Source organism: Anaeromyxobacter sp. Fw109-5 (genome assembly GCF_000017505.1).
GTDB lineage: Bacteria > Myxococcota > Myxococcia > Myxococcales > Anaeromyxobacteraceae > Anaeromyxobacter.
In genome coordinates, this window is record NC_009675.1 from 2,367,380 (window position 1) to 2,479,673 (window position 112,294).

Annotated in this window: 99 protein-coding genes and 1 pseudogene (2 of these 100 cut by a window edge); 41 read left to right on the forward strand and 59 right to left on the reverse strand. The window is 74.0% G+C overall.

Features of this window, described 5'->3' with window-relative positions:
- The 3 genes from mutL to ANAE109_RS10655 form a co-directional block, all read left to right on the forward strand.
- On the forward strand, window positions 1-1,203 hold the 3' portion of the coding sequence (gene mutL / locus ANAE109_RS10650) for a DNA mismatch repair endonuclease MutL (protein WP_012096870.1). Its footprint begins 603 nt before the window's first position; the window shows 1,203 of its 1,806 coding nt (coding positions 604-1,806); its start codon lies off the left edge, out of view; the stop codon is at window positions 1,201-1,203.
- Between the two features lie 455 nt (window positions 1,204-1,658).
- A complete protein-coding gene (locus ANAE109_RS25290) occupies window positions 1,659-1,826 on the forward strand; it encodes a hypothetical protein (protein WP_158305885.1) in 168 nt (55 codons plus the stop codon).
- A gap of 57 nt (window positions 1,827-1,883) precedes the next feature.
- Window positions 1,884-2,411 carry a hypothetical protein gene (locus ANAE109_RS10655; RefSeq protein ID WP_012096872.1) on the forward strand — a complete coding sequence of 176 codons (528 nt, stop codon included), beginning with the start codon at window positions 1,884-1,886 and terminating at the stop codon, window positions 2,409-2,411.
- 45 nt (window positions 2,412-2,456) lie between these two features.
- On the opposite strand, the gene ANAE109_RS10660 is transcribed toward ANAE109_RS10655, so the two are convergent.
- The 6 genes from ANAE109_RS10660 to ANAE109_RS10685 form a co-directional block, all read right to left on the reverse strand.
- Window positions 2,457-3,068 (reverse strand): hypothetical protein, encoded by a 612-nt coding sequence (locus tag ANAE109_RS10660; RefSeq protein WP_012096873.1) that lies wholly within the window; start codon window positions 3,066-3,068, stop codon window positions 2,457-2,459.
- Window positions 3,065-4,885: a sigma-54-dependent Fis family transcriptional regulator gene (locus ANAE109_RS10665; RefSeq protein ID WP_012096874.1), complete on the reverse strand. Its 1,821-nt coding sequence runs from the start codon at window positions 4,883-4,885 to the stop codon at window positions 3,065-3,067. The genes ANAE109_RS10660 and ANAE109_RS10665 overlap by 4 nt, the downstream gene beginning before the upstream one ends.
- Before the next feature lie 14 nt (window positions 4,886-4,899).
- Window positions 4,900-5,742, reverse strand: coding sequence for a tol-pal system YbgF family protein (locus ANAE109_RS10670; protein WP_012096876.1), 843 nt, complete (start codon window positions 5,740-5,742; stop codon window positions 4,900-4,902).
- Window positions 5,739-7,595 carry a serine/threonine-protein kinase gene (locus ANAE109_RS10675; RefSeq protein WP_143828085.1) on the reverse strand — a complete coding sequence of 619 codons (1,857 nt, stop codon included), beginning with the start codon at window positions 7,593-7,595 and terminating at the stop codon, window positions 5,739-5,741. Before ANAE109_RS10675 ends, ANAE109_RS10670 begins: the two co-directional genes overlap by 4 nt.
- Window positions 7,596-7,856: 261 nt before the next feature.
- Complete coding sequence (locus tag ANAE109_RS10680; protein WP_041448271.1) at window positions 7,857-8,912, reverse strand: NAD(P)-dependent oxidoreductase; 1,056 nt, start codon at window positions 8,910-8,912, stop codon at window positions 7,857-7,859.
- A gap of 232 nt (window positions 8,913-9,144) precedes the next feature.
- Window positions 9,145-10,137 (reverse strand): aldo/keto reductase, encoded by a 993-nt coding sequence (locus tag ANAE109_RS10685; RefSeq protein ID WP_012096879.1) that lies wholly within the window; start codon window positions 10,135-10,137, stop codon window positions 9,145-9,147.
- Between the two features lie 123 nt (window positions 10,138-10,260).
- Here ANAE109_RS10685 and ANAE109_RS10690 point away from each other — a divergent pair, with 123 nt between their 5' ends.
- The gene (locus ANAE109_RS10690; RefSeq protein ID WP_041448272.1) at window positions 10,261-10,911 is read left to right on the forward strand and encodes a TetR/AcrR family transcriptional regulator; all 651 of its coding nucleotides are present in this window, start codon (window positions 10,261-10,263) and stop codon (window positions 10,909-10,911) included.
- A gap of 168 nt (window positions 10,912-11,079) precedes the next feature.
- Here ANAE109_RS10690 and lon read toward each other — a convergent pair whose 3' ends face one another.
- Window positions 11,080-13,566, reverse strand: coding sequence for an endopeptidase La (gene lon / locus ANAE109_RS10695; protein WP_012096881.1), 2,487 nt, complete (start codon window positions 13,564-13,566; stop codon window positions 11,080-11,082).
- 417 nt (window positions 13,567-13,983) lie between these two features.
- Between lon and ANAE109_RS10705 the strand changes: the two genes are divergently transcribed.
- From ANAE109_RS10705 to ANAE109_RS10720, 4 genes are all read left to right on the forward strand, one after another.
- Window positions 13,984-15,087, forward strand: a complete 1,104-nt coding sequence (locus ANAE109_RS10705; protein WP_012096882.1) for a PAS domain-containing protein — start codon at window positions 13,984-13,986, stop codon at window positions 15,085-15,087.
- A gap of 66 nt (window positions 15,088-15,153) precedes the next feature.
- Window positions 15,154-15,975: a metallophosphoesterase gene (locus ANAE109_RS10710; protein WP_041448275.1), complete on the forward strand. Its 822-nt coding sequence runs from the start codon at window positions 15,154-15,156 to the stop codon at window positions 15,973-15,975.
- A gap of 5 nt (window positions 15,976-15,980) precedes the next feature.
- Window positions 15,981-16,901, forward strand: coding sequence for a hypothetical protein (locus ANAE109_RS10715; RefSeq protein WP_012096884.1), 921 nt, complete (start codon window positions 15,981-15,983; stop codon window positions 16,899-16,901).
- 8 nt (window positions 16,902-16,909) lie between these two features.
- A complete protein-coding gene (locus tag ANAE109_RS10720; protein ID WP_012096885.1) occupies window positions 16,910-18,226 on the forward strand; it encodes a type II toxin-antitoxin system RelE/ParE family toxin in 1,317 nt (438 codons plus the stop codon).
- Window positions 18,227-18,277: 51 nt separating this feature from the next.
- Here ANAE109_RS10720 and ANAE109_RS10725 read toward each other — a convergent pair whose 3' ends face one another.
- Window positions 18,278-18,514 (reverse strand): hypothetical protein, encoded by a 237-nt coding sequence (locus ANAE109_RS10725; RefSeq protein WP_041448276.1) that lies wholly within the window; start codon window positions 18,512-18,514, stop codon window positions 18,278-18,280.
- Between the two features lie 193 nt (window positions 18,515-18,707).
- Window positions 18,708-19,403, reverse strand: coding sequence for a transcriptional repressor LexA (gene lexA, locus ANAE109_RS10730; RefSeq protein ID WP_012096887.1), 696 nt, complete (start codon window positions 19,401-19,403; stop codon window positions 18,708-18,710).
- A 114-nt stretch (window positions 19,404-19,517) separates the two neighbouring features.
- Between lexA and ANAE109_RS10735 the strand changes: the two genes are divergently transcribed.
- A complete protein-coding gene (locus ANAE109_RS10735; protein WP_012096888.1) occupies window positions 19,518-20,426 on the forward strand; it encodes a hypothetical protein in 909 nt (302 codons plus the stop codon).
- A 12-nt stretch (window positions 20,427-20,438) separates the two neighbouring features.
- On the opposite strand, the gene ANAE109_RS10740 is transcribed toward ANAE109_RS10735, so the two are convergent.
- The gene (locus tag ANAE109_RS10740) at window positions 20,439-22,118 is read right to left on the reverse strand and encodes an AarF/ABC1/UbiB kinase family protein (protein WP_012096889.1); all 1,680 of its coding nucleotides are present in this window, start codon (window positions 22,116-22,118) and stop codon (window positions 20,439-20,441) included.
- A 105-nt stretch (window positions 22,119-22,223) separates the two neighbouring features.
- Between ANAE109_RS10740 and mutS the strand changes: the two genes are divergently transcribed.
- A complete protein-coding gene (mutS, locus tag ANAE109_RS10745; RefSeq protein ID WP_012096890.1) occupies window positions 22,224-24,872 on the forward strand; it encodes a DNA mismatch repair protein MutS in 2,649 nt (882 codons plus the stop codon).
- A 247-nt stretch (window positions 24,873-25,119) separates the two neighbouring features.
- On the opposite strand, the gene ANAE109_RS10750 is transcribed toward mutS, so the two are convergent.
- The 3 genes from ANAE109_RS10750 to elbB all read right to left on the reverse strand — a co-directional run bounded on the left by ANAE109_RS10750 (window position 25,120) and on the right by elbB (window position 26,701).
- Window positions 25,120-25,401 (reverse strand): cytochrome c3 family protein, encoded by a 282-nt coding sequence (locus ANAE109_RS10750; protein ID WP_012096891.1) that lies wholly within the window; start codon window positions 25,399-25,401, stop codon window positions 25,120-25,122.
- A 201-nt stretch (window positions 25,402-25,602) separates the two neighbouring features.
- On the reverse strand, window positions 25,603-25,881 hold the full coding sequence (locus tag ANAE109_RS10755; RefSeq protein WP_012096892.1) for a cytochrome c3 family protein: 279 nt from the start codon (window positions 25,879-25,881) through the stop codon (window positions 25,603-25,605).
- A 154-nt stretch (window positions 25,882-26,035) separates the two neighbouring features.
- Window positions 26,036-26,701: an isoprenoid biosynthesis glyoxalase ElbB gene (elbB, locus tag ANAE109_RS10760; protein WP_012096893.1), complete on the reverse strand. Its 666-nt coding sequence runs from the start codon at window positions 26,699-26,701 to the stop codon at window positions 26,036-26,038.
- 130 nt (window positions 26,702-26,831) lie between these two features.
- Between elbB and ANAE109_RS10765 the strand changes: the two genes are divergently transcribed.
- The 13 genes from ANAE109_RS10765 (at window position 26,832) to ANAE109_RS23410 (ending at window position 41,890) form a co-directional block, all read left to right on the forward strand.
- Window positions 26,832-28,637, forward strand: a complete 1,806-nt coding sequence (locus ANAE109_RS10765) for an N-acetylmuramoyl-L-alanine amidase (protein ID WP_012096894.1) — start codon at window positions 26,832-26,834, stop codon at window positions 28,635-28,637.
- A 63-nt stretch (window positions 28,638-28,700) separates the two neighbouring features.
- Entirely contained in the window at window positions 28,701-31,484 is a 2,784-nt protein-coding gene (glnD, locus tag ANAE109_RS10770) for a [protein-PII] uridylyltransferase (protein ID WP_012096895.1), read from the forward strand.
- 215 nt (window positions 31,485-31,699) lie between these two features.
- Window positions 31,700-32,650 (forward strand): RimK family alpha-L-glutamate ligase, encoded by a 951-nt coding sequence (locus ANAE109_RS10775; RefSeq protein ID WP_041448277.1) that lies wholly within the window; start codon window positions 31,700-31,702, stop codon window positions 32,648-32,650.
- Entirely contained in the window at window positions 32,643-33,035 is a 393-nt protein-coding gene (locus tag ANAE109_RS10780; protein ID WP_012096897.1) for a general stress protein, read from the forward strand. Before ANAE109_RS10775 ends, ANAE109_RS10780 begins: the two co-directional genes overlap by 8 nt.
- Window positions 33,036-33,068: 33 nt before the next feature.
- Window positions 33,069-33,263 carry a hypothetical protein gene (locus ANAE109_RS10785; RefSeq protein ID WP_012096898.1) on the forward strand — a complete coding sequence of 65 codons (195 nt, stop codon included), beginning with the start codon at window positions 33,069-33,071 and terminating at the stop codon, window positions 33,261-33,263.
- Between the two features lie 164 nt (window positions 33,264-33,427).
- Window positions 33,428-34,051 (forward strand): L-threonylcarbamoyladenylate synthase, encoded by a 624-nt coding sequence (locus ANAE109_RS10790; RefSeq protein WP_041448278.1) that lies wholly within the window; start codon window positions 33,428-33,430, stop codon window positions 34,049-34,051.
- 89 nt (window positions 34,052-34,140) lie between these two features.
- A complete protein-coding gene (xerD, locus tag ANAE109_RS10795; RefSeq protein ID WP_012096900.1) occupies window positions 34,141-35,037 on the forward strand; it encodes a site-specific tyrosine recombinase XerD in 897 nt (298 codons plus the stop codon).
- A 180-nt stretch (window positions 35,038-35,217) separates the two neighbouring features.
- Window positions 35,218-35,868, forward strand: a complete 651-nt coding sequence (locus ANAE109_RS10800; protein ID WP_234945283.1) for a site-2 protease family protein — start codon at window positions 35,218-35,220, stop codon at window positions 35,866-35,868.
- A 6-nt stretch (window positions 35,869-35,874) separates the two neighbouring features.
- The gene (trpS, locus tag ANAE109_RS10805; RefSeq protein ID WP_012096902.1) at window positions 35,875-36,873 is read left to right on the forward strand and encodes a tryptophan--tRNA ligase; all 999 of its coding nucleotides are present in this window, start codon (window positions 35,875-35,877) and stop codon (window positions 36,871-36,873) included.
- A 24-nt stretch (window positions 36,874-36,897) separates the two neighbouring features.
- The gene (locus tag ANAE109_RS10810; protein WP_012096903.1) at window positions 36,898-37,800 is read left to right on the forward strand and encodes a ScpA family protein; all 903 of its coding nucleotides are present in this window, start codon (window positions 36,898-36,900) and stop codon (window positions 37,798-37,800) included.
- Window positions 37,797-38,855, forward strand: coding sequence for an SMC-Scp complex subunit ScpB (gene scpB, locus ANAE109_RS10815; protein WP_012096904.1), 1,059 nt, complete (start codon window positions 37,797-37,799; stop codon window positions 38,853-38,855). The genes ANAE109_RS10810 and scpB overlap by 4 nt, the downstream gene beginning before the upstream one ends.
- The gene (locus tag ANAE109_RS23405; RefSeq protein WP_012096905.1) at window positions 38,855-39,919 is read left to right on the forward strand and encodes a pseudouridine synthase; all 1,065 of its coding nucleotides are present in this window, start codon (window positions 38,855-38,857) and stop codon (window positions 39,917-39,919) included. The genes scpB and ANAE109_RS23405 overlap by 1 nt, the downstream gene beginning before the upstream one ends.
- A gap of 63 nt (window positions 39,920-39,982) precedes the next feature.
- Window positions 39,983-41,890, forward strand: coding sequence for a HEAT repeat domain-containing protein (locus ANAE109_RS23410; protein WP_012096906.1), 1,908 nt, complete (start codon window positions 39,983-39,985; stop codon window positions 41,888-41,890).
- Here ANAE109_RS23410 and ANAE109_RS10825 read toward each other — a convergent pair.
- The 4 genes from ANAE109_RS10825 to ANAE109_RS10840 form a co-directional block, all read right to left on the reverse strand.
- Window positions 41,887-43,614: an STN domain-containing protein gene (locus tag ANAE109_RS10825; RefSeq protein ID WP_012096907.1), complete on the reverse strand. Its 1,728-nt coding sequence runs from the start codon at window positions 43,612-43,614 to the stop codon at window positions 41,887-41,889. The genes ANAE109_RS23410 and ANAE109_RS10825 overlap by 4 nt on opposite strands.
- Window positions 43,615-43,624: 10 nt before the next feature.
- Window positions 43,625-44,152 carry an anti-sigma factor gene (locus ANAE109_RS10830; RefSeq protein ID WP_012096908.1) on the reverse strand — a complete coding sequence of 176 codons (528 nt, stop codon included), beginning with the start codon at window positions 44,150-44,152 and terminating at the stop codon, window positions 43,625-43,627.
- Window positions 44,149-44,808 carry an RNA polymerase sigma factor gene (locus tag ANAE109_RS10835; RefSeq protein WP_234945284.1) on the reverse strand — a complete coding sequence of 220 codons (660 nt, stop codon included), beginning with the start codon at window positions 44,806-44,808 and terminating at the stop codon, window positions 44,149-44,151. The genes ANAE109_RS10830 and ANAE109_RS10835 overlap by 4 nt, the downstream gene beginning before the upstream one ends.
- A 118-nt stretch (window positions 44,809-44,926) precedes the next feature.
- The gene (locus ANAE109_RS10840) at window positions 44,927-46,165 is read right to left on the reverse strand and encodes an SLC13 family permease (protein WP_041448279.1); all 1,239 of its coding nucleotides are present in this window, start codon (window positions 46,163-46,165) and stop codon (window positions 44,927-44,929) included.
- Between the two features lie 96 nt (window positions 46,166-46,261).
- Here ANAE109_RS10840 and rtcA point away from each other — a divergent pair, with 96 nt between their 5' ends.
- Window positions 46,262-47,386: an RNA 3'-terminal phosphate cyclase gene (gene rtcA / locus ANAE109_RS10845; RefSeq protein WP_012096911.1), complete on the forward strand. Its 1,125-nt coding sequence runs from the start codon at window positions 46,262-46,264 to the stop codon at window positions 47,384-47,386.
- A gap of 9 nt (window positions 47,387-47,395) precedes the next feature.
- On the opposite strand, the gene ANAE109_RS10850 is transcribed toward rtcA, so the two are convergent.
- A complete protein-coding gene (locus ANAE109_RS10850) occupies window positions 47,396-48,343 on the reverse strand; it encodes a magnesium transporter CorA family protein (protein WP_012096912.1) in 948 nt (315 codons plus the stop codon).
- A gap of 93 nt (window positions 48,344-48,436) precedes the next feature.
- Between ANAE109_RS10850 and ANAE109_RS10855 the strand changes: the two genes are divergently transcribed.
- The 11 genes from ANAE109_RS10855 to ANAE109_RS10905 all read left to right on the forward strand — a co-directional run bounded on the left by ANAE109_RS10855 (window position 48,437) and on the right by ANAE109_RS10905 (window position 60,227).
- Window positions 48,437-48,823, forward strand: a complete 387-nt coding sequence (locus ANAE109_RS10855; protein ID WP_041448280.1) for a hypothetical protein — start codon at window positions 48,437-48,439, stop codon at window positions 48,821-48,823.
- 69 nt (window positions 48,824-48,892) lie between these two features.
- Window positions 48,893-49,978 carry an Mrp/NBP35 family ATP-binding protein gene (locus ANAE109_RS10860; protein ID WP_012096913.1) on the forward strand — a complete coding sequence of 362 codons (1,086 nt, stop codon included), beginning with the start codon at window positions 48,893-48,895 and terminating at the stop codon, window positions 49,976-49,978.
- 10 nt (window positions 49,979-49,988) lie between these two features.
- Window positions 49,989-50,441, forward strand: coding sequence for a hypothetical protein (locus tag ANAE109_RS10865; RefSeq protein ID WP_012096914.1), 453 nt, complete (start codon window positions 49,989-49,991; stop codon window positions 50,439-50,441).
- Entirely contained in the window at window positions 50,438-50,776 is a 339-nt protein-coding gene (locus ANAE109_RS10870) for a hypothetical protein (RefSeq protein ID WP_012096915.1), read from the forward strand. The genes ANAE109_RS10865 and ANAE109_RS10870 overlap by 4 nt, the downstream gene beginning before the upstream one ends.
- A 53-nt stretch (window positions 50,777-50,829) precedes the next feature.
- Window positions 50,830-51,390, forward strand: a complete 561-nt coding sequence (locus tag ANAE109_RS10875; protein ID WP_012096916.1) for a dual specificity protein phosphatase family protein — start codon at window positions 50,830-50,832, stop codon at window positions 51,388-51,390.
- A 158-nt stretch (window positions 51,391-51,548) separates the two neighbouring features.
- Window positions 51,549-52,403: a 3-hydroxybutyryl-CoA dehydrogenase gene (locus ANAE109_RS10880; protein WP_012096917.1), complete on the forward strand. Its 855-nt coding sequence runs from the start codon at window positions 51,549-51,551 to the stop codon at window positions 52,401-52,403.
- Between the two features lie 33 nt (window positions 52,404-52,436).
- The gene (locus ANAE109_RS10885) at window positions 52,437-53,219 is read left to right on the forward strand and encodes an enoyl-CoA hydratase/isomerase family protein (protein ID WP_012096919.1); all 783 of its coding nucleotides are present in this window, start codon (window positions 52,437-52,439) and stop codon (window positions 53,217-53,219) included.
- Window positions 53,220-53,372: 153 nt separating this feature from the next.
- Window positions 53,373-54,515 (forward strand): acyl-CoA dehydrogenase, encoded by a 1,143-nt coding sequence (locus ANAE109_RS10890; RefSeq protein ID WP_012096920.1) that lies wholly within the window; start codon window positions 53,373-53,375, stop codon window positions 54,513-54,515.
- 17 nt (window positions 54,516-54,532) lie between these two features.
- Window positions 54,533-55,681 carry an acyl-CoA dehydrogenase family protein gene (locus ANAE109_RS10895; protein WP_012096921.1) on the forward strand — a complete coding sequence of 383 codons (1,149 nt, stop codon included), beginning with the start codon at window positions 54,533-54,535 and terminating at the stop codon, window positions 55,679-55,681.
- 254 nt (window positions 55,682-55,935) lie between these two features.
- Window positions 55,936-59,595, forward strand: coding sequence for a phosphoketolase (locus ANAE109_RS24125; RefSeq protein WP_143827950.1), 3,660 nt, complete (start codon window positions 55,936-55,938; stop codon window positions 59,593-59,595).
- 143 nt (window positions 59,596-59,738) lie between these two features.
- Window positions 59,739-60,227, forward strand: a complete 489-nt coding sequence (locus ANAE109_RS10905) for a transaldolase family protein (protein ID WP_200860896.1) — start codon at window positions 59,739-59,741, stop codon at window positions 60,225-60,227.
- A 41-nt stretch (window positions 60,228-60,268) separates the two neighbouring features.
- Here ANAE109_RS10905 and ribA read toward each other — a convergent pair whose 3' ends face one another.
- Window positions 60,269-60,925 (reverse strand): GTP cyclohydrolase II, encoded by a 657-nt coding sequence (ribA, locus tag ANAE109_RS10910; protein WP_012096923.1) that lies wholly within the window; start codon window positions 60,923-60,925, stop codon window positions 60,269-60,271.
- A gap of 161 nt (window positions 60,926-61,086) precedes the next feature.
- Between ribA and ANAE109_RS10915 the strand changes: the two genes are divergently transcribed.
- Both ANAE109_RS10915 and ANAE109_RS10920 read left to right on the forward strand, forming a co-directional pair.
- Window positions 61,087-61,632 (forward strand): MerR family transcriptional regulator, encoded by a 546-nt coding sequence (locus ANAE109_RS10915; protein ID WP_012096924.1) that lies wholly within the window; start codon window positions 61,087-61,089, stop codon window positions 61,630-61,632.
- A gap of 275 nt (window positions 61,633-61,907) precedes the next feature.
- Entirely contained in the window at window positions 61,908-63,416 is a 1,509-nt protein-coding gene (locus ANAE109_RS10920; RefSeq protein WP_012096925.1) for an ATP-binding protein, read from the forward strand.
- On the opposite strand, the gene ANAE109_RS10925 is transcribed toward ANAE109_RS10920, so the two are convergent.
- The 3 genes from ANAE109_RS10925 to ANAE109_RS25295 form a co-directional block, all read right to left on the reverse strand.
- Window positions 63,413-63,733 (reverse strand): hypothetical protein, encoded by a 321-nt coding sequence (locus tag ANAE109_RS10925; RefSeq protein ID WP_012096926.1) that lies wholly within the window; start codon window positions 63,731-63,733, stop codon window positions 63,413-63,415. The two genes, ANAE109_RS10920 and ANAE109_RS10925, sit on opposite strands and share 4 nt — an antisense overlap.
- 201 nt (window positions 63,734-63,934) lie before the next feature.
- On the reverse strand, window positions 63,935-66,955 hold the full coding sequence (locus ANAE109_RS23415) for an AAA family ATPase (protein WP_012096927.1): 3,021 nt from the start codon (window positions 66,953-66,955) through the stop codon (window positions 63,935-63,937).
- A gap of 181 nt (window positions 66,956-67,136) precedes the next feature.
- Window positions 67,137-68,714 carry an exonuclease SbcCD subunit D gene (locus ANAE109_RS25295; RefSeq protein ID WP_083776852.1) on the reverse strand — a complete coding sequence of 526 codons (1,578 nt, stop codon included), beginning with the start codon at window positions 68,712-68,714 and terminating at the stop codon, window positions 67,137-67,139.
- Window positions 68,715-69,181: 467 nt separating this feature from the next.
- On the opposite strand from ANAE109_RS25295, the pseudogene ANAE109_RS10940 reads away from it, so the two are divergent.
- Window positions 69,182-70,348 (forward strand): annotated as a pseudogene (locus ANAE109_RS10940) (HNH endonuclease).
- A gap of 160 nt (window positions 70,349-70,508) precedes the next feature.
- On the opposite strand, the gene ANAE109_RS10945 reads toward ANAE109_RS10940, so the two are convergent.
- Both ANAE109_RS10945 and ANAE109_RS10950 read right to left on the reverse strand, forming a co-directional pair.
- Window positions 70,509-71,066 carry a carboxymuconolactone decarboxylase family protein gene (locus tag ANAE109_RS10945; protein ID WP_012096930.1) on the reverse strand — a complete coding sequence of 186 codons (558 nt, stop codon included), beginning with the start codon at window positions 71,064-71,066 and terminating at the stop codon, window positions 70,509-70,511.
- Complete coding sequence (locus tag ANAE109_RS10950; RefSeq protein ID WP_012096931.1) at window positions 71,063-71,602, reverse strand: peroxiredoxin; 540 nt, start codon at window positions 71,600-71,602, stop codon at window positions 71,063-71,065. The genes ANAE109_RS10945 and ANAE109_RS10950 overlap by 4 nt, the downstream gene beginning before the upstream one ends.
- A gap of 115 nt (window positions 71,603-71,717) precedes the next feature.
- Here ANAE109_RS10950 and ANAE109_RS10955 point away from each other — a divergent pair, with 115 nt between their 5' ends.
- Window positions 71,718-72,641 carry a LysR substrate-binding domain-containing protein gene (locus tag ANAE109_RS10955; protein ID WP_012096932.1) on the forward strand — a complete coding sequence of 308 codons (924 nt, stop codon included), beginning with the start codon at window positions 71,718-71,720 and terminating at the stop codon, window positions 72,639-72,641.
- A 31-nt stretch (window positions 72,642-72,672) separates the two neighbouring features.
- Here the strand turns inward: ANAE109_RS10955 and ANAE109_RS10960 are convergent, their stop codons facing one another.
- Window positions 72,673-73,572 (reverse strand): NAD(P)H-binding protein, encoded by a 900-nt coding sequence (locus ANAE109_RS10960; RefSeq protein WP_012096933.1) that lies wholly within the window; start codon window positions 73,570-73,572, stop codon window positions 72,673-72,675.
- A 141-nt stretch (window positions 73,573-73,713) separates the two neighbouring features.
- On the opposite strand from ANAE109_RS10960, the gene ANAE109_RS10965 reads away from it, so the two are divergent.
- Window positions 73,714-74,385: a hypothetical protein gene (locus tag ANAE109_RS10965; RefSeq protein ID WP_012096934.1), complete on the forward strand. Its 672-nt coding sequence runs from the start codon at window positions 73,714-73,716 to the stop codon at window positions 74,383-74,385.
- A gap of 21 nt (window positions 74,386-74,406) precedes the next feature.
- Here the strand turns inward: ANAE109_RS10965 and ANAE109_RS10970 are convergent, their stop codons facing one another.
- The 25 genes from ANAE109_RS10970 to ANAE109_RS11090 all read right to left on the reverse strand — a co-directional run bounded on the left by ANAE109_RS10970 (window position 74,407) and on the right by ANAE109_RS11090 (window position 99,948).
- On the reverse strand, window positions 74,407-74,796 hold the full coding sequence (locus ANAE109_RS10970) for an NUDIX domain-containing protein (RefSeq protein WP_012096935.1): 390 nt from the start codon (window positions 74,794-74,796) through the stop codon (window positions 74,407-74,409).
- A 1-nt stretch (window position 74,797) separates the two neighbouring features.
- Entirely contained in the window at window positions 74,798-75,895 is a 1,098-nt protein-coding gene (locus ANAE109_RS10975; RefSeq protein WP_012096936.1) for a PQQ-binding-like beta-propeller repeat protein, read from the reverse strand.
- The gene (locus tag ANAE109_RS10980) at window positions 75,896-76,624 is read right to left on the reverse strand and encodes a tol-pal system YbgF family protein (RefSeq protein WP_012096937.1); all 729 of its coding nucleotides are present in this window, start codon (window positions 76,622-76,624) and stop codon (window positions 75,896-75,898) included. It abuts the gene before it with no gap.
- Window positions 76,625-76,721: 97 nt separating this feature from the next.
- Window positions 76,722-78,137, reverse strand: coding sequence for a ribosome biogenesis GTPase Der (der, locus tag ANAE109_RS10985; RefSeq protein ID WP_012096938.1), 1,416 nt, complete (start codon window positions 78,135-78,137; stop codon window positions 76,722-76,724).
- The gene (gene era / locus ANAE109_RS10990) at window positions 78,134-79,066 is read right to left on the reverse strand and encodes a GTPase Era (RefSeq protein WP_012096939.1); all 933 of its coding nucleotides are present in this window, start codon (window positions 79,064-79,066) and stop codon (window positions 78,134-78,136) included. The genes der and era overlap by 4 nt, the downstream gene beginning before the upstream one ends.
- A gap of 93 nt (window positions 79,067-79,159) precedes the next feature.
- Entirely contained in the window at window positions 79,160-79,666 is a 507-nt protein-coding gene (locus ANAE109_RS10995; protein WP_012096940.1) for a peptidylprolyl isomerase, read from the reverse strand.
- Between the two features lie 51 nt (window positions 79,667-79,717).
- Entirely contained in the window at window positions 79,718-80,374 is a 657-nt protein-coding gene (locus ANAE109_RS11000) for a peptidylprolyl isomerase (RefSeq protein WP_012096941.1), read from the reverse strand.
- A gap of 70 nt (window positions 80,375-80,444) precedes the next feature.
- Window positions 80,445-81,578, reverse strand: coding sequence for a ribonuclease III (rnc, locus tag ANAE109_RS11005; RefSeq protein ID WP_012096942.1), 1,134 nt, complete (start codon window positions 81,576-81,578; stop codon window positions 80,445-80,447).
- A gap of 8 nt (window positions 81,579-81,586) precedes the next feature.
- Complete coding sequence (gene meaB / locus ANAE109_RS11010; protein ID WP_012096943.1) at window positions 81,587-82,612, reverse strand: methylmalonyl Co-A mutase-associated GTPase MeaB; 1,026 nt, start codon at window positions 82,610-82,612, stop codon at window positions 81,587-81,589.
- Window positions 82,612-83,931, reverse strand: coding sequence for a hypothetical protein (locus tag ANAE109_RS11015; RefSeq protein WP_012096944.1), 1,320 nt, complete (start codon window positions 83,929-83,931; stop codon window positions 82,612-82,614). The genes meaB and ANAE109_RS11015 overlap by 1 nt, the downstream gene beginning before the upstream one ends.
- 122 nt (window positions 83,932-84,053) lie before the next feature.
- Window positions 84,054-84,608: a sugar O-acetyltransferase gene (locus ANAE109_RS11020; protein WP_012096945.1), complete on the reverse strand. Its 555-nt coding sequence runs from the start codon at window positions 84,606-84,608 to the stop codon at window positions 84,054-84,056.
- Window positions 84,609-84,721: 113 nt separating this feature from the next.
- The gene (locus tag ANAE109_RS11025; protein WP_041448282.1) at window positions 84,722-85,861 is read right to left on the reverse strand and encodes an acyl-CoA dehydrogenase family protein; all 1,140 of its coding nucleotides are present in this window, start codon (window positions 85,859-85,861) and stop codon (window positions 84,722-84,724) included.
- A gap of 121 nt (window positions 85,862-85,982) precedes the next feature.
- Window positions 85,983-87,551 carry an acyl-CoA carboxylase subunit beta gene (locus tag ANAE109_RS11030; RefSeq protein WP_012096947.1) on the reverse strand — a complete coding sequence of 523 codons (1,569 nt, stop codon included), beginning with the start codon at window positions 87,549-87,551 and terminating at the stop codon, window positions 85,983-85,985.
- Between the two features lie 31 nt (window positions 87,552-87,582).
- Window positions 87,583-88,359, reverse strand: a complete 777-nt coding sequence (locus tag ANAE109_RS11035) for an enoyl-CoA hydratase-related protein (RefSeq protein WP_012096948.1) — start codon at window positions 88,357-88,359, stop codon at window positions 87,583-87,585.
- A gap of 60 nt (window positions 88,360-88,419) precedes the next feature.
- Window positions 88,420-89,367, reverse strand: coding sequence for a hydroxymethylglutaryl-CoA lyase (locus ANAE109_RS11040; protein ID WP_012096949.1), 948 nt, complete (start codon window positions 89,365-89,367; stop codon window positions 88,420-88,422).
- Window positions 89,368-89,443: 76 nt separating this feature from the next.
- Window positions 89,444-90,850 carry a phosphomethylpyrimidine synthase ThiC gene (gene thiC, locus ANAE109_RS11045; protein WP_012096950.1) on the reverse strand — a complete coding sequence of 469 codons (1,407 nt, stop codon included), beginning with the start codon at window positions 90,848-90,850 and terminating at the stop codon, window positions 89,444-89,446.
- A 246-nt stretch (window positions 90,851-91,096) separates the two neighbouring features.
- Window positions 91,097-92,386, reverse strand: a complete 1,290-nt coding sequence (eno, locus tag ANAE109_RS11050) for a phosphopyruvate hydratase (protein WP_012096951.1) — start codon at window positions 92,384-92,386, stop codon at window positions 91,097-91,099.
- Window positions 92,387-92,607: 221 nt separating this feature from the next.
- Window positions 92,608-92,805, reverse strand: coding sequence for a hypothetical protein (locus ANAE109_RS11055; protein WP_041448283.1), 198 nt, complete (start codon window positions 92,803-92,805; stop codon window positions 92,608-92,610).
- A 265-nt stretch (window positions 92,806-93,070) separates the two neighbouring features.
- Entirely contained in the window at window positions 93,071-93,517 is a 447-nt protein-coding gene (locus ANAE109_RS11060; RefSeq protein WP_012096953.1) for a type II toxin-antitoxin system RatA family toxin, read from the reverse strand.
- Window positions 93,518-93,577: 60 nt separating this feature from the next.
- Entirely contained in the window at window positions 93,578-94,543 is a 966-nt protein-coding gene (glpX, locus tag ANAE109_RS11065) for a class II fructose-bisphosphatase (protein ID WP_012096954.1), read from the reverse strand.
- 12 nt (window positions 94,544-94,555) lie between these two features.
- The gene (locus ANAE109_RS11070) at window positions 94,556-94,969 is read right to left on the reverse strand and encodes a thioesterase family protein (protein WP_012096956.1); all 414 of its coding nucleotides are present in this window, start codon (window positions 94,967-94,969) and stop codon (window positions 94,556-94,558) included.
- Between the two features lie 88 nt (window positions 94,970-95,057).
- Window positions 95,058-96,383 carry a homoserine dehydrogenase gene (locus ANAE109_RS11075; RefSeq protein WP_012096957.1) on the reverse strand — a complete coding sequence of 442 codons (1,326 nt, stop codon included), beginning with the start codon at window positions 96,381-96,383 and terminating at the stop codon, window positions 95,058-95,060.
- A complete protein-coding gene (locus ANAE109_RS11080) occupies window positions 96,383-96,967 on the reverse strand; it encodes a hypothetical protein (protein WP_012096958.1) in 585 nt (194 codons plus the stop codon). The genes ANAE109_RS11075 and ANAE109_RS11080 overlap by 1 nt, the downstream gene beginning before the upstream one ends.
- Window positions 96,964-97,875: a HEAT repeat domain-containing protein gene (locus tag ANAE109_RS11085; RefSeq protein WP_012096959.1), complete on the reverse strand. Its 912-nt coding sequence runs from the start codon at window positions 97,873-97,875 to the stop codon at window positions 96,964-96,966. Before ANAE109_RS11085 ends, ANAE109_RS11080 begins: the two co-directional genes overlap by 4 nt.
- A gap of 6 nt (window positions 97,876-97,881) precedes the next feature.
- The gene (locus tag ANAE109_RS11090) at window positions 97,882-99,948 is read right to left on the reverse strand and encodes an HTH domain-containing protein (protein ID WP_234945285.1); all 2,067 of its coding nucleotides are present in this window, start codon (window positions 99,946-99,948) and stop codon (window positions 97,882-97,884) included.
- 79 nt (window positions 99,949-100,027) lie between these two features.
- On the opposite strand from ANAE109_RS11090, the gene ANAE109_RS11095 reads away from it, so the two are divergent.
- Window positions 100,028-102,277, forward strand: a complete 2,250-nt coding sequence (locus tag ANAE109_RS11095; RefSeq protein WP_012096961.1) for a PQQ-binding-like beta-propeller repeat protein — start codon at window positions 100,028-100,030, stop codon at window positions 102,275-102,277.
- A gap of 187 nt (window positions 102,278-102,464) precedes the next feature.
- On the opposite strand, the gene ANAE109_RS11100 is transcribed toward ANAE109_RS11095, so the two are convergent.
- The 9 genes from ANAE109_RS11100 to icd form a co-directional block, all read right to left on the reverse strand.
- The gene (locus tag ANAE109_RS11100; RefSeq protein ID WP_012096962.1) at window positions 102,465-103,199 is read right to left on the reverse strand and encodes a metallophosphoesterase; all 735 of its coding nucleotides are present in this window, start codon (window positions 103,197-103,199) and stop codon (window positions 102,465-102,467) included.
- 54 nt (window positions 103,200-103,253) lie between these two features.
- The gene (locus tag ANAE109_RS11105; protein WP_012096963.1) at window positions 103,254-104,195 is read right to left on the reverse strand and encodes a PfkB family carbohydrate kinase; all 942 of its coding nucleotides are present in this window, start codon (window positions 104,193-104,195) and stop codon (window positions 103,254-103,256) included.
- 42 nt (window positions 104,196-104,237) lie between these two features.
- Window positions 104,238-105,371 carry a 23S rRNA (adenine(2503)-C(2))-methyltransferase RlmN gene (rlmN, locus tag ANAE109_RS11110; protein ID WP_012096964.1) on the reverse strand — a complete coding sequence of 378 codons (1,134 nt, stop codon included), beginning with the start codon at window positions 105,369-105,371 and terminating at the stop codon, window positions 104,238-104,240.
- Between the two features lie 12 nt (window positions 105,372-105,383).
- Window positions 105,384-106,739, reverse strand: coding sequence for a hemolysin family protein (locus tag ANAE109_RS11115; RefSeq protein WP_234945286.1), 1,356 nt, complete (start codon window positions 106,737-106,739; stop codon window positions 105,384-105,386).
- A 147-nt stretch (window positions 106,740-106,886) separates the two neighbouring features.
- A complete protein-coding gene (ndk, locus tag ANAE109_RS11120; RefSeq protein ID WP_012096966.1) occupies window positions 106,887-107,327 on the reverse strand; it encodes a nucleoside-diphosphate kinase in 441 nt (146 codons plus the stop codon).
- Between the two features lie 37 nt (window positions 107,328-107,364).
- Window positions 107,365-108,384: a succinate--CoA ligase subunit alpha gene (gene sucD, locus ANAE109_RS11125; protein WP_012096967.1), complete on the reverse strand. Its 1,020-nt coding sequence runs from the start codon at window positions 108,382-108,384 to the stop codon at window positions 107,365-107,367.
- Window positions 108,385-108,607: 223 nt separating this feature from the next.
- The gene (gene sucC, locus ANAE109_RS11130) at window positions 108,608-109,771 is read right to left on the reverse strand and encodes an ADP-forming succinate--CoA ligase subunit beta (protein ID WP_012096968.1); all 1,164 of its coding nucleotides are present in this window, start codon (window positions 109,769-109,771) and stop codon (window positions 108,608-108,610) included.
- 344 nt (window positions 109,772-110,115) lie between these two features.
- Window positions 110,116-111,054 carry a malate dehydrogenase gene (gene mdh, locus ANAE109_RS11135; RefSeq protein WP_012096969.1) on the reverse strand — a complete coding sequence of 313 codons (939 nt, stop codon included), beginning with the start codon at window positions 111,052-111,054 and terminating at the stop codon, window positions 110,116-110,118.
- Between the two features lie 36 nt (window positions 111,055-111,090).
- Window positions 111,091-112,294, reverse strand: the 3' portion of a protein-coding gene (gene icd, locus ANAE109_RS11140; RefSeq protein ID WP_012096970.1) for an NADP-dependent isocitrate dehydrogenase. It continues 110 nt past the right edge of the window; the window shows 1,204 of its 1,314 coding nt (coding positions 111-1,314); its start codon lies off the right edge, out of view — the gene reads right to left on this strand; it ends in the stop codon at window positions 111,091-111,093.

The following is a 112,294-nucleotide window of genomic DNA, read 5'->3' on the forward strand; positions in this document are numbered from 1 at the left end:
GGCGCCGCGGCCGCAGACCGCGCGGCGCAGGCGCTCGGGCGCGACGCGCACCGGCACCTCGTCCCGGTCGACGCCGGGCGCGGGAACGTCCGCGTGCGCGGCCTCGTCTGCTCTCCCGATCATTCGGAGGCGACGGGGCGTGCCCTCTACCTGTTCGTGAACGGCCGCTACGTTCGGGACCGCGGGGCCGCGCACGCGGTGCTCCGCGCGTTCGCCGGGACGCTCCCGCCCGGACGGCACCCGGCGGGCGTGCTGTTCGTGGAGCTGCCGCTCGATCGGGTGGACGTGAACGTCCACCCGCAGAAGCTGGAGGTGCGCTTCGCCGAGGCCCGCGAGGTGTACGACGCGCTCTTCCACGCGATCGCGGGGACGCTCCGCACGGCGCCCTGGCTGGCGCACGGCCGCGCCGGGGGGAGTGCCCCGCCGGGTCCGGTCGCCCTGACGCCGCCGGGCGGCGCGGGGAGCGACGAGACCGCCGCAGTGCTCGCCTGGGCGCGCGAGGCCCACGCCCCCGAGGGCAGCGGCGCGCTCGTTCCGCCTCCGTCGCCCGTGCCCGGCGCGAGCGGCACGTTCGCGTTCGCGATCCCGGACGAGGCGGGGCTGGCGCGGCCCGCCGGGTACTTCGCCTCCCTGCGCTACGTCGGGCAGCACGCGCGCACGTATCTGCTGTGCGAGGCGCAGGGAGGGACGCTCGTCGTGATCGACCAGCACGCGAGCCATGAGCGGCTGCTGTTCCAGCGCCTGCGCGAGGTTTTCCGTACGCGCAAGCTCCCCGTGCAGCCGTTCCTCCTCCCGCAGGTCGTGACCCTGCCGCCGGCCGTGGCGCGCGCGCTGGAGGGCGGCCTGCCGGAGCTCGCCCGCCTCGGGTTCGACGTGGAGCCGTTCGGCGGCGACAGCTTCGCCGTGAAGGGCGCGCCCGCGGCGCTCGCCGGAGTGGATCTCGAGGCGCTGCTGCTCGACCTGTCAGCTCAGCTCGAGCTGGTGGGCAGCGGCACGGCGGTCGACGAGGCGCTGCACGATCTGCTCGCCACGATGGCCTGTCACGCGGCGGTGCGGGCGAACCAGGAGGTCGCGCCAGAGGAGGCCCGCGCGCTGCTCGACGGCCTCGACGCGATCGACTTCAAGGCGCGCTGCCCGCACGGCCGCCCCGTCGTCTTCGAGCTGCCGCTGGCGGAGCTCGAGCGGCGGGTAGGGCGTCGATGAAAGCTCGTCGCGGCGTCGATCGTCCGCCGCAAGAAAGGTAGCTCTCGGCGCGGTCTCGAGTTGCACGAGCGAAGAGGCGAGCGACCGCGCCGAGAGCTCCCAGACGGGAAAGCGCTGTCTCGCGGTATGGGGGGGTTACCGAGAGCAGCGTGACTTCCTGATCGATTGACTCTTCAATCGACGTGCCGTCCGGGTTGCGGATCGGACGGGAACGAATTCAGGGGGTTGAGAAGCGACGGCGTAGGCCAGGCGCTGCTCGGATTTCAGCTCTGAAAGGTGTGGTTGCAGGTTTGAAGGGATGGGCAGACCCTTCTGGGGAGACTGTAAAAGCAACACCGGGAGGATGGCAAAGTTCACGTCACCGCTTGCCTGGCCGGCTCTCCGCGCTCGCCGGATTCCGCCCAGATCCTGAATGTTCTTCCAATTCCCCGGGCGAGCGCGGATCGGCACCGCCGATGCAGTCCCGATCCGTCGTGCAGGGCGCCATCACCAGCCGGGACGTGCTCCTCCACTCCGTGACGATCGTCCGGCTCTTCGGACCTGCCTTCTACGTCCGCTGTCTGCGGGCGATGCTGAGCGGTCGCCCCTGCACGTTCCTCGAGGTGCTGGCGGAGCGCCGTTGAGCCCGCCCGCGCGCTGAACACTCGACGCGGCGTCGGCCGTTTGGCACAGTCCGGCGCGTGTCGAGGGACCCTCGCTACAGCAAATACCGTACGGCGCTCTGGCTGCTGTACTTCGGCGTCATCGCGCTCGCCCTCGCGGTCGTGGTGACGAGCGTCGTGCGTAACCTGCGTGGACCGCACCGCCCCCCGGCGACGGGTGCGCTCCCGACCCGCGCCGCCCTCCGCGTCTGCGTGACCGAGCTCGAGGCGCTCCACGCCGAGCAGAACGAGCGGGCCTGGCGGCTCGCCGACGACATCGGCGAGAAGGACGCGGTCCAGCGCTGGCAGGTGTGGGCGCGCGAGTGGGAGCAGCGCGTGGACGATCTGGCCGACCGCTGCAGGCTGGACGCAGCGGATCCGGACCCGCAGGGCTTCGGTGGCCGCGCGGAGCTCGCCCGCGCGAGGGAGGCGGTGCTGGAGCTCCACCGGGCGTACGGCGCGCAGGTGAACCGCTTCGCGCAGGAGGAGGCGAACCTCGCCCATCGCGCGGCGGCCTCGCTGCGCGAGGCGCGCGAGGCGCTCGCCCGTCCACCGGAGCGGCGTTGATCCCCACGGCGGCTCCGCCCCCCGCTCGTGGGCTCGATCCTTCGATCACCCGGCGGGCGGCTTCGGGCAAGCGACGTCCGCCGACGGCGTCACGGTGAGGAACAGCCACCGGTAGACCTGCACCTCGAAGCCCAGCTTGGGCTGGCGGTAGGGGAGCTCGGCCGTCGGCGTGTCGAAGTTGGGATCGAAGCCGTTCGACACCACGAGCTCGACGACGTGGAGCGCCCCCGCGGTGCCGCTCGCGCCGCTGCCGGCGACGGAGGCGTACTGATAGGGCGGGAACTCGAAGGAGCGCGTCTCCCGGTCGAAGCTGTCGTCGCCGGCCCCGAGGAGATCCTCGGCGAACTGCGGCGTCACCGTCGGCCGGGCCGCGAGGTCGTAGTTCACGAACCAGCGCGCGACGATGGGCTCGATGGTGTTCGCGTCGCGCAGGGTCGCGCGCAGCGCGTAGAGCGGCGCCTCGGGGCAGCCGGCGGGGACGCGCACCACGGTCTCCGGGAACGGCACGGTGCGGAAGGTGTCGTTCACCACGACGCGCGGCGGCGTGACGGGTTGCCCCTCGGGATAGTCGGGCAGCGGCTGCGGCAGCGGGCAGCCGACGAGGAGCGCCCCGAGCGGCGCCGCCAGGAGCGCCCAGGCGCGGAGATCGCCTCTCACGCGTCGTCCTCCTCGTCGGGCGGGAGCTTCTGGCCGCGCCGCTCCGCCTCGAGCTTCTCGAGGTGCCGGAAGATCGTCCGCGGGTCCACGCCGAGATCCTTCGCCGTCTTGGTGCGGTTCCCCTGGTTCCGCTCGAGCACCTCGTTGATGTAGCGCTTCTGGAACTCCTCCTTCGCCTGGATCAGCGGGAGGATGGGCTCGAGGATCTCGGGGTGCAGGTCGAGATCCTCCGCCGACACCAGCGCCCTGTCGGCGAGCACGACCGCCTTCTTCACGCGGTTCTCGAGCTCGCGGATGTTGCCGGGCCAGGCGTACTTGCGTATGGCCACGACGGCGCTCGGCGTGAACCCGCGCACCTTCGCCCCGAAGTCCTTGGCGTACTTCTGGAGGAAGTACTTCGCGAGCACGAGGAGATCCTCCCCCCGCTCGCGCAGCGGCGGCAGCACGATCGAGACCACGTTCAGGCGGTAGTAGAGGTCCTCCCGGAAGGTCCCCTTGCGGATCTCGTCCTCGAGCACCTTGTTCGTCGCGGCCAGGATCCGCAGGTCCACGGGCTCGGGCCGCGTGTCACCGATCTTGGTGACCGATCGCTCCTGCAGCGCGCGCAGCAGCTTGACCTGGAGCGCGGCGGGCATCTCGCCCACCTCGTCGAGGAAGAGCGTGCCGCCGTGCGCCGCCTGGAACTTGCCGGGACGGGTCGCGACGGCCCCCGTGAAGGCCCCGCGCACGTGCCCGAACAGCTCCGACTCGAGCAGCGCCTCCGGGATGGCGCCGCAGTTGACCGCGACGAACGGGCCGCTCGCGCGGGTGCTTCGGCGGTGGATCTCGCGGGCGACGACCTCCTTCCCGGTGCCGGTCTCGCCGGAGACGAGGACGCTGATGTCCGTGCCGGCCACCTTCTCGATGCGCCGGTACACCTCGCGCATCGAGGCGCCCGAGCCGATGAGCTCGCCGTAGTGCTTCGAGCTCACCGCCTCCTTCAGCGCGACGTTCTCCCGCCGCAGCGAGTCGAGCAGCATGGCGTTCTGGACGAGGAGCGACGCCTGCGCGGCGAACACGGTGAGCGCCTCGAGCGACCGATCGTCGAAGAGCGACACGACGCTGTCGTTGCCGAGGTAGATGACGCCGCAGACCTCCCCCTTCTGCATGAGGGGGGCGCACATCACCGAGCAGAGCTTCAGGTTCACGACCGAGGTCGAGCCCGACCACTCCCGGTCGTGCAGCGCGTCGGCGACGACGATGGGGCGGCGGGTGTCGATCACGCGCTGGATGATGGAGTCCGAGACCCGCGCGACCGCGCCCTCGATGGTCTCGCGGCCCACGTTGCGCGCCGCCCGGACGTTCATCTCGCCGTCCTCGAGCAGGATGAGGAACCCCTTGTCGGCGTGGGTGACCTCGAGGAGCGCGTCGATGAGCTCGTCCAGGAGCCGCGCCAGGTCGTTCGCCCCGAGGAGCCGCTCGGAGAAGCGGACCAGCGTCTCGAGGGCGAGGAGCCGCTGGCCGGCGCTCGGCCGAACGGTGGGGACCGGGCGCGGGGCGGGATCGAAGGAGAGCTCCGTCCCCGCCACGCGGATGCGATCCCCCGGTCCGAGCCGCCAGGTCGAGCGGCGCTTCCCGTTCACGGTCATGTCGGCGGCGTCGTGGGCGGCCGCGTTGTAGTCGCGCCCGTCCCAGTGGATGTGGACGGCGGTGCCGGGCATGGTCGGATCCGGCACGGCGACGTCGTTCTCCGCGTCCCGCCCGATGCTGGTGATCCGCTTCACGAGCGCGATCTCGCGCTCCACGCCGTCGGGGCTCTTCACGATGAGCGTCGCCACGTCTGGCCTCTGGGCTAGAACGCCCACTCGAGCGAGATCGAGCCGCCGCCGCCTCCCGGGGCGACCTCCGTCTCGACGATCGGCACGTAGTGCTGGTGGGCATCCCACACGCCGTACGCGTACAGCGCCCAGAACAGCCCCGCGGAGACGTACTTCACCGCGTCGACGCGGCCGAGCAGCTCCCGGTCCGAGTCGGAGTACGGCGGGCTCGAGCAGCCCGGCTGGCCGGAGATGCAGGTCCGGGTCCGGTCCTCGGCGAGCTGGTTGTGGAAGACGATCGCCCCGAGGTTCACGAGGCCGGCCACGATCTGGCCCGCCGCGATGGCGGTCCCCTTCGCGCGATCGCCGTTCTGGAACTGCCCCGCGCCGAGCGGCATCCAGTTGAACAGGTAGAGCCGCTCCTGCACGCGCACGACCTTGGTCGGAGGCCCGGTGCGCGCGCGCTCCTCCGCGAGCAGCCGGCGCTTCGCCTCGTCGGCGAGGCGTTCCTGCTCGCGCAGGGCGCGACGCCGCTCCCGCAAGGGCGCGAGCGCCGGCTCGTGCTCGCGCTTCACCCGATCGAAGAACTCGACGATCGGCGGCGGGACGAGGAACGGATCGAGCGCGTAGTCCGGGTCGTGGGAGAGGAGGTTCACGAACGCCGCCCGCGCCTGGGCCTGATCGCCGAGCTGGAACTCGGAGATCCCCAGCATCCGGTAGGCGTCGATGGCCTGCTCCTCCGTGAGCGGCGGGCTCGTGGCGAGGTAGCGGCGCAGGGTGCCGGCCGCGTCGGCGTACGCGCCGAACTCGAACCGGTCCTTGGCGCGCTTCAGCTCAGGCGGAGCCGTCAGCGCGAGCGCGAGCAGGAGCGGGATCACGGGCGGGCGTCTCCTGGCTGGGTGCTGGCGGCGGCGGGCCGCGCGGCGCCGGGCGCCGGGACCGGCGCCGGCGCCGGCGCCGACGCCGGCGCGGCCACGACCACCTCGCCGCCGGCCCGGAGCTTCACCTGGACGTCGCGCGCCGCCGCGCCCGCGATCTCGAGCCCGATCCGGGCGGGCGCCTCGTAGGGGCTCTCCGCGCCGCCGGGCACGGGGATGGCGAACGCCGTCCGCTGCGACTCGCCGGCCGTGCCGACGAGCTTGCCGTCCACGTACACGCGCGTCGCCGGGTCGCCCTCCACGCGCAGGCGGGCGGGGCGCGGCACGAGCGGGACGCGCAGCTCGCCGACGCGCTGCGCCTCCTCTGCCGTGATCTCCCGCACGAACGGCGCGCAGCAGGCGTGATCGAGCTGGATGACGTGCGGCCGGCCGGGCGCCAGCGAGAACCGCACCAGCTGCTCGCCGCGCGCCACCTCGACGCCGTCGAGCAGCGCGCGCTGGGCGTATGGACGGACGTGCACGGTGAGCGTCGCCGGCGGGCGAGGCGGGGCGGAGCCCTCGCGCGGGGCCCCCGGTCCGCCCGGGCGCGCGCCGCGCGGAGCCGGCGCGGAGCGCTCCTGGGTCTTCGCGGCGGGCGGATCGATGGAGGGCTCGGGGGCCTCTGGCGCGGCGTCGGCCCCCGGAGCCTCGGGGGTCGGGGCGCCACTCGGCGCGCGCGCCTCGGCGGCCGGGGGCCGGGCCGGCGGAGCCCCCGCGGGCGGCGCGACGGCCGGGCGCGGCGCGAGCGCGATGACGGCGGCGATCCCCGCGGCGAGGGCCACACCCGCGCTCGAGAACGCAGCGGTCCGCCTCAGGCGGCGCCGCCGGGAGAGGCGGGCGAGCTTCGCGGGGATCTCCGCGTTGCCGGGGTCTATCGCGAGGACGCGGGAGTAGAAGCCGAGCGCGCGGGCCGGGGAGCCCCCGGCGAGCACCGCGTCCCCGCGCTCCGTCAGCGCGGCCACCGCCCTCGGCGGGAACGAGGCCTTGAAGGCGGCGGGATCGCGCAGGAACGCGACGAGCTCTTCCTCCGGCCGCGCCAGGCCGCTCTCCGCGAGGAGCCGGTCGAGCGCGTCGCGCACCTCCGCGGCGCTGGCGGGGCGCTTCTCGGGGGCGAGCGAGAGGCAGCGCAGGATCAGCTCGGCGAGCCCGTCGGGGACGCGCGGGTCCGCCGCGCGCGGATCCTCGAAGTCGGCCTCGAGGACGCGCCGGAGGATCGCGGTGGGGTTCGACGCGGCGAAGGGCAGCTTCCCGGTGGCCAGCCAGTACAGGATGGTGCCGAGCGAGAACAGGTCGCTGCGCGCGTCCGCCTCGCGCCCCTCGACGATCTCCGGCGCCATGTGGTGCGGCGACCCGACGAGGGCGCCGGTCATCGTCATGCGCTCGTCCGACGCGAGGATGCGGGCGATCCCGAAGTCCGCGAGCTTCACGGCGGGCCGCTCGCCCTCGTGGACGAGGACGTTCTCGGGCTTGAGATCGCGGTGGATCACGCCGGCGGAGTGCGCGTGGACGAGGGCGTCCACGAGCGCGCGCCCGACGAGCGCGGAGAGCTCGGGGAACCCGAACCCCACCTCCGCCGCGAAGGCGCGCAGGGTCCGCCCGCGCACGTACTCGGTGACGAGGTAGCTGTCCGCCGCCCCGTCGCCCGAGTAGTCGTAGATCTCCACGATCCCGGGGTGGGAGAGGCGCGCGACGGCCCGCGCCTCCCGCGAGAAGCGGGCGCGCGACTCCGGCGCGGAGGCGAGGTGCGGGTGCAGCAGCTTGACCGCTACCTCGCGGTCGAGGGCGGTATCGCGGCCGCGGTACACGACGGCCATGCCCCCGCTCCCGACCTGCTCGAGCAGCTCGTATCGGCCGAGCCTGCGGATCACCGCGCTCCCGCCCTCGAACGCCTCGCGCTCGGTTGGGTCATCACGTGCCGCCACGCATCACCGCACACCCGCGACGCTCCTGCCGCGGCTCCGCTCCGGATCGCGACGGCGGGGGCCGGATCGGGCGGTGCACTATGACACGGATGCCGCGCCTCAGCCATCATGTGCGCTGGGCACGCGCGCGACCGAGGGGCCGCCGGCCGCCCGCTACCAGGCGGGGAGAGCCCCTGGGCGGGAGCTCGGCAGGAACCTCCCGGCGGCGAGCGCCCGGATGGTCTCGGGGATGGCCTCGGTGGAGAGGGGGTGGAGGGCCTGGAAGCCGAGCGCCGCGAGGCGGCTCGTGTCGTAATAGTGGTCGGCGCTCATCCAGTGGATGGCCTCTCGCTCGACGCGAGGCGCGCGCGCCTCCGTCGCGCCCGTCCGCGCCGCGAGCCGGCGCCAGGCGCGCTCGAGCCGGCCGTTGACGGGGCCGAGGAGCGCCCGATCCGGCACGTGCCGCACGAGCCAGAGGAGCGCGGCGGTGAGGCGGGGCAGCGTCGGGAGGACGCGCCCCGGCGTGAACCCCAGCGCCGCCAGCGCGACCGCGAGGTGCTCCGCGAGCGGCAGCGGGGCCTCGTCTCCCACGTTGAAGGCGCGCCCCACGACGTCGCGGTCGTCCGGGTGCTGCACGACGTGCACGACCGCGCGGGCGAGGTCCTCGACGTGCACGAGGTGCGCGACCGGGCCGCGCCGGATGATCGGGATCCGCTGCCGGCCTCCCAGCAGCGCGAAGAAGGTGAGGGCGCGGACGGGGCCGCCGGTGAGGCCGGGGCCGTACAGGATGGTCGGGCGCAGCACGGTGAGCGGCGCGCCCCGGCGGAACTCCGCCCAGCTCGCCTGCTCCGCGCGCCACCGGATGCGCTCGAGCGCGGTGCGCGGCGCCTTGAGCTCGCCCTCGCGACAGGGCAGGTTTCGCGGCGTCCCGTAGACCGCGGCGGTCGAGACGTGCACGAGCCGGCGGGCGCCGGCCTCGCGCGCGAGCGCCGCGACCGCGCCCGCCGCGGCCGCCTCGATCCGCGCCCGGGAGCGCTCGTCGAGATCCCGCGGCGTGCGCACGCCCAGGTGGACGACCGCCTCCGCGCCGCGCGCGTCGATCTCCAGGCGCGGGCGGCCGTCGGGCGCGATCGGCGCGTGCCGGACGGAGAGGCCCGCGCGCCCCAGCGCCGCGGCGACGGCATCGGGGATCGCGCCGGGAGAGCCTGTCAGGATCGCGAAGCGCTCCACGCGGCGAGTGTACGGCCGCGGGGGCTCCGGGAACAGCCGCCGGGCGCGGCGAGCCCGCCGGGGCACCGCCGCGCTCGACCCGGGGAGGCGTTCCCGGGGGGCCACGAGACCCGACGGGTACGCCCCGGGGCGCCGAGCCTTTCCCGGCGGGGCAAGCGTAGACGCCGCGGGCTCTGGAAGGCGATCGCCTTTGAGCCCTTGGCTCCCGTCGGTCTTGGCGGGGGGCAACGCCTCAGCGCTCGCTGTCGAGGTGCTTCATCTGCTCGGCGGGGTAGCGTGTGCCCGCGATCGCATCCTTCGGTAGGACCGCCTCCGCAGCGGCGACGTCGGCTGGCGACAGGGGCTTGTCGAGCGCACCGAGCACGTCGCGCAGCTGCTTGCGCGTGCGCGCGCCGACCACGGGAACGAACGTGGGTTGCTTCGCCAGCACCCACGCCACCGAGAGCTGCGCGGGTGTCATCCCGCGCTCGACAGCGAACGCATGGAACCGCGCGACGGCCGCTCCATTCCGCTCGCCGGCCTCGCCGCTGAAACGAGGGAAGTGCCCGCGGACGTTGCCCTTGCCGGCGACCGTGCTCCCCGTCAACAGCCCGCGAGACAGGACGCCGAAGAGCGTCGCGCCGATCCCGAGCTCCGCGAGCGCGGGGAAGATGGCCTCCTCCGGCCCTCGCGTGACGATGGCGTACTCGATCTGCAGGTCGACGATGGGATGCACCTTCGCCGCGCGCCGGATGGTCTCGACCCCCACCTCGGAGAGCCCGACGTGGCGCACGTAGCCGGCCTTCACCAGCTCGGCGATCGCGCCCACGGTCTCCTCGATGGGCACGCCGGGGTCGAGCCGGGCGGGCCGATACACGTCGATGACGTCGGTGCCGAGCCGCCTCAAGCTGTAAGCGGCGAAGCTCTTCACGGACGCAGGGCGCGCGTCGAAGCCCAGCGCGGCGCCATCCGGTCCGCGCAGGGCGCCGAACTTCACCGAGAGCTGCACCTTGTCGCGTCGCCCCTCGAGGGCGCGCCGAACGAGCAGCTCATTGTGCCCCATGGCGTAGAAGTCGCCCGTGTCGATCAGCGTCACGCCGCGCTCGATGGCCTCTCGGATGGTCGCGATGCTCTCGGTGTCGTCCGACGGTCCGTACGCCCCAGACATCCCCATGCAGCCGAGGGCGACAGGAAACACCGATGGGCCCGCGTCTCCGAGTCGTCTCCTGCGGTCAGGATCGGTCATGGCTCCCTCTTCCCTTTTCGATCTATCCGGAACACGGTTCCGGTATTCGTGAGAGATACGGACCACTGTTCCGGTTGTCAAGCGGCGTCCGTGCGGGCAGGATTCGACCGAGGAAGGGACGACGTGCGGCGATCCAGGAAGGCAGCAAGGCCCAAGGAGAAGGAGCAGGCCCCTCTGGCGCGCACCGTGCGCGCCGACGCTCAGCGCAACCTCGATGCGTTGCTCGAAGCAGCCAAGGCTGCCTTCGCTGCCTCGGGAGTCGACGCGCCCGTGCGTGAGATCGCCGCACGGGCAGGGGTGGGCGTCGCCACCGTCTATCGTCACTTCCCGCAACGCTCCGACCTGGTCGCGGCCGTGTACCGTCGCGAGGTCGATGCGTGCGCGGCTGCCGCCTCCGCCCTGGCGCGCGAGCTCGAGCCGGGCGAGGCGCTGGCGCGGTGGCTCCATCGATACACGAGCTTCATCGCCACCAAGCGCGGGCTCGCGGCGGCCTACCACTCCGGAGTTCCGGTGTTCGAGGCGCTGCCGGCGTATTTCCGGGAGCACCTCGAGCCGGCCCTCCAGGCGCTGCTGGACGCCGCGGTGGCCGCGGGACGGGTCCGCCCCGACATCGCGCCGTACGAGCTGCTGCGGGCCGTCGCGAACCTCTGCCTCTCAGGCGCCGACGTCGGACCTCATCACAGTCGCCAGATGGTCGACCTGCTCATCGACGGGCTGCGCTACGGCGCACGCGGGGCGGAGCTCCCAGCGAAGGGGAAGCGACCTCCGGGTTGATGCGCCGGCGCGCGCTGCCGACGGTGGCTCCAGCGGCGCCTTCGAAGAACGCGCCGACGCCGCGCGGCCGAGCCCGGTCCGCGAGCCGGCGCCGAACACGTCTCGCTCACCTCGCCACGGCACCGGGCGCGGCGCGCCCGGTGCCGTGGCGTGCGGCTTTTCGGCGTCCTACGCCCTGATCTCCTCGGCCTTCTTGGCCGCGGACTTCTTCTCGCCCTCCGGCTCCGGGGTCCCCGGCGCCGGGCGCCCGATGGGGTCCTCCTCGAGCGCGGCCTTGAGGACCTCGTCCATGTGGGCCGCGAAGACGAACTCCAGCTCCTTGCGCGCCTGCTCGGGCACGTCGACGAGATCGCGCTCGTTGCGAGCCGGGATGATGATCCGCTTGATGCCCGCGCGGTGCGCGGCGAGCACCTTCTCCTTGATGCCGCCGACGGGCAGCACGAGCCCGCGCAGCGTCACCTCGCCGGTCATCGCGACGTCGGAGCGGACGCGGTTCCCGGTGAGGAGCGACACGAGCGCCGTGAGGATGGTGACGCCCGCGCTCGGGCCGTCCTTCGGGATGGAGCCGGCCGGGAAGTGGATGTGGATGTCGGTCCGCTCGAGGAAGTTGGACGGGATCCCCAGGTTGTCGGCCTTCGAGCGCAGGTACGAGAGCGCCGCCTGGGCGGACTCCTTCATCACGTCGCCGAGCTGGCCGGTGAGGGTCAGCGACCCCTTGCCGGTCATCTTGGTCGCCTCGATGAAGAGGATGTCGCCGCCCGCCGCGGTCCACGCGAGCCCGGTCGCGACGCCCGGGATCTCCGTGCGCTCGGCGGTCTCGTTGTAGAACTTCTCGGGCCCGAGCATCGACTCGACGTCGGAGTCCTCGATGGCGCGCTTCCCCCCCGCCTGGAGCTTCCCGCTCGCGACCTCGACCGCGACCGCGCGGCACACGTCGGCGATGCGCCGCTCGAGGTTCCGGACGCCGGCCTCGCGCGTGTACGCCATGATGATCTTGATGAGCGCCTTCTCGGTGATGGCGATCGCGTCCGCCGACAGCCCGTGCTCCCTGAGCTGCTTCGGGATGAGGTGGTTCTGCGCGATGTGGACCTTCTCCTCGAACGTGTAGCCGGGCAGCTCGAGGATCTCCATGCGGTCCTTGAGCGGGCCGGGGATCGGATCGAGCAGGTTCGCCGTCCCGATGAACATCACCTTCGAGAGATCGTAGGCGAGATCGAGGTAGTGATCCGAGAACGAGTGGTTCTGCTCGGGATCGAGCACCTCGAGCAGCGCCGCCGACGGATCGCCGCGGAAGTCCGCGCCGAGCTTGTCGATCTCGTCCAGCATCATGACGGGGTTCACCGTCCCCGCCTTCTTCATCGACTGGATGATCCGGCCGGGGAGGGCGCCCACGTACGTGCGGCGGTGCCCGCGGATCTCGGCCTCGTCGCGCACGCCGCCGAGGGACAGGCGCACGAACTTGCGGCCGATGGAGCGCGCGATGGACTGGCCGAGCGACGTCTTGCCGACGCCGGGCGGGCCCACGAAGCACAGGATCGGCCCGCGCATGTCGTTCTTCAGCTTGCGCACCGCGAGGTACTCGAGGATGCGCTTCTTGATCTTGTCGAGGCCGTAGTGATCGGCGTCGAGGATCTGCCGCGCGTTCTCGATGTCGAGGTTGTCGTCGCTCTTCTTCGACCAGGGCAGGTCCGCGATCCAGTCGAGGTAGGTGCGCGCGACCGTGTACTCGGAGCTCGCCGTGGGGATCGACTTCAGCCGGTTGAGCTCCTTCTGCGCGACCTTCTCGACCTCGGGCGGTAGCCCGGCCTTCTTGAGCCGCTCCTGCAGCTCGTCGAGCTCCTCCTCCTCCTCGCCGAGCTCGCCGAGCTCCTCCTTGATCGCCTTGAGCTGCTGGCGCAGGTAGTACTCGCGCTGCGTCTTCGACATCTCGCCCTTCACGGCGGAGTCGATCTTGTTCGACAGCTTGAGGATCTCGCGCTTCCGGTTCAGGAGCTCGAGGACGAGCTTCATCCGGGACTTGAGGTCCGTCGTCTCGAGGACCTGCTGCTTCTCCTCGATGGGGACGTCCACGTTGGCCGCGATGAGGTCGGCGAGGTGGCCCGGGTGCGTGATCGACTCGACGAGCTCGGTCGCCGCGGCGGGGAGCTCGGGCATGAGCTCGATGACCTCGCGGGCGAGCTTCTTCAGGTTGATGGCGAGCGCCTCGACCTCGACGTCGTCGGTGATGCTCTTGTCCTCGACCGGATCGACGCGCGCCTTGAGGTACGGGCTCTCCTGCACGAGCTCGAGGACCTTGAACCGCGCGAGCCCCTGCACGACGAGCGAGTAGTTGTCCTCGCCCATCTTCAGCAGCTTGACCACCCGCGCGACGGTCCCGACGGAGTACAGGTCGGCCGCGCCGGGATCCTCCTCCTCGGCGCGCCGCTGCGTCACGACGCCGATGACCTGCTCGTCGCGCACCGCGTCCTTGATGAGCGCGATGGTCTTCTGCCGCCCGACGGCGAGGGGGAGCACGCCACCCGGGAAGAAGACGGAGTTCCGCAGCGGCAGGATGGGCAGGACCTGCGGGATGTCCTCCTTGGCGATGAGACCCGGGGGCCCCATCGCCGGGGCGACCTGCGCTCCGGCTGCGCCCTTCTTCTCCTTCTCAGACATCGCCGTCTCCTTGGCCGATACGGAGCGAATGGGATACCCGCGTGAGCCGCGGATATCAATGAAAAGCGTTTGACCTGTCAGGCGTTACGGGTGCGAGGGGCGGCGGTGGCGGTAGCAGCCGCACCCTGCGGGCGGTCCCGCCGATGCGTCAGTCCTCGTTCAGGGCGGTTCTCCCGGGACGCGGGACGGTTCGGCCGTCCGGCTCGCCCCCGGGACCGCCCGGATCGGTGCGCACCGGGCCGCTCGAGGGCGCCCACAGGCCGGAGCCTGGCGTGCGCGAGTCGTCGCCGGAGCCGGAGACGTACCCGGAGCGGTGCGGAATCTGCTGCGGTGCCGCTTCGGGTCCCTCCGCGGGGGACCATGCATGCATGCGGGTCATGATCTCTGCATAAGGACTGCTACCGCGTAGGCAAGCAGGTGAACACCTTGGGCGGCGTGTCGCCCGGTGCGCATGCGCTCGTGCTCCTGGCCGGCGTCGCCCTCGGCGTCGCCGCGGTCGGCGCGTGGCGGCTGATCTCCGCGCGGCGCCGGGCGGGGCTCAGCGCTCCGGTCGAGCGCGTTCTCGCGGGCGCGTTCGAGTGCTTCGGGGACGCGGTGATCGTGCTCGGGCGCGACGGCCGCGTCGCGCGCGCGAACGGCGCGGCGCTGCGGCTCGCCGGCTCCGACGTGGCGCCGCTCGTCGGGAAGGACGTCGCCGTGATCTCGGAGGCGCTGGCGGCGCTTCGCCAGGGGCTCGCGCGCGCGCACGCCACGCAAGGCACGGTCTCCCTCCGCACCGGCGTCCGCGCGCACGCGGCCATCGTGCGGGTGACCGGGACGCCGCCGGTGGAGGTGGTCGTGCTGCGCGCCGAGCCTCCGCGCGCGGCGCCGCCGCCGTTGCCCGCGAGGGCGCCGTCCCTCCCCGAGCCGGCGCGTCTCGGCGAGGTGCTCGCCGGGGCCGCCGCGAGCGTGAGGGGGCCCGTGGCGCGCGCCGCGACGGCCGCCTCCTACCTGCGCCTCCTGGCGCCGCCGCTCCCCCCGCGCGCGGCGGAGCAGCTCACGCTCCTCGACGAGGCGCTCGACGAGGCCGCGCGCCGCGTGGGGGAGCTGCACGGCGCGGCGGAGAAGGCCGCGAGCGCGCCGCGCGCGGTCGATCTCGCGCCGCTCGTGTCCGATCTGCTCGCCGCCTGGTCGCCGCCGGCAGGCGTGCGCGTCCGCAGCGCGATCGAGCCGGCCGTCGCGCTCGCCGAGGATCGCCCGCTGCGGGCCGCGATCCGCGAGGCGCTGCGCGCGGCCGGCGCGGGCGCGGGCCGCGGCGCGGAGATCGCGGTCCACGTCGGCAGGCGCGGGGCGTCGGCGGTCGTCGAGATCGCGGGCGGCGCAGGCGGCGACGACGGCGACGCGGCGGCGGTCGCGCGCGCGCTCGTCGCGCCGCACGGCGGCCGGGTGGAGGACGAGGCGGTGCCGGGGCGAGGGCGGATGCTGCGCATCCTCCTGCCGCGCGCTGCCGAGGCCGCCCACCCGCACGCACCTCCGGTTTGACGTCCGCCCAGGCTGCGATAGCATCCCGAGGCTTCCACGGGAGGCTGCATCGTCCGGCTCGGCCACATCAGCGATCTCCACGTCTCCGACCGGAGCCGCTACCCGCGCAACGGCTTCTCGGCGCGCGACTGCGAGCGGCACTCCGCCCGGCTCGCGAAGGGGCTGCTCGATGCCCTGCGCGAGGTCGGCGTCGACCACCTCGTCGTCACCGGTGACGTGACCTTCTCCGCGGAGCCGCGGGAGTTCGAGCGGGTCGCCGATCTGCTCCGGCCGTTCGCGGAGGCGCGCAAGCTCACGGTCGTGCCCGGCAATCACGATCTGTGGACCGAGGAGTCGGTCGAGACGGCCCGCTTCCTCCGCGCGCTCGGCCCCGACGGCCTCGGGATGAAGAAGGCCGCCCCCAGCTATCCGCACGTGGTGCCGCTCGGCGAGGAGGCGGTCCTCGTGGCGCTGGACAGCGCCCGCTGGGGCGAGGACCCGTGGACGACCCCCGGCCGGCTCGGGAGCGATCAGCTCCGGGCCGCGCGCGAGATCGTGCGCGAGCACGCGAAGCTCGGGCGGGCGGTCGTGCTCGCCCTGCACCATCACCTCGTCCTGCCCCCGGAGCGCGTCCCGTCGGACGCGCACGTCGCGAGGATGCCGCTCGCCGACGCCGATCAGGTGGTCCGGCTCGTCGCCGAGCTCCCCGTCGCCGCCGTGCTGCACGGCCATCGCCACACCGCCTTCCGGGTCGATCTGCCCGGCGCCGCCGGCGCGACGCCGGTCCTCTGCGCGGGCTCCGCCTCGCGCGTGGCGGACGAGCCGGTCCGCCGCGCGCGCGCTTACGTGTACGAGCTCGATCGCACCGGCGTCCGGAGCGTCGAGGCGCTCGTCTCCGGATCGGAGTGAACCCCATGAAGAAGCTCTTCCTCGTCGCGGTGCCGGTCGGGCTCGCCGTGCTCGCCATGGTCTTCCTCACGTCGAGCGCGCGCGAGCGCGGCGACGCGTACGAGGCGCAGCTCGAGCGCGCCCGGCTGAAGCGCGACTTCTCCGAGCGGGCGGGCGCGGCGCGGACCATCCCCTCGGATCGGCTGCCGGAGTGGCGCGACGAGATCGCGGCGCTCTCCCGCTGGTACTTCGACGAGCTGCAGGCGATCCGGAACCGTCACCCCGGCGAGCCCGTGCGCCCGAACGCGGTGGAGGCGGCCGCCTCGGATCGCAAGAGCAAGCTCGACGCCGGCGCGCGCGCGCAGCTCGAGGACTTCCAGCGCTTCGCCGACGGCCGCCTCGCGCTGCTGCGCGAGGGACGGTACGCGCCGGTGCAGTCGATGATCGCCGAGGGGCTGCGGCTCGATCTCGTCGCGGTGGAGACCGGCTCGCCGCCCGAGGGCGGGGCGCCGGGCCTCCGGATCGACTTCGCGCTGTGGGGCGCGCCGCGCTTCCTCGAGCGGGAGAAGGGCGGGGAGCGCACCACGGTGGTGCGCAGCGTGGTCCCGGTCTCGTTCAAGCGGCTCGCCTTCCACTTCATCGGCGCGGACGGCAAGCCCTACGGCGAGATGAGCGGCGGCGGAGAGCCGTACCAGAAGCTCGCCGACCCGGAGCGCTTCGCGGACGACTTCCCGCCCGGCGTGCTGTTCGGCACCTGGTACGTGGAGCTCTTCCCGCGCGAGGCCACCGAGGTCCGCCTCGAGATCCAGGCCGACGTCCGCGGCGCGAGCGGCGCCGTGCGGCCGGCCACGTTCCTGGCGCAGCTCCCCGTCCCGGACGGCTGGAAGCTCCCGCCGGGCGCGGTGTTCCAGGCGGAGGTGCGCGAGGCGGCGGCGGCCCTGCAGTGAGGCCCGGGGTGGCGACGACGCGGAAGGCGGGAGGGAAGGGGAAGGGGAAGGGCGGCGGCCCGGCGCGCAAGCGCGCGGCCGCGCGCGTCGAGACGCCCGCGCTGCCGGATCCCGGAGGCGACGCGCCGCTCGAGGAGCTGTCGCGGGACGCGCTCTCGGTGTTCCTCTACGCCGCGCTCCTGCCGGAGGAGACCCGCGCCCTCGTGAAGGCGCTCGGCCTGTCGGTGCCGGGCTTCCGCACCGAGGGGCTCTCGGACGTGGAGCGCAGCGACGTCCTCGCCGACGAGATCCGGGCCCGCCCGGCCACCCGCGCCCACGCGCTCGACGCGCTCCGCAAGGCGTTCGGGGCGCCGCCGCTCGTCGCCGTCCCCCTCGACGCGCGGACGGCGGACGACCTCCTCACCGTCGGCGCGTCGGACCACGGCCTCACCCTCGCGCTCTGGCGCGTCCTCGCCGATCCGGCGGCGGAGGTGCGGGCGCGGGCCACCCCGCTGCTCGACGAGCTCGTGAAGGAGTACTACGGGCCGGGCCCCGGGGACGGCGCGCGCGGGGAGGCCAAGGCCGCGCCGCGCGAGCAGGGGCCCGATCTCGCCGCCCGGCTGGCCGCGCTGGAGAAGGAGCTCGCGGAGGCGCGGGCCCGCGTCGAGTCGGGGCGCAAGAAGTCCGAGGAGCAGCGCGACAAGCTGCAGGCCTGGCTCAAGGACGCGCGCGCCCGCGCCGCCCAGGCGGTGGACGACGCCGCGCGCGCGCGCGAGTCGGCGGAGGCGGCGCAGCGGGCGCGCGAGCGGGCCGAGGCCGAGGCCGCGGCCCTGCGGGCCACCGACGCCGCCGCGGAGGCGCAGCGCGCCCGCGCCGCCGCGCGCGAGCTCGAGGTGCGCGCGGTGGCGGCCGAGTCGCGGCTCGCGCGCCAGGAGGAGCGCGAGCGCGAGCTCGAGGCGGCGCTGCGCGAGGCCCGGCGGGCGGAGACCGAGCGCGGCCCGGCCGCTCAGCCGGCGGCCGTGGAGGCGGACGAGCCCGAGGACGCGCCCGCGTCGTGGCTCATGCCGATGTTCACGCGAGAGTTCTATGACTCGCTGGAGGGGTGGGATCGCCGGGTCCAGCGGGCCGCGTTCAAGCAGGCGTACCTGCTCGCGCAGGACCACCGGCACCCCAGCCTGCGCGCGCTGCCGCTCGAGGGGCTCCCGGGCTATTACCGGGTGCGCGTCGCGACCGACGTTCGGCTCCTGTACCGCCGTGGGGAGAGACAGAACGCGATCGAGGTGCTCTCCCTCATCGACCGGGAGGATCTCGATCGCTACGTGCGCCAGGCCAAGACGCGGGCGTGACGCGCAGCGCGCGCTCCCGCAGGGGCCCGCGCGCCGCGCATCCCGCGGCGCCTACTCGGCGCCCTCGAGGTTCTGAATCTCGACCCCGAGGCCGTTCGGTTCGCCCGGTCCCGCAGCTGGCCGGCGGCCACGGCGGCTCCGAGGCGGCGGCGTCTCGGCCGCCGACAGCTCCTTCCCCGCTGCGAGCAGCCGGGCCCACGCCTCCGCGGACGGGGTCGCCCGGGCGGCCTCGAGGGCCTCCCGATACGTCTGCCGCGCCGCGTCGAGCCTGGGATTCGCCTTCGCCATCCTCGCCTCCCTCCCGAGTAATCGCTCCGGCCGGGTCCGGTCCGGACACAGCGCAAGATAGGGGCAGAGGTAGGGCGAGGTAAGCCGAGCCCCGCGAACCACGTGGGCTCCGCACGCGCAGGGGGTCGGCGTGCCCGGGCACGTAAACGAACAGTGAATCAGCCCGCGGAGGGGCGAGGCGCCCGGCTGGCGCTCAGCCGAGCTTGCGGTAGACGCCCACGACGACGCCCAGGATCATGGTGGTGCGGAAGTCGGACCCGCGGACGTAGATGGGCGCCATGCGCGGGTTCGAGGGCTGGAAGCGGACGCGGTCCCCCTCGAAGTAGACCCGCTTCACCGTGGCCTCCTCGTCGATCATGGCGACCACGATGTCGCCGTCCTCGGCGTGGAGCTGCTTCTTCACGAAGATGTAGTCGCCGGGGAGGATCCCGTCGCCGATCATCGAGTCGCCCTGCACGCGCAGGCCGTACACCTTCTTGTTCGTGCCGAGCAGGAAGGAGTCCACCTGCACGGTGTCCTCGACGCGCTCCTGCGCCAGGATCGGCTGACCGGCGGCGACGCGGCCGAGGATGGGGATCTCGACGAGCCGCCCCGCCGGCTTCAGCCCCACGGCGGGCGTCCGCGTGAACGGGACGACGTTGGAGGCGCGCGCGCCGCCGCCGAGGACCTCGCGCGCCTGGGGCGTGGGGATGAGGGCGCGCGACTTCACGGGATCACGGGTGAGGAAGCCCTTGCGCTCGAGCGCCTTCAGGTGGTCGTTCACGCCGTTCGTCGAGCGGATGTCGAGCGCCTCCCCGATCTCGCGGATGGTCGGGGGGTAGCCGTTGTCCTCGATCTGCCGTGCGATGAAGCGGAGCACCTCGAGCTGCCGGTCCGTGAGCGCGTCCATCGATCCTCCAGGAGCTGGACTGAACGTCGGTATACTGTCCTGGCGTTCAGAAGGCAAGAAAGACGCCGTGGTTCCGCGGTTGCCCGCGCGGCGCGGCGAGGCTACGGTCCGCGCGTGCCCCCGTCCTTCGGTGCCGCCCTGGGCCTCGGCCTCTCCGCCTTCCGCCGCGAGCCGTGGCTGCTCGCGCCGGGGCTCCTCGTCGCCCTCGCCCGGCGAGCGCTGACGTGGCCCGCCATCGTCGTCGCCTGGACCCTCGTCGCGCGCGGGGCGCTCCTCGCCTTCTCGGAGCGACCGCTCGACCCGGGCGCCGCCATCGGCGGCGCGCTCGCCGTCCTCGGCTCCCCCAGGTTCCTCGGGCTCGTCGGGGGGCTGTGGCTCGCAGGGGTGCTGCTCGGCGCCGCGCTGCGCGTCGTGTGGCTCGCGGGCGCCCTGCCGACGCTGGGCGGGGCCGCGGCCGGGCCGGTCGGCGCGCCGCGCTTCGCCGCCGGCGTCGCCTTCGGGACGCCTCGCGTGCTCGGCACCGCGCTCCTCGGGTTCCTCGTCGATCTCTCGGCGTCCCTCTTCGCCTTCACGCTCGCGCTGGCGTCGCTGTGGATCACCGTCCACGCCGCGGGCGGGCGCGCCTCGGCGACGCTCGCGGCGGCCGTCGCGGGCGCGCTCACGCTCGCCGTGGCGGTCCCGCTCGCGCTCGCCGTGATCGCGGAGGCCGCGGTGGCGCGCGCGGCGGTCCTGCTGGAGGGGCCGGGCGCGGCCTTCGCCGCCGCGGCGCGGCGGTTCCTCGCGCGCCCGGGCACGTTCGTCCTCGCGGCGATGATCTTCGGAGTCGTGGCGGCCGTCGCGCCCGCGGCGGTGGAGGCGTTCGGAGGGATCGCGACCGGGTTCGCGCGCGGGGCGCCCGCCGCCGTGCTCCTCGGGCCGAACCTCATGCTCGCCGTCGCGGGGGCGGCGATCGCGGCCGCCGTCGACCTCGCCTGGCTCGGGACCCTGGCCGCGCTGTCCTGCGCCGACGCGCCCGGCCGCTGACGTCCTGGGGCCTCAGCGCTGCAGCAGCTGGCGCAGGGAGATCTTCCGCAGCCGCTGGCTCGCCGCGTGGTACGCCGCCGCGAGCGCGGAGAGGACCACGGCGCTGCCCAGCGCCAGCCAGCCGAGGACCGGCGCGGAGCGGCTCGCCAGCACCACCAGCCCGCCCACCGTCAGCCCCGCGGCGAGGAGCCCGAGGAAGACCATGACGCCGAGCGCGCGGACGTGCCCTCCGATGCGGTCCATCGCCTCGCCCGCCACGTTCACGCGGAACTTGCCGCCCTCGAGATCGACGAGGATCTGGCTGAGCTGACTCGGCACGTCCTCGGCGAGCCCCTGCAGCTTGAGCAGGGACTTCATGAGCATGCCGGAGGCGTCGGAGGGGTTGAAGCGCGAGAGCAGGAGCTCCTTGGCGTACGGCAGCCCCACCTCGAGCACGTCGAGCTTCGGGTAGATCCGCCGGATGATCCCCTCGATGGTGATCGAGGCCTTCGCCAGGACGGCGTACTCCTTCGGGATCCGGATCCGGTGGCGGATGGCGAGATCGAGCAGGTCCCGGAGCAGGGTCGCGCTGCGGATCTCGTCGAGCTTGAGGCCCAGGTAGCGGTCCAGGATCGCGCGGATGTCCTCGCGGAAGTCGGCGATGGGGGTGTGCGAGTCCGGGACGCCGATCCGGTTGAGGAGCCGGGCGACGGTGTCCGGATCGCGCAGCGCGACCGCCACGATGAGCGTGACGAGCGCCTCCTGCTGCGCCCGCGTGAGCCGGCCCACGAGGCCGAAGTCGAGCAGGGCGATCCGGTCGTCCGGGAGGACGAGGATGTTCCCCGGGTGAGGATCGCCGTGGAAGAGCCCGTCCTCGAAGAGCTGCCGGAAGGACGTCTCGATCACGTTCTTCGCGACCTGCTCGAGGTCGTGCCCGTTCTCGGGGCGGACGTCCGAGATCTTGGTCCCCTCGACGTAGTCGAGGGTGAGGATGGTCGGGGAGGAGAGCTCCGCGTGGACGCGGGGGATGACGACGACCTTGCGCCCCACCGCCGCGTCCCGCATCTCCCGCGCGTTCCGCGCCTCGTTGCCGAAGTCGAGCTCCTCGTGAACGGTCCGATCGAACTCCTCGATGATGTCGGTGGGCGTGTAGATGCCGGTCTCCTCGATCACCGCCTCGAGCAGCCGCGCGAGGTAGTGGAGGAGGGCGAGGTCGGACTCGATCTGCTCGCGGATCCGGGGGCGCTGCACCTTCACGACGACGGGCTCGCCCGCGTGCGTCACGGCGCGGTGGACCTGGGCGATGGACGCGCTCGCGAGCGGCACCTCGTCGAGCGACGCGAACAGCTCCTCGACGGGGTGGCCCAGGCCGCGCTCGATCTGGTGCAGGACCTCGGCGATCGGCAGGGGAGGGCAGTCGTCCTGCAGCGCCTCGAGCTCGTCGATCCAGTGCGACGGGAGCACGTCCGGGCGGGTCGAGAGGAGCTGGCCCAGCTTCGTGAACGTCGGCCCCAGCTCGGCGAGGAGCTGCCGGAACCGCGCGGCGGTCTTGTGATCGGGCGGCGGCGGCGGCGCGCCCTCCACCGGCGGGGCGTCGCGCCCGAGCACGTCGCGGAGCCGCGTCTTCTCGAGGTAGGAGCCGAAGCCGTGCCGCGCGACCGCGTAGGCGATCTGGCGGAGCCGGTTGAGATCCTGGAGGGTGCGCTCGAGCATGCGACGGGGCGGACTGTAGCACCGCGATCCCGGGCCCGCCACGCGGCGTGCGGGTCCGCGCGCGGGGCGCGGGGTGGGCGCGGCGTGGTAGAACCCCACGGCCCGATGCCGGAGATCGCCCAGCCCACGCCGATGATGCGGCAGTACCTCGAGACGAAGGCGAGGTACCCCGACGCGCTGCTGTTCTTCCGGCTGGGCGACTTCTACGAGCTCTTCTTCGAGGACGCGCTCACCGCGTCCGAGGCGCTGCAGATCACGCTGACGGCGCGCGCCAAGGGCGACGACAAGGTGCCGATGTGCGGCGTGCCCCACCACGCCGCCCGCGGCTACGTCGCCCGCCTGCTCGAGAAGGGGTTCAAGGTCGCCATCTGCGATCAGGTCGAGGAGCCCGGGAAGTCGGCGATCGTGAAGCGCGAGGTCACGCGCGTCGTGACCCCGGGCATGGTGTTCGACGACCAAGTGCTCGATCCGCGGGAGGCGAGCTACCTCGGCGTGGTCGCGCTGGCGGAGGGCCGCGCGGGGCTCGCGCTCCTCGACGCCTCCACCGGCCAGCTCCAGTGCGGCGAGGTGCCCGACGACGCCCGCGCCGTCGACGAGCTGCGGCGCGCCGGGGTGCGCGAGCTCGTGCTGCCGCTCGGCGCGGACGCCGCGCGCGCGGAGCGGATCGAGCGGGCGGTGGGCGTCCCCGCCGCGCGGCGGCCGGCCGCGGACTACGAGCGCGCCGACGATCGGCTCCGCCGCCACCTGGGCGTGGCGAGCCTCGACGGCTTCGGGGTGGGCGGGGAGCCGCTCGGGCTCGCCGCCGCGGCCGCCGCGCTCGCCTACCTCGCGGACACCCAGCGCGCGACGCCGCGCCACGTGGATCGCGTCTCGCGCCTGCGGACGGAGGACGTGCTCCTCCTCGACGAGGCGACCCGTACGAACCTCGAGCTCGAGCGGACGCTCAACGGGGGCCGCAAGAAGGGTTCGCTCCTCGCGCTCCTCGATCGGAGCGTCACCGCGCCCGGCGGGCGGCGCCTGGCGGAGTGGCTGCGCTACCCGCTCACGGAGCTCGCCCCGATCCACGCCCGGCTCGACGCGGTCGAGGAGCTCGCCGGCGCCTCCGTCGCGCGCGAGGACCTCGCGGCGGCGCTTCGACCGGTCGCCGACGCGGAGCGGCTCCTGTCGCGCCTCGTGCTCGGCCAGGGGAACGCGCGCGACCTGCGCGCGCTCGCGGGCGCGCTGCTGGCGCTCCCCGCGCTCGCCGAGCTGCTCGGCGGCCGCGCCGCCGCGCTCCTGCGCGACGCGGGCGAGGGGACGCGCGGCCTGGAGGAGCTCGCCGCGCACCTCGATCGCGCCGTCGCGGAGGAGCCGCCGGCGACGCTCCGGGAGGGCGGGATCATCCGGCGTGGGTTCTCGCCAGAGCTCGACGAGATCGTCGCCGTCGCCGAGGACGGCAAGGGGTTCATCGCCCGGCTCGAGGCGCGCGAGAAGGAGCGGACGGGGATCGGCTCGCTCAAGGTCCGCTTCAACAAGGTGTTCGGGTACTACCTCGAGGTCACGAAGGCGAACCTGCACGCGGTCCCCTCCGACTACGAGCGGCGCCAGACCACCGTCGGCGGCGAGCGGTTCGTCACCCCGGAGCTGAAGCGCTTCGAGGAGACCGTGCTCACGGCCGAGGAGCGGCGCATCGCCGTCGAGGGCCGGCTGTTCGAGGAGCTCCGCCAGCGGGTCGCCGAGGCGGCCCCGCGGATCCGCACCGCCGCCGACGCGGTCGCCACCGCGGACGCGCTGCTCGCGCTCGCGCGCGTCGCGGCGGAGCGGGGCTACTGCCGGCCGGAGGTGGACGGCTCGGAGGTGCTCGAGATCGTGGACGGGCGCCACCCGGTGGTGGAGGCGGTGCTGCCCGAGGGGCCCGCCGGGTTCGTGCCGAACGACGTGCTCGTCGCCTCCCGGGGGGCGCTCGAGTGCGAGCGGCTCGGGGCGCTGCACGTGATCACCGGGCCCAACATGGCCGGCAAGAGCACCGTCATGCGGCAGGCGGCGCTCGTGACGTTGCTCGCGCAGATGGGGGCCTTCGTGCCGGCGCGGAAGGCGCGGGTGGGGATCGTCGACCGGATCTTCACGCGCGTGGGCGCGTCCGACGACCTCGCGCGAGGTCGCTCCACCTTCATGGTCGAGATGACCGAGACCGCGGCCATCCTCCACAACGCGACGCGCCGCTCGCTGGTGGTGCTCGACGAGATCGGGCGCGGCACCTCGACCTTCGACGGCGTCTCGATCGCGTGGGCGGTGGCGGAGCACCTCCACGACCAGGTGGGCTGCCGGACGCTGTTCGCCACCCACTACCACGAGCTGCAGGACCTCGCGCGCGAGCGGCCGGCGGTGAGGAACCTCACCGTGGCGGTGCGCGAGGTCGGCGATCGGGTGGTGTTCCTGCGCAAGCTCGTGCAGGGCGGCGCCTCGCGGAGCTACGGCATCGAGGTCGCGAAGCTCGCCGGCCTCCCGGCGGAGGTGCTCGCGCGGGCGCGCGAGATCCTGAAGAACCTGGAGGCGCTCGAGGTCGACGAGGGCGGCCACGCCGCGCTCGCGCGCGGGCGGAAGACCCGGCGGGCGGACCCGCAGAGCCAGCTCGGCCTGTTCGCGCCCGCGCCGGCCCCGGCGGACCCGGCGCTCGAGGAGATCGCGAGCGCCCTGCGCGCGACCGAGATCGACGCGCTCCGCCCGCTCGACGCGCTGAACCTCCTCGCCGCCTGGCGCGCGAAGCTGCGCTGATCGGCGCACGATCCCGGGCCTGCGTCCCTCGACCCCGCCCGGCGCGGGGCCTACGCTCGGGACGAGCGGAACATGGCCGAACGCCTCGCCGGGCGTCGCTGCGCTTCCCCGTCCCGGGCCCGTCATCCCGAGCGAAGTCGAGGGACGGTCTCGTGCGCCTTGCAGCTCCCGAGGCAGGCTGCCGGCAAAAAAAGAGGGGCCGGGAGACCGGCCCCTCCACCCTAAGCTGATCTCGGAGCGGCGCGCGTTACGCCTTCTTGTGGCACTCCGCGCACTTCGCCGGGCCCTTCGCCTCCTTCTTGTGGCACTCGACGCAGAGGGCGTGGCCCTTCTCCTTGTCGAGCTCGAGCTTGCCGCCCGCGGCGCTGGCGTGGCAGGTCTCGCACTTCAGCGCGGCGTGCGTCTTGTGGTTGAAGGTGACGTTGCCGTTCTTCGCCTCGAGCGTGGCCGGGGCGGCCGGCGCGTCGGCGGCGATGGCGGCGCCCGCGAAGAGGACGGCGGCGACGAGCGAAGCGATTCGGATCTTCATCTTGCTGACCTCGCGTGTTCGCATTCACGGCGGGTGAATCCCGCCGCGGCGTGACGCCGCAATGTAGAGCGACGCGATCGCGCGAGGCTGCGGTTTGAGGGCGCGCGTCGGGGCGCCGCAGGCGCGGGGTGGAGCGCGCACAAAAACAGAGGGGCCGGTGTCCCGGCCCCTCCCGTCACTACGGACGACGCGTCGAGCGCGTTACGCCTTCTTGTGGCACTCCGCGCACTTCGACGGGCCCTTCGCCTCCTTCTTGTGGCACTCGATGCAGGTGGCGTGAGCCTTCTCCTTGCCGAAGCCCTCGATCTTCCCGCCCTCGGCGGTGGCGTGGCAGGTCTCGCACTTCACGGCGGAGTGCTTCGAGTGCTCGAAGGTCACGTTGCCGTTCTTCGCCTCGAGCGTAACCGGGGCGGTGGGGGCGGCAGCGTGGGCGGCGACGGCGAACACGACGGCGAACAGCGCAGCGAGGTACTTGGTCACTTTTCGTGCTCCTGAGATCGGGGCGGACCAGCCCGCCCGGCTTAGGGACGGCGGAGCCTACTCGATATTCAGGGGTCGAGACACAATTGCGATCGGGTGCGTCGACGACCGGGTTCCACTGAGAGAGGGTCTCAGTTTGTGGTGTCCGGAGGCGTCAGGCCAGCTCGAGCACGGCGGAGACCAGCTTGTCGATTCCGGTGGCGACCGCTCCGATCCAGGGTCCGAGCATGTAGGCGGGTGTCGACACGACCTTGAGGCGCTCGTCGATGGCGATCTCGTCCACTTTGCACTCCACGTGACGGGCGCCCCAGGACGCGATCGCCGCCGCCGTGTCCGCGTCGTCGCCGATCGTCACCTTCACGCCCTCGCCGCCCAGCAGGCGCGCCGCGATGACGGGCGAGATGCAGATGAAGCCCATGGGCTTCGACGCCGCGCGCATCTCGCGCACGATCCGCTCGACCTCCGGGAGCACCCGCATCCCGCGCCCCTCGACGGCGAAGGAGCAGAGGTTCTTCGCCGCGCCGAAGCCCCCCGGGAACACGAGCGCGTCCACGTCGCTCGCGGAGAGCTCGGCCAGATCGCGGATCTTGCCGCGGACGATGCGCGCCGACTCGGCGAGCACGTTGCGTCGCTCGCCCTCCGCCGGCGCCTGGCGCAGGTGATCGACGACGTGCATCTGCTCCACGTCCGGCGCGGCGGCGACGAGGGCCGCGCCGCGTCGATCGAGCGAGAGCAGCGTGCAGGTCGCCTCGTGGATCTCGGCGCCGTCGAGGAAGCCGCAGCCTGCGAGGACGACGCCGACACGCTTCGGGTTGGCCATCGGGAAACCTCCGTCGCACGGGAGGTGGGGATCCTACGCCGGGGCGGGGCGGTGCGACAGCGCCCCACCGCGGGGTGCGGCCGGGCGAAAAGTGGACGTCGATATCGGCGGGGCGGAGAGTGGTCGCCTCATGGGCCGTGGCACGCTCGCCCTCCTCCTCCTCTTCTCGATCGGGGCCCCCACCGGGACGCCCGCCGCGCCGCGCCGCGGCAAGGACTCGGTCTCTGCGCGCGCCTCCAAGAAGCCCGCCGTTCGCGCGGCCCGGGCGCCCGCCAAGGCGGCGCGCGCCGCGCCGCGGGCGCGGGGGAGCCGCCTCGAGCGGGCCAAGGAGGACATGCGCGCGCTCACGCGCGATCGTCAGAAGCGGCGCTACCGGCACCACTGGGAGCGCGCCATCGCCGGGCTGATCCAGGCGGCGAAGGGACGGGAGCGGGCGCCGGCGCTGGTCGAGGCGGCGCGCGCGCGCTACGCGCTCTACCGCTGGTCGGCGGACGAGTCCGATCGCGAGAAGGCGCTCCTCAACGCGCGGCGCGCGGCGGAGCTCGGCTCGCGCGAGGCGCGGCAGCTCGTGGCCGCCATCCGCCGCGAGGCGGGCGACGATCGTCCCGCGCCGAGGCCGGCGCGCAGGCCGGACGCTCCGGCCACCCCCGTTCCCGAGGAGTCGCCGCAGGACTCGGAGCCCGATCCCGAGCTCGACGCCGCAGTGGCGGATCTCACCGGCGCTGGAGCCGCGCCCGCGCTCGCGCTCGGCGAGTCCGGCGGGGAGGGCAAGGCGCGCGTCACGGAGGTGCGCACCTGGTCGAACGACGACTACACCCGCGTCGCCATCTACCTGTCGCACTGGGTGGGATGGCAGCAGCTCGAGCTCGCGCCCTCAGCCGGGCTCCCGCGCCGGCTCGCGGTGGACCTCCGCCCGGCGCTGCTCGCCGGGCGTGCGCTGGCGCGGCCGGTCGCGGGCGAGCGGGTGGACAGGGTCCGCGCGGCGCAGAACGACGCGGAGACGGTGCGGGTGGTGCTCGATCTCCCCGGCACCGACCGCGTGCAGCTGTTCGGGCTCGACGATCCGCCGCGCCTCATCGTGGACGTCGGGACGGCGTCGGCGCGCAGGAGCGTCGCGGAGGCGCGCCCGCCGGAGCCTGCCCAGCGGGACCCCGGGCCCGCCCCGGAGCCGGGGCGCGCCGCGGCCGCGGTGCCCGCCTCTTTCGAGCGCGTCGAGCGCGGGCCCGAGCACGAGCTGTCCGGGCGGATCCGCCGCGTGGTCGTCGACGCCGGGCACGGCGGACACGACCCGGGCGCCATCGGACCGCGCCGCGTGCGCGAGAAGGACGTGACCCTCGCGATGGCGAAGCGGCTCGCGAAGCGGCTGCGCGCGGAGGGCTTCGAGGTGGTGCTCACCCGCAAGAACGATCGGTACCTGGCGCTGGAGGAGCGCACCGCGATCGCCAACACCGCCGGCGGCGATCTGTTCGTCTCCATCCACGCGAACGCCCACCCCCGCCGGAACCGCAGCGGGGTCGAGACCTACTTCCTGAACGTCGCGGACGATCGCTACGCCGCGCGGCTCGCGGCGCGCGAGAACGGGGTCGAGCTCGCGGACCGCGGCGACGGGGACGTCGGCCGGATCCTCACCGACCTCGACGCCAAGGCGAGCGCGGGCGCTTCCCGGCGGCTCGCCGGGCTCGTGCAGCGCGAGCTCACCACGGGCGTCCGCTCACGGGTGGGAGAGGTGCGGGACCTCGGGGTGAAGAGCGCGCTCTTCTACGTGCTGCTCGGCGCGCGCATGCCCGCGGTGCTGGTGGAGACGGCGTTCATCTCGAATCGCGTCGAGGAGCGGCGACTCGCCTCCGCGAGCTACCAGGAGGAGGTCGCGGCCGGGATCGCCCGCGCCGTGACCTCGTTCGCGCGGAGCGAGGCGCGGGTGGCCTCGGTCCGTTGAGCCGAGCCCGCCGGCCGCTGCGAAGCCGGGCGAGGCCGCGTTCACCCCCGTATATTCCCGGACATGCGCCAGCCCGACGTCCACCCGAGCCTGCCGGTCGCGGCGCCCTTCGAGCTGGAGGAGCGCCTGCGGGAGCTTCCCCCGCTCACCGGCGACGTGAAGGCGGACTTCGCCGCGCAGCGCCGGTTCGTCGAGGAGGTGCACCGGGCGGGCGGGAGCGGGCACACCGTGGTGCGCCTGCAGAGCGCCGCCATGGACCGGATCGTCGCGGCGCTCTGGGAGCGCGCCTGCGCGGCGGCCGCGGAGGAGCACGCGGCCTCGCCCCTCTCGCTCGTGGCGATCGGCGGCTACGGCCGGCGCGACCTCGCCCCGTTCAGCGACGTGGACCTCCTGGTGCTGCACGGCGCGGGCGAGCCGGACGCCTTCGCCAAGACCGCCAGCCAGCGGTTCCTCTACGCGCTCTGGGATCTCCGGCTCGAGGTCGGTTACGGCGTGCGCGATCTCGCGGCGTGCGATCGGCTCGCGCGGGAGGACCACACCGCCCGCACCGCGCTCCTCGACCTGCGCTGGCTCGGCGGGGATCGCGCGCTCTACCGGGAGCTCGAGCGCGAGGAGCTCCACGGGCTGTCCGCCGAGAAGGTCGAGAAGTTCCTGGCGGACAAGCTCGGGGAGATGCGCGCGCGGCGCGAGCGGTTCGGCGACTCGATCTACCTGCTCGAGCCGAACGTGAAGGAGTCGGAGGGCGGGCTCCGCGACCTGCAGGCGGCGCTGTGGCTCGCGCGCGTGCGCTTCAAGGTCGCGGGCATCACCGACCTGCTCGCGCGGGCGCTCCTCCCCGAGCGCGAGATCCGCGAGATGCGGCGCGCGCGGGACTTCCTGTGGCGCGTCCGCAACGAGATGCACTACCTCGCCGGCCGCAAGTGGGACCAGCTCACCTTCGACGTCCAGCCGCCCGTGGCGCAGGCGATGGGGTACGTCGACGGCGAGCACGGGTCGGGCGTCGAGGAGTTCATGCGCCACTACTACCTCGCGGCGAAGACCGTGCTGGTGGCCTGCGACGCGATCGTGGACCGCTGCCTCGAGCCGGAGGCCGCCAAGGGCTGGCGGATGGTGCCGCCGCCCGCCGCCACCATCGGCGCGGAGCGGGTGGTGCCGGTGCTGGGCGGCAAGCCCGCGCGCACGGCGGACCGGCACATCCCCGGCGGCGAGTTCAAGGTGTTCCGGGGCAGGCTCACCGTGGTGGACACCGACGTCCTGAAGCGCTCGCCCGCCGCCCTCGTGCGCCTGTTCGCCACCGCCGACCGGGAGCAGCTGGACCTGTACCCGTTCGCGCGCGACCTCGCCGCGCAGGCCGCGGAGGAGCTCCCGCCGGAGGCGGCGACCGACCCGGAGCTGAACCAGGAGCTGCTCGCGTGCTTCTCGCGCCCCGGCACGCGCGGACGGTTCCTCACGCTGATGCACGAGATCGGGGTGCTGCCGCGCCTCCTCCCGGAGTTCGCGCGCGTGACGGCGCGGCGGCAGATCGACGTCTACCACGTGTACACCGTGGACGTTCACACGCTGTTCGCGGTGCGCCGGCTGTTCGCGCTCCGCTGCGGCGACGTGAAGGAGGACGGCCTCGGCGACCTCGCCAGGAGCGTGCAGCGGCCGCTGGCGCTCTACCTCGGGACGCTGTTCCACGACATCGGCAAGGGCGCCGGGAAGGATCACTCCGCCCGCGGCGCCGAGATCGCCGCCGAGGCCTGCGTGCGGATGGGGCTCGACCCCGCGGACGCGGCGGACATCGAGTGGCTCGTGCTGAAGCACCTGCGCATGAGCGCCGTCGCGCAGCGGCGCGATCTGTCCGACCCCGATCTCATCCACGCCTTCGCCGAGGAGATGGGGACGAAGGACCGGCTGGACAAGCTGTACCTCCTGACCTACGCCGACGTCGCCACGGTCGGCCCCCGCACCTGGACCGACTGGAAGGCGCGCCTCATCCGCGAGCTGTACGGGAAGACGCGCGAGGTGCTCGAGGGAGGAGAGCGGCGGCCGGAGCCCGGGACGGCGGAGGCTGCGGGACGCGAGCGCGTCGCGGCGGCCCTCCGCGCGGGCGCGGCGGGCGCGGCGGAGCACGAGCGGTTCCTGCAGGCGATGCCCGCTCGCTACTTCCTCACGGTCGATCCCGCGCACGCGCCCGGCCACCTGCGGCTCCTGCGCCGCGGGGCGGCGCTCCCGGTCGCGACCGCGCTCCGCCACCACCACGCGCTCGGCTACTCGGAGCTGTCGCTCACCGCGCGCGACCGGCCCGGCCTGCTCGCCACGGTCGCCGGCGTCCTCGCCGCGCACCGCATCGACATCCAGCACGCGGAGGTCTTCTCCACGCCCGACGGCTCCGACCTCGGCCGGCTCGCCGGCCGCGCGCTCGACGTGTTCGAGCTACGCGGGCCGGACGAGCGCGCCGTCGAGCCCGCGCGCTGGCGCGCGGCCCGCACGGATCTCGCCCGCGTCCTGGCGGGAGAGGAGGGGCTCGACGCGCTCCTCGCCCGTCGCCTCCGCGCCTCCTCGCTCCCCGAGAAGCCGCTCCCACGCGTGCCGACCAAGGTCGTCATCGACAACGACAGCGCGCGGGCGCACTCGGTGGTGGACGTCTTCACGGCCGATCGCGTGGGCCTCCTGCACACGCTCGCTCGCACGTTCTACGAGCTGGGCCTGTCGGTGGATCTCGCTCGCATCGCCACCGAGGGCCACCGGGCGTCCGACGCCTTCTACGTCCGCACGCCGGACGGGGCGCCGCTCGAGGGCGAGCGGGCCGCGCGCGTGGTCGCTGCCCTGACCGCCGCCGTCTCCCGCTCCGAGCAGGGCTGAGGATGTTCCCCTAGGGAGGGTGGCGGAGCCCGTCCGCGCCCCCGACCTCGCGCGTCCCGCGCGAGGCGCCGCCCGCGTCCTCCACGAGGGGAGCGCGAGCGGCTCGTCCGGGCACCACCAAAAAGATGCGGGATGGCGCGCCCTTGTCCAGCCGACCGGGCGTGGACACCGTGTTGCGCGGGCGGTTGGGGAAGGGGAAGGGAAGCAAGCGTCGCATGAACGATGTCATCCGAATCGGGATCGTCACCGCCTGGCCCGAGGACGATTGGCACAGCAAGCGGCTCGTCACCGCCTTCGCTCGCCACGGCGAGGCGGCGGTGATCGACCCGGCGGAGCTTTCGGCCATCGTGAGCGAGCAAGGCGTCGTCTCGGTGCGTGCTGCGGGTCTCGGGTCCGAGGCCTTCGACGCCTTCGTGCTCGCGCGCGGCATGGGTCGCACCGGCGACGCCGACGTGCAGTTCGAGATCTACCGGGCGCTGGAGGATTCGGGGGCGGTGGTGGTGAACCGCATCGATCCGCTCCTCGCCGCCCAGGACAAGTTCCGGTCGTCCTGGCTGCTCGCGCGCGCCGGCGTGCCGACGCCTCCCGCCGCGGTCGCGCAGACCTCCGCCGGCGCGGCGGAAGCGCTCGCCGGGCTCGGCGAGGCGGTGATGAAGCCCATCGCGGGCTCGCTCGGCGAGGGGGTCCAGCGGGTGCGCGCGGACGCTCCAGGGCGGGCGTCGGCGCGGGAGCGGATCGCCCGCGACGGGGCGGTCTATCTACAGTCCTACGTTCCACACCCCGGACGCGACGTCCGGGTGTTCGTCGTCGGGGGAAGGGGCCGCGCCGCGATGGAGCGGTACGCGCCTCCCGGGGAGTGGCGCACGAACGTGTCCACCGGTGCTCGGGTCGAGGCAGTGCCGCTCGGGGCCGAGCTGGCGGCGGTGGCGGAGGCGGCGGCGGAGGCGATCGGGCTCGACTACGCAGGCATCGACCTGGCGGTCGGACCCGAGGGTCCCACCGTGATCGAGGTGAACGGGAACCCCAGCTGGCAGGGGATCCTCGAGGCCACCGGCCTCGACATGGCGGAGGCGATCGCCGAGCACGTGCTCGGACGGGCGCTGCGCCGGCGCGGGGCCAGCGACCACATTGTTCCTGATTGGACGACGGGGGCGACACATGGCTGAAGAGAAGAAGGGCGGCAGCAAGGGAGCGATGACGGTCTCTGAGGCCGGTCGCAAGGGTGGCGTGCGGGTCCGCGAGACGCGGGGTCGCAAGTTCTACGAGGAGATCGGCAAGAAGGGCGGCGAGACCGTGAAGGCCGAGCGGGGCCGCAAGTTCTACGAGGAGATCGGCAAGAAGGGCGGCGACACCGTCAAGGCGGAGCGCGGCCCTCGCTTCTACGAGGAGATCGGCAAGAAGGGCGGCGAGACGATCAAGGCCGAGCGCGGGACGCCCTTCTACGAGGAGATCGGCCGCAAGGGCGGCCACAAGGTCCGCGAGCTCATCGAGAAGGGGAAGGCGGGCGCGGAGGAGGATCTCGGCGCCGGCCACGGGGGCGGAGAGCGGTAACGCACCGACGAGGTGCTCTGGAGGGGGGACACGATGGCGGACGAAGAGAAGAGCGCGCGGCGCGGTGAGCCGGAGGAAGGTCGCCGCGGGATGACGGTCTCCGAGGCGGGGCGCAAGGGCGGCATCGCCGTGCGGGACGAGCGAGGCCACGCGTTCTACGAGGAGATCGGCCGCAAGGGTGGGCAGAAGGTGCGGGAGCTCATCGAGCGCGGGAAGAACCGCGGCTAGCTCCGCAATGGGCAGGCGGCGACGCCGCCAGAGGCGCCCGTCCGGGTCTTCCCGGGCGGGCGCGCTCGTTTTCGCGGTCAGTGCGGCTCCCCTTCCGGCCGCTGGAAAAGGTGGGGCGTCCTGCACTCCCTCCGAGCGGGCGAAAGCTGCTAGAAAGAGGCCCCATGACGGTCGCCCCCATCGTCGAGATCGATCCCCTGCACCCCCAGCCCCGAGTGGTCGAGCGGGCGGTCTCGGTGCTCTCGTCCGGAGGCCTGCTCGCCTTCCCGACGGACACCTATTACGGGCTCGGCTGCGACCTCTTCGACAAGCGCGCCATCGAGCGCATCTACCAGCTGAAGCAGCTCCCGCGCTCGCACGAGCTGTCCTTCATCTGCCAGGACCTCGCCGAGATCTCTCGCTACGCCATCGTCGACAACGCGGCCTACCGCGTGCTCCGCCGCAAGGTCCCCGGGCCGTACACCTTCATCCTGCCCGCCACGCGCCTGGTCCCCGACCTCGTGCTGCGGCGCCAGAAGACGGTGGGCATCCGCATCCCCGACAGCCCCATCGCGCTCGAGATCGTCCGTCGCCTCGGACACCCGCTCATCTCGACCTCCGCGGCGACGCCCGGCGGCGAGGTGCTCATCGACGCGCACGACATCAAGGAGCAGCTCGGCCACGGCCTCGACCTCGTGCTCGACGGCGGCTACAAGCCCAACGAGCCGTCCTCGGTGATCGATCTCTCCGGGGCCGAGCCGCGCGTGCTCCGCGCCGGCAAGGGCGACGTCTCGGACCTGCTGGCTTGAACGGCCGCTCTTCCCGAGCGTAGCGCCGCGGCGCAGCGGGCAGTCGAGGGAGAACTGGACCGCCGGGCGTCCCGCGCTATCGTCGGGACATGTCGCCGCTCGAGCCCGCGCTCGATCTGTTCGTCGCCCACGTCCGCGTGGAGAAGGGGCTCGCCGAGAACAGCGTGGAGGGCTACCTCCGCGACCTGCGCCGCTACGTCGAGCACCTCGACGCGCTGGGGATCGGCGCCTGGGAGCGGGTGGGCCGCATCGAGATCCAGGCGCACCTGGGCGAGCTGGTCCGCAGGGGGCTCTCGCCCCGGTCCCAGGCGCGGGCGCTCTCCGCCATCCGCTCCCTGCACCGGCTGCTGTTCGCCGAGAAGCTCACTCCGGTCGACGCCGGCGACGAGCTCGACGCTCCCAGGCCGGGCCGGAAGCTGCCGGAGCTGCTCTCGCACGACGAGATCGCGCGGCTGCTCGCCAGCCCCGACCCGCGCAGCGCCGCCGGCCTGCGGGACCGGGCGATGCTCGAGCTGCTGTACGCCACCGGGCTGCGCGTCTCCGAGCTCGTCTCGCTCGGCCTCAACGACGTGAACCTCGAGACGCGGGTGCTCGTCGCGCGCGGGAAGGGGAACAAGGAGCGGATCGTGCCGGTGGGCGCGCCCGCGGCGGAGGCGGTGAAGGCCTACCTCGCGGTCGGGCGCGAGCGGCTCCTGCGCGGGCGGCGCTCGAAGGACCTGTTCGTCTCGCCGCGCGGTGGCCGCCTGACGCGGCAGGGCTTCGCGAAGCTGCTCGGGCGGCACGCGCGCGCGGCCGGCATCCGGCGACGGATCTCGCCGCACAAGCTCCGGCACTCGTTCGCGACCCACCTCCTCGAGGGCGGGGCGGATCTGCGCGCCGTGCAGGCGATGCTGGGCCACGCCGACGTGTCCACGACGCAGATCTACACGCACGTGGATCGCAGCCACGTGCGGCGGCTGTACGACCGGTTCCATCCCCGCGCGTGAGCGCCGGGGGGCTCCAGGCTCCGGGCAGCGGGACGGCCCGCCCCGTACCTCCCGGGAGCCCTCGGACCGAGGCCCGAAGCCTCCTCCGTCCGCCCGATCGTGCGCGAGCGAGCGACCGTCGTCCGCGTTGACCGGTCCCCCCCGTGCTGCTAAAGAACCCCCTTTCCCTGCGAGGACTTAGTGGGTCTCCTGTCCGATCCAGCGGGCGCGGTGATGAACCTCATCGTGCTCCTGCTCTCCCTGACCTTTCACGAGTTCTTCCATGCCTGGTCGGCCTGGAAGCTCGGGGACGACACCGCGGCGCGCCTCGGCCGGCTCACCCTGAACCCCGTCCCGCACATCGATCCCATCGGGACCCTGCTCTTGCCGCTCCTCGGGGCTCCCATCGGATGGGCCAAGCCCGTGCCCGTGAACCCGGCGCGGTTCCGGCGAGACGTGCGGCAGTCCACCGGCGACATCCTGGTCAGCGCGGCGGGACCGCTCTCGAACCTGCTCCTCGGCACGATCGCCGCGATACTGCTCGGGATCCTGCTGCGCCTCGCGCCCGAGGCCGTCGGGCCGGGCGAGGCGGGCCGAGCGCTGCTCGTCCGCTTCATGATCGTCAACACCGGGCTCGCCATCTTCAACCTGCTCCCGGTGCCACCCCTCGACGGCAGCCACGTGGCCGAGAACCTCATGCCCCTCCGGCTGAGGCCGGCGTGGGAGCAGTTCGCCCGCTTCTCGCCCTTCGTCCTCGTGGCGCTGATCGTGTTCGGCCGCGGCATCATCTACCCGCCGATCATGTTCGTGTTCGGCCTCCTCCAGCAGCTGACCCTCTCCATCGCCACCTAGAGCTCGATGCCCGAACAGCGCCCCATCGTCGTCAGCGGCATGCGGCCCACCGGCCGCCTCCACCTCGGCCACCTCCACGGCGCGCTCGCCAACTGGGTGCGGCTCCAGGGGGAGAACGACTGCTACTTCTTCAGCGCCGACTGGCACGCGCTCACGACGAGCTATCACGACCCCGCCGTCATCAAGCAGGCCGAGCGCGAGATGTTCGTGGACTTCATCGCCGCCGGCGTCGACCCGCAGAAGGTCACGCTCTTCGTGCAGAGCGAGGTGAAGGAGCACGCCGAGCTCTACCTGCTCCTCGGGATGATCACCCCGCTCGGCTGGCTCGAGCGCTCGCCCTCCTACAAGGAGATGCGCGAGAACATCACGGATCGCGACCTCGCCCTGTACGGCTTCCTCGGCTACCCGGTCCTCATGACCGCGGACATCATCATGTACAAGGCGACCCGCGTGCCGGTGGGCGTGGACCAGGTCCCGCACCTCGAGCTCTCGCGCGAGATCGCCCGCAAGTTCAACCACCACTACGGACCGGTGTTCCCCGAGCCGCAGCCGCTCCTCACCGCCGCGCCGAAGATCCTCGGCACCGACGGGCGGAAGATGTCGAAGAGCTACGGCAACACCATCGACCTCGGCGAGAGCGCCGAGTCCACGACGAAGAAGGTCATGGGGATGGTGACGGACCCGGCCCGCAAGCGGCGCCAGGATCCGGGCAACCCGGAGGTCTGCGGGATCTTCTACCTGCACAAGGTGTCGAGCGCTCCCGAGACCATCGCGTGGGTGGACGAGAACTGCCGCACGGCCGGCATCGGCTGCGTGGACTGCAAGAAGAAGCTGCTCGAGAAGCTCCTGCCCGCGCAGGAGCGGATGCGGGAGCGGCGCGAGGCGCTGCTCGCGCGGCCGGGGGACGTCGACGCGCTCGTTCAGCTCGGGACCGCCAAGGCCCGCGCGGTGGCGTCCCGCACCATGGACGAGGTCCGCGGGGCGATGAAGCTGAAGCTCGCCTGAGGCGCACGGGGGCGTCCCTTCTCGATGGCCAGGCGACACCCGGAGAGCGATGCGGTCGCCGGCGCCGAGCAGGCGGCGCAGGAGGCCTCCGCGCGCGCCGCCGCGGAGGCGTTCCGCGTCACGCTCCCGCCGCTGCGGGCCGGCGAGCCGCCGTTCGAGGGTCCCCTCGACCTCATCCTGCACCTCGTGAAGGAGCACGAGGTCGACCTGTTCGACATCCCCATCGCGCGGATCACCGAGAGCTACCTCGCGACGCTCGAGGCGATGCGGGAGCTGGACATCGACATCGCCGGCGAGTTCCTCCACATGGCGGCGCAGCTCATGCTGATGAAGTCGAAGCTGCTGCTGCCGCGGACGGAGGTCGCGGAGGACGCGCCGGGCGCCGACGAGTCCGGCGTCGATCCGCGCGCCGAGCTGGTGCGGCGGCTGCTCGAGTACCAGAAGTACAAGGCCGCCGCGGAGGAGCTCGGAGAGCGCGACATCCTGGACCGCACGGTGTTCGCCCGGAAGGCGCGGGTCGAGCGGCCGGTCGCGGCCGAGGGGCCCGAGGGGCTCGCCGACGTCTCGGTGTTCAAGCTGATCGAGGCGCTCGACCGGGCGCTGAAGCACGCGCGCCCCGAGCACACGCACGAGGTCGTCACCGACCGCCTCTCCATCAGCGACGCGATCGCGCGGGTGGCGGACGTGCTACGGCTCTCGCGCAGGGCCACGTTCGAGGAGCTCCTCTCCGGGCCGGCCGAGCACCGGCACACGCGCGCCGACGTGATCGCGACGTTCCTCGCCATCCTGGAGATGGCGAAGCTGAAGCTGGTGCGGATCTTCCAGGCCTCGCTCGACGAGGCGGGCCCCGGCGCGGAGATCCTCGTCGAGGCGAAGGACACCCTCGGGGACGACGTGCCCGCCGCCGGCGGGGAGGACTATCGATGACGGTGGAGCTCGACGACCCGAACACCCCCGCCGAAGGCGCGCCCGAGGAGCGGCCCGAGGCGGCGGAGCCCCCCGCCACGCAGGCGGAGCCCGCCCAGGAGCGGCCGGCGTCCTCGAGGCCGAGCGGCGTCTCGGACGCCGAGCTCCGCGCGATGCAGGCCGCCGAGGAGGCGAAGGCGGGCGATCCGGAGCTCGAGGAGGTCGAGTCCGCCGCCATCGACGCGCCCGGCTCGGACGAGGAGAAGGAAGAGCCGTTCGAGAAGCTCGCGGCGGCCGCGAAGCGGCTCAGCGCGGAGCGCGTGCGGACCATCATGGAGACGCTGCTGTTCCTGGCGGAGCGTCCGCTCACCTCGGAGGAGCTGCGCCAGGCCACCGGCGTCGACCTCGAGCGGATCGAGAAGGCCCTCGACAAGCTGTCGGGCCACTACCGGGAGGGCGTCTGCGGGATCGTGCTGCACGAGGTGGCCGGTGGGTGGCAGCTCCGCAGCTCGCCCGACAACGCCGCCTTCTCCCGCCGCTGGCTCAAGGTGAAGCCGCAGCGGCTCACCCGCGCCGCGCTGGAGACGCTCGCGATCATCGCCTACCGCCAGCCCGTCACGCGGCCGGAGATCGAGGAGATCCGCGGGGTGGACTGCGGCGCCGTGGTGAAGGCGCTCCTCGAGCGCAAGCTCATCAAGATCCTCGGCAAGAAGGAGGAGCCGGGCCGGCCCATGCTGTACGGCACGACCCGCGAGTTCCTCGAGTTCTTCGCGCTCAAGGACCTCGCCTCCCTCCCGACGCTGCGCGAGTTCCACGAGCTCTCCGAGGAGCACCGCGACATCGTGGAGAAGCAGCCGGAGACGCAGGACGGCGGCATCTCCGGCATCGTGGCCGACCTCGCGGACGAGAAGCTGCGCGCGGATCTGGAGGCGAAGCGCGCCGAGAGCGACGCCGCCCTCGAGGAGCTGGAGCGCGCGATGGAGGCGGCCGACGAGAAGGCGCGCGTGGCCCAGGCTGCGCTCGACGACAAGAAGAAGGACGAGGCGGCGGACGAGCCGCCGGGGACGGGCGGCTAGTGGCGGGCGACGAGAAGGGTGGGCCGGACGGCGTCCGCCTGCAGAAGTACCTGGCGGAGGCCGGCGTCGCCTCGCGCCGCAAGGCGGAGGAGCTCATCCTCGCCGGGCGGGTGAAGGTGAACGCGCGCGCGGTCACGGTGCTCGGCTCGAAGGTCGACCCGGCGCGCGACCTCGTCACGGTGGACGGGCGCCTCGTCTCGCGCAGCGAGACGCGGAGCTATTACCTGCTGTACAAGCCGCCGGGGTGCGTCACGACCGCGTCCGACCCCGAGGGCCGCCCCACCGCGCTCGAGTACCTGCGCGGCGTGAAGGAGCGGGTCTTCTCCGTCGGCCGGCTCGACTTCGACGCCGAGGGCGCGGTGCTGTTCACCGACGACGGCGAGCTCGCGAACCGGCTCGCCCACCCTCGCTACGGTCACCGTCGCACCTACCTCGTGAAGGTGCGAGGCGAGCCGCCGCCGGCCGCCCTCGAGCGGCTGGTCGCGGGGGTGCGGCTCGAGGACGGCCCCGCGCGCGCGCTCGAGGCGGTGCCGCACGAGCGCGCCGAGCGGAACGTCTGGATCCGGGTGGTCGTCGGGGAGGGGCGCTTCCACCTCGTGAAGCGGCTCTGCGAGGCGGTCGGGCTCCAGGTCCAGCGGCTCTACCGGCCCGAGTTCGGCGGCATCACGGTGGAGGGGCTGCGGCCCGGGCAGTTCCGCCCCCTCGCCCCGGTGGAGGTGCGGGCCCTCAAGACCGCCGTGGGGCTGGCCGGCGGTGCGCCCGCGGTCGCGCCGCGGGAGCTCCCGCGCGCCGCGCGGCGGCACGGCCACGGCCCGCCCGCGCCGCCGGAGCTCGCGCCGGCGCGTCGCGAGGGCGAGCGCGGCGAGCCTGGGCGCCGGGAAGGCAAGGAGCTCCCACCGCGCGGAGAACCGCGCGTGCGCGGGCGCGGCGAGGACGCCGGGAGAGGGCCGCGCGGAGAGCAGCGGCAGCGCGGGCGCGGCGAGGACGCCGGGAGAGGGCCGCGCGGAGGTGCCGGCGGTGCTCGGCGCCCGCCGCGGGGCGGTGGCGACCGGCGCGGTCGCTGACGCGGCTCGCAGGTCGTCCTGCTCCTTGCGCGTCCCCCGGGTCCTGGCGGAGCATGCCCGGTCATGTTCCCGCGCCGCTCCCTGGTCCTCGCCGCTTCGCTGATCGCCATGGCCTGCCGGCGCGGGGAGCTCGACGCACCCGAGCCGGAGCGGCGCGCCGCCGCGGTCCGCTCGGCGGGGAGGAGCGGAGAGCTCCCGGTCCTGCTCGTCGCCCAGCGCGACCCGAGCGCCCTCGTCCGGCGCGCCGCGGCCGAGGCGTTCGCGGCGCGCGGCGGTCCAGGAGCGACCGAGGCGCTCGGGGCGCTGCTGCTCGACGCCGACGCCGAGGTCGCCGCGACGGCGGCGCGGGGCCTCGCCGCGCTCGGGACCGACGGGACGGCGCGCGAGGATCTCGTCCGGGCCTACGGCGCCGCGCGACCCGCGACGCGCGCGGCCATCGCCGACGCCCTCGACGCCCTCGGCGTCTCGCTGCGCGAGGCCGTCGAGGCGGAGGCCCGCGCCCTGTGGGAGCGGAACGTGGCGGCGCTCGCCGCCGACGCCGGCCCCTCGCGCGCCGGCGCCGCTGAGGAGATCGGGGCGAGCGCCCGCGCCGAGGCGGTGCAGCGGCTCCTGCCGCTCGTGGACACCAATCGCAACCCCGAACCCGCGCTCGCCGCCGCCGCGTCGCGCGGCCTCGCGGAGGCGGGAGACTGGAAGGCGCGACCGTTCCTCGAGGCGCTCCTCGAGGAGGGGGACGTGCCCACCGTCGAGGCCGCGGCGGCGGCGCTCGCGCGCCTCGGCGATCCGGCCGCCGCCGCTCCGCTCGCGCGGCTCGCCGCGGACGGGCCCGGCCGGATCGCCTCGGCCGCCGCGGACGCGCTCGCCGCGCTCCCCGCCGCGCCGGAGGTCGGCGCGGCACTCTGCGGCGTCGCCCTCCGCACGCGCGACCCGTCCATCGCGGCGCTCGTCGCCCGGGCGGCGGCGGCGCACGAGGCGAGCTGTCCGGAGCGTCAGCTGGTCGCGCGGCTCGGCCGCAGCGCCGCCGCGCCGATCTCCGCGCTGGCCGAGCTCGCCCCGCCCTCGTCCCAGACCGCCGCGCGCGTCGCAGCCCTGCTGGACCCCGGCAGGGCCGATGCCCCGACCCGCGCGGCCGCGGCGCGCTTCCTCGCGAGGACCGGCCAGGCCGCCTCCGGCGCCGCCGTGGCGCGGCGCGCGGCCGCGCTCGCCGCCCGCGCGAGCGGCGGCGCGGAGGGCGGGCTCGCGCCGGAGGAGGCGGAGGAGCTCGGCGCGCTGCTCGCCGCGGCGGGGCGGCTCCGCGCCGACGGGGCCGAGGCGCTCCTCGGCCCCGGGCTCGCCGATCCGCGCCCGGCCGTGCGGGTGGGCGCCGTCGAGGGGCTCTCGCAGCTGGGCGCGCCCGGCGCGGTCGCGCGCGTGGCGGCGGCGCTCGCCGACCCCGAGCTGCGGGTGCGCCTCGCCGCGGCGGAGGCGCTCGGACGCCAGGGCACGCGCGGCGCCGCGGCCCTCGCGAAGGCGTGCGGCGCGCCGCGCTCGCGGGAGCCGGAGTGGAGCGCCGCGCTCGCGCGCGCCCTCGGGGAGGCGGGCAGCGCAGAGGCCGTGCCCGCGCTGACCGCGCTCCTCGAAGGAGAATCCGCGGGGATCGCGGCGGCGGCGCTGGCGAGGACGGGCGCGCCCGGCGCGTCCGCGCCGCTCGCGGCCTACCTGGCCCGTCCCGACGCGCCGGCGCGCGCCGGGGCGATCGAGGCCCTCGCCGCGCTCGGGGCGCGGGACGCGGCGCCGGTGGTGGCCGCGCAGCTCACGCACGACCTGCCGGAGGTCCGCGCGGCGGCGGCGCGCGCGCTCGGGAAGATGCGGTACGAGCCCGCCTCGGCGCGGCTCGAGGCGCTGCGGAGCGACTACTACGGGCGGGTTCGCCGGGCCGCGGTGGAGGCGCTCGCGAAGCTGCCGGCCGGCGCGCCCCGGCCGCGGCCCTAGGGCGCCGGCGCCGGCGGAGGGGCCATCGTCGTCGGCAGCACGGTCACCTGCTGCCCGAAGCGCGAGCGGAGCGCGGCGCCGAACGTGATGAGCGCCCCGGCCACCCAGGCGAGCGCGCCGAGCAGCGGGATCTCGGTCACGAGCACGACGATCGCGGTGCCGACGGCGAGCTGCACGACCCACGCGCCCCGCTGGACGCGCAGCGGCAGCGATCGCCCCACGTGGAAGGCGAGGGCGGTGAACCCGAGCACCCCGGCGGCCAGCACGAGCAGGGCGACGACCGCGACGAGCGGGATGCCGATGACCGTCACGACGAGGAGGAGCACGAGCAGCGGGGTCACGACGATGCCGAGCAGGCCCGTGAAGATCGACCTCCACGGACTCGCGATCATCGCCCCCGCGACCGAGTCCACCCGCCGGGGGAAGAGCGCGACGACGAGGAGGCCGAGCGCGAAGAACAGCGCGAACTTCGCGAGCGCCTGCCCGATGGCCCAGAGGGCCGAGTCGCCCCCTCCGAAGAGCAGGCTCGAGCCGAACAGGCCGGCGAGGCCGCCGAGCCCCGGGACCCCGACGCTGGTCTGCTCGCCGCCGATGGCGGCGTGCGGATCGGGCTTCACGCTCCCGCCCACGGCGGTGGCGTTCTGCTCGATCACGGCGCCCGGCCCCACCTCCACGCTCCCCATCACGGCGGTCACCTCGCGCGCGCTGGCGCCGCCCTCCAGCTTGACGCTGCCGAGCACCGCCACGACGTCCCGCGCGACCGCGCCCGGCTCGAGCCGCACGTTGCCGCGGAGGGCCACCACGTCGCGAGCCACCTCGCCCGAGCGGATCGTCACGTCGCCGTTGACGACCCGGTCGCGCGAGTCGGAGCCCGTCTCGGGGCCGTCGCGCCACTCCTCGGCGTCCCGCATCGCGCGCTCGGCGTCGCGCAGGGCGCGCTGCGCGTGCCGGCGTGCCTCCTCGCCGACGCCTGCGAACCCGTCGAACGGCGACTGGCGCACGGTCACCACGCCGCCCTGGAGCTCCGCGGTGAGGCCGGCCTGATCGAGCACCGCGCGCAGCGCGTCCTCGACGGCGATCGCGTTGAACACCCCGGACACCTGGCCGCGCACGCCGGGCGGGATGACGATGGAGAGGCCCCCCGCGGCCGCGATCTGTCGGAGCGCGTCGTCGACGTCCGTGCCCTCGAACTCGCCGGTGAACCGCTTGCCGCTCGGCTTCCCGAAGCCGGCGAGGGTGGGCCGCCGCTCGACGGGGAGGGTCGAGGGGGAGACGACCACCGTGTCGCGGCGGCGCGACGCCTCGAGGCGGGTGCCCCTCAGGGCGGCGCGCATCGCCTCCTCGACCGGCACGTCGCGGAGCTTCAGGACGAGCTGGATGTTCCCGGTCCTGCCGGTGTTGAGGACGAGGTTCCATCCTGCGGCGTCGGCGATCTGCTCGAGGGCGTCGTCGAGCGAGACGGTGTCCGCGAGCGTGACCCGCTTGCCGGAGGGCTCCGCCGGCCAGTCGCCGACGAGCGGATCGAGCTCGCCCGGGGGCGGCGGCGGCGGGGGGAGCGGCGTGGGCACGGGGCTCCCCGCCGCGCGAGGGCCGGGCGCAGGCGGGGAGGGCCGCGGCGGCGGCGGCGGCGACTCCGCGCCGGGGCGGGTCGCCTGCGCGAGCTGACGGGGCGGCGCCTCGAGCGAGGGCTGGAACACGAGGGCGGCGAGGAGGAGCGCGAGCATGGAGTCTCCGTCAGGCGGCTTCGACGCGCGCCTCGGGCGCGGGCATGAGGCGCGCGAGCGCGACGAGCAGCGGGATCGCGAGGGCGGCCCCGGCGAGGATGATCTGCAGCCGGAACGCGCCGACGAGCGCCGGGACGAACCCGGCGCCGATGCGGATCGCGCGGGCGGCGTCGCCGAAGCGGTCCGCCACCGCCGAGACCGCGGGCGCCCACGGGCCGGCCCCGGCCGCCACGAAGGCGACGACGGTGGCGAGGGCCACGCCCGCGAGGATGCCGAGCGCCCAGTTGCGCTCCCGGGCGGCGGCGCGCTCGTGCGCGTCGATGCGCGTGAAGACGCCGGCGGTGAAGTCATCCGGGAGCGGCGGGAGCTCGAGGTCCTCGAGCGCCACCGCGAGCATGCGGTACGACTCCACGGCGGCCTGGCACGCGCCGCACCCCGCCAGGTGCCGCTCGACCGCGGCGGTCTCCGCGTCCAGGAGCGCGCCGTCGACGACCCGCTGGGCCTGCGCGTCGGTGAGGTGTCCGTCGAACGTGTTCATCGCGTGACCTCCGCGCCGGGCTCGGCGAGCGCCGTCTTGAGCCGGGCGCGCGCGCGGTGGAGCCAGGTCATTACGGTGCCGATGGGGACGTCCAGCGTCGCGGCGATCTCCTTGTAGGAGAGGTGCTCGACGTGGAAGAGGTGCACGACCTCGCGATAGTTCTGGGGCAGCGCCGCCACCGCGGCCTCGAGCGCGCCCGCGAGCTGGCGGCGCTCCAGCGCCTCGTCGCCGCGCTCCGCTGCGGGATCCGCGAGCTCGCGCGGCGCGCCGTCCTCCGGCTCGGCGTCGAGCTCGAACTGCTGCGCCTCGGGGAGGCGCCGGCGCAGGACGTCGAGGCAGTGGTTGCGTGCGATGCGGAGCACCCAGGGCGCGAACGGCTGGCCGGGATCGTACGTCGAGAGCGCCGCGAAGGCGCGCGCGAACGTCTCCTGGGCGGCGTCGCGCGCCTCCTCCGGGTGGCGCAGCAGACGGAAGCAGAGCCCGAACACGGCGCGCTTGTGCACGTCGACGAGCTGGCCGAACGCCTTGCGGTCGCCCTTCGCGGCAGACCGCGCAAGGGCGGCCTCGCCGGTCATGACCGGAGGCCCCAACGAGCGCTCCTCCACCTGCCACGAGAGGGCGAACCGTAGATCGGCGACGGCGGCGACCGCAATCATGGAGAAACCTACGGATCCTGCCGGGTTCTATTTCGCCCGGACGCCCGCAGGCGCCGGGAGCGCGGGGGCGGGCGGCGGTCTGGTCAATTCCCGGGGAGTTCCGAGGCGTTGGGTGGCGTCACACGAGCCCGGCCGCGCGCTCGGCGAAAAGGATCGCGAAGCTCACCGCGAGCGTCGCCGCCGTGACCAGGGCGCCGATGCGGAAGAAGCGCCAGAACCCGATCCCCGCTCGGGACCCCGCCTGCTCGAGGACGATCAGGTTCGCCACCGAGCCCACGATCGTCAGGTTACCCGCGAGCGTGGACGCGAGCGCGGTCGCGAGCCAGAGCAGGCGGGGTTCCGCGAGGCGGGGGATCCACTCGCCCGCGAGGACCACGAAGGGCACGTTCGAGACGACCTGCGAGGCCGCCACCGCGAAGCCGCCGAACACCAGCGCCTGCCGCGCCGCGCCCTCGCCCAGCGCCGGCGCGACCGCCTCGTACATCGCCGCCGCTACCCCGGAGCGTCCGACGCCCGCCACGATGACGAAGAGCCCCGCGAAGAACACGAGCAGCGGCCAGTCCACGCGCTGGAGCGCCTCGCGCGGCGCGGGCCCGGCGACCGCCATGCACAGGGCGGCCGCGAAGAGCGCGGTCCACGAGAGCGGGAAGCCTGCCAGGAAGCCGGCCACCGCGAGCGCCGTGGCGCCGAGGGCGCGGGCGAGGAGCCGCCGATCCAGGACGGGCGGCGCCACCCGGGTCGGGGCGAGCGCGCGCCGAGGCAGCTCGCCGCGAAAGACGAGCTGGAGGACCAGGGCGACCACGGCGAGCGACGCGAGCGCCGGCAGCGCCAGGGCGGAAGCGAAGTCCGCGTAGGAGATCCCCGAGAGCGTCCCGACGATCATGTTCTGGGGGTTGCCGGTGAGCGTCGCGACCGATCCGGCGTTCGAGCCGAAGGCGAGGGCGAGCAGGTAGGGCAGGGGCGGCAGCTCGGCGTCCTCCACGACGCGGAGCACGATGGGCGTGACCATCACGCAGACCGTGTCGTTCACGAGCAGCGCCGAGAGGGCCCCGCCGGCGAGGACCACCGCCCACAGCAGCGCCCGCGGGGTGCGCACCGCCTGGAGGATGCGGAAGCTCGTCCAGCGGAAGAAGCGCGCCTCGGCGAGGTACGCGGAGAGGATCATCATGCCGAGCAGCAGCCCGAGCGTGTCGCCGTTCACCGCCGCGCCCGCCTCGCGCGGCGTGAGCACGCCCGTCGCGACCATCAGCGCGGCGCCCAGGAGCGCCGCGGACGGGCGGTCGAGCGAGAGGAATGGCAGGCGCCCCGCCGCGACCGCGAGGTAGGCCACGGAGAAGACGGCGACGGCGGCGACCATGGACGCGCGTTCTAGCACGGCAGACCCCTGGAGGGTCGAGCGGCTGCCCCCCGCGCGACCGCGAACTGGCGGCGGGCGACGGGCTAAATTCGAGCCGTGCCCCACCATCTTCCGATCGTCCTGGACGGCAGCGCCGGAGAGGGGGGCGGCCAGATCCTCAGGACGGCCCTCGCGCTCGCGGCCATCACCGGGAAGCCCTTCGCCATCGACCGCATCCGCGCGAACCGCGAGAAGGCAGGGTTGCGCCCGCAGCACCGCGAGGCCGCGCGCGCCGTGGCCCGGCTGTGCGACGCTCGGCTCGAAGGGGACGAGGTCGGCGCGACTCGCCTCGAGTTCGTGCCGCGGCGACCCGTGCGGGCGGGCGAGTGGGCGTTCGACATCGGCACGGCCGGCTCGACGCCGCTCCTGTTCCAGACCGTCTGCTGGCCGCTCGCGCTCGCCGGCGCGCCGTCCACGCTGACCTTGCGAGGTGGCACGCACCAGGACCACGCGCCGAGCTTCCACTACCTCGCGCTCGTGTGGGCGCCGGCGGTGGCGCGGCTCGGGTTCCGCTTCGAGCTGGGCCTCCAGGCGGCGGGGTTCTACCCGGAGGGCGGCGGCGAGTTCACCGCGCGCGTCGAGCCCGCGCACGCGATGCCGGCGCTCGACCTGCGCCACCGCGGCACGCTGCAGGACGTGGAGGTCGTCTCGATGGTGTGCGGCCTCGGGTTCGAGGTCGCCGAGCGGCAGGCGGCGCGCGCGATGCGCCTGCTGCGCGACGCCGGCATCTCCGCCCAGGCGGAGCGCGTCCCCCTGCCGTCGCGAGCTTCGCGCGGGGGGCACGTCCTCGTCGTCTCGACCTTCCAGCGCGGCCGGGCCGGACACGGTGCGGTGGGAGAGCCCGATCGCTCGCCGGAGGAGACCGCGGAGGAGGCGGTGCGCGACTTCCGGGCCTACCTCGAGGGCGGCGCCGCCCTGGATCGCCACCTCGGCGACCAGCTCCTCCTGCCCGCCGCGCTGCTCGCCGCGGGCCTCGTCCCGGCGGCGCCGGGCGTCGTGCCCACGACGCGCTACACGGTCCACGCGGTGACGAAGCACCTCACCACGAACGCCGACGTGATCCGCCGCTTCCTCGACGTGGAGATCGCGATCACGGGCGGCGAGGGCGAGGAGGGCGACGTGCGCGTGCAGCCCCCGGGCGCCACCGCGGAGGTGGTGCCGCTGCCCCCGTCGCCCCAGTAGCCGCGGGACCTACACCCAGCGCCTCCGGCGGAAGAACGCCCAGAGCGCGAGCGGCATCACCGCCACGACCGAGAGGACGAGCGGCACGGCGATCCGTGGCGGGACGATCTGGAGGTTCATCCCGAAGAACCCCGCGACGAAGTTGAGCGGCAGGAAGATCGTCGCCACGAGCGTGAGCCGGGCGGTGAGCCCCGAGAGCCGGTTGTTGGTGCGCGACAGGTACGCATCCATGGCGGAGGCGAGGAGGTCGCGGCTGGTGTCGATCTCCTCCGCGAGCCGGACGGTGTGGTCGACGACGTTGCGGAAGTAGATGGCGGTCGCCTCCCGGACGAGGGGCTGACCCGGGCGCGCCAATCCGGCGAAGACCTCGCGCTGCGGGGCGAGGCGCCGGCGGAGCAGCCCGTGCGTCCGGCGCGCCGCGACGATGCGAGGGAGCAGGTCCTCGTCGGGCGCGACCCCGTCCGGCTGGGACGCGAGGTCGGCGAGCTCCTCGACCTCCTCCGTGAGGGCGTCGGCGAGGGCGAAGTGCACGTCGGTCATCGCGTCGTGGACGAGGTAGAGCGCGAAGTCCGGGCCGCGCTCGAGGAGGGCGGGCTCCTCGGCGCAGCGGGCGAAGACGCGGTCGAGCTCGGCGAGGGGAACGCGGTGGACCGTCACGACGGCCTCGGCGGTGAGGAACGCGTGCAGCTCGTGCGAGCGCAGGTCGGTGTCGTCGGGCGTGGGCGCCACGCGGTGCACCACGCAGAACAGGCTCTCCGGGTACGGCTCGTACTTGGGCCGCTGGTCCTCGTGGGCGCAGTCCTCCAGCGCGAGCGGGTGGAACCCGAAGGTCGCCCCCAGGAACGCGAGCGTCTCTGCGTCCGGCGTGCAGTCGATCCAGAGCCGCGCACCGCGCTGGACGAGCTCCCGCCCGCCGGCCGTCACGCGCCCCGCCTCCCACCGGATCACTCGAAGCACGCGCCCGCCTCCCCGCGCCCCGGACGATCCGGGCGCCGGGGGGAGCCTAGCATCGCGTGGCGGCGGGCGGCGTCATGGTGTAAGCGAGGGTCCGTGCGGAGCCCCGTCCTCGCCCTCGTGATCGCCGCGGTCGTCGGCTGCGCTCCCCGCGCGGCGCGCCCGCCGCCGCCCGTCCGCGCCGGGACGCCGGAGGAGGCGTTGCGCGCCTTCACCGACGCCCTGCGGGAGGAGCGCTTCGCCGCGGCGCAGTCCCTGCTCTCCGCGCGCTGGCGAACGGCGTACACGCCGGAAAGGCTCGCCGTGGACCTTCGGGGCGCGGGTCCTGCCGGGCGCGAGGCGGCGCAGCGCGTCGCGTCGGCGCTCGCGGAGGGGGCCCCGCTCGAGCGGAACGGCGTCACCGCCCGCCTCCCACTCGGGGGTGATCGCGCCGCGTCGGTGGTCCGCGAGCAGGACGGCTGGAAGGTGGACGCCCTGGAGTGAGTCGTCGACGTCGAGCGGCGCTCACGCGGCGTTGAGAAGCCCCCGGGCGGCGGCTATAAAGGCGCTCCCATGCCGCTCGATCCCACGACCGCCCTCGACGCCCTCCGCAAGGTGATGGACCCCGAGCTCCGCCGCGACCTCGTGTCGCTCGGGATGGTGAAGGACGTCGTGGTCGAGGGCGACACCGTCCGGCTGAAGGTCGAGCTCACCACGCCGGCGTGCCCGCTCAAGGACACCATCGGCCGCGACGTGAAGGCGGCCCTGGAGGGCGCCGGGTTCCGCAGCGTCGAGCTGTCCTGGGGCGCCCAGGTCCGCGCGGCGCCGGGAGCCGCCCAGGGTCAGCTCACGCCGGGCGTGAAGAACATCATCCTCGTCGGTGCGGGCAAGGGCGGGGTCGGCAAGAGCACGGTGGCGGTGAACCTCGCAGCGGGTCTCGCGCGCACGGGGGCGAAGGTGGGCATCCTCGACGCGGACATCTACGGACCGTCCGTCCCCATGCTGACCGGCGTCACCGACCGGCCCACCTCCAGGGACGGCAAGAAGCTCGAGCCCCTCCACGCCCACGGCATGAAGGTGATGTCGATCGGGTTCCTCGTGGATCCCGACCAGGCCCTCATCTGGCGCGGGCCGATGGTGACGGGCGCGCTCATCCAGCTGCTGCGCGACGTGAACTGGGGCGACCTCGACTACCTCGTCCTCGACCTGCCGCCGGGCACCGGCGACATCCCGCTCACGCTCGCCCAGAACGTCCGGGCCGCCGGCGTGGTGCTCGTGTCGACGCCGCAGGACCTCGCGCTCGCCGACGTCATCCGCGCGAAGCTCATGTTCGACAAGGTCTCCATCCCGGTGCTCGGCATCGTGGAGAACATGTCCGCCTTCGTCTGCCCTCACTGCCGCAGCGAGACCGCCATCTTCGACAAGGGCGGCGCGCGGACGGCCGCGGAGAAGATGGGCATCCGCTTCCTCGGGGACGTTCCCATCGACCTCGCCATCCGCGAGGGCGGCGACAAGGGGGTGCCGGTGGTCGTCGGGCAGCCGGACAGCCCGCAGGCCGCGGCGCTCCTCGCGGTGGCGAAGAACGTCGCGGGCGCGGTGAGCACGCAGGTGCTGAAGGCGCCGCGCCTGCCGGTGATCGGCGCGCAGCCGCGCGCCTGACGAGGCGACCATGGAGCGACCGCCGCCGGAGCAGGACGATCCCTTCGCCCCGCCTGACGAGCTGCAGCTCGAAGGCGGTGACGCCGCCGAGGGCGGAGGGCCGCGCGGGCTCATCCCCGACGCGGTGAAGAAGGCGATCCTGGCCGGCGTGGGCGCGGTGTTCATGACGGAGGAGGGCGCCCGCCGGCTCGCGCGCGACTGGAAGTTGCCGAAGGACGTGATCGGCTTCGTCGGCACCCAGGCCCACGCCGCGAAGGACGAGATCCTGCGCGCGGTCGGCGACGAGATCCGGCGCTTCCTCCAGTCCGAGGCGCTCCGCCGCGAGTTCCTGAACGCGCTCGCGGACAGCACCGTCGAGGTGAAGATGGAGATCCGGGTGCGGCCGGACGCGCACGGCACGCCGCGCGCCGAGGTGAAGAGCGCCGCGCGGCGGAAGCCCGCGAAGAAGGGCCGCAAGCGGTGAGGCGCGCCGCGCGTCTCCTGGCGCTGCTCGGCGCGATCGCGGTGGGGCTGTTCCTCGCCCGGGCGGCACCCGAGGACGTCGTGCTCGTCTACGATCTCCCCGGCGCGGCGGCCGCCACGACGCTCGACATCGAGCTCCGGCGGGACGGCGAGGTGATCCGGCGCGCGGAGTTCCCGGTGGGGGCGCGGGAGCGGCAGATCCGGCACGCGCTCCGGCTCCCACGCGGCCGTTACGGGCTCGCGTGGCGCACGGCCGGACCCGAGGGGGCGCGGCGCGGGGAGCGGGACCTCGAGGTGACGGAGGAGGGTACGATCGTGCTCCCGCTGGGGCGGTAGCCCGGCGCTCTCCGCCCTGGCCTGCGCGCCGACCCCTGAACATCGTGAGGGAGATGATCGACCTGCACTTCCTCGCGGATGGGCTCGCGGTCGGCGCACGGTTCCCGATGCAGGCGGCGGCTCGCCTGGCGGGAGAGCACAAGATCACCAGGGTGGTCGACGTGCGCGTCGAGGCCTGTGACGACGCGGCCGTCCTCGCGCTCCACGGCATTTGCCTCCTGCACCTCCCCACCCACGACACCTGCGCCATCTCCCAGCGGATGATCCGGGAGGGCGTGTCCTTCGTCTGCCGGGCCCTCGAGCGCGGCGAGCGCGTCCTGGTTCACTGTCAGTACGGCATCGGACGAAGCGCCCTGCTCGCGCTGTGCGTGCTCGTCGCGCGGGGCCGCGCGCCGCTCGAGGCGCTCGCGCTCGCCAAGGACGCGCGCCCGGTGGTGTCGCCGAGCCCGGAGCAGCTCGAGGCGTTCATCGAGTTCTGCGAGCGCCATCGCGGCGACGCCGGCGCTCCCTGGTCCGTGCCGACGTTCCACGAGCTCGCCGAGATCGCCTACCGCGACCTCGATGGCCGCGCCTCGCGGGAGGCGGCGCGGGCGGCCTCCACGCGCGCCGGCTAGCCCCGGCGCGCGCACCGCGGGCCCAAGGCTCCTGGCGGCGAGCTCGCGCTGGTCGCGCCCCGCCTGAGGTCTCGCCTCCGAAGCCCGTTCGGGACAGGCTCGGGGCGCTCATCACCACAGGCGGGACCGCGCCCACGCGGCCTGCACGGGAGGCGCGGATGGCCATCGAGCGGATCGCGATCGTCGGGGCGGGGCAGATGGGGTCCGGCATCGCACAGGTCGCCGCGGCGGCCGGGCTCTCGGTCGTGCTCGCCGACGCCGCGCCGGAGCTGGCGCGCAAGGCCGTCGAGAAGCTCGGGGCGACCCTCGGCAAGCTGGTCGAGAAGGGCAAGATGTCCGCCGCCGATCGCGACGCGATCCTCGGCCGGATCGAGCCGGCCGCGCGCCTCGAGGACTGTGCCGGCGCGGACCTCGCGGTGGAGGCGATCGTCGAGAACGAGGGGGTGAAGAAGGAGCTCTTCCGCAAGCTCGACGCGCTCCTGCCCGCGCACGCGCTCCTCGCCTCCAACACGAGCTCGATCTCCATCACCGCGCTCGCCGCGGCCACGAGGCGGCCCGCGCAGGTCATCGGGATGCACTTCATGAACCCGCCGCCGGTGATGCAGCTCATCGAGATCGTCCGCGGCCTGCAGACCTCGGACGCCACCTACGAGGCCGTCGTCGCGCTCGCGAAGCGATTCGGCAAGACGACCGTCACCTCGAAGGACTCTCCGGGGTTCATCGTGAACCGGATCCTCATCCCCCTCCTCAACGAGGCCTGCTTCGCGCTGCAGGAGGGGCTCGCCTCGCCGGAGGACATCGACGCCGGCGTGAAGCTGGGCCTCAACCACCCGATGGGCCCGCTCACGCTCGCGGACTTCATCGGCCTCGACACCTGCCTGTTCATCGCCGAGGTGCTGCACCGGGAGCTCGGCGACGACAAGTACCGGCCGGCCCCGCTGCTCCGCCAGTACGTCGCGGCGGGCTGGTACGGCCGGAAGACGGGCCGCGGCTTCTACCGCTACGACGCCTGACACGGCGGCCTCGGGCGGCCTTCGGAGACGACGATGACCTACGAGAACATCCTGTGGGACGTGCAGGACGGGATCGGCACGCTGACCTTCAACCGGCCGAAGGTCCTGAACGCGATGAACGCCCGGACCTTCGAGGAGCTCGCCGACCTGGTACGGGCGGTCGAGGCAGACCCGGCGCTCCGGGCGATCGTCGTGACCGGCGCCGGAGAGAAGGCCTTCGTGGCGGGCGCGGACATCGCGGCGATGTCGGCGATGAACCCCGTCGACGCGCGGCGGTTCGCGGAGGCGGCGCACGACGTGCTCGAGCGGCTCGAGCGGCTGCCGATCCCGACCATCGCCGCGGTGAACGGCTACGCACTCGGGGGCGGGTGCGAGGTGACGCTCGCCTGCGATCTCGTGTACGCGAGCGACCGCGCGCGATTCGGCCAGCCCGAGGTGAACCTCGGGCTCATCCCCGGCTTCGGGGGCACGCAGCGGCTCGCGCGGCGCGTCGGGGTCATGCGCGCCCTCGAGATCGTCCTCACCGCCGAGCCGATCGACGCCGCGCAGGCGAAGGCGATCGGCCTCGTGCTCGACGTCCTGCCCGCGGCGGACCTGCTCGCCCACGCGCGCGAGAAGGCGCGGAAGATCGCCTCCAAGGGGCCGGTGGCGGTCGCGCAGGCGAAGCGGGTGCTGAGGCGCGGGGCGGAGCCGGATCTCGCCACCGCGAACGAGCTCGAGCGGCAGGCCTTCGCGGCGCTCTTCGGGAGCGCGGACGCGAAGGAGGGCATGCGGGCCTTCCTCGAGAAGCGCCCTGCGAAGTGGACCGGCGCCTGACAGATGAATCATGATTCGCAGCCAGCGAGCGAAGCGAGCCGCCGGGGCGACACCGCGTTCGCGGCGGAGCCGCCCGCGGTGGCGCACGGGACCCGGCGAGCCTTGCTCGACGGGGCGGGGGCGCAGCCCCCGTTAGATCATCCGGGGTAGGCCATGGACATCCAGCTCACCGAGGAGCAGCGCCAGGTCCGGGATCTCTGCCGCGAGTTCGCGCAGAAGGAGCTCGCGCCGAACGCCCGCCGCTGGGACGCGGACCACGTCTTCCCCCGCGAGGCGGTGAGGCAGCTCGCCGAGATGGGGCTCATGGGGGTCGCCATCCCGCCGGAGTGGGGCGGCGCCGGCATGGACAACGTCGCCTACGCCATCGCCATGGAGGAGATCAGCGCGGGCTGCGCCGGCACCGGCGTCATCATGAGCGTGAACAACTCGCTCTACTGCGATCCGCTCCTCAAGTACGGCACCGACGCACAGAAGAAGGAGTTCCTCGTCCCCTTCGCGAAGGGGGAGCGGCTCGGCTGCTTCGCGCTCACGGAGCCGATGAGCGGCTCGGACGCCGCCGAGATGCGGACCGTGGCCGCGCGGCGCGGCGACGAGTACGTCCTCGACGGCTCGAAGAACTTCATCACCAACGGACCGCAGGCGGACGTGCTGCTCGTGTTCGCCATGACGGACAAGGCGAAGAAGCACAAGGGCATCAGCGCCTTCCTCGTGCCGAGCGACGCGAAGGGCTTCACGCGCGGCAAGCCGGACGAGAAGGTCGGCATCCGCGCCTCCGGCTCGTGCTCCGTGTTCTTCGAGGGCTGCGCGATCCCCGCCCGCTTCCGGCTCGGGGAGGAGGGCGACGGGTTCAAGATCGCGATGGCCACCCTCGACGGCGGCCGCATCGGCGTGGCCGGGCAGGCGCTCGGGATCGCGCGCGCCGCGTTCGACGAGGCGCGCGCGTACGCCAAGGAGCGCAAGGCGTTCGGGCAGGTCATCTCGAGCTTCCAGGCCATCCAGTTCATGCTCGCGGACATGGCGACGGAGATCGACGCGGCGCGGCTGCTCGTCTGGCGCGCGGCGACGCTCAAGGACCGGGGCGTTCGCCACAGCGCCGAGAGCGCCATGGCGAAGCTGTACGCCTCGGAGATGAGCGAGCGGGTGACCTCGAAGGCCATCCAGATCCACGGGGGGTATGGCTACGTGAAGGAGTACGACGTCGAGCGCCACTGGCGCGACAGCCGGATCACCGAGATCTACGAGGGCACGAGCGAGATCCAGCGCATCGTGATCTCGGCCGCGGTGCTGAAGGACTAGCGCCTCCAGGACGCTCCATGACATTCGAGCCGAACGAGCTCCAGCAGGCGGTCCAGGAGACCGCCCGCCGCTTCGCGCGCGAGCGCATCGCGCCGGTCGCCGCCGAGAACGACCGGAGCGCCCGCTTCCCGCGCGAGCTCGTGCACGGCCTCGGCGAGCTGGGCCTGCTCGCCGTGAACGTGCCCGAGGCGTACGGCGGCTCGGGCGCGGGCGCCGTGGCCTACGCCCTCGCGCTCATGGAGCTCGCCGCCGCCGACTGCGCCACGGCCGTGATCGCGGCGGTGACGAACATGGTGGGCGAGACCATCGCCCGCTTCGGCACGGAGGCGCAGCGGCGCCGGTTCCTGCCGCCGCTCGCGTCGGGCGAGTGGGCCGCGGGCGCGTTCGGGCTGTCGGAGCCGCAGGCCGGCAGCGACGCGGCCTCCATGCGCACGCGCGCCGTCCGGCGCGGCGACGTCTGGGTGCTCGACGGGGAGAAGCAGTGGATCACGAGCGGCGACGTGGCGGGCGTGATCGTCGTGTGGGCCAAGACGGATCCGGAGGCGGGGACGCGGGGGGTGACCGCCTTCCTCGTCGAGCGGGACGCTCCGGGGCTCGTCGTCGGCCGGCACGAGGAGAAGATGGGCATCCGGGCCAGCTCGACCGTGTCGCTGGCGCTCGACGGGTGCGAGGTCCCGGAGGCGCAGCGACTCGGGCCGGAAGGGGAGGGGTTTCGCATCGCGCTCGCCGCGCTCGACGGCGGCCGGGTGGGCATCGCCGCGCAGGCGACCGGCACGATCCGCGCCGCCCTCGACGCCAGCCGCCGCTACGCGAAGGAGCGCCACGCCTTCGGGAGGCCCATCGCCGAGCACCAGGCGGTCGCGTTCATGCTCGCGGACATGGCCACCGACCACGAGGCGTCGCGGCTCATGACGCTCCGCGCGGCGGCGCTCAAGGAGGCCGGCGCGCCGTTCGCGCGCGAGGCCGCCATGGCGAAGCTGCTGGCCAGCGAGGCCGCGCAGCGAGCGGTGTCTCGCGCCGTGCAGATTCACGGCGGCTACGGGTACACCTCGGACTACTCCGTCGAGAAGCTCTTCCGCGACGCGCGCGTCCAGACCCTCTACGAGGGGACGAGCGAGATCCAGCGGCTCGTCGTCGCGCGCGAGGTCTTGCGCGACCTCGGGTGAAGCCTGCCGGCCCCGCGCTCGCGCGTCCGCCACTCGCCAGCCGGGACGGGCGGGCGGCCCTGCGCCGAGACGAACGACGGCAGAGCCGGCTCCGCGCGACGATCGCTCGGCAGGAGGTCCTGGCGGCTGGGATCCGCGGCGCCGCGATCCTCCGCGCGGACGCGCGCACCCCGCGCAGGGGCGTCCAGACCTGGGCCGGCCCTCGCGCTTGCCCGTCCGTGGGGGCGCGCCCACAATCCCGCGGTGGTCCTGCCATGTCCGAGCTCTTCCTCGCGCTGAACGCGGGATCCTCGTCGCTCAAGTTCGCGCTGATCGCGGACCGCGGCGGCGAGCTCCTCCACGAGGCGCGCGGTCAGTTCCAGCGCGTCGCGGGCGACGGCGAGCCGCACCTCGTCGCGCGGCGGGCGGACGGGACCGTCCTCGAGGATCGCCGCTGGCCAGCGAACGCCTACGTGGGCCACGAGGGCGCCTTGAAGGAGCTCCTCGCCTTCGTGCGGGAGGCGGTCGGCGCGGGGACGCTGGCGGGGGTGGCGCACCGGGTGGTCCACGGCGGCGCGGCGTTCGACGGGCCGGTGCTGGTCGACGAGGCGGTGCTCGCCCGTCTGCAGACGTTCGTCCCGCTGGCACCGCTGCACCAGCCGCACAACCTCGGGCCCATCCGGCTGCTGCGCCAGCTCGCGCCCGAGCTGCCCCAGGTGGCGTGCTTCGACACCGCGTTCCACCGCTCCCTGCCGCCGGTCGCGGAGCGCTTCGCGCTGCCCGAGGAGCTGCACGCGGCAGGCCTGCGGCGGTACGGGTTTCACGGCCTCTCCTACGAGTACGTCGCGGCCGCGCTGCGCGACCTGGACCCGGCCGCAGCCCAGGGACGCTCCGTCGTGATGCACCTCGGCAACGGGGCGAGCATGTGCGCGCTGCGCGGCGGGCGGAGCGTCGCCACGACCATGTCCTTCAGCGTCCTCGACGGCCTGTGCATGGGCACGCGCTGCGGCGCGCTCGACCCTGGGGCCGTGCTGTGGCTGCTGACCGCGCGCGGCCTGGAGACCGCGGACGTCGAGCGGCTCCTCTACGATCGGTCCGGGCTGCTCGGTGTGTCCGGCACCACGAGCGACATGCGCGCGCTGCTCGCCTCGAGCGACCCTCGCGCGCGGCTGGCCGTCGACCTGTTCGTCTACCGGATCGCGCGCGAGCTCGGGGCGATGGCGGCAGACCTGCAGGGGCTCGACGCGGTGGTGTTCACGGGCGGCATCGGCGAGAACGCGACCGCAGTTCGCGAGCGCGTCTGCCGCGACGCGGCGTGGCTCGGCGTCGAGCTGGATCCCGGCGCGAACGCCGCAGGCGGGCCGCGCGTCAGCGCGCCCGGGAGCCGGGTGACGGCGTGGGTCGTCCACACGGACGAGGAGCTGATGATGGCCCGCCACGCGCGGCAGGTGCTGGCGGAGAGGCGCCGGAGGGCGCCGGAGGGAGCGCGCATGACCGGGAAGGCCTCGAGTCTCGAGGGATCCGCAACGCTGTCCGCCTTCGGTCGAGCGCGCGCGACCGCCGCGGGAGCGCCCCTGACCGAGGAGGAGGTCCGTCGCCTCGACGCCTTCTGGCGCGCCTGCAACTACCTGGCGCTCGGCATGATCTACCTGCGCGACAACCCGCTCCTGCGCGAGCCGCTGCGCCCGGAGCACGTGAAGGACCGGCTGCTCGGCCACTGGGGCGCGAGCCCCGCGCTGTCGTTCGTCTACACCCACCTGAACCGCGTCATCCGGGCGCGCGGCCTGGACGTGATCTTCATGGCCGGGCCCGGTCACGGAGCGCCCGGCGTGCTCGGCCCCGTCTATCTCGAGGGCACCTACTCCGAGGTGTACCCGGACAAGAGCCTCGACGAGGAGGGCCTCCGGCGCTTCTTCAAGCAGTTCTCGTTCCCGGGTGGCATCGGCAGCCACTGCACGCCCGAGACGCCCGGCTCGATCCACGAGGGGGGCGAGCTCGGCTACGTGCTGTCGCACGCGTGCGGGGCGGCCTTCGACAACCCGGACCTCATCGTGACGGCGGTGGTGGGCGACGGCGAGGCCGAGACGGGTGCGCTCGCCACGTCCTGGCACGTGGGGAAGTTCCTGAACCCGATCCGCGACGGCGCCGTCCTGCCGGTCCTGTCGCTCAACGGCTACAAGATCGCGAACCCCACGCTGCTCGCGCGGATCTCCGGCGAGGAGCTCGTCGAGCTGCTGCGCGGCTACGGCTGGACGCCGTATCTGGTCGAGGGCTCGGATCCCGAGTCGATGCACCAGGCGATGGCGGCCACGCTCGACGCGTGCGTCGACGCCATCCGCGGCGCGCAGGCGGAGGCGCGCCGCACCGGCGTGGCCTCGCGCCCGCGCTGGCCCATGATCGTGCTGCGCGCTCCGAAGGGCTGGACGGCGCCGGCCGAGCTGGACGGCCACAAGCTCGAGGGCTCTTGGCGGTCGCACCAGGTTCCCATCGCGAACGCGAAGTCCGACCCGAAGCGGCTCGGGCTGCTCGAGCGATGGATCAGGAGCTACCGCCCCGAGGAGCTGTTCGACGCCTCCGGCGCCCCGCTCCCGGAGATCCGGGAGGTCGCGCCGAAGGGGCCGCGCCGGATGGGCGCGAACCCGCACGCGAACGGCGGTCTCCTCAAGCGCCCGCTCCGCATGCCGGACTTCAGGAAGTACGCGGTCCCGGTCGACGCCCCGGGAGCGGTCCAGGCGGAGAACACGCGGATCCTCGGCGTGCTGCTGCGCGACGTCATGAAGGCGAACCCCGAGAGCTTCCGGGTGTTCGGCCCCGACGAGACGGCCTCGAACCGGCTCGACGCGGTCTACGAGGCGTCGCGCAAGCTGTGGCTCGCGGAGAGCTTCCCGGAGGACGCCGACGGCGGGCAGCTCGCGCCCGACGGCCGCGTGATCGAGATGCTCTCCGAGACGACGCTGGAGGGCATGCTGGAGGGCTATCTCCTCACCGGGAGGCACGGCTTCTTCTCCTCGTACGAGGCGTTCGTCCACATCATCGACTCGATGTTCAACCAGTACGCGAAGTGGCTCGCCGGCTGCAACGAGCTCTCGTGGCGGGAGGAGGTCGCCTCCCTCAACCTGCTCGTCACCTCCACGGTGTGGCGGCAGGACCACAACGGCTTCACTCACCAGGATCCGGGCTTCCTCGACGTGGTGGTGAACAAGAGCGCGGAGGTGACGCGGATCTACCTTCCGCCGGACGCGAACTGCCTCCTCTCGGTGGCGGATCACTGCCTCCGCAGCGAGAACTACGTGAACGTGATCGTCGCGGACAAGCAGACGCACCTGCAGTACCTGTCCATGGAGGCGGCCGTCGCCCACTGCACCAAGGGCATCGGGATGTGGGACTGGGCCAGCAGCGACGAGGGCCACGAGCCGGACGTCGTCATGGGGTCCGCCGGCGACGTCGCCACCCTCGAGGCGCTCGCCGCCACCGCGTTGCTGCGCGAGGCCTTCCCCGACCTGAAGCTGCGGTTCGTGAACGTGGTGGACCTGTTCAAGCTCCAGCCCGAGACGGAGCACCCTCACGGCCTCTCGGACCGGGACTTCGACTCGCTGTTCACGGTGAGCGCTCCCATCATCTTCAACTTCCACGGCTACCCGTGGCTCATCCACCGCCTCGCTTACCGCCGCAAGGGCCACCCGAACCTGCACGTGCGTGGCTACAAGGAGAAGGGCAACATCAACACCCCCCTCGAGCTGGCCATCGAGAACCAGATCGACCGGTTCAGCCTCGCGATGGACGTCATCGACCGCGTGCCGCGCCTGCGCGACGTGGGCGCGCACGCGAAGGAGCGCCTGCGCAACCGCCAGCTCGAATGCCTCGCGCACGCGCACGAGCACGGCATCGACCCGCCCGAGATCGTGGGGTGGCGCTGGCCCGGTGCCGCGAGCTGAACCGCGACGTGTGACCGACGGGAGGCCATCGTGAATCCGACGCGCGCGCTGTCCGAGCTCGGCCAGAGCCTCTGGCTGGACCACATCACCAGCGCGGGCTGGAGCGGCGCGTCGCGGCCGGGCTGAGCCCCGACGTGCGGTCGGTGGCCTCGATCTTCCTCAGCCGCCGGGACGTGGCCGTGGGGCAGAGGGCGCCGCCGGTGCTGCGCCACGAGCTCGGCGTCGCGGTCGGACGGCAGGCGTACCAGGCGTATCGCGACGTGCTCGACTCCGATCGGTGGCAGCGGCTGGCCAACGCCGGCGCGCGGCCGCAGCGCCTCCTGTTCGCGAGCACGGGCACGAAGGATCCCGCCGCCTCCGACATCCTCTACGTGCGCGGGCTCGCCGCCCCGAACACGGTCGACACGATGCCGGAGAAGACGCTGCTCGCCTTCGCCGACCACGGCGAGCTGAGCGGGGCCATCCCCAGGGACGGGGGAGACGCGCAGCAGGTCCTCGCGGCCTTCGCCCAGGCCGGCGTGGACCTCGGCGCGCTCGCGACCACCCTGCAGGAGGAGGGCGCCCGGTCGTTCGCGGCGTCCTGGAAGGCGCTGATGGGCTCGATCGAGAAGAAGCGCGACGCGCTGCGCTGAGCGCGTGCCCGCGGTCGCCGCGTCCGGATCGCGATCGGTGTTCAGGCGACGCTGGAGCCGACGTCCTCGTCCGTGTCGATGAGGTGCCCGGTCCGCTCGCGCTTCACCCGCAGGTACTCCACGTTGTGCGGGTTGGCGGGCGAGGGCAGCCCGATGCGGCCGCGGACCACGATGCCCGAGGCCTCGAGCCCCTCGATCTTGAGCGGGTTGTTCGTGACGAGCTCCACCGAGCGGACGCCGAGCAGCCGGAGCATGTCGGCGGCGACGTCGTAGCGGCGGAGGTCGTCGGGGAAGCCGAGCAGCCGGTTCGCCTCGAAGGTGTCGTGGCCCTTCGCCTGGAGCGCGTACGCCCGGATCTTGTTGCCGAGCCCGATCCCGCGGCCCTCCTGGCGCAGGTAGACGAGCACGCCGCGGCCGCGCTCGGCGATGAGATCGAGCGCGCGATCGAGCTGGGCGCGGCAGTCGCACTTCAGCGAGCCGAGCACCTCGCTCGTGAGGCACTCGGAGTGGACGCGGACCGGGACGGCGTCCCCGGCGACGTCGCCGAGGACCATGGCCAGGTGCTCCGCGCCGGTGCGCGGGTCGCGGAACACGACGGCGCGGAAGAGGCCGCGATGGGTGGGGAGAGGGGACTCGCCGTAGATGAAGACGCTCTCGCTGCGCAGCTTGCGGCCGGTCACGGCCACCACGTCGCCCATGTCGTTCGCCACCTCCGCGCATCCCGCGACGACGGGACCCCGGCTCGAATAATGGCGCGCGGTGACGAGGGTCAAGAGGAAGTCCGACCCGTCGTCGGGGCGCTCGCGGAGGACCGGGTGTGCGTTGACACGGCGGACGCCGGCGATTAGACGAGCCTCGAATGGGCGCCGACCTCTCATCCGGAGACCTCGCGCGGGCGACCGGCAACACGGTCCGCACGATCCGGTTCTACGAGGAGGAGCGGCTGCTCACGCCGGCGGTGGTGAGCGACGGTGGGCACCGCCGTTACACCGAGGACGATCTGGAGCGCCTGCGGCTCATCACCGACCTGCGCGAGCTCGGGCTGTCGCTCTGCGAGATCCGCTCGATCCTGGAGCTGCGGACCGGCTGTCACAGCGCCGCGGAGTTCGCGATGCGCTTCCAGCAGGTCCTGGCGGGCCACCTCGAGCAGGCCCAGCGGCGGCTCGAGCGGCTCCGGCGCGTGAAGCGCGAGCTCCTCGACGCGCTGTCGACCATCCAGGCGCGCCTGTCGTCCGCGGGCGTCGAGCAGTGCGCGTGCGCGGTGGCCGAGGAGGCGCATGCGCCGCGGATCGTGCGCGTGCTCGCGCGCCAGCAGGGCTGCTGCCGTCACCATCCGCCCGCGGAGGTCGCCCCCGAGGTCGCGGACGGCGAAGGCCCGGCGCCGCGGAAGAGCTCCGCAACCTAGAGCGCCGGTCGTCGGGTGGGGCGCGTGACGCCGCCGCGACATCGGCTGCGGGCGACTCGACCGCGGCTCGCGAACCTCCGGGGATCGGCGCCGGCGGACGCCAGCTCGGCCGGCGAGGCGCCGAGTTACCATAATCTACATTATCGGACTCAAGGGGCGGAGCCCTCGGTCCCTCACGGAACCGCCATTTTCGAGTACGATCGCCAACTCTCCCAGCTTCGCGGTCGGTCGTGCCCGCGCTCCAGCAGGCCCGGAAGCTGGAAGCTGACGAGCACATGGCAGAGCGCTTCCGCATACCAGCTCCCCCGCGCCTCCCGCCCTTGGCGGCGTCCGCGGTGGCGATCGGCCTGCCGCTCCTGATGTTCGCCCTGGACTCGGTGTTCCGGGTCCTGCTCGAGGGCGTTCCCTTCGTCCTCTTCCTGCTCGCGGTGGCGCTGGCCTCGTGGGTGGGCGGCCTCGTCCCCGGCCTCGTGTCCGTGGCGCTCTCCGCGGCGCTCGGCTACGCCTTCCTGCGAGGCTCCGCCGACCCGGCCACGGTGTCGGGTGCGCACCTGGCCATCGCCGTCTTCATCCCGGCCGCCGCCGTGATCACCGCCATCGGCGCCGCCGCGCGCGCGGGTTTCCGCGAGCGGGAGCGCGTCGCCGAGACGCTCCGGCGCAGCGAGGCGCGCGAGCGCGCGAAGGCCGAGGAGCTGCAGGCCATCATGGACGCCGTGCCGGCCGCGGTGCTCATCGCGCACGATCCCGACGCCCGGACGCTCACCGGGAGCCGCGCGGCGTACGACCTGCTGCGGGTCCCGCCGGGCGTGAACGTCTCCAAGAGCGGCGAGCGGCCGCCCGTGCACTACCGCGTGATGAGGAACGGCAAGGAGCTCTCCCCCCAGGAGCTGCCCACCCAGGTGGCCGCCCGGAGCGGAGCGCGAGCGCGGGACGTCGAGTTCGAGATCGTCTTCGACGACGGGACGCGTCGCACCCTCCTGGGCAACGCGGAGCCGCTCTTCGACGACCAGGGGCGCTCCCGCGGCGCCGTGTCGGCGTTCGTCGACGTGACGAAGCTCTCCGAGGCCGTGCGGACGCGCGACGCGTTCCTCTCGATGGCCTCGCACGAGCTGAAGACGCCGATCACGTCGCTCCAGCTCCAGGTCGGCTCGCTCCTGCGCGCCCGGGAGGGCGTCCCGGCGCCGGTGGCGAAGGCGGCCGACGCGACCCGGCGCCAGGTCGTCCGCCTCACCTCGCTCGTGAACACGCTCCTCGACGTCTCACGTCTGAACGAGGGGCGCCTCCAGCTGGAGATCGAGCCGGTGGACCTCTCGGCGCTCGTGAGCGAGGTGGCGTCCCGCTTCGTGGCCGAGACGGAGCGCTCGGAGTCGCGCATCCGCGTCGACGCGGCGGAGGCGGTCTGCGGGCGCTGGGACCGGCTCCGGCTGGAGCAGGTGCTGACCAACCTCCTCTCGAACGCGCTCAAGTACGGCGAAGGCAAGCCCGTCTCGGTGCGCGTCCAGTCCGACGGCGCCACCGCCAGGCTCGCGGTGGTCGATCACGGCATCGGCATCGCGCCGTCCGAGCAGCGACGCATCTTCGAGCGGTTCGAGCGCGGGCCCGCGACGCGCGGCTACGGCGGGTTCGGGCTCGGGCTCTGGATCACGCGCGAGATCGTGAGCGCGCTCGGCGGCACGATCCACGTGGAGAGCGCCCCGGGCGCCGGCTCGACGTTCCGGGTCGAGCTTCCCGTCACCGGGCCCGCGGCCGGCGCGTCGGCGTCCGAGCGGGGGGATCCCGCCTAGCTGGCCCCTCCCTCCGGGAGGTTGTCCGAGGCGGCGAGCGTCGGGCCCTCGTGCACGAACTGCCGGCTCTCGTCGCTGAGCGTCCGTCGCGCGAACTTCGAGCCCGCTCCGGCGCGGACCTCCTCCGCCGTGAGGGTCAGGTAGACGTCCCCGTCGACGACCTCGCTCGCGAGCTCGATCGGCACCGAGTAGTCTCTCAGCGAGTGGCCGCTCTCCACGAGGATGCTCCGCTCCTCGAGGCGGATGATCGTCCCGAGCGCCTCGCCGCCCCGCGCGCGCACCGTCATGTTCTCGCTCAAGTCTGCCGTGTGGACCATGTCGCCCTCCCCGCGTCCGAGCACGTCGACGTGAGCAGACGATAGCGCCGCGAGGCGTGCCGCGCGCCTGGAGCTGGCGGTCGGTCGACAGGTCTCGTCCTTGGGAGAGGCGTCGGGTCGTGTCCTCTGCGCCCGCTCGCCTCTCCGTCCGCCGGGCGGCCCGAGCAGCGCGCTGGACGCCGGGTCGCGAGGGGCCGCCGCTCACCCGGCGCGTACCACCGCCACCGATCCTTCGGCCTTGCGCTGGATCTCGATGCGCGCCGGGATGCGCCGGCGCAGCTCGGCCACGTGCGAGATGACCCCCACCACCCGGCCGCTCTTCCGCAGGTCCTCGAGCGTGCGCACCGCGTCGTCGAGGGTTTCCTCGTCGAGCGAGCCGAAGCCCTCGTCCACGAAGAGCGCGTCGAGCCGCAGCCCTCCGGAGCGGCGCAGCACCACGTCGGAGAGGCCGAGCGCGAGCGCGAGGCTCGCGAGGAAGCTCTCGCCCCCGGAGAGCGCGCCCACGGGCCGGTCCGTCACGCCGGTCCAGGCGTCCTCCACCACGAGCGAGAGCCCCGACGCCTGGTTCCGCCGAGCGACGGCGGTGTCGTGGCGCAGCCTGAAGCGGCCACGCGACATCTGCAGCAAGCGGCGGCTCGCGGCCTCGGCGACCTCCTCGAGCCGCGCGGCGAGCACGAAGCGCTGCAGGCTCATGTTGAGCGCGTTGTGCCCCCGCGCGATCTCGGCGACCTTGCCCGCCACCGCGAGCTCGCGCGCGAGCTCCGCCGCGCGCGCCTCGAGCTCCCCGAGGCGCGCCTCGAGCTGGCGCAGCCGCTCGTGGTCCTTCTCGAGCCGGACGACCGCGTCGCGCGCGGCGCCCGCCGCGCCGGCCGTGGCCGCCCGCCGGGCCTCGAGCGCCGGGAGGTCCGGGGCGGAGGCGCCCGAGAGCTCGGCCTCGAGCGCCCCGGCCCGCTCGGCGGCGGCCCTGGCGGCCACCGTGCGGGCCTCGAGCGACTCCTCCAGCGCCGACCGCTGCTCGGGCGCGAGCAGGGCCGCCTCGCAGGCGGCGAGCCCGTCGAACCCCGCGGCCGCGCAGGCCTCCGCCGCCGCCGCGTGCGCCTCGGTCGCGGCGGCCTCGGCCCTCGCCGCCTCCTCGGAGCACGAGGCGAGCCGCTCGAGCGCGGACGCGTGCCCGGCCCCGGCCTCGCCCGCGGCGCGGCGGGCTGTCGCAGCGGCCGCCTCGAGCGCGTCGAGCTCCCTCCGCGCCGCCGCGAGCTCGGCGGGCGTGTCCGGCCCCGCCCCCGCCGCCTGAACCTGCCGCGCCAGCTCGGCGCCGGCCGCCTCGGCGGCCGCGACGTGCTGCTCGGCCGCGGCGCGCCTCGCGCCGGCCGCCTCTTGCCGGGCGCGCGCCGCCTCCACCTCGCCGCGCGCGCTCGTCGCCTCGACGTCCAGCGCGCGCACCCGGGCGGCGGCCTCGCGCGCCCGCTTCAGCGCGGCGGCGGCCTCGCGCGACTCGCCCTCGATGGCGGCCGTCGCTCGCGCGTCCCCCTCGGCGGCGCCGGTCGCGCGCTGGTGGGCCTCGGCGAGGAGCCCGGCCGTGGTCGCGCGGCGCTTCTCCGCCTCCGCCGCGCGCTCGGAGAGCCGCCGCTCTGCGGCCCGGGCCTCGTCGATCTCCTCTCGCTCCGGCACCCGCTCGCGCGAGCGCGCCGGAGCCGGGTGCTCCGCCGAGCCGCACACCGCGCACGGATGGCCGGGGGCCAGCTTCTTCGCGAGCCAGGCCGCGAGCTCACGCTCGCGCGCCGCGGCGAGCCCGTCCGCGTGGGCCGTGGCCCGCCTCGCGGCCTCCGCGGCGTGGCGCGCCTCGCGCTCCTCACCCGCGAGCGCCTGCTCGAGCTTCGAGATCTCCGCGCGCCGGGCGTCGCGCTCCCGCGCGGCCCGGAGCCCCGTCTCCAGCCTCGCCGAGCGCTCCGCGCAGGCGCCCTCCTCCGCCGCCACCGGCCGGAGCCGGGCCGCCTCCGCCTCCAGCGCCGCGGGACGCGCCTCGGCGCTCGCGAGCGCCGCCCGGGCGCGCTCGTCCTCCGCGCGGGCGCTGGCCGCGGCCCGGCGCGACTCCGCCACGGCCCTGTCCGCCGCGGCGAGCCGCTCCAGCTCCGGGAGCACGCGCTCGAGGAGCTGCACCCGCGCCGACAGCTCCGTCCGCCGGGGCGCCTCCGCCTCGGCCTTCGCCAGCGCCTCGCCGGCCCTCGCGAGCGCCGCGACCGCCTCGTCGCGCCGTCCCGCTGCGAGCGCCTCGTCCTTCTCCCGCGCGACCCGGGCGACCTCGGCCTTCCGCGCGGCGGCGAGCTTCTCCCGGACGCGCTCCGCGGCGCTCGCCCGCGCGAGCCGCTCGCGATCGCGCGCGAGGTCCGCCGCGCCCGCCTGCGCCCGCGCCGACTCCTCGCGTGCGCGCGCGAGCGCCTCGAGGCGGGCCGCGAGCTGCCGGCCCGCGGCGAGCGCGTCGAGCGCCGCGGCGTCGTCGACCGCGCGCGCGGCCGCCTCGCCTCGCGCCTCGGCCAGCCGCGCCTCGAGCGCCTCGCGCCCCGACGCCAGCGCGCCCGCGTCCGCTCCCCCGAGCACCTCCTCGCGGCGCTCCGCGAGCCGCCGCGCCGCCGCCTCGAGCTCGTTCTTCTTGCGGACGAGCAGCTCCTCCACGTCCTTGTAGACGGCGGTGCCGAAGAGCTGCTGGAGCAGCTCCTCCCGCTCGCGCGCGTCCGCGCAGAGGAGCCGCTTGAAGTCGCCCTGGGGGAGCAGCACGACGCGCGTGAACTGCTCGGCGCCCATGCCGAGCAGCTCCGTCACCTTCTCGGTCACGGCCGTCGGCTTCGTCGCGAGGGGCGCCTCGGCGCCCTCGCGCCAGAGGCTCGCGGTGGGTGCCTCCTCGATGGTCCCCTCCCCGCGCTTCTTCGGGCGCTGCCACGCCGCCGTCCGCTCTGCGCGGTACACGGCGGCGCCGAGGCGGAACCGGAAGACCACCCTCGGCGCGGCCCCCTCGGCGGCGCGGTCGGCGCGCAGGCGCCCGGTGCCGCGCGTGCCGGGGACGTCGCCGTAGAGAGCGAACGTCATGGCGTCGAAGAGCGTCGTCTTCCCCGCGCCGGTGGGGCCGTGGATGAGGAAGAGGTCCGCGCCCCCGAGGGCGTCGAAGTCCACCTTCTGCGCCCGGGCGTACGGCCCGAACGCCTGGAGCTCCAGGCTGAGCGGTCTCATGGCGGCGACACCCACCCGCATTGAGCTGCTGCGGCGCACGCTGCCTGCCTGCGCGGGGCAGACTCCTCCTTGCGCTGCTCGACGTGCCTTCCAGGCACGCCTGCGCTGCTCAGTCGTCGTGTGCCCCGCTCGGCGACGGCATCGTGTGCCTCGCTACGCTCAACGCAAGCGGGCGGCGCCATCACGCTGCCCGTTCCTTGCGGGCGATCTCGGCGAGCGCCCCCGCGAAGACCTCGCGGTGCTCGGGCCCGGGCGTCGCGCCCGCCACGGTCTCGAAGAAGGCCTCGAAGAGCTTCAGATCGTCGCCGCCGGCCCCGTCGACGCGCGACGCGAACGTCCCATCGCCGCCGCCCTCGAGGTCCTTGCGCAGGACGTTCAGCACGTGCGCGAAGCGCGCCTGCAGCCGGTTCTTCGCGTCGAAGACGTACCCCTCGTCGGCCAGCGTCACCTCGACGAGGGCGCGCTCGAACGGCGCGAGGTCGCGTCGACGCAGCAGCTCGTCGAGCGTCCCCTCCAGGCGGACGACGTCGCGCCGGGCGCCGAGCGGCACGCGCTCGATTCGCGTCGCGCCGCGCTCGACCTCCGCGAGGACGACGCCCTTCTCGTGGCCCGCCTCGCCGAACGAGTACTTGAGCAGCGAGCCGGAGTACCGCATCCCGGGCGCGACCTCCTGCGGCGCGTGCAGGTGCCCGAGCGCGACGTAGTCGAACCCGGCGAGCGCGGCGGCCGGCACGCAGGCGGATCCACCCACCGCGAGCGGCCGCTCGCTGTCGGGCGACTCGGCCGCGCCCTGCACGAAGGCGTGGGCGACGAGGACCGTGGGGAGCGGGCGCGCCGCGGCGTCGGCACGGACGCGGACCAGCACGCGCTCGGTCGCGGCGGCGTGGCCGCGCAGCGTCTCGTCGCCTTCCGCGCCGCGGACGACCTCGGGGTCGAGGTACGGCACCGGGTAGATGAAGCCCTTCCCGGGGATCTCGACGGGCTCCGCCGACCGCGCGTGCGTCCCGCGCAGGTGGACGCCACGGGCCTCGACCAGCCGCGCCCCGAAGGCGAGCCGCTCGGCCGAGTCGTGGTTCCCGGCGATGGCGACGAGCGGCACGCCGAGCGCCGCCACCTGGTTCAGAAAGTCGTCCAGGAGCGAGACCGCCTCGGCGGGAGGGACGGCCCGGTCGAACACGTCGCCCGCGATGAGGAGCGCGTCCGGACGCGCTTCCCGCAGGACCTCGCGCAGCCGCTCGAGCGCCCACGCCTGATCCTCGAGCAGCGACTCCTCGTGGAGCGCGCGCCCCAGGTGCCAGTCGGAGGTATGGAGGATGCGGAGCGCCACACCATGAGCGTACACGGGGGGCTGACATTCGGCGTCCGGCGGGGTCGAGGTCGGGGTCGAGGTCGAGGTCGCGGTCGAGGTCGGGGTCGGGGTCGGGGTCGGGGTCGAAGTCGCGGTCGGGGTCGGGGTCGAGGTCGGGGTCGAGGTCGAGGTCGAGGTCGCGGTCGAGGTCGCGGTCGCGGTCGCGGTCGAGGTCGAGGTCGCGGTCGAGGTCGGGGTCGAGGTCGAGGTCGCGGTCGAGGTCGCGGTCGCGGTCGCGGTCGCGGTCGAGGTCGAGGTCGCGGTCGAGGTCGAGGTCGAGGTCGAGGTCGCGGTCGAGGTCGCGGTCGCGGTCGCGGTCGAGGTCGCGGTCGAGGTCGGGGTCGGGGTCGAGGTCGAGGTCGAGGTCGAGGTCTCTTCATTCGTCACATCCCACGGCGACAGCACGCGCATTCGGGCAGGTCGTGTGCCGTCGCCCGTACGCAGACGGGGCTCGGGCATCGAGGGGAGAAGCGCTCAGTTCTCGGCGCGCCTCGCGCATCGCACGGGCGGGTCTTCGTCGCCGTCGACGCGAGGACTGGGGAGCGGGCGGAGCAGGTCCGAGGAAGGTCGCGCAACCGTCTAGCGGCATTCACTAATAGTACCTGCTATCTCCAGCGACAGCGCTTGCGGGCCACTCGAGTCCCAGTTGCGGTGGGTGAACGTTGCCCTCTTGACGAGGTTCGAGGCGAAACGCGCTTCGACGTCCGCGGTACGTCGAGAGCACGTACCTCGCGAGCGCAGGCAGGCCGCGCCGTGCGCGTCCGGCGCGCCGCGTGGACGGCGAAGGGGCGGGGCCGGAAAGCGGCGCAGGCGCGATCCTGGTGCGTTTCCGAAGGGGCCGACATCGCGTGTTACGAAGGGTGCACAGGAGGTGCACCATGCCCGCGATCGCCCCTTCCGTCCTCGACTCGACCCTGCTCGCCCAGCGCCTGCGCGAGCTCGCAGGCCAGGAGCGCGACGTTCAGGTCGAGTTCCTCCTCCACCTCGAGGTGTTCGATCGCCGCCGCGCTACGTGGACGCCGGGTACCCCTCGCTCTGGGCGTATTGCCTGGAGGTGCTCCACCTGCGCGAGGGCGCTGCGGGGCGACGCATCCAGGCGATGCGGGTGCTGCGCCGGTTCCCCAGCCTCGAGGACGCCCTGCGCGACGGGCGCCTGAGTTTGTCCACCGTCCAGCTGCTCGGCCAGGTGCTGACCGAGGAGAACCTGCCCGACCTCGTCGCCCGGGCCGCGTACCGCACCAAGGCGGAGGTGGATCACCTCGTCGCCTCGCTCCAGGCGCGCACCGCTCCGCGGGCGGGCGTGCGCAAGCTGCCCGACCGCGCCTCAGCCGCGAGCGCCCCGGCGCTGCCGCTGGCGGTAGTGGATGCCGGACCTGCCGAGCCGCAGGAGGCGATCCCCGTGCCTCGGGCGGCTGCTGGTGGGTCGCCGGCCACGGTTTCCGCCCCACTCGACCCGCCTCGCCCGAAGCCGCGGGCGGAGACCCGCGCCGTGAGCGAGAGCGACTGGTCGCTGCGGGTCACCATCGACCGGGGCTGCAAGGAGGACCTCGAGACGCTCACCGCGCTGCTCTCGCACAAGATCCCGGACGGCGATCTCGCGGCGGTGCTCCGGGAGGCGATCCGCTGCGCCGTCGAGAAGCACGGCAAGCGCAAGGGCGCGATCGCGCCGGAGCGGCAGCGGAAGGCCGACCGGGAGACACGTCCCTCCGCCGAGCCCGCCGCGCCCACGAGCACGATCCCGGCGATAGTGCGGCGCGAGGTCTGGAAGCGCGACGGCGGACGCTGCGCCTGGGTCGCTCCGGACGGGCGGCGCTGCGACAGCCGCTGGCAGCTGGAGCTCGACCACATCCAGCCGCTCGCTCTGGGGGGGGCTCTCGACGCTCGACAATCTCCGGGTCGCCTGCAAGCCCCATAACCTGTTGCACGCCGAACAGACCTACGGGCGCGAGCACATGGATCGTTTCCGGCGTGAGAGCGTCTCCGAGCGGACGGGGCATGCCGGCACCGCGCCAGCTGCCATTCAGCAGGGCTTGTGGGCAACGTGACCGCTGACGGCGGAACGGGAGCTAAGCCGACCGCAGCGCGGCGCGGCGACGCGGCGGACGCGCGCGGTCGGAGTCGCTGTCGCTGTCGAAGTCCCTGTCAGCTCATCGAGGCACGATCCCGCGGCGGGGTGCGCTGTCGCCGCCGCGGGATCCCTTCGTCCTACGCCGCGCTCACCGCCTCGTGGCCGCCCGCCACCTCACCCGCCTCCAGCGCCACCGCCGCCGCGTGGATCACCGCCGCGATCCGGACGGCGTCGTGGACCGCCTCCTCCCCGATCCCGCCCTTCACGACCACGTCCTCGTGCGTACGGACGCAGGCCTCGCAGCCGTTGATGGCGCTCGCCGCGAGCGAGAAGAGCTCGAGGTCGGCGCGGCTCGTCGCGGGCTGCGCGAGCCGGCCCATGCGCAGGCGTGCGGGCATCTCGGTGTAGCCGGGCTTCCCGACCATGTGGCGGAACCGGTAGTAGACGTTGTTCATCGCCATCAGCGCGGCGGCCGCGAGGCCGTCCTCGGCGGCGGAGTCGAGGCCCCGGCTCCGCGCCTCGGCGAGGACCGCGGAGAGGAGCGCCGGCTGGCGCGCCGCGGCGGCGGAGGCGACGGCCACGCCCCAGCGCTGCCCCTCGGTGAGCGCGCCGCCCTGGAGCACCGCCTGGAGGTTCAGGCGGACGTCGCGGGCGGCGTCGGGCAGCGCCTCCCGCAGGCGATCGACCGGGCTCACCGCGCCACCTCCAGGGTCGGCTCGCCCTTCCGCCAGTTGCAGGGGCAGAGCTCGTCCGTCTGCAGCGCGTCGAGCACGCGCAGCGTCTCGTCCACGTTGCGGCCCACGGAGAGGTCGTTCACGGAGACGTGGCGGATGACGCCCGCGGGGTCGACGACGTAGGTGGCCCGGAGCGGGACGCCGTCCGCGTGCAGGACGCCGAGCGCGGTCGAGAGCTCGCGCTTGGTGTCGGCCAGCATGGGGAACGGCAGGTCCTTCAGGTCCGGGTGGCTCTTCCGCCAGGCGAGGTGCACGTAGTGCGTATCGGTGGAGACGCCGAGCACCTGCGCCTCGCGGTCGCGGAAGTCGCGCTCGCGCCGGCCGAACTCGGCGATCTCCGTGGGGCACACGAAGGTGAAGTCCATCGGCCAGAAGAACACCACGCGCCAGCGCCCGCGGTGGCCCTCCGGCGTGAGCTCCCGGAACTCCTCGCCGGGGGCGAGGCTCACGACGGACTGGAGGCGGTACTCGGGGAAGCGGTCACCCACGGTCAGCATCTGGTCGGTCTCCCTTTCTCGGGCGGCGGAGGTCGCCGCGCCGCAGGGGTGAAGGTGCCGCCGGGGCGGTGATTTGCCCAATACATCCTCGGCATGAGTTCGTTAGGATCAGGCTATGACTCCGCTCCCGCCCCACGCCTTCACCCTCCGCCAGCTGCAGTACGCGCTCGCCGTCGCGGAGACCCTGAGCTTCCGGCGCGCCGCCGAGCGGTGCCGCGTCGCGCAGCCCTCGCTCTCCACGCAGGTCGCCCAGCTCGAGGCGGCCCTCGGCGTGCGCCTGTTCGAGCGCGACCGCCGGCGCGTCCTCGTCACCGCGGCGGGCGGGGCGCTCCTCGCGCGTGCGCGGCGCGTGCTCGTCGAGGCGGACGACCTCGCCGGCGCCGCGCGGGCGGCGGGCGACCCCCTCGACGGCGCGCTGCGGGTGGGCGTCATCCCGACGGTGTCGCCGTACCTGCTGCCCCGCGCCGCGCCCGCGCTCCGCGCCGCCTACCCGCGCCTCGCCATCACCTGGGTCGAGGACAAGACCGAGGAGCTCGTCCGGCGGCTCGACGCCGGCGCCCTCGACGCGGCGCTGCTCGCGCTCGAGGCCGAGCTCGGCGAGGTCGAGCACGCCGAGATCGCCCGCGATCCGTTCGTGCTCGCGACCCCGCGCGATCATCCGCTCGGCGCGCGCAGCGGCCCCGCCAGCGCGGCCGAGCTGCGCGGGGCGGACGTCCTCCTCCTCGACGACGGGCACTGCCTGAGGGCGCAGGCGCTCGACGTGTGCGCGCGGGCCCGCGCGCACGAGCTGGAGTTCCGGGCGACGAGCCTCCCCACCCTCGTGCAGATGGTCGCCGGCGGGGCGGGCGTGACGCTCCTGCCCGAGCTCGCGCTCGCCGCGGAGACACGGCGCGGGGACCTGCGCCTCCGCCCCTTCGCGGCCCCCGTCCCGCACCGGACCATCGCCCTCGTGTGGCGCCGCCGCTCGCCGCTCGCCCCCGCGCTCCAGCGGCTCGCGCGCACGGTCCGCGAGGCCTATCCGAAGGCGGGGCGCGCGTGACGCGCGCCCGGCGCCGCCGGCGAGGGCGTGCTCACGACGAGCGGAAGGCGGGCGCGAACACCGAGCGCGCCCAGGCCTCGATCGACGTGGGGGTGGACGTCGCGCCGGAGCGCGGCTGCGTCGCCTGCACCCTCCCCTCGTTCAGGCCGCGGGCGAGCTCGACGTAGATCGCCGCCAGCTCCTCCGGCAGCCCGGCCCGGACCATCGCCGCGTGCGCGTCCGCGTAGGGGAAGGCGACGTACGGGAGGTCGGGCCTGCCGATGGCCGCGCCCAGCGCGCGCGTGACCTCCGCCATGGTCAGGTCACGCTCTCCGTGCAGCTCCAGCACCTCGCTGCCGCGCCAGTCTAGGGCGAGCAGGCGCTGCGCGGCGACCTCGCCCACGTCGGCGGCGGCGAGCTGCTGGAAGCGCAGCTCGGCGGCGATCGCCCCGCCGCTCATCCCGGCCGACCGCACGAGCGGGATGGCCTCGAGGTGGTTCTCGAAGTAGTAGCCGGGCCGCAGGAAGAGCGCGCTCAGCGCCGGCACCTGCGAGAGGCGGCGCTCGAGGGTGTGCAGGCCGGCGATGGGGCCGGTCCCGCTCCCGTGCTGCGCGCCGAGGCTGGAGAGCGCCACCGCGTACGGCACCCGCGCGGCCTCGAGGCCCTCGGCGAGGATCCCCGCGACGCGGTCCTGCCACGCCCGGATTCCGGGACCCGGATACGGCGGGACGATCACGAACGCCGCGCCCGCGCCATCCAGCGCGCGCCGCACGAGCACGGGATCATCCACGCTCCCCAGCACCGGCTCCGCCCCCGCCCGGGCGAGCGCGCCGAGCGGCCCGGCGCTCCGCGCGACGGCGCGGACCGGACGGCCCTCCTCGGCGATCTTCCGGGCGACGACGGCGCCCACGTGGCCGGTGGCGCCGAACACGACGTAGACCTTCTCGGCCATCCGACCTCCACCGGTGACATGCGGAGAGGTGGCAGCCGCGGCCCGGTCCCTTTGGAGTGCAACGATGCGCCCGCTCTCGGGCCGCCTCCTGCTCGTCCGACCGGGCTCGGACCCGCTCGGCCCGTGTTACCCTCGCCCCCGATGACGCGTCTCCCAGCGCTCGGCATCCTGGTCGTCGTCCTCGCCCTCGGCTGCTCCGAGGCCGCTCCCGCCGCGGCCTCACCCTCCACGTCGCCCGCGCCCGGCGCCGGGCCTTCCGGCCCGGCCGCGCCATCGTCCGCGGGCGCGGACCCGGTCCCGGTCCCGGTGGTCGCGCCGACGCCCGGCGCGGACGTGCAGGCGCTCCCGCCGGCCGACGCCCCGGCTCAGGAGCGGGAGGCGGGGCGGCTCGCCGATCCCGGCTCCGCGCCGTCGGCCGCGACGCTCGTGCGCGAGGCGGTCGCGCTCGAGCCGACCGGCCCCATCCCGCTCGCGCGCGACGAGGAGACGGTCGTCGATCCCGCCGCGTCCTTCCGCGTCGAGCTCCGCGGCGAGGTCCCCGACGGCCGGCTCGTCCTGCTCGACGCAGCCGACGCCATCGTCCCCTCGAGCGGCATGAGAGAGGTGGGCGCGACCACCCGCTTCACGCTCGCGCCGGCGGCGCCGCTCGTCCCGGGTGCGCGCTACGTCCTGCGGCTCGACGGGGCCCGCGCGCGCGAGCTCCAGGACGTCGCGGGACGCACCTTCGGGCCGCTCAACCTGACCGTGCTCGTCGCCGGCGAGCCGCCGAAGCCCGAGCCGAAGCCAGCGCCGAAGCGGAAGCGCCGCCGCTGAGGGCGGCGCGCCGTCTGCCGCTCAGCCGAGCCGCTCGAGCTCGGCGAGCACCGCCCGGTCCGCCTCGAGGAAGTCGTACGAGGCGAGCGAGCCCCGCGGCGCCCAGGCGATCTCGGCGACGCCGATGGGCCGGGGCACCTCCGGTCCGAGGGCGCAGCGGTAGAAGGCGAGCTCGACCTCCAGCTCCGGGTAGGCGTGCGAATGGCGCAGCAGGAGCGGACCCACCTCCGCGCTGCAGCCGAGCTCCTCCGCGAGCTCGCGCCTGAGCGCGGCCGGCTCCTCCTCGCCCTCCTCGACCTTGCCGCCCGGGAACTCCCACTGGCCCGGCAGGCCGGGCCGGTCGGGGCGGCGCGTGATGAGGACGAGGTCCGCTCGGCGGATCACGGCGGCGACGACGCGCAGGCGCCTCACGTCAGGTCAGGTCGAGCGCGAAGAGATCGCCGCGATTGGAGAGCACGTACACGCGCCCCTCGACGACTGCCGGCACGCCCGTGACGCCGCTGCCCGGGTCGAGCACGCGGACGAGCCGCCCGCTCGAGGCCTCGAGCCAGCGCAGTCCGCCGCCGCCCGCGGGGACGAGGACCCACGCGCCCGCGAGCACCGGCTCGGCGGCCGGGACGCCGCCGCGCAGCGGGGACGACCAGAGCACGGCGCCGTCTCCAGCGGAGAGCGCGTAGACGCCGGCGGTCGCGACCGCGAGGACCGTCCCGCCCGGCGCGACCGCGACCTTCACGGCCCCGGGCGCCTCGAAGGTCCACCGGGTCGTACCGTTCGCGGCGTCGAGCGCGACGACGGCGCCGGAGTAGGCCGCCGCGTACACGCGGTCGCCCTCCACTACCAGGCCGTCCACGTCGAGCTCGTCGCCCGCGGGCGCGACCATGCGCTCCCAGCGGGCCGAGCCGCTGGCCGGATCCAGCGCCGCGACGAAGCCGTCGGAGTAGGCCGCGTACACCGTGCCGCGCGCGACCTGCACCGGGGCGGCGCCACGGATCGTGAAGCCCGCGCGCGGCTCGCGCCGGTGGTGCCACTTCCAGGCGCCGGTCTTCGCGTCGATCGCGAAGACGGTGTCCTGCAGGCTCGCGACGTACACGGTGCCGTCCACCACCGCCGGCTTGGTCCCGAGCTCCTCCTTCGCGTCGTAGCGCCAGCGCTCCTTGCCCGAGTCGAGCGCGATCGCGTAGAGGTGCCCGTCGTCGCACCCGGCGTAGACCGTGTCGCCCGCGATCGCGGGCGGTCCGGAGAAGCCACTGGTGGCCCGGAACTCCCAGGCGACCTCGCCGTCGTCGCGCACCGCGTGCAGCCAGCCGTCGCGCGTCCCGAACAGCACCGTGCCGCTCGCCGCGTCCACGGCGACGCCGCCCGGCTCGCGCGGCTTCCACTCGAGCGCCTTCGGCGTGACGAGCGGACGCTGCCAGGCGATGCGGTAGAGCTCCCGCGGGGCCGGCGGCAGGCCGCTCCGCATCCCGGGGGCCGTCGCGGCGAGCGCGACGGCGAGCGCGAGCGCCGTCATCTACTTGCCGCCGAGCTTCCCGAGCCGCTGCGCGGCCTCGGGCGCGAGGGGCGACTCCTTGTGCTGCTCGGGGAAGGCGGCGAGCACCTGGCGCGCCTCGTCGAGCTTGCCGGCGGCGGCGAGCACGCGGGCACGCTCGAGATCGGCGCGATCGGAGAAGGCGGGCGCCTCCTTGGCCATGCGCGCGAAGCCGTCCGCCGCGGCGGCCAGATCGCCCTTCCCTTCGCCGGCGAGGGCGAGCCCCTCGAGCGCGCCGAAGCGGAGCGAGTCGTCGCGGTCCGCCTCCGTGAGGTACTTCTCGTAGGCGGCCTTCGCCGCGTCCCACTCCCGCAGCCGCAGGTGGGCGTCACCCTTCGCGAGCGCCGCGAGGGCCGCCGCGCTGCCGCCGTGCTCGGCGACGACCGCGTCCGCCGCTCCGACGATGGCACGCTGGCGCGCCTCCTCGGTCGGGAAGAACGGGCCCGGCTGGCCCGGGAGTGGCACCGTCGAGACGGTGCCGCCGACGGTCGAGAGGAGCTGCGACACCGCGGCGCCGGTGGTCTCGGCCCGCCGCGACTGCACGAGCAGGACGACCGCGACGAGGATCACGAGCCCGAGCGCGGCGCCGCCGGCGAGGAGCGCCTGCCGCCTCCGCGCCGCGACCCAGCCGGCGGCCTGCTCCGCCGCGTGCTGGAACTTGTCCGGCTCCTTCATGTCCTTGCGGGTGATGACGCTGGTCTTCGAAGACATGACACCTCTCGGGGGCGCGAAGCGCGAGAATCCTCAAGAAAACCGGGCCAATCTAGAGGGCACGGGCGGACGCCGTCAAGGGAAAGCCGGCCGGCCGTCAGCCGCGCTTCCGCGAGGGCGGCCGGCTCCGCCGCTTGCGCTCGCGGAACACGAGCCGCATCGGCACGTCCAGCCCGAAGGCGTCTCGGAAGCGGTTCTCGACGAAGCGCCGGTAGGGCTCGCCGATCGCCTCCGGCCGGTTGCACTGGATGACGAAGGTCGGGGGGGCGTAGGCCACCTGCGCCACGTAGTACAGCTTCACCGGGTGCCCCTTCGCGAGCGGCGCCGGGTGCTCCTCCTGGATCGCCTCGAGCAGCTCGTTCAGGGCGGGCGTGGGGAAGCGGGCGCGGTACTGCTCCACGAGGCGCGCCGCGCGGTCGAGGACGCGGGTGACGCCGCGCCCTTCCTTGGCGGACACGAACAGCATCGGCGCGAACGAGACGAAGGGGAGCCGCTTGTGCAGCTCCTTTCTGTACCAGTCCTGGGTCGCGCCCTCGCGCTCGGCGATGTCCCACTTGTTGATCACCACGAGGAGCGCCTTCGCCTTCTCCGCGATGAGCCCCAGGAGCCGGGCGTCCTGCTCGACGCCGGCCTCGGTCGCGTCGAGCAGGCAGGCGACGACCTCGGCGCGGTCGATCGCCTTCATCGACCGGACGACCGAGTAGGCCTCGACGGCCTGGGCGATGGCGCTCTTGCGCCGGATTCCGGCGGTGTCCGTCACGACGAAGCGCTGGCCGCGCTGCTCGACGAGCGAGTCGATGGCGTCGCGCGTGGTGCCGGGCACGTCGGAGACGACGAAGCGCTCGTGGCCGAGCAGGGAGTTCACGAAGGTGCTCTTCCCCACGTTCGGCCGGCCCACGATGGCGAGCCGGATGTCCCCCTTCGGCCGGTCGGCCTCGGTGACCTCCTCGGGCTCCTCCACGTCCTCCGGCGCGGGCGGCGCCTCGGGGAGCTGGAGCTTCTCGACGATCGCCTCGACGAGGTCCCCCACGCCGCGCCCGTGCTCGGCCGAGACGCTGTGAACCTCCCCGAACCCGAGCTGGTAGAACTCGGCGAGCGGGATCTCCTCCTCGGTGCGGGCGGTGTCGACCTTGTTCACCGCGACGAAGAGCGGCTTGCCGGCGCGCCGGAGGAGATCGGCGACCGAGCGGTCGACGGCGGTGAGCCCCTCGCGACCGTCGACGACGAGCACCACCGCGGCGGCCTCCTCGACGGCGAGCTGGGCCTGCTGGCGCACCTGCGACATGAGCCGGTCGCGCGACTCGGGCTCGAACCCGCCCGTGTCGACGACGGAGAGCGCGCGGCCGTCGAAGCTGAAGTCGGCGTAGTTCCGATCGCGCGTGACGCCTGGGACGTCCTGCACGATGGCGGCGCGGCGGCCGGCGAGCCGGTTGAACAGCGTGGACTTGCCCACGTTCGGGCGTCCGACGAGGGCGACGAGCGCCCGCGGCGAGGGGGGGGCGGGCGCGCTCACAGGCCGAGCCTCTTCAGCGCGGTGGCGCGCTCGCTCCAGCGCTCCTCCACCTTCACCGTCAGGGAGAGGAACACCTTGCACCCGAGGAGCCGCTCCAGGTTCTCCCGCGCGCGGGTCCCGACCTTCTTCAGCATCGCCCCGCCCTTGCCGATCACGATGGCCTTCTGCGACTCGCGCTCGACGAGGACCACCGCCGAGACGCGGACCAGCCCGCCGCCGTCGCGGCGCTCGGCCTCGTCGAACTCCTCCACCTCGACCGCCGCCGCGTAGGGGATCTCCTGGTGCGTGTGCAGCATCAGCTGCTCGCGCACGTACTCGGCGGCGAGCGCGCGCTCGGCCTGATCGGTGAGCTGGTCCGGCGGGAAGAGCGGCGCCTCCGACTCCGGGAGGTGCTTCGAGAGGACCTCGAGGAGCGTGTCGACGTTCTCGCCGGTCAGCCCGGAGAACGGGACGATCTCCGTCCACGCGTGCAGGCCCTTGTACGCGTCGATCACGGGGAGGAGCGTGGCGCGCGGCGCCCGGTCCATCTTGGAGATGCCGAGGATCGCGGGCTTGCCGCGGCGCCGCACCTCCTCGATGGCCCAGCGCGTCGCCTCGCCGACCTCGACGCGCCCCTCCGGCCCGGTGCCCGCCTCGACGAGCATGAGCACCGCGTCCACCTCGTCGAGGGTGGTGAGCGCGACCTCGACCATGCGGCGGTTGAGCGGCCCCTTCGCGCGGTGCAGCCCGGGCGTGTCGAAGAACGCGATCTGGGCGCCCTTCCCGTTCCAGATCCCCAGGATGCGGGTGCGCGTCGTCTGCGGGCGCGGCGTCACGATCGCCACGTGCTCTCCGAGCACGCGGTTCAGCAGGGTGGACTTGCCGACGTTGGGCCGCCCGACGATGGCGACGAACCCGGCGCGGAACTGCGGCTGCTTCTTCTTGGTCATGGAGGTGATCGCGCCCGTCCCCGGAGCGGGGCCCCGCTCCCCCCGAGCTCGTCGGGGGGAGACGGGCGCCTGTGGGTTTCTGCGTCGCCGCCCTTAGGGCTGGGCGCCGCGGGTGATGGTGACCTTCTCGAGCTTGACCTTCGCGTTGCCGGTGCGCGCGATCTTCGGCACGAGCTCCTCGCCGCGCACCACCTCTCCGAAGATGGTGTGTCCCTTGTCGAGCCAGGGCGTCGCGATCTCCGTGATGAAGAACTGCGAGCCGTTGGTGTTCGGGCCGGCGTTCGCCATCGCGAGCAGGCCGCCCTTCGTGAACCGGTTGTCGGGGCCGATCTCGTCCGCGAACTTGTAGCCGGGCCCGCCGGTGCCGGTCCCCAGCGGATCGCCGCCCTGGATCATGAACTCGGGGATGACGCGGTGGAACACCGTGCCGTCGTAGAGCGGCTTCTTCTGCTTCTGGCCGCTGCGGGGGTCCGTCCACTCCTTCGTCCCCTCCGCGAGGCCGACGAAGTTCTCGACGGTCTTCGGCGCCTTCTCCGGCAGGAGCTTCACGACGATCTCGCCGAGGGAAGTCTGGAACGTCGCGTAGAGCTGCTCAGCCATGTCTCTCCTCCCGTCCTCGCCGGCGCGGATCGTCCGCCCGGCCGGCGCCGCTCACTTGCAGGTGGGCGCCTTCTCCGTGATGGTGACCTTCACGAGCTTCGTCTGGCCGTTCCCGGCGCGGGCGATCGGCGCCACCAGCTCGCAGCCGCACACGCCCTCCCCGAAGTGCACGTAGCCGCACGCGCCGCCCGGCGCGCCGCACGCCTTCGGATCGAGCCACGGCGTCGCCGCCTCGGTGATGAAGAACTGCGAGCCGTTCGTGTTGGGCCCGCTGTTCGCCATCGCGAGCTGGCAGGGCTTCGCGAACGGCTTCGCGGGCGGCTTCTCGAGCTCGTCCGCGAAGCGGAAGCCCGGGTCGCCCGTCCCGAACGGCCGGCCCGACGCGCTGCTCGTCTCCCCCAGCGCGGCGCCGCGCGACAGCGGGTCGCCGCCCTGGATCATGAAGCCCGGGATGACGCGGTGGAACAGCGTCCCGTCGTAGAGCGGCTGGGTGACCTGCTTGCCGGTGGCGGGATCGGTCCAGGCCTTCTTGCCCTGGGCGAGGCCGACGAAGTTCTCGACGGCCTTCGGGGCCTTCTCCGGGAGCAGCTTCACGCCGATCGCGCCGCGCGAGGTCTGGAACACGGCGTAGAGGTCCTTCGCCTGGGCCGCCGCGGGCACGACGAGCGAGGCCGCGAGCGCGGCGAGGAGCACGGTGGGTCTCGTCATATGCGCGGGATGCTAGCCACCGGCGGGGGTGCGGGCAAATGGAAAGAGGGCGAAGCATGCCTCGCCTCGTTCACTTGCGGCGACGCGCCCCCTTGCGGGCCTTCTTCGTGGCGGGGACCTCGGGCGCGGAGCGCCGGGCCTTCGGCGTCGACTTCTTCGCTGGCCGCGCCGCCTTCGCGCGCACCCGCTTCGCGGGTGGCGGCTCGCTCGGCGGCTCGGCGGCGGCTGGCGCTTCCGTCGGGAGCGTGCCCTCGGCGGGCGGCGCGAGCTCGGCGGCGGGCTCGACCGCAGGGACCGGTGCCGCGGCGACCGCGGCTCCCGGCGCGGGCTGCCCGGCTACGCGCGGCTCGTCGGTGTCTGGCGGAGGTGACGCCGGCGCCGCGTGCTCGGGCGCGGTGCGCTCGACGGCGCTCTCGGCGGGTGCCGCGGGGGTCCCGCCCCCCGCCCCGGCGGCGGCGCTCTCGTCGGCGCAGCGGCGCAGGAGCAGGTCGAGCCCGATCTTCGCCGCGGCCTGCTCGGCGTCCTTCTTCGACCGGCCCGTGCCGCGTCCGACCACCTCGCCGCGGAGCTCGGTCTCCACCTCGAACGTCTTCGAGTGATCGGGGCCGTGCTCGCCGACGACGCGGTAGCGCGGCGTCGCGCGGACGCGGCTCTGCGCCAGCTCCTGGAGCTGCGTCTTGAAGTCGCGGTCGAGCGTGCCGGCCGCCGCGCGGGCGAACGCGTCGCCGAGGAAGCGATCGATGAGGACGAGCACGGGGGCGAGGCCGGCGTCGAGGTACAGCGCGGCGACCACCGCCTCCATCGCGTCCGCCAGGAGCGAGGCCTTGCGGCGGCCGCCGGTCAGCTCCTCTCCTCGGCCGAGCCGGAGGAGCGAGCCGAGGTCGAGGGCCCGCGCCATCTCGGAGAGCCCCTGCTCGTCCACCACCGCCGCCCGCATCTTCGAGAGGTCGCCCTCGCGCGCCGCCGGGAACCGCTCCATGAGCCGGTGCGAGACGGCGAGGTCGATGACCGCGTCCCCGAGGAACTCGAGCCGCTCGTTGTCGCCGAGGCCCGGCTCGTCGCGGTGCTCGTTCACGTACGACTTGTGCGTGAGCGCGGCGAGCGCCGTGGAGCGATCGCCGAGGCACAGCCCGAGGCGCGCCTCGAGGGTGGCGACGGGGTCGACCGGTGCCCCGGCCTGGCCGGGCTCGTTCGCGTCGTGCATCCGGCTCCTCATGCGCGCAGGCGTGCAGCGAGCTCGTCCGCGAGCGCGTACGGATCCGCCTCGCGCGCCGCGATCCGCTCCGCGACGGCGTCGAGCCGGCCCATCTCCGCCTCGAGCCGCTCGAGCGCCCCCTGGACGAGCCGCTCGCGCAGCACCGCCACGAACGCGGCCCGCGCCCGCGCGGTGTCCCGCGCGCGCCGTCCGCCGCCCTCCTCGAGGTGGGCCCGGTGCGCGTCGATGGCGGCGACGAGCTCCCGGGTGCCCTCGTCGCGCAGCGCCACCGTCCGCACGATGGGCGGCTCCCAGGTCCCGTCCTGCGCGGCCAGGCCCGGCTCGGCGAGCTCGAAGTGGTGGGCCGCGTCGTGCTCCCCCGGCCGGCCGATCACCGTGCGGCGCAGCTCCAGCATCCCCTGCAGATCGCGCACGGTGCGGTCCGCGCCCTCGCGATCCGCCTTGTTGACCGCGAACACGTCCGCGATCTCCAGGACCCCGGCCTTGATCGCCTGGACGTCGTCGCCCAGGCCGGGGACGGCCACCACCACCACGGTGTGGGCCAGGTTCGCGACCTCGATCTCGTCCTGCCCGACGCCCACCGTCTCGACGAGGATGACGTCCTTGCCCATCGCGTCCAGCACCTGCACGACGTCCGCGGTCGAGCGCGAGAGGCCGCCCAGGTGGCCGCGCGTGCCGAGCGAGCGGATGAAGACGCCGGGATCGAGGGCGTGATCCTGCATGCGAATACGATCGCCGAGGATCGCCCCGCCGGTGAAGGGGCTCGTCGGGTCGACCGCCACCACGCCGACCGTCCGGCCCTGAGCGCGATGGTGGGCGATGAGCCGATCGGTCAGCGAGGACTTTCCGGCGCCGGGCGCGCCGGTGAGGCCGATGACGTAGGCGCGGCCGGTGCGCGGGAACAGCGCGCGGAGCGCCGCCTCGGCGCCGGGCTGGCGGTCGTCGAGGTCGCGCATGAGGCGGGCAGCGGCGCGGACCTCCCCTGCGAGCACGCGGTCGGCGATGGAGCTTCCGGTCGTCATCAGTAGGCCGCCGCCTCCGGCACGAAGTTCGCTACGAGGATGGCCGCCGCCATCTTGCGGGGGGCGCCGATGGGCTGCCGGCCCCGGTCGAGCTGGCGGTAGATGACGCTGCCGTCCTGCACCTGGTCCACGAGCACGAGCAGCCGCCAGCCGCCGCGCTCCTGGGAGAAGACCGCCTCGAAGTCGGCGCGGGGCAGGACGCGCGCGGCGCCGTACGGCCGCCCGTCGATGTCGGTCCCCACGTAGCGGACCTCGCCCTCCCGCGCGTCCTCCACCACCACGCTCATCACCCAGATCTCGCCCGGGTGCGGCTGGAGGTGGCCGGGCACCTCGCCGTGGTCGAGGGCCAGCCGGCCGGTGAAGGCGCCCCCTGCGCTCGCGGCGGCGGCCGGCTCCGGCGGGAGGCCGAGGGCGAGCGCGACGAGCGCGCGCGTGCCCGGGAAGGCGGCGAGCTCGAAGCGGTCCGACCAGACGTCGCCGCTCGGCCCGATGAGCCGGCCCTTGAACTGCGTCCCCATCTCCCGGGTCGCCACGAACCGGTAGCGGGTGCCCCCGTGCTGGAACTCCTGCACGAGCTCCACCATCGCGTTGGGGGCGAGGGTGGACTCGGCCCCGAAGACCTCGGCGAGCGCCGCGAGCGTGAGCGCGTTGCGCGGCGCCGGCGTCGCCTCCAGCCCGGCCGCGGCGGGCCCCGCGGGCGGTCGCCCCTCGCGCGCCGCTGGAGCCATCCGCCCCACCGCGCCGACGAGGTGCAGCTCGAGGGCGCTGGGCGTGCGCAGCTCGCCGAGATCGAGCGGAGGGAACTCCGGCGAGACCTCGAACGGCGCTCCGCCGACCGGCGCCACGCGCGAGACGCGGACGCCCTCCGGTCCGCCGAGGAGCTCGAACGCGTGGCTGGGCGTCTTCACCACCGCGCGGGCCGAGAGCCGATCGGCGTCCAGCCGCGGATCGAGCAGGAGCGCCCTGAGCCGGGCGGCGACGTCGGCGACGGCGGCGGCGCGCTCCTGGAGGCGCGCGGTGATCGCCTGGTCGAGCTGAGCGGCCCGCTCGTGCTCGTGGAAAGGCACCGCCCCGAGGGCGGACAGGGGCGCGTCGAGGAACCGGAGGTGGTCGTGGCCGACCACGGCGAAGCGCGCGCGCGGGATCGGCTGGCCGGTGGCCGGGTGGATGGCGCGGGAGAGCGTGAGCTCGCCCTCGAGGCTCTCGCGATCGGCCCCGAGCCGGACCGGAATGCCGAGGGCGGAGAGCTTGCGCGAGGCGATCTGGTTCAGCCGCTCCCGGGGGATCTTGCTGATGATGGTGTGCTCGCCCTCGCCCATTCGATGCCCGCTGCCCTTTCGCCGGAGCAGGTTACCTCAGAATCGCGCGCGAGATGACGAGCCGTTGCACCTCGGTCACCGGGGCGCTCCGGGCGCCGGCTGCGGCGCGCCCAGCGGCGCGATCAGGGGAGCGCCCGGATGACGCGGCACGGGTTCCCGGCCGCCACGCAGCGCGCGGGCACGTCACGCGTCACGACGCTCCCGGCGCCGACCGTCGCCCCCTCGCCGATCGTCACCCCCGGCAGGATCACCGCCGAGCCGCCGATCCAGGCCTTCGCGCCGATGCGGACGGGCCGCGCGAGCTCCGGACCGCGCGCGCTCTCCTCGGGATCGATGGGGTGCGTCGCGGTGTAGACGTGGACACCCGGACCGAGGAGCGCGTCGGCGCCCACGTCGATCCGCGCGCAGTCGAGGAGGACGCAGCCGGTGTTGAGGTAGGCGCGCGCGCCGACGTGCAGGTGGGCGCCGTAGTCGACGAAGAGCGGCGGCTCGACGTACGCGGCCGGGCCGAACGATCCGAGCAGCTCGCGCAGGATCGCTTCTCGCCCCACGACGTCGTCCGGCGCCGTCGCGGCGAAGCGCCTCAGCGCGCGGCGAGCGAATGAGCGCGCGCGCACCAGCTCCGGATCCGTCGCCAGGTACGGCTCGCCCGCAAGCATCTTCTCGCGCTCGGTCATCGCGCCCTCCCCGCGCGAGGTCCTACCGCGGGGGAGCTGCGCGCGCCCGCCTCCGCCCGCGCGACGGCTCCCCACCGCAGGGTCGAGGTCGTGCTGCTCGACGGGCAGGCGGACTACCGGAGGACCGCGCGGGAGATCACGAGTCGCTGGATCTCGCTCGTCCCCTCCCCGATCTCGGTGAGCTTCGCGTCCCTGAAGTACCGCTCGACGGGGAAGTCCCGGGTGTAGCCGTAGCCGCCGTGGATCTGCACGGCCTTGGTGGTCGCGCGCATGGCGGCCTCGCTCGCGAAGAGCTTCGCCATGGAAGCCTCGGCGCCGAACGGCTCCCCCGCGTCGCAGAGCGCCGCCGCGCGGTGCACGAGGAGCCGGGCCGCGGCGACCTCGGTGGCGACGTCGGCGAGCATGAAGGCGACGGCCTGGTGCTCGGCGATCGGCCGGCCGAAGGTCCGGCGCTCCTTCGCGTAGGCCCGCGACTCCTCCAGGGCTCCGCGGGCGAGCCCCACCGCCAGCGCGCCGATGGTGATGCGGCCACGGTCGAGGATCTGCAGGGTGTTCACGAACCCCTGGTTCACCTCGCCCAGCCGCTGCGCGTCCGGCACCTCCACCTCGTCGAGGTGAAGCTCGGCGGTGTCCGAGCTGCGCATGCCGAGCTTGCCGTGGATGGGCCGCTGCGAGAACCCCTTCGCCCCCTTCTCGAGGACGAAGGCGGTGATCCCGTGCTGCTTGCGCTCGGGCTCGGTGTTGGCGAGGACCACGAAGGTGTCGCCCACCGTGCCCTGGGTGATGAAGGTCTTCGCGCCGTTCAGGAGCCAGCGATCCCCGCGCCGCACCGCGGTCGTCCGGAGCCCGGCGGCGTCGGACCCGCTGCCGGGCTCGGTGAGCCCCCACGCGGCGAGCTTCTCGCCGCGCGCGAGCGGCGGCACCCAGCGGCGCCGCTGCTCCTCGCTGCCGAAGCGCAGGATGTGCCCGGTGCCGAGCCCGTTGTGGCTCGCCACCGTCAGCGCGAGCGAGCCGTCGTAGCGCGCGATCTCCTCGACCACCACGGCCACCGCCAGCGCCCCCATGCCGGCGCCGCCGTACTCCTCCGGCACCGCGATGCCCAGGAGCCCGAGGGGGCCGAGCTCGCGCACGACCTCCCAGGGGAACTCCTCCTTCTCGTCCCAGGCGCGCGCCCGCGGCTTCACCTTCGCCTCGCAGAAGTCGCGGACGGTGCGCTGGATCTCGCGAAGCTCCTCGGGCAGCTCGAAGTCCATGTGGGCCTCCACTCCAAAACCGACGAGCACGATGTCGAAAAACCTGGGCTACCGGCTACGGGTTACCGGCTTCGAAGACCGCGCAGAGGCTTCTCCTGAAGCCCGAAGCCCGATGCCCCCCCTACACCGGCAGGATCCCGCGCTTGCGCTCGGCAGGGGGCACGTGGCCCGATGCGTACAGGGCGTACCGCCGCGCGAGCTCGCCGCGCAGCGCCTTGCCGGGTACCACCGCGTCCACCACGAGCTCGCTCGCGAGCTTCACGAGATCGATGTCCTTGCGGTACTCGTCGCGGAGCGCCGCGACGTACGCCGCCCGCTCGCCCTCGGGCTTCTCCTGGATCTTGTTGAAGTAGACGGCGTTCACCGCCGCCTCCGGGCCCATCACGGCGATCATCGCCTGCGGCAGCGCGAGGGTCGCGCTCGGGCCGAACCCCGGCCCGTCCATCGCGTAGAGCCCCGCGCCGTAGGCCTTGCGCACCACCACGCAGATGCGCGGGACGGTCGCCTCGGACACGGCGCTGATCATCTTGGCGCCTGCGCGGATGATGCCCGCGCGCTCGACCTTCGTGCCGATCATGAACCCGGGCACGTCGGCGAGGTAGAGGAGCGGCACGTTGAACGCGTCGCAGAGCCAGATGAACCGCGCCGCCTTGTCGGCGGAGTCCACGAACAGCACGCCGCCCTTCACCCGCGGCTGGTTGGCGAGGATGCCCACCACCTGCCCGTCGATGCGCGCGAGCCCGGTGACGAGCTCCGCCGCCCACAGCTTCTTCACCTCCAGGAACGAGCCCTCGTCGACGATCGCCTCGATGAGCTCGAGCACGTCGAACGGCTTGTTCTGATCGCGCGGGACGAGCTCCTCGATGGCGCGCGCCCCGGCGCGCGGCGGCCGGGCCGCCGCGGGCGGGGGCAGTCCGCGGTGGTTGCCGGGCAGGTACGAGAGCCAGCGACGGGCGAGCGCGATGGCCTCCTGCTCCGTCTCGACGAGGAAGTCGCCGCAGCCCGAGACCGAGCAGTGCATCCGCGCACCGCCCAGCTCCTCGAGCGTCACCTTCTCGCCGATGACCATCTCCGCCATGCGCGGCGAGCCGAGGTACATGGAGGCGTTCTCCTCGACCATGACCACGATGTCGCAGAACGCCGGGATGTAGGCGCCGCCCGCCGCGGAGGGACCGAAGAGCAGGCAGAGCTGCGGGACCACGCCGGAGAGGTGGACCTCGTTGTGGAAGATCCGCCCGGCGCCGCGGCGGCCCGGGAACATCTCCACCTGGTCGGTGATGCGAGCGCCGGCGGAGTCCACGAGGTAGAGCAGCGGGACCTTCTGCGCGGCGGCGACCTCCTGGACGCGGAGGATCTTCTCGACCGTGCGGGCCCCCCAGCTCCCGGCCTTCACCGTCGAGTCGTTGGCCATGACGCACACCGGCCGGCCGTCGACGCGGCCCATGCCCGTCACCACTCCGTCGGCGGGCAGCTCGGGATCGAGCGCGTTCGCGAGCGCGCCGTCCTCGACGAAGGAGCCCTCGTCGAGGAGCAGCCGGAGCCGCTCGCGGGCGAAGAGCTTCCCCTGCTCCGCGTTCTTCGCGTGGTACTTCTCCGCGCCGCCCCGCTCGACGCGCGCGAGCTCGCGCTCGATCCGCTCGTCCGGGCTCTCCGGCCTCGGGGCGCCGCCCGGGGTTCCGTCCGCGTCCATCACGGTTCCTCGCTCTCCCCGCCGGGCGGGGTCACTCGCCGGTGAACACCGGCGGCCGCTTCTCCGCGAACGCGCGGAGCGCCTCGACCCGGTCCTTCGTGCCGAGGCAGTCCTGGTAGAGCCGGTTCTCGAGATCGAGCGCCTCCTCCAGCGGGAGGTGGAACCCGCCGTCGATGGCGCGCTTCGCCTGCCGCAGCGAGACGGGCGCGTTGCGCGCGACCCGCCGCGCGAGCTCCTCCGCCTCCGCCAGCAGCCGCTGGCCGGGGACGAGCCGGGTGACGAGCCCCATCGCCAGCGCCTCGGCGGCGGAGGCGCGGCGCGCGGTCAGGACGAGGTCCTTGGCGCGCGAGACGCCGACGAGCCGCGCGAGCCGCTGGGTCCCTCCGCCGCCCGGGATGATGCCGAGCGACACCTCCGGCAGGCCGAGCTGCGCGGCGTCCGCGGCGATGCGCAGATCGCAGGCGAGGGCCAGCTCGAGCCCGCCGCCGAGCGCGGCGCCGTTCAGCGCCGCCACGAACGGCTGCGGCGCCTCCTCGATGCCGCGGAGCGCGCGGCGGAGCTCGCGGTGGAACGCGTGCACGTCCTCGGCGGACATGGTGGCCCGCTCCTTCAGGTCCGCCCCGGCGCAGAAGGCCTTGTCGCCCGCGCCGGTGAGCACCACGCAGCGCAGGGCGCGGTCCGTCGCCGCCCGCGCCAGGTGGGCCTCGAGCTCGCGCAGCATCGCGCGCGAGATCGCGTTGCGCCGCGCCTCGCCGTCGATGGTCCACACCTCGATGCCACCCTCCCGCCGCTGGATCCGGAACTCCATCCGTCGAGCCTCCTGGCTCGGGGCCGGCGGGGCGAACCCGCCGGACCGTTCACGCCCGCCTCACGCGCCGGCCGGCGCGGCATGCGGCGCGCCGCGAGCGAGCTCGGCCTGGAGCGCCTTGCCCGGCAGGCGGCGCCCCACCAGCCGCTGCGCGAGGGCGCCGGCCGCGACGAGCCGCTCCCAGTCGATCCCCGTCTCGACGCCCATCCCCCGCAGCATGTACACGAGGTCCTCCGTGGCGAGATTCCCGGAGGCGCCCGGCGCGTACGGGCAACCGCCCAGGCCGCCGATCGCCGCGTCGAAGGTGGTGAGCCCCTCCTCGAGCCCCACGAGCACGTTCGCGAGCGCCGTCCCGCGGGTGTCGTGCATGTGCAGCGCGAGCTGCTCGGGGCGGGCGGTCGCGAGGAGGCGCCGCACGACGTCCCGCGTCTGGTGAGGCGTCCCCACGCCGATGGTGTCGCCGAGCGACACCTGGTGGCAGCCGAAGGCGAGGAGCCGCTGGGCGATCTCCGCGGCCCGCCCGGCGTCGACGCGCCCCTCGTACGGGCAGCCCCACACCGTCGAGACGTAGCCCCGGACGCGCAGCCCCCGCCCGAGCGCGGCCGGCACGAGCGACGCCGCCTCGTCGAGCGCCTCCGCGATGCCCTTGTTGATGTTGCGACGCGAGTGGGTCTCGGACGCCGAGAGGAAGACGGCTGCGTCGACGGGCGGGTGGTCCGGGCCCGCTCGCCCGAGCGCCTCCCCCAGCCGCTCGAGCCCCTTCGCGTTCGGGACGAGGACCACGTAGGAGACGCCCGGGACGCGGGGGAGCGCGGCGGTGACCTCGGCGGCGTCGGCGAGCTGCGGGATCCAGCGCGGCGAGACGAAGCTCGTCGCCTCGATGCGCCGTAGCCCGGCGCCGGCGAGCGCGCGCACGAGCGCGAGCTTGTCGCCGGACGGGACGGTCTTCGCCTCGTTCTGGAGGCCGTCGCGGGGGCCGACCTCGTACACCGTCACCCGGGGTGCCATCGCCCGGGATCCTAACCCCTCGCCCGCCTCGGGACTGCGTCACGGGCGAGCCCCCGAAGGGCGGTTCGCCGCGAACCTACCGCGCGATGGGCAGCGGGCCGCCGGCGCGGGTGGGCTGGGACGGGGCGGCGTCGGCGCACGGGAGCGCGGCCCCGGGGGCGGCGCCGTCGCCGAGGTGCGAGTGGATCCGCATCGAGCAGAACTTCGGCCCGCACATGGAGCAGAACTCGGCCGACTTGGCGGCCTCCTGCGGCAGCGTCGCGTCGTGCTTCGTGCGCGCCGCGTCCGGGTCGAGCGAGAGCTCGAACTGGCGCTTCCAGTCGAACGCGTAGCGCGCCCGGGACAGGGCGTCGTCGCGGTCGCGCGCGCCCGGCCGCTGCCGGGCCACGTCGGCGGCGTGGGCGGCGATCTTGTAGGCCACGATCCCCTGCCGCACGTCCTCCGCGTCGGGGAGGCCGAGGTGCTCGGCGGGCGTGACGTAGCAGAGCATCGACGCGCCGTGCTGCGCCGCGACGGCCGCGCCGATGGCGCTCGTGATGTGGTCGTAGCCGGGCGCGATGTCCGTGACGAGCGGGCCGAGCACGTAGAACGGCGCCTCGTCGCAGAGCTCGCGCTCCTTCTGCATGTTCATGGGGATCTGGTCGAGCGGGACGTGCCCCGGCCCCTCGACCATCACCTGGACGTCGTGCGCCCACGCCTTGCGGGTGAGCTCGCCGAGGACCTTCAGCTCGGCGAACTGGGCCTCGTCGGAGGCGTCGGCGAGGCACCCGGGCCGCAGCCCGTCGCCCAGCGAGAACGTCACGTCGTACCGCTTGAAGATCTCGCAGATCTCGTCGAAGTGCGTGTAGAGGGGGTTCTCCTGCCCGTTCGCCGCCATCCAGCGCGCCAGGAGCGCGCCGCCGCGGCTGACGATCCCCGTGATGCGCCCCGCGGCCATCGGCACGATGTCCCGCAGCACGCCCGCGTGGATGGTCATGTAGTCCACGCCCTGCGCCGCCTGGGCCTCGATGATCTCGAGGAGCCCTCGCGGCGTGAGATCGACCACGTCCTTCACGTGCGCGAGGCACTCGTAGATCGGCACCGTGCCCACGGGGATGGGGCTGTGCCGGAGGATGTTCTCGCGGATGAGGGGGATGTCGCCCCCCGTCGAGAGGTCCATCACGGTGTCGGCGCCGTGGCGCAGGCACACGGAGAGCTTGCGCAGCTCCTCGTCCACGTCGGAGGTGACCGCGCTGTTCCCGATGTTCGCGTTGATCTTGCAGGTCGCCGCGATGCCGATGGCGATCGGCTCCAGCTCGGGGTGCTTGAGGTTGGCGGGGATCACCATCCGCCCGCGCGCGACCTCCTGCCGGACGAGCTCGGGATCGAGCTTCTCCCGCGCCGCGACGTGGGCCATCTCCTCCGTCACGCTCCCCCGCCGCGCGTGATGCATCTGCGTCACGTTCGGCTGTCCGTGCCGCCTGGCGATCCACTGGGCCCGCATGAGCTCTCCTCGAACGTCGCTGTGGCGCGCGAACCTAGCGAACCGGGGCGGCGCCGGTCAAACGGATCCCCCGTCAACGTCCACTTCGAGACTGCCGCTCGCTCCTTCGGTGCGCCGCGCGGGCCGCCGCGCCGGGGCGGCGTGGAGCGGCGCGGTCCAGAACCGGCCGCCGAAGCGGCCCCCCCGGAGACGGCGACGCGCCGCGGGAGGGCGATCCCGCGGCGCGCCGTGTGCTGGCCTGGACGATCAGCGCAGCGCCCGGAAAGCATCCCGCCCTGCGTACCGGGCGGCCTTGCCGAGCTCCTCCTCGATCCGGAGGAGCTGGTTGTACTTGGCGACGCGGTCGGTGCGCGAGGCGGAGCCGGTCTTGATCTGGCCGCAGTCGCAGGCCACCGACAGGTCGGCGATGGTCGTGTCCTCGGTCTCGCCGGAGCGGTGGCTCATCACGCTCGTGTAGCCGGCGCGGTGCGCCATGCGCACCGCCTCGAGCGTCTCGGTGAGCGAGCCGATCTGGTTCACCTTCACGAGGATCGAGTTCGCGACGCCCTCCGCGATGCCGCGCGAGAGGCGGGTGACGTTCGTCACGAAGAGATCGTCGCCCACGAGCTGGAGCTTCGAGCCGAGCCGCTCGGTGAGGAGCTTCCAGGTGGCCCAGTCGTCCTCGGCGCAGCCGTCCTCGATGGAGACGATCGGGTACTTCGCCGCCAGGCTGGCGTAGAAGTCGACGAGCCCCTTCCCGTCGAAGGCCTTCCCCTCCCCCTCCAGATCGTACTTGCCCGAGCTCTTCTCGAAGAACTCGCTCGCCGCGCAGTCGAGCGCCAGCCCGACGTCGTCGCCCGCCTTGAGGCCGGCCTGCTCGATCGCCTTCATGATGAGCGCGAGCGCCTCCTCGTTCGAGGCGAGGTTCGGGGCGTAGCCCCCCTCGTCGCCGACCCCCGTGCCGGCTCCCTTCTTCTTCAGGACCGCCTTCAGCGCGTGGAACACCTCGGCGCCGTAGCGCAGCGCCTCGGCGAAGCTGGGCGCGCCGAGCGGAACGACCATGAACTCCTGGATGTCGACGTTCGAGTCCGCGTGGGCGCCACCGTTCAGGATGTTCATGAGCGGCACGGGGAGCGTGCGGGCGCCCGCCCCCCCGACGTAGCGGTACAGCGGCAGGCCGTGCGCCTGCGCGGCCGCCTTCGCCGCGGCGAGCGATACCCCCAGGATGGCGTTCGCGCCCAGCTTGGACTTCGTCGCCGTGCCGTCGAGCTCGATCATCCGCTGGTCGAGCACCGCCTGGTCACCGGCGTCGAGGCCGACGACCGCGGGGGCGATCTCGTCCATCACGTTGGCGATCGCCTTCCGGACCCCCTTGCCGAGGTAGCGCCCCTTGTCGCCGTCTCGTAGCTCGAGCGCCTCGTGCTCGCCCGTGGAGGCGCCCGACGGGACGGCGGCGCGACCGACGTCCCCCGTTCCGACCGCCACCTCGACCTCGATCGTCGGGTTGCCGCGCGAGTCGAGGATCTCGCGCGCGGTCACGTTGATGATCTCGGTCATCGGACTTCCTCCGTGGGGGCGCGCCTGGCGCCGAGGGCCGGCGGGCGGTAGGCGCTCGCCGCGTGGGTGCGGGAATGTGCCCCCCCGCCCACCCGCCGGTCAATCGGTTTTCGGGACCCGGCGGGACGGAGCCGCGCCGAAAGAATCGGGCGCGTGACCTCGCGGTCCGCGCCCTCGTCCCGGCGATCGCCGCTGGCGATCGCGGAGCGTCCTGTGGGGGTTCAGCCGAGGTCGATGATCACGACGCCGCGGTCCTTCCGGTCGTCGCGATCGTCGTGATCGTCGTCGCGCTCGGAGCGCTCGTCGCCGCCCGGACGACGGACCGGCTGGGGGATCGGCAGCTCGAGAACGGGACGATCGTCGCGAGACTGCTCCCGCTCGCGTCGCTTTATCTCCTCGATGACGTAAGCGTCCAGCATCGCGCGTCCTCTCGCCCTCGTCGTCGCCGTCCCGGGTTCGTGCAAGCTGCGTTCCCCCTGGATCCTCTCCGTTCGAGCTCTCCTCGTTCTAAACGTTGCGCCCCTTCATCGCATTCAGATGTCCCGGCAGGGCCATGGTTTCATCGTATTCCCCGGCGAGACAGGGGGTCAAGGATCGGAGTCGGACCGGGAGAGCGAGCGCTCCACGAGGGCTCGGGCGTGGCGCGCAGACCACGCGGCCGTGCGTCGAGCGCACGCAACTCGCTCACCTTCCCTCCTCGGCGCGGCGCTTGAATGCCTCCAGCGTGCGGGGGAGCTGGACGCGCGTCAGCTCGTCCGCGATGCGGTCGACGATCGCCTGGGGGACGAGCGGCGGCTTCGCGATCTGGATCTCGACGGTGTAGAGCGCGCGGGTCTTGCCGTCCTCGGCTTCGAGCTCCCACGAGCCGTTGGAGACCTTCATCATCTCGCCCGAGACGAGCGACCAGGCGACGCGGCGCGGCCGCTCCTCGACGTGCCGGAGGACGTAGCGGATGCGCCTCACGCCGACGTCGAGCTCGTACTCGACCTCCTTGCCCCCCACTCCGTTCCCCTTCACGCGGCACGCGTGGATGCCGGGCACGAACTCGGGGTACCGCGGGTAGTCGATCACCAGGTCGAAGAACCGCTCCACGGGGGTGGCGATGACGACCTCTCGGGACACGGCGGTCATGCGGCTCATCTCCTCGGGGCGGCGCGCCCCACGACGGCTCGGCTCCCTCGCGGCCCTCGGCTAGTGCTCGTAGTCGGGCGCGCGGGAGAACTTGTGGATGGTCTCGATGTAACGGATCGACCCGCTCTTCGAGCGCATCACGACGGAGTGGGTCCGGGCCCCGTCGCCGGTGAAGCGGACGCCGCGGAGGAAGTCGCCGTTCGTCACGCCGGTCGCGGCGAACATCACGCTGCCGCCGGCGAGGGCGTCGATGGAGAGCACCTTGTCGAGGTCGCGCAGGCCGGTCCGCGCGGCGCGCTCGCGCTCGCCGTCGTCGCGGAGCTGGAGCCGCCCCTGCATGTCGCCGCCCACGCAGCGGAGGGCCGCCGCCGCGATGACGCCCTCCCGCGCACCGCCGGTCCCCATGAGCACGTCGACGCCGGACTCCGGGAAGCAGGTGTTGAGCGCGCCCGACACGTCGCCGTCGCCGATGAGCTTGATCCGCGCGCCGGCGGCGCGGACCTCCTTCACGAGGGCGTCGTTGCGCCGGCGGTCGAGGATGACGACGGTGAGGTCCTCCAGGTACTTCCCGAGCGCGTCGGCGATGCGCTCGAGGTTCTCCGTCGGCGAGCGGCGCAGGTCGATGGCGCCCTTCGCCGCCGGGCCCACGGCGATCTTCTCCATGTACCCGTCGGGCGCGCGCAGGAGGCGGCCCTTCTCGCCGATGGCGATGACGCTGATGGCGTTCGGCGCGCCGGTCGCGCAGAGGTTGCTCCCCTCGAGCGCGTCCACGGCGATCTCGACCTCGACGTCCCCTTCGACGCCGCGGCCGACCTTCTCGCCGACGTACAGCATGGGCGCGCGGTCGCGCTCCCCCTCGCCGATCACCACCTCCCCGCGGACGTCGACGTTGTCGAAGACGCGGCGCATCGCCTCCACCGCCGCGCGGTCGGCCCCGTCACGATCTCCGCGGCCCATGAGCCGGGCGGAGGCGAGCGCCGCGGCCTCGGTGACGCGTACGACCTCGAGCGCGAGGTTGCGATCCATCTCATCTCTCCTTCAGGGCTGGGCCGCGAGCGGCTCGCCCGCCGAGAGGCGATCGAGCAGCTCGCGGGGCAGGCGCTGGACCTTGCCCTCGCGATCCACGCACGCGTGCACGGTGTAGCCGGTGACGAGGAGCTCCCCGTCCCGGAGGATGCGGTACCCGAAGCGCGCCGACGCGCGCCGCGCCTCGACGAGCGAGATCTCCACCGAGAGCAGGTCGTCGTACCGCGCCGGCAGGCGGTAGCTCACCTGCGCCTCGACGACGGGCAGCACGAGCCCGTGCTGCGCCTCGAAGTCGCGGTAGCGCAGCCCCTTCGCGCGGATGAACTCGTTCCGCCCCGCCTCGAAGTAGCGCAGGTAGTTGCCGTAGTAGACGACGCCCATCTGATCCGTGTCGCCGTAGATGACCCGGATCTCCGTCTTCACCATCTCGCGGCCTCGCGGGGCCCCGCGCGCGCCGGCGCGCCGGGGGTCGACAGGGGCGCGCGCCGCCGAGGAGGCGCGGCGCGCGCCCGGATCAGACGGTCTCGATGCGGATGAGGCGCGTGGGCGCGAGGGTCGTGGGATCCCGATCGATCTCGTCGATGGCGCCGCGCAGGTCCGCCTCGCGCGCCTGGTGCGTGAGGATCACGAGCGGGACGGGCTTCCCCTGGTCGTTCTGCTCCCGCTGCTGCACCGCCGCGATGGAGATCCGCCGCTCGGCGAGCTTCGAGGCGGTGCGCGCGAGCACGCCCGGCGCGTCCTTGACGGAGAAGTGCAGGTAGTACGCGCAGCGCACCTCCGCGTGCGGCCGCAGCTCGACGAGGGGGCGATCGGGGGGGAGCGGGACGCGCCCCGGGCTGCCGGCGAGGATGTTCCGCGTGAGGTCGATGATGTCCGACACCACCGCGCTGCCCGTGGGCATCGCGCCGGCGCCCTGCCCGTACAGCATCGACGGGCCGAGCGCCTCGGAGTGGAGCACCACCGCGTTCATCGCGCCCCGCACGCCGGCGAGGAGCGAGCCGAGCGGGATGAACGCCGGGTGGACGCGGGCCTCGATCTGGTCGGGCGCGCCGGGGGCGGCGCCGTCCGCCGGCCCGGTGCGCCGGGCCACCGCGAGGAGCTTGAGCGCGTACCCGAACTCGCGCCCCCAGCGGAAGTCCTCGGGGCTGAGCCCGGTGATGCCCTCGGTGAGCACGTCCTGCGGCCGGAGCCTCGCGCCGAACGCCAGCTGCGCGAGGACGCAGAGCTTCTGCGCCGCGTCCCCGCCCGACACGTCCAGCGTGGGGTCGGCCTCGGCGTACCCGAGCTTCTGCGCCTCGCGGAGGGCGTCCTCGAAGCGCGCGCCCTGCTCGTCCATCGCCGTGAGGATGAAGTTCGTCGTCCCGTTGACGATGCCGTGGAGGGCGTTGATGCGGTCGGAGGCGAGCGCCTCGCGGAGGGTCCGGATGATGGGGACGCCGCCGCAGACCGCGGCTTCGTAGTAGACGTCCACGCCCTTCTCGCGGGCGAGCCGGAAGATCTCGTCGCCCCGCGCCGCGAGGAGCGCCTTGTTGGCCGTGACGACGTGCTTGCCGCGCTCGAGCGCGCCGCGCACGAGCGCGAAGGCCTGGTCCACGCCGCCCATCAGCTCGACGACGACCGCGATGCCGGGGTCCTCGAGGAGGTCCTCGACGCGGGTGGTGAGGAGCTCGGGGGCGAGCCCGATCGCGCGCTCCTTGCCCTCGTCGCGCACCGCCACGCGCCGCACCGCGATCCGCGCCCCGAGGCGCGCCTCGATGTCGCCTGCGTGGCTGCGGAGGATCGACAGCACTCCTCCGCCGACCGTGCCGAACCCGGCGATCCCGATCCCGACCTCGCGCATCACTTCCCTCCAACCCTGTAAGCGCTCAGCACTGCCCTGACCTGGGGCGTCACCGCCCCCCCGACCACCGCGAACGTCTCGAGCTTCACCGGTCCCACCCCCGGCGCGTAGGTGATCTCGAGCACGTGCTCGGCGCCCTCCGCCGCGCGGTTGTGGGCCCGCACGCGCACGCACCCCGCGAACGCGCCGGCCGGGGTGGTGGCGGTCTCGCCCACCGCGGCGATCTCGTAGCGCTCCGTCGAGCTGGCCGAGACGATGGACGACCAGCGGTTGCCGGTCGCGATGGGGCCACACAGGAGACGTCGCGCCCGGTCGTGCAGGCAGTCGCCGTCGAGGCGCAGCTCGCCGCGCTCGGTGTCCTTGAAGTACCCGTCCTGCGTGCGCTCGACGATGCGCACCGTCCGAGGGCTGCGGTGCTCCGGCGGCACGGCGGGAGACTCGTCCTGGTAGGTCCACTCGTTGCCGAGCGCGAGCGGGAAGTAATCGGCGGGCGTGGCGCCGGCGGGGGCGACCGCGGCGCCCGGGGCGGGGGCGCGGGCGCAAGCGAGGGCGAGCAGGGTGACGGCGAGCGGGCGGAGCCTCATGGGGCCCGCATCTTAGCGGAAACCTGCGCCTCAGCGGCCTCCGCCCGCGCGGAGAGGTCGGCGAGCGCCTCTCGCGCAGCCCGGCGCACCGCGGGGTCGGGGTGACCGGCCTCGAGGGTGAGCAGGTAGCCCTCCGCCTCGGGGCCACCGATGTCCCCCACGATGCGCGCGATCCGCGCGGTCAGCGCGGGATCGCCCCCCTGCGCGACCTCGATGAGCGCTCCCACGGCGCGGGGGTCTCCGATCTGCGCGAGGGCGCCGACCGCGCGCTGGACGATGTCGGGGTCGCCGTCGCGAAGCCGCTCGAGCAGCGCCGGGATGGCCTCCGGGCTGCGCCGCTCCGCGAGGACGCGGATGGCATGATCGCGCACCCGGGCGTCCTGCGAGCCGAGATCCAGGATCAGCGCGTCGAGCGGCTTCGCCTCGGCCGCGAAGCCGAGCGCGAGCCCCTTCGCGGCGTCCGCCACCGCCAGCCCGAACGCGGTGCGCCACGCGTCGCGGGGCGTGCGGCCGGCGAGCGTCGCCGTCGCCGTGCTCGTCTCGTGGACGAGGTCGCCCGCCTCGGGGCGCGACGGCGCGAGCTCCAGCTCGACGGCGATCTCGACGCGCGGGGCGCTGCCGGCGAACCCGTCCGGCGCGAGCCGCACCCCGAGCACGTCGACGCGGGCACGATAGGCGTGGTCGCCCTTCCCCTGACGGAACCCTGCCTCGGAGAGCGCGGTGCGCGCCGACGTCTCGAGGCTCGTCGCGTCGAGTCCCGCCTCCCGCATCGGCTCGGAGAGCGCCCCTTCCGCGACCCGCACCGAAGCGACGGCGGGGAAGGCGTCCCGGCGGCAAGCGGTCCCGGCGGCCAGCACGGCGGCGACGCCGACCGCGATCACCGTGCTGGCGCCCCGCGAGCCCGCCATCGGCCGCTAGCTCCCGCTCGTTCCGCCGTCGCCGTCGGGCCGCTCCGCCGCGGGAGCGGACGGCTCACGCTGAGGGGCAGCCGCGGGCTCGACATCCTTCTGGCCGGCCGCTGCCACGGGTGCGCCGCCAGGCTGGGCGGCGCCTTGCGTGGCTGCGCCGCCCTCGCGAGCGCGGCCGCGTCCACCACGCCGCCGCCGGCGCCGCCGGCGGCGGCGACGCTCTCCAGCGGCGTCCGCCGGGCCCTCTCCCGCCGCCACGGTCTCCTCCTGCGTCGCCTCGACCTCCTCGCCCTCCTCGTCTCCCTCCGGTCCATCGTCATCGAGCTCGCCGCCCAGCTCGCCCTCCCCCTCCTCGGCGAGCGAGCGCTCCACCGTACGCGGCGCCGACATGGTGACCATCACGGCGTCAGCGGCCGCTGCCGCGCTGGCGATGACCTCGAGCGGCTCCGGACCGGAAGCGGGGACCGGCTCGGCGGCCGACTCGGCCGTGGGCGCCTCCTCGCGGAGGGGCTCGCGCGGCTCGCGGCTCTCGCGCGGCTCGCGGCCCGCACGCGGCTCGCGGCTCTCGCGCGGCTCGCGGCTCTCGCGCGGCTCGCGGCCTTCGCGCGGCTCGCGGCCTTCGCGCGGCTCACGGCCCTCGCGCGGCTCACGGCTCTCGCGCGGCTCGCGGCCTTCGCGCGGCTCGCGGCCTTCGCGCGGCTCACGGCTCTCGCGTGGCTCACGGCCCTCGCGTGGCTCCCGCCCCTCGCGCGGTTCACGGCCCTCGCGCGGTTCACGGCCCTCGCGCGGCTCGCGCCGCTCCCGCTCCTCCCTCCGCGCGCGCCGGGCAGCCTCCTCCTTCTCGGCCGCCTCGGCGGCGGAGCGGAAGAAGTCCTCGTCGACCTCGGGGATCACGATCGGCGCGGTGCCGAGCCCGACGTCGGCGAACGCCTCGGCGAGCGCTTCTCCGCAGAGGAGCACGATGGGGAGCTGGCCGGAGGCGGCGGCCTCGCCGCGCGCCTCGCGCGCGACCTCTCCGGCGCTGATGATGACGCCGATCTGCGCGCCGTAGTGGGCGAGATCGCGCCGGAGCTCGGTCACGTCGCGCCGGGACGCGTCCGCTCCGTTGCGAACGACGCGGATGCCGTGGCGAAGCTCCGCCAACCCCATCTTGCGGCGGGCCGTGTAGATCACGTGCTCGCGCCCGCGCTTCGCGACCTTGATCTCGCGGAAGCCGGTCTGCTCGAGCAGGCGCCCGGCGAGGTGCTCCACGGTCGCGGCGTCGGACTCGCGCAGCCGGCGGCGCAGCGTGGCGAGGGCGGCCCGCCGGAGCTCCGAGGCGCTCTGGGCCGCGGCGGGACGCGCCGCGACGGGGGCGATGGGGGCGCGCTCCCCCGCCTCGGGCTGCGCGACGAGGGTGACGGCCTCTCCCTCGACGAGGAAGAGCGGCTTGCGGCCGGCCGACTCGCGCCGGCGGTTGTCCTCGACGAGGGCGGCCTTGAGCGAACCGGCGTCGCGGACGAACGCGTCCGGCATGAGGAGCCGCTCGGCGCCCAGCGCCGCGATCTCCGAGAGCGTGATGGCGTGACCTGCTCCCGCGAGGATCTCGTAGGCCACCTCGGCGGGCGGCGGGAAGCGACGCCCGCGCCGCTCCTCCTCCTCCCTCCTCCTCGGCCGGCCTGCCTCGCCACGCCCAGCGCCGCGCGCGATCTCTCGGGAAGGGACCGGGTGGCGTTCGCGCCCCCGGTAGGGGAGCTCGCCCTCGGGCGGCACCTCGATGAGCCCCTCCAGGCCCGCCGGGTCCTCGTCGAGTCCCCACTCGACGAGCGCGAAGGTGCCCGGCAGCACGGGGATCAGCCGCCGGTCGGCGTGCGGGAGCCGGCAATGCGCGGCGAGCTGGTCGGCCATCGTCTCCTCGGGAATCTTCCCGACGTGGTCGAGCAGGCTCTCGCGGATGGCGATCTCCGTGAGCTTCTTGAAGTGGAGAGGCTTTCCTTCGCGCCGCAGCACCTCGATCGCTGCTTCCGTGAAGGTCATGTACGTCCTTGGGAGAGGGGAAGAAAGAGCGGCGGCCCGCGCGTAGGGGGCCCGCACCGGAGCGGTCATCTTCGTGCCGGTGCGCTGTCATGTCAACGTTGAAAGTGCCTGATTCCGCGGTGATTCTTGGGATCCCATGATCCGGATCCGAACGGGCGCGAGCTGGAAGCACGACCCCGGGCTGGAGGCCTCGCTGCGCCGGGCGACAGGGCCGGCGCGAGCGGCCGCCGCGCGCGCGGTGGTGGATGCGCTCGCCATCGAGGTCGACGGGATCGACATCGCCGCAGGCCAGGCAGAGGGGCCGCTGCTCCCCTCCCTCGAGGCGCTGCTGCGGGCGATCGCCCGGGTCGTCGGCGGGGAGGCGCACGCGGCGGTGCCCTTCCGCGAGGGCGAGCTCGAGCTCGTCATCCGCCGGCGCGGCTCGAGCGCCCTGCTCACCCTGGTGACCCTCTCTCGCCCGTCGCGCGTGCTGGCGCGCGACGTGGAGGTCGAGGTCGACGCGCTCGCCGCGGCGGCCCTGGACGCCGCCGCCGCCTTCTGCAGCGAGCTCTCCGAGATCCTGCCCGAGGAGGCGGAGCGCGAGGGGAGACGGCTCCGCGCGGCCGCGCGGGTGCTGAGGCGCGCCGAGTCTGCTCCTCCGCGGCGCTCGCGAGCCACGGGCGGCGCCCGCGCGCCACGCGCCACGCGCGGCGGGGCCCGGTTGGCCTGCCTCCTCGAGCTCTCGGACGAGGAGGGACAGCTCCTCGCATACGAGGGCGGTCGGCCGGACCTGGGGTCGTTGCTGGTCCCGGGGCGTCTCACGCTCCGCGGCCCCGGCGGAGCCGCGCTGGCGACGTTCCCGGGCATCCCGTTCCTCGCGCTGCGCGATCTGGGCGCGGGCGTGGACCGGCTGCTCGCGGCGCTCCGCCGTGGCGAGCCGAGCTGCGAGATCGTGCTCGCGCGGCAGGGGCGCGGCGGGGTCACCACGCTCGCGCTCGATCTCGTCGCGGGCCGGCTCTCTGGCCCCGGGCCCAGCGCGCCCTGCCCGCCTCTCGAGCTGGCCCGCGCGCTCGCCGAGGCCGCGCTCGAGCTGGGCCGGGTCGCGCGGGCGCGCAACCCACGGCAGGCCGAGAACGCGCACCTCGCGGACCTGGAGGCCGCGGCGGCCGAGCGGCTCGGGCAGATCGAGGAGCTCGCCGAGGGGGACCGCGCGCACGACGCCGCCCGCGGCGACGAGGCGCGCGTGCCGGCCCCCAGGGCGCCGTCCCAGCGGCCGCTCGGCCCGGGACGGCTCCGCAGGCTCGCCTTCCGGCGGCTCTTCGCGCTCGACGTCGGCGCTCCCGCCGGGCCTGGCCTCCACGTCCGCGGCGGGGTCGTCCTCGTCGCGGGTGCCGCGACCGTCGCCGCGCTCGAGCGCGCCTCCGGACGGCTCCTGTGGCGCGCCCCGGGCGCGACCCACGCCGCGGTGCTGCCGGGCGCGCTGCTCCTCGCGCGCGGCGGCGAGCTCGAGGCGTCGGCGCTCCGCACCGGTCGCCGGCTCTGGGCGCGCCCCCTCCCCGGCGCGGCGGCGTTCGGGGCCGTGGCGTTCGCGCGCGGGCCGCTCCTCGTGGTCGGCGGCGGGGCGCTCACCGCGCTCGATCCCGCTTCCGGCCGCACGCTCTGGCGGCTCGTCCCGCCTGGCGCGGGGCGGCTCGTCGCGACGAGCTTCGGCGGCATCGTCGCGGCCGGCGCGGACACCGGCTTCATCTACGGCGTGGACGGGACCGGCCGCGTGGTGTGGCGCGTCCGCGGCCCGGGTCCGGTCCTGCGCCCCCCCGCGGCGGTCGCCGGGCTGGCGCTCGTGCTGTGCTCCGCGGACTCCGGCGCCGGTGCGGTGGCGCTCGCCCTCGACCCGGCGGGCGGCGCGCGCCGCTGGGAGGCACCGCTCGACCTCGTCCCCTCCGGTCCGCCGGTCGCCTGGGGGCGGCGCGTCGCGATCGCCGGCGCGCTCGCGGGCGACGCCGTGATCGCCACGTTCGAGGAGACCGGCGCCCCGTCCTGGACGGTGGTCCCGCCCTTGGCCGGCCCGCCCGCGCTCGCGACCGCCGGCTCGCTGCTGGTCGCGCGCGATCCCAGCGGCGGGCTCGTGGCGCTCGGCCGCGACGGCGTGGCGCGCTGGACCCGTCCGCCGCCGTCCGGCGCGCCCGCGCCCGGCGCGGTGCCGCCCGCCATCGCGCGGGGCACGGTGATCGCCGCGGCGGACGGCGTCACCGCGCTCGACGCGCGCACCGGCGAGATCGTGGGCGCGATCGCCGGCGTGGCGCCGGTGCGCGTCGCGGTGGACGCCTCCCTCGGCCTCGCGCTCATGGACGCGGACGGCCTCGTCACCGGCTACCGCGTCGCCACGCACCTCAGCGTGGTGGCGTGACGGATCGTGACCAGGAGGAATCTTTGCGGAGGGGCTCCACGCGAAGCGTGGGGAGGGCGCCCCTCGACTTCGCGACCGCTGCGCGGCCGCTACGCTCGGGTGAACGGGATGTCAGATGGGGAACGGGTGAGCGGGACGTCGAACGGCCCCGCCGAGCAGGGGTGGGGGCGGGGGGCGCAGCCCCCCGCTACACACCGATGTACAGGCGCTTGCCGAAGTTCAGCGCGAGGTCCGCGTCGAAGATCTTCTGAGCCGCGGCCTCGATGTCGTAGGCCACGCGGTGGAACTCGACCACGCGCTCGTCCGAGTCGTACAGGACGAAGGCGGCGCGGTTGTCGCAGTCGCGCGGCTGGCCCACCGATCCGACGGACACGACGTACCGGTACCCGCGCCGGAGCCCGAACCGCGGCGCGACCACCTCGGTCACGTCTCCCGCCGAGTTGAGCGCGAACGACTTGCACAGGTGGGAGTGCCCGACGAAGTTCACCTCCGCCAGCGCCTCGAGGTGCGGGAGGAGCTCCCGGGCCTGCTCGATCGCGAAGACGTACTCGTAGGCCTCGGGGTCCACCGGGCTGCCGTGGGTGAACTGGGCGTTCTCGACCCGGTGCGCGTACGGCAGGCCGCGGAGCCACTCGAGGTTGCCGAGGTCGATGCGCGCGGCGGTCCAGTCGAGCGCGTGGCGCGCCGCGTCGTAGTAGAAGCTGTAGTCCATGCGCCCGGCGACGGCCGCGTCGTGGTTTCCGAGCAGCGTGACCGCCGCGCTCCTGCGGACCAGCGCGCAGCACTCGTTCACGCTGGCGCCGTACCCGACCACGTCGCCGAGGCAGATGATCGTGTCCGGCCTGAGCTTCTCGAGCGCCGCGAGGGTCTCGGTGAGCGCTTCGAGGTTCGAGTGGATGTCGGACAGGATGCCGATGCGCATTTCGCGGCGCGTCCCCCGCGCGCGTCGGGATGGTAGCCGCGAGGGTGCAGCGCGTCAACCCACGGACACGCCGTTGAACAGGTCCACCTCGAGGTCGTCGAAGTGGGCGAGCCGCCGCGCCTCGGAGTAGCGGGCGCGGATCTCCTCGGTCGTGAGGGTGCGCAGCCGGTCCAGGGAGAAGCGCTCCACGGTGAAGCTCGCGAGCACGCTGCCGAGGACGATCGCCCGTCGCATCGCCCCGTGATCGAGGCCGCCGTTGCGTGCGAGGTATCCCATGAACCCGCCCGCGAAGGAGTCGCCCGCGCCGGTGGGGTCGAACACCGAGGCGAGCGGGACGGCGCAGGCGGCGAAGACCTCGTCGCCCGAGAAGAAGAGCGCCCCGTACTCTCCCCGCTTCACCACGACGGCCTTCGGGCCGAAGGAGAGGATCCGGCGGGCCGCCTTCACGACGTTGTGCTCCTCCGCGAGCTGGCGCGCCTCGGCGTCGTTCACGAACAGCATGTCCACGCGCCGGAGCGTCTCGAGCAGGCTCTGCCGCTTCGAGGCGATCCAGAAGTTCATCGTGTCGCACGCGACGAACCGCGGGCCACGCACCTGATCCAGGACGGCGCGCTGCAGATCCGGGTCGATGTTGCCGAGGAACACGTACTCGGAGTCGCGGTAGTGGGCCGGCAGCTCCGGCCTGAACTCGGCGAAGACGTTGAGCTGCGTGTCGAGCGTGTGCGCGGTGTTGAGGTCGAACTCGTAGCGCCCCTTCCAGCGGAAGGTGCGCCCGGCGCGCCGAACGAGCCCGCCGAGGTCGATGCCGCGCGAGGCGAGGAACCGGACGTGCTCCTCGGGGAAGTCCTCGCCCACCACCGCCACCACGCGCGTCGGCCCGAAGAAGCTCGCGCACGTCGCGAAGTACGAGGCGGAGCCCCCCAGCACCTCTTCCCGCGCGCCGAAGGGCGTCTCCAGGGAGTCGAGGGCGACCGAGCCGACGGCGAGCAGCGACATGCGCGACCTTTCCGCCGGCGGGCCGCCGGCCAGGCGGCACGATTAGCCCGCCGCGGGCAGGCGGGTCAACGGTGGCGGGGCGGGGCGCCTCGGATCGCCCGGGCCGCCCTCCGCCGCGAGCTGGCCGCACGCCGCGGAGATGTCGCCGCCGCGGTTCTTGCGGACCACCGCCGTCAGGTTCCGGGCGGCGAGGGTCTCCTGGAACTCGACGACGCGCTCGGGCGCGGGCGCGCGGTACGGGAGGCCGGGGTTCGCGTTGTACGGGATGAGGTTCACCTTCGTCGGGATGCCGCGCACGAGCCGGGCGAGGCGCACCGCGTCCTCGAGCGAGTCGTTCACGCCGCCGAGGAGCACGTACTCGAAGGTGATCCGGCGCCCGTTGCGGATGGGGAAGCTCCGGCAGGCCTCGAGGAGCTGCGCCAGGGGGTAGCGCCGGTTGATGGGCATGAGGGCGTCGCGCTGGGCGTCGGTGGTCGCGTTGAGCGAGATCGCGAGCTTCACCGGCGTCTCCTCGCCGAGCTTGCGGATCATCGGCACGAGCCCGCTCGTCGAGACGGTCACGTGCCGGTGCGAGAAGTTGGGCCCGTCCTCGCTCAGGAGGAGGTCGAGCGCGACCTTCAGGCTGCGGTAGTTCGCGAGCGGCTCGCCCATCCCCATGAACACGAGGTTCGTGAGGGGCCGCGGCCCCTGCCCTTCCCCGAGCTCGACGATCCGCCGGTTCGCGCGATGGACCTGCTCGACGATCTCACCCGGCGTGAGGTTCCGGGCGAGCCCCATGGTGCCGGTGAGGCAGAAGGTGCACCCGACGGCGCAGCCGACCTGCGACGACACGCAGAGCGTCCGGCGGTCGGGCTCGGGCATGTAGACCGACTCGACCAGCTTCCCGTCGTGCGTGCGCCACGTCCACTTGATCGTGCCGTCGACCGAGCGCTGCTCGGTCGCGCGCTCGAGGGTGGTGAGCGTCGTGGCCTCGGCGAGCGCGGCGCGGAGGGCCCGCGGGACGTCGGTCAGCTCGTCGAGCGAGGCGGCCCCCTTCTGCTGCAGCCAGCGGTGGAGCTGTCGCGCCCGGAACGGCCGCTCGCCGAGCGCAGCCACCAGCCGCTCGAGCCGGTCGAGGGGCAAGGACCGGAGGTCGGGCCGGGGCTCCGGCCGAGGCGGATCGTGCGGCGCAGACATGGACGTCCTGTTCTAAGCGCTGCCCGCGGCGCGCGCCGCCGGCTCCCCGGAGGACTCGGCCGGCCGTCGCGCGATCTCCACGCGGGTCACGCGCCGCTCGTCCCCGGCGCGCACCGTGAAGGTGAGCCCGTCCCAGGTGACCATCGCGCCGACGGGCGGGACGCGCCCCGCCGTCGCCGTCACGAAGCCGCCCAGCGTCTCGTAGTCGCCCTCCTCCGGGAACCGGAGCTCGGGCGGCCGCTCCTCGCCCGCCGCCGTGGCCGCCTCCTCGAGGCGCTCGTTCAGGTAGGCCTCCAGGTCGTGCAGCGGCATGGCCGCCTCGGCGAGCCACAGTCCGGGCCCGACCACCTTGACCGGCGCGGCCTCCACGTCCCCCTCGTCCTGGATCTCCCCGACGATCTCCTCGATGACGTCCTCGAGCGTGACGAGGCCGCTCGTGCCGCCGAACTCGTCCACCACGACCGCGAGGTGCGTGCGCCGCCGCTGCATCTCCTTGAGGAGACGCGAGATCTTCATGCCCTCGGGCACGAAGAAGGCCGGCTTCAGGTACCGGTCGATGGCGATGGGCCGACCCTGGCGCAGGTCCTGGATGATCTCCCGGACGAGGAGCACGCCGACGACGTTGTCGATCGAGCCCTCGTAGACCGGCATGCGGCTGAAGGGGTTCTCGGTGACGATCCGGAACAGCTCCTCCTGCGGGGCGTCGTGGTCGATGGCCACCATGCGCGTGCGCGGGACCATGATCTCCTTCGCCACGCGATCGGCGAACTCGAGCACGCTGTTGAGGAGCTCCTCCTTCACCTCGTCGAGCACCCCCTCGCGCGTGCCCATCTCGATGAGGTACTCGATCTCCTCGCTCGTCACGGCCGGCGTGACGGCGCCCTTGCCGCCGAACAGGCGGAACACCCCGTTCGTCGCCCGCGTGACGGCGGCGGAGAGCGGCCACATCACCCAGGACAGCGCCTGCACGAACGGGATGACGGCGAGGGCAGCCCGCACCGGGTGGCGCTTGCAGAGCGTCTTCGGGATGATCTCGCCGAAGAACAGCACGATCACGGTGGCGATCACCGTCGCGACGGTGACGCTCGTGGCCGTGTTCCAGCCGGCGCGCTCCGCCAGCGTCGCCCCGATCCCGGCGGCGAGCGCGCCCGCGCCGATGTTCACGAGGGTGTTGCCGATGAGCAGCGACGACAGGACGCGCTCGGGGTGCTCGATCCAGAGGCCGAGCATCCGCGCCCGCCGGCCGCCCGCGTCGCGGAGCTGGCGGGCGCGGGCGTCGCCCAGCGCGGTGAGCGCGGTCTCCGTCCCGGAGCAGAACGCGGACGCGACGAGGAAGAGGATCGCGAGCAGCCACTTCCATGTCGGCACTGCATCCAAAGCCCGCGCGCTCCTGACGTTCCCGAGACACGAAGCCCGTCCGGGGGTGGACGGGCGAGAGAGATTGTAACCGGAAATGGCGGTCGGGCCGGCACCCGATTGGGTGCCAGCCCGACTTACCGTAACAACATCCGAGAGTTAGGCCTTCTTCCACTCGTAGGTGTGGATGGCCGTCTCGGGGAAGAAGTAGCTCACCTCGATCTTCGCGTTCTCCGCGCTGTCCGAGCCGTGCACGGTGTTCTTCTCGATGTTGGACGCGAAGTCCTTGCGGATGGTCCCGGCGGCCGCCTTGGCCGGGTCGGTCGCGCCCATGATCTCCCGGTTCTTCGCCACCGCGCCCTCGCCCTCGAGGACCATCAGGACCACCGGGCCGCTCGTCATGAACTTCACGAGATCGTTGAAGAACGGGCGCGCCTTGTGGACGGCGTAGAAGCCCTCCGCCTCCGCCTGGGAGAGGTGCGTCATCTTCATCGCGATCGGCTTCAGGCCGGCCTTCTCGAAGCGGGCGATGACCTGGCCGATGACGCCCTTCTCGACGCCGTCGGGCTTGATGATGGAAAGCGTGCGCTCGTTCGCCATGTTGCGTTTGCTCCTCGTGCTGGGTTTTCCAAGGGCGCTAGCCGCGCTCGCGCTTCGCCGCCTTGCGAGCGCCCTTGCCGCCGCGTTGTGAGGGGGCCGAGCTCCGTGCTCCGGCTCCCCCGCGCGCCGGTGCGGCGGTCGGCGCGCGCTTGCCCGCGGCGGCGGGCCGGGACCGGCCGCGCCGAGCGAGGGCGTCCTTCATCGCACGACCGAGCAGGTGCGGTCCATCCACGACCGTGATGCCGGCGTCGCGCATCGCCTCGATCTTCGCCTCGGCGGTCCCGCTGCCGCCCGACACCACCGCCCCCGCGTGCCCCATGCGCTTCCCGGGGGGCGCCGTCCGGCCGGCGATGAACCCCACGACCGGCTTCTTGACGTGATCACGGACGAAGGCGGCCCCGCGCTCCTCCTCGGTGCCGCCGATCTCGCCGATCATGATGATCGCGTCGGTGCCGGGATCGTCGGCGAACTCGCGGAGGACGTCGACGAAGTCGGTGCCGTGCACCGGATCGCCGCCGATGCCCACCGCCGAGGACTGGCCGAGCCCGAGATCGGTGAGCTGCTTCACGGCCTCGTAGGTCAGCGTGCCCGAGCGCGAGACGACGCCGATGCGCCCCGGCCGATGGATGTGCCCGGGCATGATCCCGATCTTGCACTCGCCCGGGGTGATGAGGCCGGGACAGTTCGGGCCGATGAGCCGCGTCCCGGGCCGCTCCGCGAGGAACCGGCGTACGCGGATCATGTCGAGCACCGGGATGCCCTCGGTGATCGCCACGACGAGCGGGATGCCCACGTCCGCGGACTCGGTGATGGCGTCGGCCGCGAACGGCGGCGGCACGAAGATGACCGCCGCGTTCGCGCCCGTCTCCTTCACGGCGTCGTCCACCGTGTGGAAGATGGGCACCGTCCCCTGGAACTTCGTGCCGCCGCGGTTCGGCGTCACGCCCGCGACGACGCGCGTGCCGTACTCGAGCATCTGCTCGGTGTGGAAGCTCCCGGCGGAGCCCGTGATGCCCTGCACCACGACCCTGGTGTCTCGATTGACGTAGATGCTCACGCGCCCTCCGCGTCTTGAGAGGGGCTGCGCCCCCGCCCCGCAGACAGCTCATCGCCGTGCCCGCTCACCCCGAGCGTAGCGCCCGCGAAGGCGGGCGCGAAGTCGAGGGGCGGGGCCCCACCCCTGCTCGCCGGGGCCCGTGCGCCATCGCCGGCGGCTTCGCCGCGAGCGCGATGGCGCCCCGGCGGACTCGCGTCGCTCGTCTGAACGGAACCCATCACCGTCACGCCCGCGCCGCGGCGACGACCTTGCGCGCCGCGTCGCCGAGGTCGTCGGCCGGGATGATGTCGAGCTCGCTGTGGGCCAGGATCTCCTTGCCCAGCTCGACGTTCGTGCCCTCGAGCCGGACGACGAGCGGGAGCGCCAGGCCGACCTGCCGCGCCGCCGCGACGATGCCGTTCGCGATGACGTCGCACTTCATGATCCCGCCGAAGATGTTCACCAGCACCGCCCTCACCGCCGGATCCGAGAGGATGATCTTGAGCGCCGCCGTGACCTTGTCCTCGTCCGCGCCGCCGCCCACGTCGAGGAAGTTCGCGGGGCGCCCGCCGGAGAGCTTGATGACGTCCATCGTGGCCATCGCCAGGCCGGCGCCGTTCACCATGCAGCCGATGTCGCCGTCCAGCGCGATGTAGGAGAGATCGTACTCCTTGGCCGTCGTCTCCTTGGGATCCTCCTCGTCGGGATCCCGCATCGCGGCGATGTCGGCGTGGCGGTAGAGCGCGTTGTCGTCGAAGTTCATCTTCGCGTCGAGCGCCAGCACCTCCCCGCCGACCGTGATGACGAGCGGGTTGATCTCGGCGAGCGACGCGTCGGTCGCGACGTACGCGTTGTGGAGCCCGGTCGCGAAGCGCACGAAGGCGCCCACCGAGTCGCCCGTCAGCCCCAGCCCGAAGGCCAGCCGCCGGGCCTGGTACGGCATGAGCCCGATGAGGGGGTCGATCCACTCGCGGAGGATCTTCTCGGGGTGGCGCTTCGCGACCTCCTCGATGTCCACGCCGCCCTCGATCGAGGCCATGACGGCGAGCCGGCCCGCCTCGCGATCCAGGGTCATGCCGAGGTAGAGCTCCCGCGCGATCCGGCAGCCCTCCTCGATGTACACCTTGCGGACCTCCTGTCCCTCGGGGCCGGTCTGCGGCGTCTTCAGCATCATCCCGAGCATGGCCTCGGCGTGCTGCCGCGCCTCGTCGGGCGAGCGGGCGAGGCGTACGCCGCCGCCCTTCCCTCGTCCGCCGGCGTGGATCTGCGCCTTCACCGCGCAGATCCCGCCCCCGAGCTGGCGGGCCGCGCCCTCGGCCTCGAGCGGCGTGACGGCGAGGTAGCCGCGGGGGACGGCGACCCCGAACCGCCTCAGGATGTCCTTCGCCTGGTACTCGTGGATCTTCACGGTGGGTCACTCCCCTCCGGAGCTTCCCGCCACGACCCGATCCCCGCTCGGCCGGGAGTCGTCACCCAACGGCGCGGGCGATGGAGGTCGTCGGCGGGATGGACTTGGGGCAGACCTCTACACAGATCCGGCCGTGGTCGCAGTCCCGGATTCCGCTCCGGCCCATATGAGGCCATGCATCCATCCCCGGACCGAGCCAGAGGGTCGAGACGCGAGCAGCGCGAGGCGCGACGACCGAGCATACCCGCTGGGTATGTGAGGGAGGAGCAACGAAGCGACGCGACGCGGATCGGCCGCCGCGTCGACGGAGGCCGGCTCCCCGCGGAGCCGGCCCGGCCGAGCCGCTACAGCCTGGTCTCCGCGACGGACTTCTTCACGCTCTCCACCGACTTCGCGAGCATCGCCTTCTCCTCGTCGGAGAGCTCGAGCTCGACGACCTTCTCGACGCCCTTCGCCCCGATGACCACCGGAACGCCCAGGAAGAGGTCCCTCACGCCGTACTGGCCCTCGAGGTAGGCGGAGCACGGCAGCACGCGCTTCTGATCGCGCAGGTAGCTCTCCGCCATCGCGACCGCGCTGGCCGCCGGGGCGTAGAACGCGGACCCGGTGCCGAGCAGGGCGACGATCTCGCCGCCGCCCTTGCGCGTGCGCTCCACGATCGCGTCGAGCTTCGCCCGATCGAGGAGCTTCGTGAGCGGGGTGCCGTTCACGGAGCAGTACCGGACGAGCGGCACCATGTCGTCCCCGTGCCCTCCGAGCACCACGCCGGTGACGTCCTGCGGCGCGACGCCGGCCGCCTCGCCGACGAAGTACTGGAAGCGCGCGGTGTCGAGCACGCCGGCCATGCCGACCACCTTCTTCCTGTCGAAGCCGGTGACCTTCTGCATCGCGTACACCATCGAGTCGAGCGGGTTCGTCACCACGATGACGAACGCGTTCGGCGCGTGCTGCTTGATGCCCTGAGCGACCTTCGTGATCGCGTCGAGGTTCACCTTGAGGAGATCGTCCCGGCTCATGCCGGGCTTGCGCGGCACGCCGGCGGTCACGATGCAGACGTCGGCGCCCTGGATGACCGAGTAGTCGCTCGTGCCTCCGCCGGTGACGTCCACGTCGAACTTCAGGACGCCGCGGGTCTGCTGGAGGTCGAGCGCCTTGCCCTTCGCGACGCCCTCCATGATGTCCACGAGGACGACGTCGCCCAGGTTCCGCTGCCCGCAGAGCAGCGCCATGGTGCCGCCGATCTGGCCGGCGCCGATGAGGGCGATCTTCTTCCGAACCGCCATGGGTGTTTCTCCGTTCGCGCGAGGAGGACCGAAGGACTACATGTGCTTGATGATCTCGTCTCCGAACTCGGAGCACTTCACCTCGACGGCGTCGGCCACGCCCTCGGCCTTCATCAGGCGGGCGAAGTCGTAGGTGACCCGGTGTCCGGCGATGGCGCCGTCCATGCCCTTGATGATGAGATCCGCCGCCTCGTTCCAGCCGAGGTGACGGAACATCATCTCGCCGGAGAGGATCACCGAGCCCGGGTTCACCTTGTCGAGGTCCGCGTACTTGGGGGCCGTGCCGTGGGTCGCCTCGAAGATCGCGTGGCCGGTCACGTAGTTGACGTTGCCGCCCGGCGCGATGCCGATGCCGCCGACCTGCGCCGCGAGCGCGTCGGACAGGTAGTCGCCGTTCAGGTTCAGGGTCGCGACCACGTCGAACTCGTCCGGTCGCGTGAGCACCTGCTGCAGGGTGATGTCGGCGATGGCGTCCTTGACGAGGAGCTTCCCGCCCTGGAGCGCCGCCTTCTGCTCGGCGTTGGCGGCCTCCTCGCCCCTCGACGCCTTGGTCCGCTCCCACTGCTCCCAGGTGTACACCTTGTCCGCGAACTCCCGCTCGGCGAGCGCGTAGCCGTAGTTCCGGAACGCGCCCTCCGTGAACTTCATGATGTTGCCCTTGTGGACGAAGGTGACGCTCTTCCGCTCGAGGCGGAGGGCGTACTCGATGGCCGCGCGGACGAGCCGCTCGGTGCCCTCGCGCGAGACGGGCTTCACTCCGAGTCCGGTCGAGCCCGGGAAGCGGATCTTCTTGTACTCCTTCGGGAACTCCTTCTCGAGGAACCCGAGGAGCTTCTTCGCCTGCTCGGAGCCGGCCTCCCACTCGATGCCGGCGTAGATGTCCTCCGTGTTCTCGCGGAAGATCACCATGTCGACCTTGTCCGGGCGCTTCACCGGCGAGGGCACGCCCTTGAACCAGCGCACGGGCCGGAGGCAGACGTACAGGTCGAGGAGCTGGCGGAGCGCGACGTTCAGGGAGCGGATGCCGCCGCCGATGGGCGTGGTGAGCGGCCCCTTGATGCCGATGAGGTACTCGCGGAACGCCTCGATGGTCTCGTCGGGCAGCCAGTTGTTGAACTTCGTGAAGGCCTTCTCGCCGGCGTAGACCTCGGTCCAGGCGATCTTGCGCTTGCCGCCGTACGCCTTCTCGACGGCCGCGTCGAGCACGCGCTGGCTCGCGCGCCAGATGTCACGGCCCGTT

What these genes read in the sequence shown, in the direction of transcription:
- ANAE109_RS25290 (WP_158305885.1), top strand. Translation starts at nt 1,659, where the DNA reads ATGCAGTCCCGATCCGTCGTGCAGGGCGCCATCACCAGCCGGGACGTG.
- ANAE109_RS10675 (WP_143828085.1), bottom strand. Translation starts at nt 7,595, where the DNA reads ATGGCCGTCGTGTACCGCGGCCGCGATACCGCCCTCGACCGCGAGGTA.
- ANAE109_RS10685 (WP_012096879.1), bottom strand. Translation starts at nt 10,137, where the DNA reads ATGACCGATCCTGACCGCAGGAGACGACTCGGAGACGCGGGCCCATCG.
- lon (WP_012096881.1), bottom strand. Translation starts at nt 13,566, where the DNA reads ATGTCTGAGAAGGAGAAGAAGGGCGCAGCCGGAGCGCAGGTCGCCCCG.
- ANAE109_RS10715 (WP_012096884.1), top strand. Translation starts at nt 15,981, where the DNA reads ATGAAGAAGCTCTTCCTCGTCGCGGTGCCGGTCGGGCTCGCCGTGCTC.
- ANAE109_RS10725 (WP_041448276.1), bottom strand. Translation starts at nt 18,514, where the DNA reads ATGGCGAAGGCGAATCCCAGGCTCGACGCGGCGCGGCAGACGTATCGG.
- lexA (WP_012096887.1), bottom strand. Translation starts at nt 19,403, where the DNA reads ATGGACGCGCTCACGGACCGGCAGCTCGAGGTGCTCCGCTTCATCGCA.
- ANAE109_RS10740 (WP_012096889.1), bottom strand. Translation starts at nt 22,118, where the DNA reads ATGCTCGAGCGCACCCTCCAGGATCTCAACCGGCTCCGCCAGATCGCC.
- mutS (WP_012096890.1), top strand. Translation starts at nt 22,224, where the DNA reads ATGCCGGAGATCGCCCAGCCCACGCCGATGATGCGGCAGTACCTCGAG.
- ANAE109_RS10750 (WP_012096891.1), bottom strand. Translation starts at nt 25,401, where the DNA reads ATGAAGATCCGAATCGCTTCGCTCGTCGCCGCCGTCCTCTTCGCGGGC.
- elbB (WP_012096893.1), bottom strand. Translation starts at nt 26,701, where the DNA reads ATGGCCAACCCGAAGCGTGTCGGCGTCGTCCTCGCAGGCTGCGGCTTC.
- ANAE109_RS10765 (WP_012096894.1), top strand. Translation starts at nt 26,832, where the DNA reads ATGGGCCGTGGCACGCTCGCCCTCCTCCTCCTCTTCTCGATCGGGGCC.
- glnD (WP_012096895.1), top strand. Translation starts at nt 28,701, where the DNA reads ATGCGCCAGCCCGACGTCCACCCGAGCCTGCCGGTCGCGGCGCCCTTC.
- ANAE109_RS10775 (WP_041448277.1), top strand. Translation starts at nt 31,700, where the DNA reads ATGAACGATGTCATCCGAATCGGGATCGTCACCGCCTGGCCCGAGGAC.
- ANAE109_RS10780 (WP_012096897.1), top strand. Translation starts at nt 32,643, where the DNA reads ATGGCTGAAGAGAAGAAGGGCGGCAGCAAGGGAGCGATGACGGTCTCT.
- ANAE109_RS10785 (WP_012096898.1), top strand. Translation starts at nt 33,069, where the DNA reads ATGGCGGACGAAGAGAAGAGCGCGCGGCGCGGTGAGCCGGAGGAAGGT.
- ANAE109_RS10790 (WP_041448278.1), top strand. Translation starts at nt 33,428, where the DNA reads ATGACGGTCGCCCCCATCGTCGAGATCGATCCCCTGCACCCCCAGCCC.
- xerD (WP_012096900.1), top strand. Translation starts at nt 34,141, where the DNA reads ATGTCGCCGCTCGAGCCCGCGCTCGATCTGTTCGTCGCCCACGTCCGC.
- trpS (WP_012096902.1), top strand. Translation starts at nt 35,875, where the DNA reads ATGCCCGAACAGCGCCCCATCGTCGTCAGCGGCATGCGGCCCACCGGC.
- ANAE109_RS10810 (WP_012096903.1), top strand. Translation starts at nt 36,898, where the DNA reads ATGGCCAGGCGACACCCGGAGAGCGATGCGGTCGCCGGCGCCGAGCAG.
- scpB (WP_012096904.1), top strand. Translation starts at nt 37,797, where the DNA reads ATGACGGTGGAGCTCGACGACCCGAACACCCCCGCCGAAGGCGCGCCC.
- ANAE109_RS23410 (WP_012096906.1), top strand. Translation starts at nt 39,983, where the DNA reads ATGTTCCCGCGCCGCTCCCTGGTCCTCGCCGCTTCGCTGATCGCCATG.
- ANAE109_RS10825 (WP_012096907.1), bottom strand. Translation starts at nt 43,614, where the DNA reads ATGCTCGCGCTCCTCCTCGCCGCCCTCGTGTTCCAGCCCTCGCTCGAG.
- ANAE109_RS10830 (WP_012096908.1), bottom strand. Translation starts at nt 44,152, where the DNA reads ATGAACACGTTCGACGGACACCTCACCGACGCGCAGGCCCAGCGGGTC.
- ANAE109_RS10835 (WP_234945284.1), bottom strand. Translation starts at nt 44,808, where the DNA reads ATGATTGCGGTCGCCGCCGTCGCCGATCTACGGTTCGCCCTCTCGTGG.
- ANAE109_RS10840 (WP_041448279.1), bottom strand. Translation starts at nt 46,165, where the DNA reads ATGGTCGCCGCCGTCGCCGTCTTCTCCGTGGCCTACCTCGCGGTCGCG.
- ANAE109_RS10860 (WP_012096913.1), top strand. Translation starts at nt 48,893, where the DNA reads ATGCCGCTCGATCCCACGACCGCCCTCGACGCCCTCCGCAAGGTGATG.
- ANAE109_RS10865 (WP_012096914.1), top strand. Translation starts at nt 49,989, where the DNA reads ATGGAGCGACCGCCGCCGGAGCAGGACGATCCCTTCGCCCCGCCTGAC.
- ANAE109_RS10875 (WP_012096916.1), top strand. Translation starts at nt 50,830, where the DNA reads ATGATCGACCTGCACTTCCTCGCGGATGGGCTCGCGGTCGGCGCACGG.
- ANAE109_RS10880 (WP_012096917.1), top strand. Translation starts at nt 51,549, where the DNA reads ATGGCCATCGAGCGGATCGCGATCGTCGGGGCGGGGCAGATGGGGTCC.
- ANAE109_RS10885 (WP_012096919.1), top strand. Translation starts at nt 52,437, where the DNA reads ATGACCTACGAGAACATCCTGTGGGACGTGCAGGACGGGATCGGCACG.
- ANAE109_RS10890 (WP_012096920.1), top strand. Translation starts at nt 53,373, where the DNA reads ATGGACATCCAGCTCACCGAGGAGCAGCGCCAGGTCCGGGATCTCTGC.
- ANAE109_RS10895 (WP_012096921.1), top strand. Translation starts at nt 54,533, where the DNA reads ATGACATTCGAGCCGAACGAGCTCCAGCAGGCGGTCCAGGAGACCGCC.
- ANAE109_RS24125 (WP_143827950.1), top strand. Translation starts at nt 55,936, where the DNA reads ATGTCCGAGCTCTTCCTCGCGCTGAACGCGGGATCCTCGTCGCTCAAG.
- ribA (WP_012096923.1), bottom strand. Translation starts at nt 60,925, where the DNA reads ATGGGCGACGTGGTGGCCGTGACCGGCCGCAAGCTGCGCAGCGAGAGC.
- ANAE109_RS10915 (WP_012096924.1), top strand. Translation starts at nt 61,087, where the DNA reads ATGGGCGCCGACCTCTCATCCGGAGACCTCGCGCGGGCGACCGGCAAC.
- ANAE109_RS10920 (WP_012096925.1), top strand. Translation starts at nt 61,908, where the DNA reads ATGGCAGAGCGCTTCCGCATACCAGCTCCCCCGCGCCTCCCGCCCTTG.
- ANAE109_RS10925 (WP_012096926.1), bottom strand. Translation starts at nt 63,733, where the DNA reads ATGGTCCACACGGCAGACTTGAGCGAGAACATGACGGTGCGCGCGCGG.
- ANAE109_RS23415 (WP_012096927.1), bottom strand. Translation starts at nt 66,955, where the DNA reads ATGAGACCGCTCAGCCTGGAGCTCCAGGCGTTCGGGCCGTACGCCCGG.
- ANAE109_RS25295 (WP_083776852.1), bottom strand. Translation starts at nt 68,714, where the DNA reads ATGCGCGTGCTGTCGCCGTGGGATGTGACGAATGAAGAGACCTCGACC.
- ANAE109_RS10950 (WP_012096931.1), bottom strand. Translation starts at nt 71,602, where the DNA reads ATGCTGACCGTGGGTGACCGCTTCCCCGAGTACCGCCTCCAGTCCGTC.
- ANAE109_RS10955 (WP_012096932.1), top strand. Translation starts at nt 71,718, where the DNA reads ATGACTCCGCTCCCGCCCCACGCCTTCACCCTCCGCCAGCTGCAGTAC.
- ANAE109_RS10960 (WP_012096933.1), bottom strand. Translation starts at nt 73,572, where the DNA reads ATGGCCGAGAAGGTCTACGTCGTGTTCGGCGCCACCGGCCACGTGGGC.
- ANAE109_RS10965 (WP_012096934.1), top strand. Translation starts at nt 73,714, where the DNA reads ATGACGCGTCTCCCAGCGCTCGGCATCCTGGTCGTCGTCCTCGCCCTC.
- ANAE109_RS10975 (WP_012096936.1), bottom strand. Translation starts at nt 75,895, where the DNA reads ATGACGGCGCTCGCGCTCGCCGTCGCGCTCGCCGCGACGGCCCCCGGG.
- ANAE109_RS10980 (WP_012096937.1), bottom strand. Translation starts at nt 76,624, where the DNA reads ATGTCTTCGAAGACCAGCGTCATCACCCGCAAGGACATGAAGGAGCCG.
- era (WP_012096939.1), bottom strand. Translation starts at nt 79,066, where the DNA reads ATGACCAAGAAGAAGCAGCCGCAGTTCCGCGCCGGGTTCGTCGCCATC.
- ANAE109_RS10995 (WP_012096940.1), bottom strand. Translation starts at nt 79,666, where the DNA reads ATGGCTGAGCAGCTCTACGCGACGTTCCAGACTTCCCTCGGCGAGATC.
- ANAE109_RS11000 (WP_012096941.1), bottom strand. Translation starts at nt 80,374, where the DNA reads ATGACGAGACCCACCGTGCTCCTCGCCGCGCTCGCGGCCTCGCTCGTC.
- rnc (WP_012096942.1), bottom strand. Translation starts at nt 81,578, where the DNA reads ATGCACGACGCGAACGAGCCCGGCCAGGCCGGGGCACCGGTCGACCCC.
- meaB (WP_012096943.1), bottom strand. Translation starts at nt 82,612, where the DNA reads ATGACGACCGGAAGCTCCATCGCCGACCGCGTGCTCGCAGGGGAGGTC.
- ANAE109_RS11015 (WP_012096944.1), bottom strand. Translation starts at nt 83,931, where the DNA reads ATGGGCGAGGGCGAGCACACCATCATCAGCAAGATCCCCCGGGAGCGG.
- ANAE109_RS11020 (WP_012096945.1), bottom strand. Translation starts at nt 84,608, where the DNA reads ATGACCGAGCGCGAGAAGATGCTTGCGGGCGAGCCGTACCTGGCGACG.
- ANAE109_RS11025 (WP_041448282.1), bottom strand. Translation starts at nt 85,861, where the DNA reads ATGGACTTCGAGCTGCCCGAGGAGCTTCGCGAGATCCAGCGCACCGTC.
- ANAE109_RS11030 (WP_012096947.1), bottom strand. Translation starts at nt 87,551, where the DNA reads ATGGACGCGGACGGAACCCCGGGCGGCGCCCCGAGGCCGGAGAGCCCG.
- ANAE109_RS11035 (WP_012096948.1), bottom strand. Translation starts at nt 88,359, where the DNA reads ATGGAGTTCCGGATCCAGCGGCGGGAGGGTGGCATCGAGGTGTGGACC.
- ANAE109_RS11040 (WP_012096949.1), bottom strand. Translation starts at nt 89,367, where the DNA reads ATGGCACCCCGGGTGACGGTGTACGAGGTCGGCCCCCGCGACGGCCTC.
- thiC (WP_012096950.1), bottom strand. Translation starts at nt 90,850, where the DNA reads ATGCGGGCCCAGTGGATCGCCAGGCGGCACGGACAGCCGAACGTGACG.
- eno (WP_012096951.1), bottom strand. Translation starts at nt 92,386, where the DNA reads ATGACCGAGATCATCAACGTGACCGCGCGCGAGATCCTCGACTCGCGC.
- ANAE109_RS11055 (WP_041448283.1), bottom strand. Translation starts at nt 92,805, where the DNA reads ATGCTGGACGCTTACGTCATCGAGGAGATAAAGCGACGCGAGCGGGAG.
- ANAE109_RS11060 (WP_012096953.1), bottom strand. Translation starts at nt 93,517, where the DNA reads ATGACCGCCGTGTCCCGAGAGGTCGTCATCGCCACCCCCGTGGAGCGG.
- glpX (WP_012096954.1), bottom strand. Translation starts at nt 94,543, where the DNA reads ATGGATCGCAACCTCGCGCTCGAGGTCGTACGCGTCACCGAGGCCGCG.
- ANAE109_RS11070 (WP_012096956.1), bottom strand. Translation starts at nt 94,969, where the DNA reads ATGGTGAAGACGGAGATCCGGGTCATCTACGGCGACACGGATCAGATG.
- ANAE109_RS11075 (WP_012096957.1), bottom strand. Translation starts at nt 96,383, where the DNA reads ATGCGCGAGGTCGGGATCGGGATCGCCGGGTTCGGCACGGTCGGCGGA.
- ANAE109_RS11080 (WP_012096958.1), bottom strand. Translation starts at nt 96,967, where the DNA reads ATGAGGCTCCGCCCGCTCGCCGTCACCCTGCTCGCCCTCGCTTGCGCC.
- ANAE109_RS11085 (WP_012096959.1), bottom strand. Translation starts at nt 97,875, where the DNA reads ATGGCGGGCTCGCGGGGCGCCAGCACGGTGATCGCGGTCGGCGTCGCC.
- ANAE109_RS11095 (WP_012096961.1), top strand. Translation starts at nt 100,028, where the DNA reads ATGATCCGGATCCGAACGGGCGCGAGCTGGAAGCACGACCCCGGGCTG.
- ANAE109_RS11100 (WP_012096962.1), bottom strand. Translation starts at nt 103,199, where the DNA reads ATGCGCATCGGCATCCTGTCCGACATCCACTCGAACCTCGAAGCGCTC.
- ANAE109_RS11105 (WP_012096963.1), bottom strand. Translation starts at nt 104,195, where the DNA reads ATGTCGCTGCTCGCCGTCGGCTCGGTCGCCCTCGACTCCCTGGAGACG.
- rlmN (WP_012096964.1), bottom strand. Translation starts at nt 105,371, where the DNA reads ATGTCTGCGCCGCACGATCCGCCTCGGCCGGAGCCCCGGCCCGACCTC.
- ndk (WP_012096966.1), bottom strand. Translation starts at nt 107,327, where the DNA reads ATGGCGAACGAGCGCACGCTTTCCATCATCAAGCCCGACGGCGTCGAG.
- mdh (WP_012096969.1), bottom strand. Translation starts at nt 111,054, where the DNA reads ATGGCGGTTCGGAAGAAGATCGCCCTCATCGGCGCCGGCCAGATCGGC.